The sequence below is a fragment of the Aquabacterium sp. genome (genome assembly GCF_044226965.1).
Lineage (GTDB): Bacteria > Pseudomonadota > Gammaproteobacteria > Burkholderiales > Burkholderiaceae_C > Pseudaquabacterium.
The window spans coordinates 1-113,818 of the sequence record NZ_JBGAGA010000005.1 but is presented as its reverse complement, the minus strand read 5'-3'; the positions used below and the strand labels follow the sequence as shown (position 1 = coordinate 113,818).

Below are 113,818 nucleotides of genomic sequence, written 5' to 3'. Positions count from 1 at the left end.
ACGCCGCCGTTCTTCACACCATTCGTGGCCAGCGCATCGGCCGGTGCGGCCACCGGCAGGCTGAGGCTGCCGTCCAGCTGCTGCAGGCTGGCGGCCCACACGCGGACTGGCACGGCCGGCTTGACCAGCTGCGTGAACTTCAGCTTGTCGCGCGCCGCGCCGCCGCCGGCCTGCGCCGCCGCGGCTTCGTAGACGAGGCTGATGGTGCCGGCCGGCACCTCGACCGGCCAGCGCACTTCCGCCGCCGCACCGGCGGCCAGCGTCAGGCTCTGCGGCTTGAACGCCAGCGGCGCGCGGCTCATGCCGCCCGCGCCATCGTCGCGCTGGGCACTCGCGTTCAGCGTGGCCTCGACCTTCAGCTCGCGCGCGGTGGTGTTGCGCAGCGTGAAGATCGCGTCGAAGCGGTCGCCCTCGCGCGCCAGCGGCGGCAGGCCGGGCAGCATCTGCAAGTCCTGCGTGACGCGCACCGTGGCACTGCCGGTGCCGAAGCGATCGGTCCCCGCGCTGGCCAGCGCGACGAGGCGGAAGCTGGTGAGCGAATCGTTCAGCGGCACTTCGATGGAGGCCTCGCCGTTTGCATCCAGCGTGATTGCGCCGCGCCACAGCAGCAGCGTGTCGAACAGCTCGCGCGTCGGGTTGCGGCCGCCGCCCCCGCCGGCCGGCACCGCCTTGCGGCCGTAGTGGCGGCGGCCGATGATCTCGCTCTGCGCGGTGGCGGTCTCCACCAGCCAGCCGCGCGGCTGGAACATCGCCTCCAGGGTGTTCCAGCTGCTGTTGCCCATCAAGGCCAGCAGCGCTTCATCCACCGCGGCGAAGGCGATCTCGGCGCCGGCCGCGGGCTTGCCGCCCTGCAGCACCTGCACCTTGGCCTTCACCGTCTGGCGCACGGTGTACTGCGGCTGGTCGGTGGTCACCTTCACGTCGAGCTTGTGCGCGTCGAGCCCGATGCGCAGCTGCGCGACGCCGAACTTGTGCGAAGGCTTGGCCAGGTCGACCATGGCCGTCGGCGCCTGGTACTCGCGGCCTTCGAAGCGGAATGCGTTCCACCATTCGAAGGGCGAACGCCAGCCCCAGGTGAACAGCGAGTACCAGGGCACATGCCGCACGCGGCCGCGCAGCACCAGCACGCTGGCATAGACGTTCGGTGCCCAGCTACCGACAGTGGGCCCCCCACCCCCCGAGGGGGCGGGCCCGCCTTGGGGCGGCCCGGCGTCGGGCCCGGCTTTAGGAATCGGCACCTCGATCGTCGGGTCCTGGCCTTGCAGCGTGACCACGCGGGTCGAGATCACGCCCTCGCGCTCGATGCTCAGCAGCGCGGTGGCCTGGCGGTAGGGCATGCGCACCTGCAGCTTCGCGGTCTCGCCGGGCGCGTAGCCAGGCTTGTCGGCCAGCACGTCGATGCGGTCGTCGTTGTCCTGCTCGAACCACAGCTCGCCCTGCTTCGTGACCCACACGGTGGTCGCGGCCTCGGCGACGCGGCCGGCGTCGTCGGCCGCGCGTGCCACCAGCTCCACTTCGCCGGCGGCCAGGATCGATGCTTCGCACAGCAGCAGGCCGCGCGCATCGCTCTGGCCTTCGCAGACGGTGCCGAGCTCCTTCTGCGTGGCGGTCTGGTCGTAGGCATAGAAGCCGCCGACCAGGCGCTGGCGGTTGGCCTGCCATTGCGTGACGCGGGCGACCACGCTCAGCTTGCCATTGGCCACCGGCTTGCCCTGCAGGTCCAGCAGCAGCGCCTGGAACTTGACCTTGCCGACCGACGCGGCCCAGCTGCCGGTGCGCACGCCGACCACGCGCGCCGAGGGCCACACCGGCAGGCGCGACGAGACGGTCTGCAGCTCGCCGTTCGGATCGCTGAAGCTCAGCTCGGTCTGCAGCTCGGCAGCACGCGTCACCTTCGGCAGGCCTTTCAGCGTGAGCACCGCGGCACCGTTGGCATCGGTGCTCAGGGCCTGCTTGTCGACCACCAGCTTCGCGTGGTCGCTCGGCGGGCCTTCGTCATCGTCGTTGCGGATGCTGCTGCGGCTGCTGGCCTCGCGCGGCGGCTGGAACGAGAAGGTCTCGTAGCCGGGGAAGCTGAGTTCGCGGTCGCGCAGCAGCGCGCTGGCGCGCGCCGGTGCGCGCGCGAAGCCGCCACCGGACAGGTGATTGAGCTGCACGCCGAACACCACCTCGGCCGGCGCCACCAGCTCGCCGCGCGGCGGCGCCAGGCGCGCATCGACCAGGGGCAGGCGGAATTCCTCGACGCGGAAGAAGCCGCTGACCCACTCACGCCCTTCTCGTTGCAGGCTCACTTGGTACAGCCCGAGCTTGGCGGTCGGCGGGATCTGCCAGCTGGCCAGCGCGGCGCGGCCGGCGGCGTCGAAGCGGATCGGCTGCTGCTGTTCCTCGCCGCTGCCGACGTGGGTGATCTTCATCGCCGTCGGCAGCAGCGCGCGCTGCGCATCGGCCAGGCCGGTGCGGGTCTCGGCGCGCACCAGGTGCTTCATCGACACCGTTTCGCCGGCGCGCAGCAGCATGCGGTCGAGCACCGTGTGCACGCGCAGCTTGCCGCCGGCGGCGCGCGCCTCATCGTCGTACGTGAGCGGCAGGTTGAAGCGCCAGGGCTCGATGCCGCGGTTCCAGCTGCTGAAGACGAAGGCCGTGTCGCGCTGCGGCCGTCCCTGGGCATCGGGCAAGGTCTTGCTGGCCGTGACGTAGTAGCCGCGCTGCCAGCTGCACTGGCCTTCCTCGGGCAGCTCGGGCAGCGCCTGTGGCACCAGCGCGATGCCTTGCGCATCGGTGCGGCCCTGCCACAGGGCCTTGCCGCGGCAGTCGTGCACCGCCACCTCGGCCTCGGGCACCGGCTGCGCGCGGTCCAGCGTGGTCACCCACACCAGCGCGTTGTCGACGCCGCGCTTGAAGTGCACGCCGAGGTTCGTCACCAGCACGCCGGTGCGCACGTACATCGGCGCCGGCGCCGCGAGCAGGCGTTCGCCGAGCAGGCGCGACTCCACCTCAATCACGTGATAGCCCGGCTCGGACAAGGGAATGCCGACCACCTCGAAGGGCCGCGGGTCGCCGCCCTGCAATTGCGGCAGGTCCAGGCGCCTGGCGGGATCGTTGGCCGGCAGCAGCGGCTGCTGGCGGCTCTCGTACTCGTTCTCCTGCGCCTTCGCGAGCTTGCCCATCCAGACTAGCCACTCGCGCTCGTCGACCTTCTTGATGCGCACGGAACCCTTGCGCAGGTCGGGCTGCACGTGGCGCAGCGTGATCGGCAGCATCGCCTCGGGTCCGGCTTCGACGATGCCGAAGGGCGCGGCGGCGAACTTGGCGATCGGTGGCATCGGGCCGGTGGCAACGTCCAGCGGAAAGGTGGCGGCGTTCGTCAGCGGCCGGCCGGTGGCGTCCTTCAGGCCGGCGGGCAGGGTCAGGCGCAGCTTGCCGTTCTCGGGCAGCGGGCCGGGGAAGCTGATGCTGTCGGACTCGTCATCGTCGCTCTTTTTGGGCGTTATCGGCTTGCCATCGGCGGTGGCGAGCTTGATGCCTTCGAGCTGCTTGCGTTCGACCGGCGCGGTGAAGCGCAGCACCGCGGCGCCCAGCGGCATGCAGGGCATCTGCGCCTTCTCGCGGTCGCAGCTGAACTCGGCGCTGAAGCGCTGGCGCACCTCGAAGTGCAGGCGCTGCGGCGCGCGGGTGAGCACCTGCGGGTCGGACGCCGACGCGATGCCGGCGCCCCACACCAGGCGCAGCTTGGCCTGCGGCGGCAGCGGGCGCGAGCAGCCGACCACCAGCTGCCGGTCAGCCTCGGCCGGCTTCACTCGCAACAGCTTGAGCACCTGCGCGCGCGCATCGCCTTCGATCAGCTCGATCGGGATGCGCTCGCCCAGGCCTTCGACTTCGCACCAGGCATTCGCCTTCACGCTCTGGGCCGTGGCCGGCCCGGTCAGGCGCAGCAGGAAGCGCTGGCCTTCCTCGATCTGCGAGCCGTCCCAGGGCTGGCTGCGTTCGATGCTCGGGCCGCCGGTGGAGAACTCGAAGCGGGTGTTGCCTTCGAGCGCGCCGCTGGTCGGCGACCAGCTCGGTACCGCACTCAGGCTGCAGCGCACGCCGGGTGGCAGCGGCGACTTGAAGTCGACGACCCATTCGCGCTCGTTGTTCCAGCGGCTGCTGCTGCCGGGCACCGGGCCACTGCACGCGAGCTGCAGCGGTGCCGGCTTGTTCGGGTCACCCAGCGCGACGACGGCTTCGCTGAAGCGCACGACGACCTGCCGCACCTGGGCCACTTCGCCCTGCGGCGTGACGCCGCTGATGCGGGCGGCTTCGACTTGCGTGCTCCAGCCGGCCAGGCCGAGCAGGCCCGCGAAACACCACCCGATGCGCCTGCGAAGCGCTGCGCCGATGACCATGCCGAGCCTCCTCGTCCCGTCCCGGGACATCGCGCGGCAGTGTAGGGGCGGCTCGTATCACGCAGGCGGCAGCGCGGGCCGCGGCGTGTTTCGTTTATTCCAGCTCTTCGGGCGGGTCGCCGCGTCGCTGCGAGCCGCCGCGTTGTTCGGCCATCAGTTGCCTGCGCTGGCTCATCAGGTCGCGCAGCCGGGAATCGATCACCGAGGCCTCGATGAAGTCGACGCCGGGGCCGCCGCGTCGCGCGATCTGCTGGCCGGCGCGCAGGCGGTCGATCGCGCCCGGCAGGTTGCCGATCGCGGCCTCGGCTTCGGCATGCGCACGCAGCGAGCGCAGGGTCAGGCCCAGGCGTTCGGCGCTGAGCGCCAGCGCCTGCCAGGCCTGCGCGTCGTCGCGGTGTTCGGCGACCCAGGTCTGCAACTGCTCGGTGCTTTGCTTGATCGACTCGGCATCGTTGCGCTGCTGCGCCACGCGGGCGCTCAGCAGCAGCCGGCTGCGCGAGCCATCGGCCGGCCAGGCGGCCAGGCGCTCGGTGGCCCGGGCGCTGTCGCCACGCGCCAGCGCGGTCTCGATGGCCAGCTGCGCCCAGGCGCGCTTGGTGCCGGCATCGGGCAGCAGCGGCTCGCCGGCGGCCAGCGCCTGCTCGGCGACCGTGAACTCGCGCAGCTGGGTCGAGGCGAACGCCCGCAGGTACAGCGCGGCGAGCCGGTCGCGCAGCGAAGCCGGTCCGCGCAGCTCCACTTCCTGGAAGCGGCGCAGCGATTGCGTCGACGGGTCCATCAGCACCTTGGCGCGCGACTGCATCAGCGCGTGCACCAGCGGCGAGGCCGCCTGCAGCTGCGCGCTGCTGGGCTGCGCGCCCAGCACCTCGATGCGCTGGCGCGCTTCACCGATGCGGTCGATGGTCAACGGGTGGCTGCGCAGGTAGGGGAAGCCGCCGCTGTCGTTCAGCCGCACCGACTGGTCGAGCTTCTCGAACATCGCGGCCATGCCGGCGGGCGCGAAGCCGGCCACGCTCATCAGGTTCAGGCCGTTGCGGTCGGCCTCGCGTTCCATGTCGCGCGAGAAGTTCAGCTGCGCCTGCGCGGCCGCGGCCTGGCCGCTCATGATGGCTGCTTGCGCCATGTCGGCATTGCGGGCCTTGGACGCGGCCAGGATGCCCAGCAGCATCGCCGCCAGGCTCAGCGTGCTGCTGCGGTTGGCCGCGACGATGCTGCGCGCGATGTGCCGCTGCGTGACGTGGGAGAGCTCGTGCGCGAGCACCGAGGCCAGCTCGTCGCGGGCGGTGGTCATCGCGATCATGCCGAGGTTCACGCCCACGTAGCCGCCCGGCAGCGCGAAGGCGTTGACGCTGCGGTCGCGCACCAGGAACGATTCGAACGGGAACAGCGTGCCGATGTCGTTGCCGATGTCGCCGCGCTGGCGTGCCGCGGCCACCAGCGGCTGCCAGATGGTCTGCAGGTACTCCAGCAGCACCGGGTCGTCGAGGTAGTCCGGGTCGCGCCGGATCTCGCGCATGATCTGCTCGCCCAGGCGCTTCTCCGCACTGAGGTTGAACTCGTCGGAGGCCGATTCGCCGAGCGCGGGCAGGCGCACCTGCGAGGCATCGCCCGGCAGGCTTTGCGCGGCCAGGGGCAGCGGCGCCAGCACCAGGCTCCAGGCCAGCAGCAGGCAACCGGCCCGCAGGCGGAAGGGAGTCAGGGCTTGGTTCAAACGCGGGTCCGGCAACGCTAGCCACGAACGGCTGCACCTATCATCGCACCGCTACATTGCCCGCAGGTAAACCATGAGTTCCCCGCTGACACACTTCGACGCCCAGGGCCAGGCCCACATGGTGGACGTGGCGGCCAAGCCGGACACGCACCGCATCGCGCTGGCGCGCGGCAGCATCCGCATGCTGCCGGCCACGCTGGCGCTGATTGCGCAGGGCCAGGCGAAGAAGGGCGACGTGATCGGCATCGCCCGCATCGCGGCGATCCAGGCCGCCAAGCGCACCGCCGACCTGATCCCGCTGTGCCACCCGTTGCCGCTGACGCGCGTGGCGGTGGACTTCGCGCTCGACGAGGCCGCCAGCAGCGTGCACTGCACCGTGCAGGCCGAGACCGTGGGCCGCACCGGCGTCGAGATGGAAGCGCTGACCGCCGTGCAGGTGGGGCTGCTGACGATCTACGACATGTGCAAGGCCGCCGACCGCGGCATGGTGATGGGCGACATCCGGCTGCTGGAGAAGCAGGGCGGCAAGTCCGGGCACTGGGTGGCCCCGGGCTGACCGAAGGCAAACGCGGCCGGTTGCGCCCGCTAGTAGGTCAGGAACTCGCGCCAGGGGTGCGGTGACAGCGGCGCCTGGCACTGGAACGCCGCCTGGTCGCCGATCTCGCAGGGGCTGAAGAACTCGGCACTGTCCGGATTGCGGAACTCGCGCAGGCGCGCGGCCAGCACGCGGGCGCGATCGGGCTGGCCGTTCTCGGCCAGGTAGCGCGCCCAGGCCACCATCAGGCGCGTGTCCATCAGGTAGTGCGGCGCGCGGCGGAAGGCCATCGGCGTGCCCGGCAGTGGCTCGGCGCTGGTGGCGGCAGCGTAGTCGGCATGGTGGGCGAACAGCACGCTGCGCTGGCCGCGCGCGATGCGCGCCTCGAGCGGACCGGCGTTCTCGCCCGGCGCGTAGATCACGACCACCGACATGTAGTCCACCACTGCCAGCGCGCCACCGATCACCAGCGCCATGCCGGCCAGTGGCGCGAAGCGGCTGCGCGGCGCCTGCGCCGGCACCACGCGCTCGGCTGCGGCCGGCACGCCCAGCGCGAAGCCCCAGGCAAAGGCCGCGGGCAGCAGGAAGTAGGCGTACCACAGCGGGTACTCGACCAGGCTGTGCCAGCCGGTCAGCAGCACCAGCATCCAGCCGGCGCGCCCGGCCAGGCCCGTGTCGCCACGGGCGCTCGCGCTGCGGGCAAAGCCCTGCCACAGCGCAATGGCCATCAGCGCCATCACCAGCGTGGCCAGCGGCACGCCCAGCTCGACGGCCAGTTGCAGCGGCAACGTGTGGGTGTGGTCGAAGAAGGCCGTCGGCCGGCCGGGGAACGAGGTCAGCGACCAGGCCAGGTTGAACTCGCCGAAGCCGACGCCGGTCCAGGGCTGTTGCGCGATCATCGTCACCGCATTGGCCCAGATGTTGCGCCGCGAGTTCGGGCTCTCGATGCCGCTGGCCTCGCCGGCCGCGATGCGCGCCTCGGCGCCGATGGCCTGGTGGCTCCAGGACCCGTACGCCGCCATCGCACCATACGACAGAGCATAGACCAGCGGCGTGGCCAGCAGCAGCCAGCGTGCGCTGCGCGACAGCCGCCGGTCGAGCCCGCCCCACAGCGCCAGCAGCAGCAGGCCGACCGCGCCGGTGCGCGAGGCGCTGAGCTCGATCGCGAACACCATCAGCAGCACCAGCGCGATGGCGATGCCGCGCGGCAGCCAGCGCAACTCCAGCAGGGTGACCGTGGCCACCACCGCCCACAGCAGCAGGCTGCACAGGTGGTTGGACTGGCGCAGGTTGCCGACGGCGCGGCCGACCAGGCCCGAATGTGCGATGACGTTGCCATCGGTCCATTCGGGCATGAAGACCTGGATCAGCGCCACCAGCGAGCTGAGGAAGCCGGCCAGCACCAGGCCGGCGGCGAACAGGCCGAAGACCTGCGGCGCGTCGCCGCGCCGCGCCGCATCGGCGCCGGCCCAGGCCAGCACCGCAGCGGCGATCAGCAGGCTCAGGGCCGAGAGCGTCAAGGCCGATGGCAACGCACCCGCGGTGCCCGACAGCACCACGGCCGCCGCCATCACCGCGATCGCGGCCTGCAAGGACCAGCCGCGCAGCGCCAGCCCGCCCGGCCGCAGCATGAACACGAAGCCGCCCCACAGCGCGACGGCCAGGCATTGGTTCAGCAGCGTCGGCGAAGGCGGCAGGTTGTAGGCCAGCAGCGGAGGCAGCGTGCCGGCGACCAGGGCGGTGAGCGCGAGCCCCCACGAGGCGGCGCGGGCGTTAGGCGACATCGGCTTGCCGGTGGTGGAACCGGCGCGCGCACCGTCTACTGCTTTGGGCGTACTCCGTCGCCCCGGAGGATGCGCAGATTGGCAGCGTAGGAGCTGTCACCGTCCAGGACATTGCCTCGGGGCGTGCCGTATTCGAGACGCAGGTTGTCATCGGTCGAGACCCAATATTCCAGTCCGACGCCATAGCTGAGCAGGATTCGATCGACATCGCGTGGGTTCAACAAGCGGCTCGCCTCGATGTCGGCGACGTTGACCTTCAGCGATCGCATCAGGTCCGCCAGGGGCTGCGATTGTGCCAGCGCGTCGACCTTCTGCCGGGTGGGGCCGGACCGCGGTGAATTGCCGGCAAGAATGATCCCCTGCTTGCCGACGACATAGATCCAGACCTCGGGAAACACCGCGCGCACCGAGCCGATGACGGTCAGCAGATCTTCGGTGCGCATGTGGTGGAGCTGCACCCACTGCTGTAGCACGCCGTCGGGCTGCAGGCGGCGTTTCACCAGCTCGTAGAAGTCCTTGTTGTACAGGGATCCCGCGCCGCTGAACCAGATCGACGTGACCTCGATGCCGATCAGGTCGTAGCGCTTGTCGCTCAGCAGCAGCAGGTTCCGGCCGTCCGTGATGTGCAGGTGGACGCCCGGTGCCTGCGAGGCGCGGCCGTTGATGCTGGCGAAGTGCTTGTCGGCCAGGCGGACGATGTCGGCGCTCAGGTCGGCAATGTCCAGCGACTTGAATCCGGCTTCGCGCAGGACATGCGCCGACATGCCGGTCCCGTAGCCGATCACGAGCGCTTGGTCACGTGCCGCGGTGTGCAGCAGCGGCGTGACCGAGAAGCCGAGCTGCGCCTGCATCTCGCCGTCGGGCGAATCGTTACCCTGGAACTTGCCGTTGGTGGTGAGCGTCAGGATGGGACGGGTGTGGGTGGACGTGCTGCGCGCGACGGCACTCAAGCCCCCGTCGACGCTCTCCGCGAAGTCGATCACCGACCCATACCGCAGCGGTGCGAAGTAGACGTTCGCACCGTTGGCCACGCGCGTCATGTCGAGCTGCCAGGGGGTCAGCAGGCCAGCGGCCCCCACCGCCAGCACCATGCCCGCCCGGGCCAGTCGTAGCGGCCTGACGGTTGGCCGGAGGCTGAGGCCCAGTGCCAGCACGGCGCAGAACAGCGCAGCCACCTTGGCGGCGGCGTGGGCGCCGATCAAAGGCAGCAGCACGAAGCCGCCAATGAAGACGCCGGCGATGTTGCCGAAGGTGTTGACGGCTGCTGCGATGCCGACGTTACGGGCGTCGCCGTCGGGCGCCGCCCAATGCATGGCCACCGGGTAGAGCGCACCAATCAGCACGGCTGGCGGGAACATCACGGCAAAGCAGACGATGCCACGCACGAATTCGTGCGGACCGAATGCGGGCGGCAGTCGGTAGCCCTGATAGCTGCCAAAGTAGTCGGCCATCGCGCCCCACTGGAAGCCACCCAGGATCAGCGTGAGCGCCAGCAGGGACAGGATCCAGGTTGCCGCCTGTGCCGGGTCCACGAAGGCGTTGCGCCATCTTCCGATGAGGTAGGCGCCAGCCGCCAGTCCGAGCAAGAACGTCGACAGCATCAGCGAGAAGGCGTAGGTGCTGCTGCCTGCAACGGTCGCCAGCAGGTGGATGTGGTTGGTCTCGACGATCATCGTGACCACGCCCGCCACCGCGAGGACCGCCATGGCCGATGCGCTGCGGACACTGTTGCTGCGTTGAGCTGCAGCGGCGGGCACCGCAGTGCGAACGGCTGCCAGCAGGCGGCCCAGGTGCACAGGCAGTTGCAGGCGCAGGGCGTCGGCTTTCAACAACCGCAATGCGAACCAGGCGACCAAAAGGCTCATCGCAGCGGCCAGCGCAATGCTGCGGCGCAAGCCGAGCGTGGGTATCAGCAGGTAGCCGGCCGTGAAGGCTCCCAAGGCGGCGCCAATGGTGTTGGCGGCGTACAGCATTGCGATCGGTCGCTCGGCGGCGACGCCGCGGTCCCGCAGGAAGGCCACCAGCACAGGCAGGCTGGCCCCCATCAGGATCGTTGGCACGATCAGCAGCGTCGAGCCGAGTCCGAAGCGCAGCGCCACCAGCCAGCCGGCTTCTGGTGAAGTCCCGCTGGCGATGGCGATGTAGGCCGCCTGGATGGCCTCGAGCAGCCATGGGGCGGCGACGCAGTAGGCGCCGACGCCGGCCTCGAACAACAGGTAGAGCGCCAGGCCGTGCGGATACCGTCTGTACAGCCGACCGCCGAGCCAGGAGCCTATCGCCATGCCGCCCATGTAGGTGGCGAGCACCGTGTAGCTGGCTTGGGCAGTGCTGCCGAACACCAGGGCGAGCTGTTTGCTGAACACCACCTCGTACATCAGCCCGGCGAAGCCCGACGCGATGAACAGGAAGAGGATCTGCGCCATCGGCGCCGTAGGCGCCGGCATCAGCAGCGTGCGGGCGGGGGGAACCACCGCCACGGCGCCTGCCGGATAGCCCCAGGCCACCTCCCGGCTCTGGATCCTTGAACGCAAGGTCTCAAGCCGGCGGAACAGCATGACGCCGTAGACGAGCGACATGGTGGTCATCAGCCACAGCAACCCCGGGGTGGCCAGGAGCAACGGGCTCGCGAATCGCATCGCGAGGATCCAGGCAGCATAGAGCCCGAAGCCGCCGAGCACGAGCGGTCGACGGCTGGCGTCCTGCCAGGGCACATCGTGCATCGTCAGGCATACGATGGCGCCGACGAAGGGCACGGCAACGGCGAGGTCGATCAGGTAGTGCTCGCCCAGCCCCAGCGTGGCGAGGATCATCAATGCGGCAAACAGGCCGAACAGCCAGGTCACCCAGCGCCGGCCGATCCAGTACGACATCAGCCACATGCCGAAGGCCCAGCCGAAGTGCAGCGAGGGCATCCCGTTACGCGGCGCCGGCGGGACAATGGTCATCATGGCGCCCGGTTCGGCGGGAACCGATGTCGGCGCGAAGAACTCTGGACCCAGCCAGTAGCGGGGCCCCGCGATAGGGAACAGGTGATAGGCCGTCATGCCGCCGAGCGTCAGCACGGCCCAGGTCCAGACGAAGTTCCAGACCTGCGGCCGTGGCGTGCGCAACTGCAGGCCGAACAGCATCGGAAAGCCGAAGACCACGACCATGTAGGCGGTCTTGACCGCGGTCAGCATTGCCGGCGTCAGCGACAGTGTTCCGCCAAGGATCGCGCTGGCGTCGAAACCGAATCGACGATCGATGGCCAATGCCAGCGGGTCAAGCGTGGCCGGGTGAAGGACCGTGGTCAGGCCCAGGATGACATCGCCGAAGGTCGTGAAGAGGGCGACGAACAAGATGGCGCCCATGGCTGCCGCCAGGCGGACCGTGTCGGGATCGCGCGGCCCTCTGGCAGCATGGCTGCGCCAGTAGCGCACCAGGACCGACAAGGCACCAAAGGTTCCGGCAAAGGCGAACGGACCGGCGATGTAGATGGTCTGCGCGGTGGCGGTCGCGAGGTCTTCCGAGACGAGCTGTCGTTGGATGGCGGCGCCCAGCCCCAGCAGGGCCGTGGCAGCCAGCCAGCCGGCCCGCCCCGGGCGGGAGTACGCGAATACCACGAACCACAGCGCACCGATCATGGCGGCGACGAGGAAGAACGTCTCCGCGCCGTATTTGTTCCAGGGCGTCGAAATCGCTCCGGTCAGCCCCGCCAGGCTGGCCACTGCGGTGGCCAGCAGGGACAGGGCCAGCAGGCGATCGTTGGGCGCATAGCGAAACAGATCAGCCGCCGCCACCCGGAGGGTCCGGGTCGCATTGGCAGCAACGTCGCCTGGATTCGAAGTCACGGAGCTGGTTGACATGCGCGGTCTCTCGGGTGGTGGACTTGACGGCCCCTTGCCAACGGTTGCCTGGGCCCATTCGCCTGAAAGCGCTCGTCCAGACAACAAAAAGGCGGCGATCGTGGAAACGATCGCCGCCGCGTCGGAAATTCGAGGGATTAGGTTGAGGAACCTGCCTTCAAAGATCCGTATTCACGCCGGACTCAACTTACTTGCACGAACCCGGCAGGAACTTGGCGATGCCCGACGTACCGGCCTGGCACTTGAAGGCGCCAACCTGGGTCGGAATGCTCGCGGTCGTCAGCGCCGTGCCCGAAGCGGTCGTCGGAGTCAGCGTGATCGTGCCACCGCCGGCCGTATCGAGTTCCGTAGCGCTGGCCATCGTCACCGTGATCACGCCAGCCGAGTCCGTGTTGATCGCCTTGACATACTTGGTCGGGTTGGCGACACCCTCGCCGCAGCCCCAACCATCAGCGTTGACCGTGGTACCCGACGCAGCGGTCTGGTACACCTCCGAAATGGTCGTGCGGCACTGGCTGGTGGCCAGGATGCCTTCCGAGACGCGGGCCTTGACCGTGTAGTCCTTGTAAGCCGGCAGCGCAACCGCTGCCAGGATGCCGATGATCGCGACGACGATCATCAGTTCGATCAGTGTGAAACCTTGTTGGACGGTGCGCTTCATGAGAGAGACTCCTGACAGTGAGGGGGGGTGAAGGACTGTGCCCTCCCTCATTTGCAGGGGGCGTGCCAGGCGCCGAATCGAGGTTTGGGGGGCGAAAGCCGGTGATTCGTCACGCTTGGCGGGCCCCACCTGCCGGTTTGTGTCGCCTGGCCCTGTCAGCGGGTGACGGAAATCGTCACCGCTGCCGCGTTCAGGCAATCTCGATCAGCTGGCCGGTGGTCAGCGCATGCACGCTGTGGTGGCTGCCCGAAGCGCCGATCTCGCTCATCACCGGATCGAGCTCGCCCGGCTTGATGTGCGTGATGTAGACCTGCACGCCGGCGGCCAGGTGCGTGAGTTCGCGTGCCAGCGCGGCCGGGTGCATGTGGCGGCTGATGGTGGCGAGCAGCTGCTCTTCGTTGCGGAAGGCGGTTTCGATCACCAGGCTGGCGACCGGCAGGTGCTGCAGCCGCTGCCACAGGGCGGGGTCGGGCGCGGTGTCGCCGGTGTAGACCCACGCGCCGCGGCCGCTGCCCTCGGGTGGCAGTACGGCGAACCCGACGGCCGGCACGGTGTGCAGCGCGGGCAGCACCTCGATGCGGCGGCCACCGGAGAAGCTCAGGACCTCGCCGGTCTCGAACGGCCGCAGGGCCAGCACGGGATGGTCGGCCGAAGGCAGGCGCGTGAAGTCGGGCCACAGCGCGCCGTTGAACAGGTGCTTGCGCAGCGTCTCCAGCGTGGCGGGCAGAGCATGGACCTGGATCGGCGGGCGGCCGGCGCGGCGGCGCATCACGCTGTCGGCCAGCAAGGGCACGGCCAGCACATGGTCGAGGTGCGAGTGGCTCAGCACGATGTGGTCGATGCGCTCGAGCTGTTCGAGCGACAGGTCGCCGACACCGGTGCCGGCATCGATCAGCACGTCGTCGTCGAGCAGGAAGGCCGTGGTGCGACAGCCCGCGGCAATCGAGCCGGAACAGCCGAGAACCCGGATATGCATGGGACGCTCAGGCGCCGAAGGCACTGAAGCCTCCGGTCTGCGGATAAAAGCCGATGGTCGCCGCAGCTCGCCCAAGCCGCAAGCTTGGTTTTTCGCAGTTCTTAGGCTGTTCGACGGACGCCCGTCCCAGCAATGCCGCGGCCGTGAACAAGGTCACGTTCACCTGCCAGGCTTGAATCGGCCGGCCGCTCGCGCGGTGGCGGGCTAGAACTGGATGAACTGCATCTGCGTGCCGGCCAGCTCGATCAGGTCGCCGTTCTTCAGCGGCGCGATGTCGCCGGCCAGCGGCATGCCGTTGACGCTGGGGCGCGTCAGGCCTTCGACATGGGCGATCACGTAGCCGCCCGGGCGCTTGGTGATCGAGGCCACCTGGACGCCGGGCTTGCCGACGGTGGTGACGACCTTGGTGAGCGTGACCTCGCGGCCGGCAGCGGCCCCGCTGAGGACCTTGATCGAGGCCGGCAGGCTGCTGGCACCGCTCATCGGCATGGGCCGGGGCGTGGTGGCGGTGGCATTGAACGGGGCCTGCGGCGCGGGGGCGTGGTGCATCGGCTGTGTGGCGCCGGGCCGCATGATCATCGTCTTCTCGTACTCGCCGGTGTCGTCGACGAGGTACTTGATCTTGTACTTGCCGATCTCGACGGTGTCGTTGTGCGCGAGCAGCTGCTTCTTGATCGCCTTGCCGTTGATGTAGGTGCCGTTGGTGCTGTTCAGGTCTTCGATGAAGACGTCCTGGCCCACCATCTGCAGCACGGCATGCTCGCCGCTGACGGCGAGGTTGTCGATCACGATGTCGTTGTAGGGGCGACGGCCCAGCGTGGTCTTGTCCTTGGTGATCTGGACTTCCTTGATGACCACACCATCGAGCGACACCACCAGCTTGCCCATGCTTGTCCTTATCCTGTCAGTCGGACCATCCCCCAGCCCGGATCGTGTGTGCGGTTCAGGGGTCGTCAACGACCGAAGCGCCACCACGGTTTGTTGGCCGAGATCGGTGTGCCTGCCACGCGCACGAGAACCAGCGCAATATTATCCTTTCCGCCCGCCTCATTGGCGGCATCGATCAGCGCCCGACCGGCAGAAGGTAACGCGTCGTGCGTCTGCAACAGCTGCGCCACGGTCGCGTTATCGAGCATGTCGGACAGGCCGTCCGAGCACATCAGGTACAGGTCGCCCGGCTGCACCTCATGCACATGGGTTTCGAGCAGCACGGTGTCCTCGACGCCGACGGCGCGCGTGACGAGGTTCTTGTTCGCGGAGAACGCGGCCTGCTCCGGCGTGATCAGGCCGGCATCGATCTGCTCCTGCAGCAGCGAATGGTCGCGCGTGATCTGCACCAGTTGGCCGGCGCGCCAGCGGTAGGCGCGCGAATCGCCGACATGGCCCAGCCTGAGCTGGCCTTCGCGGAACACCGCGACGACCAGCGTGGTGCCCATGCCGGCGTATTGGGGATTGGCATTCGCCGCGTTGAAGATGGCGCGGTTTGCGTTGTCGACGCAGATGTCCATCGCGCGCCGCACTTCGCTGTCGTTGGCCTTGCCACCGGCTTCCTGCAGCCAGCGGCCGAGTTCGCTCTTGATGAACGAGGTGGCCATGTTGCTGGCCACTTCGCCGGCGTTGTAGCCCCCCATGCCGTCGGCCAGCACGGCCAGTGCATTGGCTTCGTCGACCGCGACGGAGTCTTCGTTGTTCGAGCGCGCGCGGCCGGTGTCCACGGCGTGGAAGAACTCGAAGGTCATGCGGCGGGCAGGAGCGTCGTTCAAGGGCGATGGCAACTGATTGTGCCTTGTTGCGTGGCGTGTTCGGGCTGGGGGTCGACCCGAGCCGTGGGGGACGTCACGGCGGCGGCGGCTGCGGCAATGCGTCGGCCCAGCGTTCGAGTTCGGCCGCCAGTGCGGGCAGGCTCTGTGGCCGCAGACCCGGCGCGCGTTGCAGGATCTGCTGCAGCAAGGCCTCCAGCCCGGCGGGCAGCTCGGGCCGCCAATGGCGCAGTGGTGCGGGTTCACCGCCCGCCACGGCGCGCAGCAGCTCGCCCAGCGTGGTGGCCGGGAAGGGCAGCCGGCCGGTCAGCAGCTCGTAGAGCATCACGCCGAGCGCATAGGTGTCGGTGCGGGCGTCGGCCGGCTCGCCGAGCAGTTGCTCCGGTGCCATGTAGGCTGGCGTGCCCAGCGTCACCCCGGTGCGGGTGACGGCCTGGTCCTGCAGGCGGGCAACGCCGAAGTCGACCAGCTTCAGGCGCCCGCTGGCGACATCGAGCCGCACGTTCGCGGGCTTCAGGTCGCGGTGCACGATGCCACGCTCGTGCGCGTGGGCCAGCGCCCGCGCGATGCGCGCGCCGATGCGCAGCACCAGCGGCTCGGGCAGCAGGCGTTGGGCGCGCGTGTAGCGGGAGAGGTCGGTGCCAGGTGCGAGTTCGAGCGCAATCCAGGGCTGGCCCTCGCGCTCGCCGGCATCGAGCACGGTGACGATGTCCTCGTGGGCGAGGCCGCGCAGCACCTCGGCCTGCAGCAGGAAGCGCTGGCGCTGGTCCGCCTGCTCGGCGGCGGGCAATGCCGGATCGGTGACCAGCAGCTTGATGGCGGCCTGCCGCTCACCCGCCTGCGCCAGATAGACCGGCCCGGTCGCCCCCTGGCCCAGTACGCCCAGCGCCTGGTACGGGCCGAAGCTCGGCCTCGCGGCCGCCGGCGCAGCCCCCGCCGCAGCGGGCGCGGCCGAAGCGCCGCCCGGGGTGCGGCGCTTCCAACGTTGCCACCAGGAACTCGGGGCGGGCTGCATCAGGCATCGGCCAGGTTGTGGGCGGAAGCGCTGCAAGCTACCACAAGCGGCGCCGGGCCTGGCGGCAGCGCGCCCCAGGTCCGATGCGCACTACGCCGCGCTGCGTGCGGCGGTCGTGCGCCGGCCCATCCAGTGGCCGGCGGCCAGGACGCCGGCAATCGCCAGGCCGTACATCGCCCAGCGCGCCGGCGCATGCGGGTCGAACACCGCGTCGAGCAGCGGTTCGCCGACGATCATCTTCGCGGCGGTGAAGGCCAGCACCGCGGCGCCGATCGAGGTCAGCGCCGGGAAGCGGTCGACCAGTTTCAGCACGATGCTGCTACCCCAGACGACGATCGGCACGCTGATCAGCAAACCGATCACGACCAGGTCGAAGTTGCCGTGCGCGGCGCCGGCCACGCCAAGCACGTTGTCGATGCCCATCAGCGCGTCGGCGACGACGATGGTCTTCATGGCGCCCCAGAAGGTGCTGGGTGTCTGGCCCTCGGCATGCTCGTGGTCGCCGGCGGCGAGCAGGCCGTAGGCGATCCACAGCAGGCCCAGGCCACCGATCAGCATCAGGCCCGGGATCCTGAGCAGCCAGACCACCGCCAAGGTCATCAGCGTGCGCATGCCGATGGCGCCGACCGTGCCCCAGAGGATGGCCTTGCGCTGCAGATGGGTGGGCAGGCCGCGCGCGGCCAGTGCGATGACGATGGCGTTGTCGCCGGCGAGCACGAGGTCGATCAGGATGATCGCGCCAAGTGCAGAGAACCAGGCGGGGCTGAAAAATTCCATGGCGGGAGCTCCAGGCAGGGGTGGTAGGAGGACAACACCACACCATGGAAACCCGCTGCATCTTCGAGCCGATGCCTTCGAGCCCGCCGCGGTGTGCGACGACGCATCGAAGGTCTTGCTCGGAGCCCGGCCGCGGCGCGAGCGCGCGCGAGGCCGGCATCTGGCGGACCGGAAGCCTTGCAGCTTCGTACTGACGATCCGCCGCCCGTACCGGCCTGGGGTGGCCGGCACAGGGAGCTACTCCCCTTCAGGAGCGTATTGGACCCGACTTTCGCCGGGCCGGGAAATCTCAGGTCTTTGTTGTGCGGCGCCTTTGCAGAAGATTGCCGACAACGACGACCGCGACCGCACCGATGGCGCCGCCGATCAGCACCCAGTTGTGCGGCACGACGCCGACATGTTGTTCGAGGGCCGGGTCGGTGAGCAGCATCTCGCCGGCCAGGAAGCCCAGCAGCGCCGCTCCCAGGGTCACCAGCAGCGGGAAGCGCTCCATCACCTTCAACAGCAGCGTGCTGCCGAAGATGATCAGCGGAATGCTCAGCGCCAGGCCGATCACCAGCAACGGGACATTGCCCTTGGCGGCCGCCGCCACCGCGAGCACGTTGTCCAGGCTCATCACCAGGTCGGCCACCAGGATCGTGCGCACCGCGCTCAGCAGGCCGGTCTGGCCATTGCCGCTGTCGCCATGCTCGTCTTCGTCTTCCTCGAGCAGCAGCGTGACGCCGATGTAGAACAGCAGGCAGCCACCGACCAGCTTGAGGTAGGGCCACTTCAGCATCTCGAGCGCGATGATCGTCAGGCCGATCCGCATCACGATGGCCGCCGCGCTGCCCCAGAACACCGCCTTCTTCTGCTGGTGCGCGGGCAGGCTGCGCGCGGCCAGCGCGATCACCACCGCGTTGTCGCCGGACAGGATGATGTTGACCCAGATGATCGAGCCGAGCGCCGTCCAGAAGGCGGGCGAAGTGAGATCCATGTCAGCGGTCCTTCAGGGCTGTCGCCAAGCTGTCGATGCGTGAGGTGGCCGAGTGTAGGGAACGCACAGCAAAAAGCCGGTGCGTAGAACTACGCACCGGCTCTTCTGGTCGCCGATCGGTCAGCGGCTCAGAGCAGGCTTTTCAGCAGCTTGCCCATCTCGCTGGGGTTGCGGGTGACCTTGAAGCCGCACTCTTCCATGATGGCCAGCTTGGCGTCTGCGGTATCCGCGCCGCCCGAGATCAGCGCGCCCGCATGGCCCATGCGCTTGCCCGGAGGGGCGGTGACGCCGGCGATGAAGCCGACCACCGGCTTCTTCATGTTGGCCTTGCACCAGCGTGCGGCCTCGGCTTCGTCGGGGCCGCCGATCTCGCCGATCATGATCACCGCATCGGTGTCCGGATCGTTGTTCAAGGCCTGCATGATGTCGATGTGCTTCAGGCCGTTGATCGGATCGCCGCCGATGCCGACCGCGCTCGATTGGCCGAGGCCGATCTCGGTGAGCTGCGCCACCGCTTCATAGGTCAGCGTGCCCGAGCGCGAGACCACGCCGATGCGGCCCTTGCGGTGGATGTGGCCGGGCATGATGCCGATCTTGATTTCCTCGGGCGTGATGAGGCCGGGGCAGTTGGGGCCGAGCAGCAGCGTCTTCTTGCCGCCCGCGGCTTCCTTGGCCTTCATCTTGTTGCGCACTTCGAGCATGTCGCGCACCGGGATGCCTTCGGTGATGCAGATCGTCAGGTCGAGGTCGGCTTCCACGGCCTCCCAGATGGCGGCGGCGGCGCCCGCCGGCGGCACGTAGATCACGCTGACCGTGGCGCCGGTCTGGGCCTTGGCGTCCTTGACGCTGGCGTAGATCGGGATGCCTTCGAAGTCTTCGCCCGCCTTCTTCGGGTTCACGCCGGCGACGAAGCAGTTCTTGCCATTGGCATAGGCCACGCAGCCGCGCGTGTGGAACTGGCCGGTCTTGCCGGTGATGCCCTGGGTGATGACCTTGGTGTCCTTGTTGATGAGGATGCTCATGTCGATTCCTTCTCGCTCACTTCACGGCTGCGACGATCTTGGTGGCCGCCTCGGCCATCGTGTCGGCACTGATGATCGGCAGCCCACTCTCGGCGAGCATCTTCTTGCCCAGGTCTTCGTTGGTGCCCTTCATGCGCACCACCAGCGGCACGCTCAGGTTCACGGCCTTGCAGGCGGTGATCACGCCTTCGGCGATGGTGTCGCACTTCATGATGCCGCCGAAGATGTTGACCAGGATGCCCTTCACATCCGGGTTCTTCAGCATGATCTTGAAAGCCTCGGTGACCTTCTCGGCAGTGGCGCCACCGCCAACGTCGAGGAAGTTGGCCGGCTCGCCGCCGAACAGCTTGATGGTGTCCATCGTCGCCATCGCGAGGCCGGCACCGTTGACCAGGCAGCCGATGTTGCCGTCCAGGCTGATGTAGGCCAGGTCGAACTTGCTGGCCTCGATTTCGGCGGGGTCTTCTTCGTCGAGGTCGCGGTAGGCCACGATCTCGGGGTGGCGGAACAGCGCGTTCGCGTCGAAGTTGAACTTCGCGTCCAGCGCCTTGATGTTGCCGTTGCCTTCGAGGATCAGCGGGTTGATCTCGGCCAGCGAGGCATCGGTGTCCATGTAGGTCTTGTAGAGCTTCTTGAACACGTCCACCGCCTGCGGCTGCGAGGCCTCGGGTACGCCGATGCCCCGGGCCAGCTGCAGCGCCTGCGCGTCGGTCAGTCCGACAGCGGGTTCGACGAAGACCTTGATGATCTTCTCGGGCGTGTTGTGGGCCACTTCCTCGATGTCCATGCCGCCTTCGCTGGAGGCCATCAGTGCGACCTTCTGCGTCGCGCGATCGGTCAGCGCGGCAGCGTAGTACTCCTTCTTGATGTCGGCGCCTTCCTCGATCAGCAGGCGGCGCACCTTCTGGCCTTCGGGGCCGGTCTGGTGCGTCTTCAACTGCATGCCGAGGATCTGGCCCGCCAGCGCCTTGACCTCATCCATCGAGCGCGCGAGCTTCACGCCGCCGCCCTTGCCGCGGCCGCCTGCGTGGATCTGCGCCTTCACCACCCAGACGCTGCCGCCCAGCTTCTGCGCGGCTTCCACCGCCTCCTGCACCGTGAAAGCGGGGTAGCCCCGCGGTACCGGCACGCCGAACTGGCGCAGGATTTCTTTGCCTTGGTATTCGTGGATCTTCATCGGGGGCTCACTGCGAAGGGGGAGTCAAAACAAAAGCCGCCGCGCACGGTCGGCTGGGGCTGAGGGAGCCGGGCAGATGAGCCGGCGCTGGAGGAACAAACCTTCGCAATTTAGCATGCTGCGCCGCGGCAAACCTGACGGCAAGCCGACGGTGTGGCGTCCTGAACTCAGCGACAGGAGGGGCTATTGGCTCAGGTGTCGGATTCGCCGGCACGGGCCAGCACGCGGCGAATCACCTCCGGCGAGAAGCCTCGGCCGGTGAGAAAGCGCATCTGCCGCAATCGAGCGGCGGCCGCGGCGGCGGCATCGGCTGGGGCCGCGGCGGTACGGCCGAACTTCTTGCGCCAGACCTCGCGGGCACGATCGAACTCGCTTTCGTGCAGCGCCTCGCGCGCTGGTGCGTCGAGCACCGCGCCGTGCTGCTGCAGTTCGCGCTGGATGCGCAGGTTGCCGAAGCGTGCCTGCCGGGCCTGCACCCGGCTCTCGACGAAGCGCTGCTGCGAGAGGAAGCCATGCTGGCTCAACCATTCGAGCAATGCATCGACCTCGGCCGCGGCGGCCTCTGCGTCGGGTGCCGCAGGGTCGCCGTCCCCGGCTGCGGCGGCGGACCGGCGCTGCCCGTCCTGCAGCAGGCGCAGCAGCTTGCCGCGCAACTCGAGCGGACTGTGCTCGCGCTGCGCCAGCCACTGCAGCGCGCGCACCTTCAGGGAGGCGGGGCGAGCCGCCATCGTGCTAGAGGTGGCAAGGCGACCCGGCGGGGCCGCGTGCAGCGACCCTCATTGGCCGTCTGCTGCGCTCAGGGGCGGCAGCAGCGGCACGCCCACCGCTTCGCGCACCTTGTTCTCGATCTCGTGCGCGAGGTCGGGGTTCTCGCGCAGGAACTCGCGCGCGTTGTCCTTGCCCTGGCCGATCTTCTCGCCGTTGTAGGCGTACCAGGCGCCGGACTTCTCGAGGATCTTGGCGTTCACGCCCATGTCGATGATCTCGCCATGGCGGCTGGTGCCTTCGCCATAGAGGATGTCGAACTCGGCGGTCTTGAAGGGCGGGGCGACCTTGTTCTTGACGACCTTGACCTTGGTCTCGTTGCCGATGACCTCTTCACCCTTCTTGATGCTGCCGGTGCGGCGGATGTCCAGACGCACCGAGGCATAGAACTTCAGGGCGTTGCCGCCGGTGGTGGTTTCGGGGTTGCCGAACATCACGCCGATCTTCATGCGGATCTGGTTGATGAAGATGACCATGCAGTTGGTCTTCTTGATCGTCGCGGTCAGCTTGCGCAGGGCCTGGCTCATCAGCCGGGCCTGCAGGCCGGGCAGCGAATCGCCCATTTCGCCTTCGAGTTCGGCCTTCGGGGTGAGCGCGGCCACCGAATCGATGATGACCAGGTCCACCGAGCCGGAGCGCACCAGCGCATCGACGATTTCGAGCGCCTGCTCGCCGGTGTCGGGCTGGCTGATCAGCAGCTCCTGCAGGTTGACGCCGAGTTTCTGCGCGTAACCGGTGTCCAGCGCGTGCTCGGCATCGATGAAGGCGCAGGTGCCGCCGAGCTTCTGCATCTCGGCCACCACCTGAAGCGTCAGCGTGGTCTTGCCGGAGGATTCAGGGCCATAGATCTCGACCACCCGGCCGCGCGGCAGGCCGCCGACGCCCAGCGCGATGTCCAAGCCCAGCGAGCCGGTGGAGACCACCTCGATCGCCTCGACCACCTCGCCGTCGCCCAGGCGCATGATCGAGCCCTTGCCGAACTGCTTTTCAATCTGGGCCAGTGCGGCCTGCAGGGCCTTGGCTTTCTCGGTGTTCAGCGCTTTGACGGGTGCATCCATGGCAAGGCTCTCCTCGGGTTGGGCGCGACTATACGGCAGAAGCTGGATGTTTGTACAGTGAGTCCGACTGCGTTTTCGCAAGCCCTCCGTCCCCTTGGGGATGCCTAAAATCAAGGCCTGCAAGCGCCCACTTTGCGAGGCGGCCACCGCGCAGGAGACACGAGATGCGGATTCTGATCGCCGAAGACGACCAGGTGCTGGCCGATGGCTTGATGCGCTCGCTGCGCGCCTCGGGCTATGCCGTGGACCAGGTGGGCAGCGGCAGCGAGGCGGATGCGGCGCTCTCGTCGCACGAGTTCGACCTGCTCATCCTGGACCTCGGACTGCCCAAGCTGCATGGCTTCGAGGTGCTGCGCAAGCTGCGCGCGCGCGGCTCGGCGGTGCCGGTGCTGATCCTGACGGCTGCCGACAGCGTCGAGCAGCGCGTCAAGGGCCTGGACCTGGGGGCCGACGACTACATGGCCAAGCCCTTCTCGCTGCAGGAGCTGGAAGCGCGGGTGCGGGCGCTGACGCGGCGCGGGCTGGGCACCGCGTCGAGCCTGATCAAGCATGGGCCGCTCACTTTCGATGCTACTGGCCGCGTGGCCTACATCAGCGACCAGATGATCGAGCTTTCGGCGCGCGAGCTGAGCCTGCTGGAAGTGCTGCTGCAGCGCGCCGGCCGCCTGGTCAGCAAGGACCAGCTGGTCGACCGCCTGTGCGAATGGGGCGAAGAGGTCAGCAACAACGCGATCGAGGTCTACATCCACCGGCTGCGCAAGAAGATCGAGCAAGGGCCGATCCGCATCGCCACGGTGCGCGGGCTCGGCTACTGCCTGGAGAAGATTCAGGCCTGAGCTCGGCCGTGCGGTGCAGGCTATGCTGGCGCCGCCCATGCAAGCCCTTGCCCCGCGTGAACAAAGGTCGCTGTTCGGCGAGATCCTCGACTGGATGCTCGCGCCGCTGCTGCTGCTGTGGCCGATGAGCGTGGCGCTGACCTGGCTGGCGGCGCAGAGCATCGCGAACCGGCCGTTCGACCGCGACTTGGCCGAGATGGCCCGCACGATCGCCCGCCAGGTGGTCGTCGAGCCCGGTGGGCCGGGCCGCCTGTCGCAGGTCAGGCTGCGGCTGCCCGAAGTGGCGGCCGAGGTGCTGCGCGCGGACGACTCCGACCGCGTGTTCTTCCAGGTGCTGGGTGCGCGGGGTGAATTCGTTGCCGGCGACCGGTCCTTGCCGGTGCCCGACGAGCCGCCCGGCCCGGCGCAGGACCTGCGCTACCGCGATGACGAGGTGCAGTCCGACGCGGTGCGCGTGGCCTATGTCTGGCTCGCCGCCACCGGCGTGCCGGGCGAGGTGCCGCCGCTGGTGCAGGTGGCCGAGACGCTGGACAAGCGCTCGCACCTGGCCACCGAGATCATCAAGGGCGTCATCGTCCCGCAGTTCGTCGTGCTGCCGCTGGCGGTGCTGCTGGTGTGGTTCGCGCTGGCGCGCGGCATCAAGCCGCTCAACGAGTTGCAGCAGCGCATTCGCCGCCGCGAGAGCCACGACCTGAGCCCGCTCGAGGAACGCGACGTGCCCGAGGAGGTGGCGCCGCTGGTCGGCTCGATCAACGACCTGCTGGCGCGGCTGGACCGCTCGATGAGCACGCAGAAGCACTTCCTGGCTGACGCGGCGCACCAGCTGAAGACGCCGCTGGCCGGCCTGCGCATGCAGGCCGAGCTGGCCCAGCGCGAGATCGATGCGGGCGAGCAGGACCCGAAGGCGCTGAAGCGCTCGCTGCAGCAGATTGCCCATGCCAGCCAGCGCGCCGCCCACATGGTGAACCAGCTGCTGGCGATGGCGCGTGCCGAGGACAAGGAGGGCGCGCGCCAGCAGCAGGACGTCGACATCGTGCGGCTGGCGCGCGAGACCGTGCGCGACTTCGTGCCCAAGGCGATGGACAAGCGCATCGACCTCGGCTACGAGGGGCCGGAGGACCGGCAGGCGCTGCACGGCCGGCTGCTTGGCGAGCCGCTGCTGGTGCGCGAGCTGATCCGCAACCTGGTCGACAATGCGCTGCAGTACACGCCCTCGGGCGGTAGCGTCACGGTGCGGGTGGTGGACGACCCCTTCGGCCAGGTGGTGGTGCTGCAGGTGGAGGACACCGGCCCGGGCATTCCCGAGGCCGAGCGCGAGCTGGTGTTCCGGCCCTTCTACCGTTCGCTCGGCACCGACGTCGATGGCAGCGGCCTGGGCCTGGCCATCGTGCAGGAGATCGCGCAGCGCCACCAGGCCGAGATCTCGATTGCCAACGCGCGGCCGCGCGCCCAGGCGGCCGCGCAGGGCCAGGGGCCGGGCGCGCTGTTCACGGTGCGCTTCGCGATGCTGCCGCGCGGCGATGCCACCCCCGCGCCGGCCGTTGCGGAGGAGTGAGCTCAGCCCCGCGGCGGATCGATCCCGCGCCACAGCGCCTCGACGAAAGGCAGCAGGCTCGCGTCGTCGAGCCCGGCATGCCCGGCGTCGCAGGCGGCCCGGAACAGCGCGGCAGCCTGCACGCCGAGTGCCGGCTCGACGCCGGCCGCCCGCGCCATGCCGATCGCCAGCGCCGAGTCCTTGGCCAGCAGCGTGGTATGGGCGCGCGGCGCGAAATCGCCGGCCAGCGCGCGGGCCATGCGGTCGCTGCCGATCCAGCTCTGGCCGCTGGATTGCGCGATCACTTCCAGGGTGGTGGTGGCCTCCAGCCCCAGCCGCCGGGCCAGCGCGATGGCCTCGGCCGCGCCGGCCAGGTTCACCGCCGCCAGCAGGTTGTTGACCAGCTTGGTGCGCGCGCCGTCGCCCGGCCGCCGGCCGACCCGGAACAGCCGCGCGCCGATGCCGCGCAGCAGCGGCTCGTAACGCCCAAAAAAAGCGTCCTCGCAGGCCACCATCAGGCTCATGCTGCCGTCGCGGGCGCGCGCCGGGCCACCGGACATCGGCGCATCGATGCAGCCGATACCGTGGGCGGCGAGTTCCGCCGCGGCCTGCTCGACATCGTCCGGCGCGATGGTCGGGCACAGCAGCACGGCCACCGGCCGACGCGCCGCGTGAACCACGCCTTGCGCACCGAACAGCACCTCGCGCGTCTGCGGCGCGTCGACCACCGCCACGGCCGCCAGTTCGCACTGCGCGGCCAGCGCGGCGGCACTGGCCGCGCGCATCGCGCCGGCGGCCAGCGCCGGCGCCTCCTGCTCGGGCAGCAGGTCGCGCACCCACACCGCATGACCGAGCTCGCGCAGCCGCAGGGCCATCGCGCCGCCCATGTTGCCGGTGCCGATGACGCCCACCACGGGCTTCGCATCCATGCCGATCTCCTGTGGCGGTGTCAGCGCTGCATCAACCCGCGGCTGCGGGCAATCGACATCAGGATGCCCAGCGCGAGGCCGAGCGTCACCATTGCCGTGCCGCCGTAGCTGACGAAGGGCAGTGGAATGCCCACCACCGGCAGGATGCCGCTGACCATGCCCATGTTGACGAAGGCGTAGGTGAAGAAGCTCAGCGTGATGGCACCCGCCAGCAGGCGCGAGAACACCGTGGGCGCCTGCGCCGCGATCAGCAGCCCGCGCAGGATGACCCAGGCGAAGGCGACGATCAGCAGCCCGGTGCCGAGCAGCCCGAACTCCTCGGCATAGGCCGCGAAGATGAAGTCGGTGGTGCGCTCGGGAATGAACTCCAGGTGCGTCTGCGTGCCGTTCATGAAGCCCTTGCCGGTGACGCCGCCGGAGCCGATGGCGATCATGCCCTGGATGATGTGGAAGCCCTTGCCCAGCGGGTCCGTGGTCGGGTCGAGCAGCGTGCAGATGCGGTGCTTCTGGTAGTCGCGCAGCAGCGGCCACACGACCTCGGGCTCGCAGATCCGGTCCGCGCTGACCACCACCGCCGCCAGCCCGATGCCGGCCGCCAGCAGCACCGGCAGGATCAGCTTCCACGACAGGCCGGCAAAGAACATCACGTACAGCCCGGCCGACAGGATCAGGATCGCGGTGCCCAGGTCGGGCTGCTTGACCACCAGCCCCACCGGCACCAGCAGCAGCGCGCCGGCGATCAGGAAGTCCAGCATGCGCAGCTGGCCCTCGCGCTTCTGGAACCACCAGGCCAGCATCAGCGGCATCGCAAGCTTCAGGATCTCGCTGGGCTGGATCACGATGCCCACGTTGAGCCAGCGCGTCGCGCCCTTCTTGGTGATGCCGAACAGCGCGGTGGCCACCAGCAGCGCCACGCCCACGGTGTACAGCGGCACGGCCAGCCGCATCAGCCGCTGCGGCGGCACCTGCGCCATCACGAACATCACGACGAAGCCCAGCGCCATGTTGCGGGCGTGGTCGACGAAGCGGGTGCCGCTGTCGTAGCCGGCCGAGTACATGATCGTCAGCCCGATCGCGCACAGCAGCAGCAGCCCGCCGGCCAGCGCCCCGTCGAACACCGACAGCACCGGCCGCACGCGCTGCCACAGCGAGGGACGCTCGACGATCGCGATCATGCTGCCGCTCTCCGGCCCCGGGCGCTCATCGCGCGGCCTCCGCCAGCTTCGCGATCGGCACCGGCGGCTTCAGCGGTGCGGCGGCCTGGCCCTGCTGCACCGCGGCGATGTCCTCGTCGGTCGGGTACAGGCCCTGCAGCCAGTAGTCGAACACGCGGCGCACGATCGGCGCGGCCGACTGAGCGCCGAAGCCGGCGTTCTCCACGACCAGGGCCACCGCGATGCGCGGGTTCTCGGCCGGCGCGTAGGCGATGTACAGCGCATGGTCGCGCAGGTGCTCGGCCAGGCTCGCGGCGTTGTACTTCTCGTTCTGCTTGATGCCCACCACCTGCGCGGTGCCGGTCTTGCCGGCGGCCTGGTAGCCCGCGCCGCGGAAGGCGGTGGCCGAGGTGCCTTCGATGTTCACGCCCACCAGCGCCTGGCGGATCACGGCCAGGTGCTCGGGCTTGATCGGCACCGGTTCCAGCGGCTGCGCGCCGACCGAGCGCGTGTGGTTCGTCACCACGTCGACCACGTCCTTCACCAGGTGCGGCTTGTGCCGCTGGCCGCCGGCGGCCAGGGTCGAGATGGCCTGGGCCATCTGCAGGATCGTGAAGCTGTTGTAGCCCTGGCCGATGCCCAGCGAGATGGTCTCGCCCGCGTACCAGCGCTGCTGCTCGGGCTTGCGGTAGGCGCGCTTTTTCCAGTCGGTGGAGGGCAGGATGCCGCGCATCTCGCCTTCGAGGTCGATGCCGGTGATCTGGCCGAAGCCGAACGGCGCCATGTGCTGCGCCATCACGTCGACGCCGAGCTCGTTGGCGAGGATGTAGTAGTAGGTGTCGCAGCTCTGCACGATCGAGCGGTACATGTCGACCATGCCGTGGCCGCCTTCGCGGTCGTCGCGGAACTTGTGGTTGCCGAACCAGAAGTAGCCGGGGTCCGAGATGGCCTGCTGCGGCGAGCGCTTGCCGGTGGCCAGGCCGGCCAGTGCCATGTAGGGCTTGTAGGTCGAGCCCGGCGGGTAGGTGCCGCGCAGGGCCCGGTTCAGCAGCGGCTTGTCGATCGACTCGTTCAGCTCGCGCCAGCTGTCGACGTCGATGCCGTCGACGAACAGGTTGGGGTCGAAGGTCGGCTTGCTGACGAAGCTCAGCACCTCGCCGGTGTTCGGGTCGATCGCCACCAGCGCGCCGCGGCGATCGCCGTACAGCTTCTCCACCAGCTGCTGCAGGCGCATGTCGATGGACAGCACCAGCGTGTTGCCGGGTGTCGCGGCATGGCTGCGCAGCCGGCGCACCGCGCGGCCCCCGGCCGAGGTCTCGACCTCCTCGAAGCCGGTGGTGCCGTGCAGCTCGCGTTCGTAGCTCTGTTCGAGGCCGAGCTTGCCGATGTAGTCGGTGCCCTTGTAGTTGGCCTGGGCGTCTTCGTCCCAGTCTTCCATGGCCTGCTTTTCGGCGGTGTTGATGCGACCGATGTAGCCCAGCAGGTGGCTGGCCGACTCGCCTTCCGGGTAGTTGCGGAACAGCCGCGCCCGCACGTCGACGCCTGGGAAGCGGAAACGCTGGGCCATGAAGCGGGCCACTTCCTCGTCGGTCAGCTTGGTGCGGATCGGCAGCGACTCGAAGCTCTTGCTTTCCTCCAGCAGGCGCTTGAAGCGGCGGCGGTCGCGCAGCTGGATGTCGAGCACCTGCGCCAGCTGGTCGATCACCGATTCGAGCTCGCCCTCCACCTTCGAGGGCGTGATCTCCAGCGTGTAGGCCGAGTAGTTGGTGGCCAGCACCACGCCGTTGCGGTCGACGATCAGCCCGCGGTTCGGCACGATCGGCACGATGGTGATGCGGTTGGCCTCGGCCTGCGTCTGCAGGTCGTCGTGGCGGTAGACCTGCAGCCACACCAGCCGCGCGGCGAGCAGGCCGAAGCACAGCAGCACGAAGGCGGCCGCGGCCAGCAGCCGGCCGCGAAAGCGACTGAGTTCTCGCTCCAGATCCTTCAGCTCGGTCATGGTGCGACGCTACTTACAGCGGCCTGTTTTCATCCGGATCGGGCGGGCGCCGCTGCGGTGCCAGCAGCAGCCACACCACCACCGGCCACAGCATCGCCTCGAACACCGGCGCCAGCATCACGGTCCAGCCGGGGAACATGCCGCCGACGATCAGCCGCGCGATCATCGAGACGCCATGCGCGGCAAAGAACAGCGGCAGGATCTGCAGCGCCTGCGACGGCAGCGAGAACCACAGCAGCCGCCGGTGGATCGTGATCGCGAAGTAGCTCAGCAGCGTGTAGGCCAGCGCATGCTGGCCCAGCACCGCGCTCTCGTGCACGTCCAGCAGCAGCCCGAACACGAAGCCCAGGCCGACGCCGACGCGGTGCGGCTGGTGCACGATCCAGAACACCAGCACCAGCGCCAGCAGGTCGGGCGACGCGGGATGGCGGCCCACCGGCAGCATCTCCAGCGCCAGCGCCAGCAGCAGCGAGAAGCCGATGAACAGCGGGTTCACCGGCAGCAGCAGCTGGTCCGAGCCGCGCGGCATGATCATTTGCGCGGCCCCTTGCTGGCCCGCTCGGCCTTGTCGGCCTTGCCCTTGGCCGGCTCCGCCGGCTCGGGCGGCGGCGGCAGCTGCGCCGACAGCGGCTCCAGCACCAGCACATGCCGCACCCCGTCGACCGGCGCGGCCGGCGCGAGCAGGATGCGCGCGAAGCCCGAATCCACCTTGCGATCGACCCGGGCCACCTTGGCCACCGGCAGGCCCGGCGGGTAGACGCCATCGACGCCCGAGGTGGTCAGCGCATCACCCACCTGCACGTCGGCATTGCCGGCCATGAAGCGCAGCTCCAGCCCACCGCCCTCGGCACCGCCGAAGGCCGCGCTGCGCTGCTGGGTGCGGCTGTTCAGCACCGGAATCGCGGCGTCCTTGTCGACCAGCAGCGTCACCACGGCATTCAGCGGGTAGACCCGCGTCACCTGGCCCAGCACGCCGGCCTCGTTGATCACCGGCGCGCCGAGCACGACGCCATGGGTCGCGCCGCGGTCGATGAAGAGCTTGCGCGAAAACGGATCGGCCGCCTCGTACATCACTTCGGCCGACAGCGACTTCACCGTCAGCGCGGGCCGCAGGTCGAGCAGCGCACGCAGCCGGTTGTTCTCCAGCGCCAGCTGGTCACCACGTGCGGCGCGCTCGGCCTGCTGGGCCAGCTTCAGCCGCAGTTCGTCCTGTGTGGCGACGGCCTGCTTCAGTCCGCGCGCGTAGTCGCCGCCGCCCTGTGCCAGCTGCACCGGCACCAGCAGGGCCCGCTGCAGCGGCAGCAGCGCGGTGGCCAGGCCCGCGCGCAGCGGCTGCGTCAGCTTGAAGCGCGCGTCAGCGGCCATCAGGAAGATGGCCAGCGCCGAGCACAGCGCGAGTTTGCTCAGCGCCGAGGGTCCTTGCCGGAAGAACGGCGGCGGGGTGCGGTCCAGGGTGCCCAATGGCATGGTGAGCGCCGCGTCGTGGGTTGCGCCCGCATCGCGCGGGCGGACCGAACCTTACTCCGAGGTGAAGATGCTGCCCAGCCGTTCCATGCGCTCCAGCGCCATGCCGCAGCCGCGTACCACGCAGGTCAGCGGGTCTTCGGCCACCAGCACCGGCAGGCCGGTTTCCTCGGCCAGCAGGCGGTCGAGGTCGCGCAGCAGCGCGCCGCCGCCGGTCAGCATCATGCCGCGCTCGGCGATGTCGGCGCCCAGCTCGGGCGGGGTCTGTTCGAGCGCGTTCTTCACGCTGGAGACGATCTGGTTCAGCGGGTCGGTCAGCGCCTCGAGGATCTCGTTGCTCGAGATCGTGAACGAGCGCGGCACGCCTTCGCTGAGGTTGCGGCCCTTGACCTCCATCTCCTTCACCTCGCTGCCGGGGAAGGCCGAGCCGATGCTCTTCTTGATGCTCTCGGCGGTGGGCTCGCCGATCAGCATGCCGTAGTTGCGGCGGATGTAGTTGATGATGGCTTCGTCGAACTTGTCGCCGCCGACGCGCACGCTGCCCTTCCAGACCATGCCGCCGAGCGAGATCACGCCGACCTCGGTGGTGCCGCCGCCGATGTCGACCACCATCGAACCCGAGGCCTCGCTCACCGGCAGGCCGGCGCCGATGGCCGCGGCCATCGGCTCCTCGATCAGGTAGACCTCGCTCGCACCGGCGCCGAGCGCCGATTCGCGGATCGCGCGGCGCTCGACCTGGGTCGAGCCGCAGGGCACGCAGATGATGATCCGGGGGCTGGGCCGCAGCAGCGACTGCGGATGGACCATCTTGATGAACTGCTTGAGCATCTGCTCGGTGACGGTGAAGTCGGCGATCACGCCGTCCTTCATCGGTCGGATGGCCTCGATGTTGCCGGGCACCTTGCCGAGCATGGCCTTGGCCTCCCGGCCGACGGCCTGGATGGTCTTCTTGCCGTTGGGGCCGCCTTCGTGGCGGATGGAGACGACCGAGGGCTCGTCGAGCACGATGCCCTTGCCACGCACATAGATCAGCGTGTTGGCGGTGCCGAGGTCGATGGCCAGGTCGGTGGAGAAGTAGCGACGCAGGGATCCGAACATGAGAAGGGCGGAGAGGCGATCAGCGCTTGCGGCACGCGGCAGCCAGGCAACGGGTGCGGCGGCGCGATGGGTGGCTGGGGTGGGGAATTCGGGCGGCTAGGCCATGCGAACGGCTGCAGCCGGATGGGCGGCGATAATACCCGATCACCCTCGGGTTTTCGCTCTAGGAAACCCGCTGCAGGACGTAACTCCCGATGGCCCTGAACCTTGAAGACGTGAGCCGCATCGCCAAGCTCGCGCGGCTGGAACTGTCGCCGGCCGAAGCGCCGGTGATGCTGGCGAACCTGAACGAATTCTTCTCGATCGTCGAGCAGATGAGCGCGGTCGACACCAGCGGCGTCGAGCCGCTGTACACGCCGCTGTCGGCGCTGCAGCAGGTCGAGCTGCGGCTGCGCGACGACGTGGTCACCGAAGGCAACCAGCGCGAAGCCAACCAGCGCAGTGCCCCCGCCGTAGAGGACGGGCTGTTCCTGGTGCCGAAGGTGATCGAATGAGCTGGCATGACCTGGGGGTGGCGGCGCTGGGCCGGGCGCTGGCCGCGGGCGAATTCAGCAGCACCGAGCTGACCCGGCACCTGCTGCAGCGCGTGGCCAGCCACGAGGCACTCGGCTGCTTCCTGCATGTCGATGCCGAAGGCGCGCTGGCCGCCGCCAAGGCCGCCGACGCGCGCCGCGCCGCCGGTGAAGCGGGCCCGCTGCTGGGCGTGCCGGTGGCCCACAAGGACATCTTCGTGACCGCCGACATGCCGACCACGGCGGCCTCGAAGATCCTGCTCGGCTACCGCAGCCCGTTCGACGCCACCGTCGTCGCGCGCCTGGCGGCCGCCGGCACCGTCAGCCTGGGCAAGCTGAACTGCGACGAGTTCGCGATGGGCTCGGGCAACGAGAACTCGGCCTACCACCCGGTGCAGAACCCCTGGGACCACCACCGCGTGCCGGGCGGCTCGTCCGGCGGCTCGGCTGCGGCAGTGGCCGCGCGCCTGGTGCCGGCGGCCACCGGCACCGACACCGGCGGCTCGATCCGCCAGCCGGCCAGCTTCACCGCCACCACCGGCATCAAGCCGACCTATGGCGTGTGCTCGCGCTACGGGATGATCGCGTTCGCCTCCAGCCTCGACCAGGCCGGCCCGCTGGCGCGTTCGGCCGAGGATTGCGCGCTGCTGCTGTCGGCGATGAGCGGCTTCGACGAGCGCGACGCCACCAGCGCGCAGCGCCCGCCGCAGGACTTCCATGCGCAGATGCTGGCGCCGCGCGCCGGTGCCTCGGCGGCCCGGCCGCTGGAAGGCCTGCGCATCGGCCTGCCCAAGGAGTTCTTCCCCGAGACGCTGGGCGGCGACGTCGACATCACGGTGCGGCGCGCGCTGGTCGAGTTCGAGAAGCTCGGCGCCACGCTGGTGGACGTGAGCCTGCCGCGCACCGAGCTGTCGATCCCCGTCTACTACATCATCGCGCCGGCCGAGGCCAGCTCGAACCTCAGCCGCTTCGACGGCGTGAAGTTCGGCCACCGCGCCGCGCAGTACACCGACCTGCTGGACATGTACCGCAAGACCCGCGCCGAAGGCTTCGGCCCGGAGGTCAAGCGCCGCATCATGATCGGCACCTATGTGCTGAGCCACGGCTACTACGACGCCTACTACCTGCAGGCGCAGAAGCTGCGCCGCATGATCGCCGACGACTTCCAGCGCTGCTTCGCCGGCTGCGACCTGATCGCCGGCCCGGTGGCCCCCACCGTGGCCTGGAAGCATGGCGAGCAGGGCGACGACCCGGTCAAGGCCTACCTGGCCGACATCTTCACGCTGCCCGCCAGCTTGGCCGGCCTGCCCGGCATGAGCCTGCCCGCCGGCTTCGGCGAGCACGGCATGCCGGTGGGGCTGCAATTGATCGGCAACTACTTCGCCGAAGGCCAGCTGCTACAGGCCGCGCATGCCTTCCAGCAGGCGACCGACTGGCACCAACGTTCACCGCTATGAGTTCCGCTGCCCCGCTCGTCCGCGGCTACGAGGTCGTGATCGGCCTCGAAACCCACGCCCAGCTCTCGACGCAGAGCAAGATCTTCTCCGGTGCCTCCACCGCCTTCGGCGCTGCGCCGAACACGCAGGCCTGCGCGGTGGACCTGGCGCTGCCGGGCACCTTGCCGGTGATGAACCGCGCGGCGGTCGACCGCGCCATCCGCCTGGGCCTGGCGGTGGGCGCGAAGATCGCGCCGCTGTCGATCTTCGCGCGCAAGAACTACTTCTACCCCGACCTGCCCAAGGGCTACCAGATCAGCCAGTACGAGATCCCGGTGGTGCAGGGCGGCTCGGTGAGCTTCCTGCTGGGCGACCAGCCGCGCACCGTGCGGCTGACGCGCGCGCACCTCGAGGAAGACGCAGGCAAGAGCCTGCACGAGGACTACCACGGCCAGTCCGGCATCGACCTGAACCGCGCCGGCACGCCGCTGCTGGAGATCGTCACCGAGCCGGACATGCGCTCGGCCACCGAGGCGGTGGAGTACGCCAAGGCGCTGCATGCGCTGGTGATGTGGCTGGGCATCTGCGACGGCAACATGCAGGAAGGCAGCTTCCGCTGCGACGCCAACGTGTCGGTGCGCAAGCCCGGCGCGCCCTTCGGCACGCGGCGCGAGATCAAGAACCTGAACTCCTTCCGCTTCATGCAGCAGGCGATCGAGTTCGAGGTGAACTGGCAGATCGACCAGATCGAGGACGGCCTGGCCATCGAGCAGGCCACCGTGCTGTTCAACCCGGACACCGGCGAGACCCGGGCCATGCGCAGCAAGGAAGACGCTCACGATTACCGTTATTTCCCGGACCCCGACCTGCCGCCGCTGGTGATCGCGCCGGAGTGGATCGAGCGGGTGAAGGCCACGCTGCCCGAGCTGCCTGCCGCGATGGCCGCGCGCTTCCAGGGCACCGACGGCCTGCCCGCCTACGACGCGGCGATGATGACCCAGAGCCTGGGCCTGGCGCGCTACTACGAGGCCGCGCGCGACCTGTGCCAGGCGCCGAAGCTGGTGGCCAACTGGCTGATGGGCGAAGTGGCCAAGCGGCTGAACGCGGAAGGGCGCGACATCGAGGCCTGCCCGGTGCCGGCCGCGACGCTGGCCGCCCTGATCGGCCGCATCCAGGATGGCACGGTCTCGCACAACGCCGCGCGCCAGGTGTTCGAGGCGCTGTGGTCCGGCGAAGGCCGGGAGGTCGATGCGCTGATCGAGGCCAAGGGCCTGAAGCAGATGAACGACAGCGGCGCGCTGGAGAAGATCATCGACGAGGTGGTCGCCGCCAACGCGAAGTCGGTCGAGGAATACCGCGCCGGCAAGGACAAGGCCTTCAACGCGCTGGTCGGCCAGGTCATGAAGGCCAGCCGTGGCAAGGCCAACCCGGCGCAGGTCAACGACTTGCTGAAGAAGAAGCTCGGCTAGTGCCTTCGGGCGCGGCCGCCGGCGCCGGCAGCGAGCCCGGCTGGGCGCCAGCCCACAGCAGGCGCAGGTGCGCGAGCTCGGCGTCGTACAGCCGGTTGATGCGCACCAGTTCGGCTTCCTGGTTCTGCGTCGCGCTGCGCTGCGCTTCCATCGCACCGTCGTTCGCGTCGATCTGCTGCTTCAGCCGCAGCGGCAGGTTGCGGCCCTTGTAGAACTCGGCTTCCTCGTCCAGCGGCTTGCGCGCGGCGATCAGTTCGGCCACGCGCTGCTCGGTGGCCTTGGACGCGGCACGCACCGTGTCCAGCGCGGCCTCGCGCGCCTTGCGATGCGCGGCCTCGTTGGGGTATCGCGCCATCAGGTTGCGGTCGCGCCGCACCGCATCGGCCTGCGCGGCACGCGCGGCGGCGGCCCTGCGTTCGGCGGCTTCCTGTTCGGCGCGCTCGTCGGCGGTCAAGGTGGGTGGCAGCACGCGGCGCAGGGAGCCGTCGCGGTTCAGCACCCGCTGTTCCTTGCCGATGCAGGCCGGGATCGGGCGGTCGGAGGTCAGCCGGTTGCCGCGTTCATCGACACAGGTGTAGATGCCGGCGCCCGACGCCGCGCCATCGGGGCGGGCCTGCCCCCAGGCCGCCCCGGCGGCCAGCAGGGCCAGCAGCCCGGCCAGCGTGGCGCCGCGATCGAGATGCAAGGGCCGGCCCGGCATTCAGACCCCGTAGCGCGCGCGGTAGGCCGCCACGCGTTCGCTGTGGCCGGCCATCGCCGGGTCTTGTGCCGACGCCAGCACCTGCAGCAGGTCCTGCAAGGTGGCGATGGCCACCACGTCCAGCTGCCACTGCGCCTTCACCTGCTGCACCGCGGACAGCGGGCTGTCGACACCGCCTTCGGCCGCCTTCTCCTGGCGGTCCAGCGCAATCGTCACCGCCACCGGCTGCGCGCCGGCGGCGCGGATCATCTGGATCGATTCACGCACCGAGGTCCCCGCGGAAATCACGTCATCGATGATGAGAACGCGGCCGGTCACCGGCGCGCCGACCAGCGTGCCGCCCTCGCCGTGGTCTTTCGCTTCCTTGCGGTTGTAGGCGAAGGGCACGTTGCGGCCACGCCGCGCCAGTTCCACTGCCACCGCCGCGGCCAGCGTGATGCCCTTGTAGGCCGGGCCGAACAGCATGTCGAAGGCCAGGCCCGAGGCCATCAGCCGCGCTGCATAGAATTCCGCGAGCCGCCCGAGCTTGGCGCCGTCGTCGAACAGGCCGGCATTGAAGAAGTAGGGCGACAGCCGCCCGGCCTTGGTCTTGAACTCACCGAAGCGCAGCACGCCGGCGTCCACCGCGAAGCGGACGAAGTCCTGAGCCAGTGCATCGGTGCCCGCCATCCCTGAACCCGTCGAGGTCACTTTGCCTTTCCGTCTGGTCACGCTGAATCTGAACGGCATCCGCTCCGCTGCCAACAAGGGCCTGCTCGCCTGGGCCGAAACAGTGGGCGCCGATTGTATGGGGGTGCAGGAGGTCAAGGCCCAGGCGGCCGACGTGGCCGGCCGCTTCGAGGTGCTGGCCGGCATGCAGGGGCACTTCCATTTCGCCGAGAAGAAGGGCTACTCGGGGGTCGGCCTGTATGCGCGCAAGAAGCCCAGCGAGGTGATCGTCGGCCTGGGCCACGCCGAGTTCGACGCCGAGGGTCGCTACGTCGAGGCCCGCTTCGACAACGCGCGCCGCCGCCTCAGCATCATCAGCTGCTACTTCCCCAGCGGCTCCTCGGGCGAGGAGCGCCAGGCCGCGAAGTTCCGCTTCCTCGACGTGGTCTACCCCCACCTGGTGGCGCTGAAGGCCGAGGGGCGCGAGTTCATCCTGGTCGGCGACGTGAACATCGCGCACAAGGAAATCGACCTGAAGAACTGGAAGGGCAACCAGAAGAACTCCGGCTTCCTGCCCGAGGAGCGCGCGTGGATGACGCGGCTGCTCGAGGAGGCCGGCCTGGTCGACGTGTTCCGCACGCTGAACCCGCACCCCGAGCAATACACCTGGTGGAGCAACCGCGGCCAGGCCTGGGCCAAGAACGTCGGCTGGCGGCTGGACTACCACCTGGCCACGCCCGGCATCGCCGCCAAGGCGCGGCGCGAGCACATCTACCTCGAGCAGCGCTTCTCCGACCACGCGCCGCTGGTCATCGACTACGACTTCACGCTCTGAGCGGCGCGGGCGGCGCCGCCGCCGCGCTGCCGCTCAGGCCAGGTGCGCGAAGCCGTGGCGGCGCAGCAGCGCGCCGTACGCGGGGTCGGGCCGCAGGGCGTCGAACGCCGGGTCGACCGCCACGCAGACGAAGTTGCCGTCGGCCAGCGCTGCGCTGCGCTCCAGTTCGGCCAGCGCCGCGGGGCGTTCGCCCAGCCGCGTGTGCACCATCGCCAGCTGGTAGGGCGAGACCCAGGTCTCGCGTGCCATCGCCTGCAGCGCGGCCAGGTGCTCGCGTGCCGCTGCCTCCTGTCCTGCCAGCGCCAGCGCCTGCGCCAGCCCGCACAGGCCGATCGACAGCCGCGGCCAGCGTTCCTGCAGCGCCCGGTAGCGATCCCGGCCGGCGTCGAGCTCGCCCGCATAGAGGCACAGCGCCGCGCGCAGCGCCAGCGCGACCAGGTCGCCGGGCGCCACGTCCAGCACCGCATCCAGCGCGGCGGCCGCGCTGGGCCAGTCGCGTTCGTAGATCGAGATCAGCGCCTCGTGGCTGCGGTACTGCACGCTGGTCGGGTCCAGCTCGCGCGCCTCGAGGTAGGCGGCGCGCGCCTCGGCGAAGCGGCGGTTCATCATCAGTGCCCAGCCGTAGCGTGCATGCGAGGGCGCCAGCCCCGGTGCGCAGCGCAGCGCGGCCAGCAGGCGTGCCTCGGCGCGCGGCCAGTCGCGGTCGACCTGGAAGCGGATCATGGCCAGCACGCCGTGCGCCGAAGCGCAGTCCGGGTCGAGTTCGAGCGCGCGCTCGGCCGCGGCGCGGGCGCCTTCGAGCGCCGGCCGTGACGGCACCGCGGTCAGCATCGCCTGCGCCAGCAGGGCTTCGGCCAGCAGGGCCTGGGCCGGCGCGTGGGTGGCGTCCAGCTCCACCGCCTCGTGCATCAGTGCCACCGCCTTCGCGGTGCCCTCGGCGTTGTGCGACAGCAGCGCAATGCGTGCCAGCGCCATGGGGTCGCGCAATGCGGCCCCGGCCGGTGCCGCGCGGGTCCGCAGGGCTGCCGCCGGGCCGATGCGCTGCAGCCGTCGGCCGGCGGCTTCGCGGTGCAGTTCGGCGACCAGGCTCTTGGCCAGCGGCAGCAGGGCGTCGGCGCCGGTCTCCCAGGGCTGGTGGCGCGACCACAGCAGCGCCGTGTCTTCGGCGCGCTGCAGCGCCAGTTCCAGCCGGGGCGGGCTGCCGGCCAGGCTGCCGTGCAGCAGGCAGGCCGTGCCCAGGCGGCGCGCGGCCTGGCGCCGCGCGGCCTCGCCGTCCGGCGCGACGCCGGCGCGCACCACGCGCAGGCCGTTCAGCCGCACCAGCCAGTCGGCCAGGTCGGCCGTGGCCAGCCGTGCCGCTGGCGCCAGCGCGGCGTCTTCGGCGACCAGGTCGAACACCGCCACCGACGCGCGCGGCCGCGTGGCCGGGTCGAGACGGCGGCGCAGCACCTCGACCCGAAAGCTGCGCGTCGGGATGCGGAACTCCAGCCGCGCGTCCAGCCCCTCGTCGGCGTAGTAGGCCGCCAGCTTCGCGCGCAGGCGGCGCGCCTCGACGCGCACGATGCTGTCGGCACGCGGGTCGAAGCGCGCCCCATCGCGCAGCATCACGGCCACCGCGATCGCCTTCTCGCGCAGCGCGGCGCTGCGGCCGGCCTGCGTGGCCTCGACCAGATAACGCAGGAAGCGCACGTGGCGCGCGCTGCGGGCAAAGGTGTCGCTGGCGGCGATGCGGTCCAGCTCGGCCTGCACCAGCGCGGGCGAGGGCGGTTCGTCGTCGGCGTGGGCGGGCATCGCTTCGGGCGGTGAAGGTGTCGACGGCCTTGACAGCATGGCACAAAGCGGCACTGCCCGCAGCCCCGTGTCACCTGCCCGTCACCTGCGGCCGCCGGCCCCGGTGCGCGGTGGTGGCCGCAGCCCTGGCGGTGCCGGCAGGGGCATGCGTGTTGCACGCCGCGGCCTGCACCCTCAACCCCGGGAGTTCCACTGCCATGCGTCCGCTTCCCCGCACCTTCGGCCGGCTGCTCGTCGCCGCCGGCCTGGCCGCCACCGGCCTGGTCGCCACCGGCATCACCCAGGCCGCCGTCGTCTTTTCCGACACCAGCATGAACACCGCGCTGTTCAGCGCCACCCCGGCCTACACCAGCCCCGGCGTCACGCTCAGCACCATCACCACCGCGGGCGGCCAGCTGCAGACCAGCGCCGGCCCGTTGAGCGGCCAGACGGGCTATGCCTTCATGGCCGGCTACCTGTACGGCGGGTTCAGCTGGGACCCCGGCAGCGCGGGCGCGATCACCTCGATCGACTTCTCCGTCGCCCGCGGCGCCGCGATCACGGTCAACGGCGTGGACCAGCCCGGCATCACGCTGACCGGCCGGGCGCTCATCGAGCAGGGCGGCCAGTACTTCATGTCGGTTTCGGCGCCGGTGGCGCCGGTGGCGCTGCCGGCACTGACGACGATCGACGCCCTCGGCCTGACGCAGGCGAGCTTCGGCCTGGTCGACTGGGCCACCGGCGCGATCGACACCACGGTCAACCCCGACTTCGGCGGCGGGCTGATGCACTTCGGCTTCGCGGCACGGCTGTTCATCAGCGGCAACGGGGCCGCCGACCTGGTGTCGATGTCGGCGCTGTCCGACGACTTCAGCCTGACGCTGAACACCGCCGCGGTGCCCGAGCCGGGCTCGCTGGCACTGGTCGCGCTGGCGCTGCTGGGGGGCGCCGTCGCGGGCCGCCGGGCTCGGATGGCCGCGCCTTTCAGGCCTTAGGGGCGCGCGCCCGCCAGCTGCTGGATCAGGGCCCGCGCCAGCACCATCGAGGCGCGGCCGTTGGCCGGCTGGTTGTAGCGGCCGGCGTTGACCACCAGCACCAGGTCCAGCGCCGGCACGCCGATCAGCCGCTGGCCGCCGTTGCCGATGCCGGCAAAGCCGGCGACGCCGCTGCCCAGGCGCTGCTCGGCGCCCGGCGCGTCGGCCCGCGCCACCCACCACTGGTAGCCGTAGTCCCAGCCGTCGCTGGCCGGCAGCTGGGCGCGCTGCGAGGCCGTCACCCAGTCGGTGGGCACCACGCTGCGGCCCTGCCAGCGGCCGCCCTCGAGCATCAGCCGGCCCAGCTTCAGCAGGTCGGCCGGCCGCAGGCGCAGGCCGGCAAAGGCCATCGCCTTGTCGTGCCAGCCCTCGCGCCACTCGAAGGGCTCGATGCCCAGCGGGGCGAACAGCGCCTCGCGTGCGAACTCGGCCAGCCGCCGGCCGCTGCGGCGCTCGATGATCTCGGCCAGCAGCTGCGTGGTGCCGCCGCAGTAGACGAAGCGGCTGCCCGGTGGCTGCACCATCGGCAGCGACAGCACATGCCGCACCGGGTCGGCCGCGCGCAGCATCTGCTCCTCGCTGTTGTCGCCGTGGCCGTAGGCGACGCTGGTCTCGTCCCACGCGAAGCCCGGGCTCATCGTCAGCAGATGCTGCAGCGTCAGCGCCCGCCGCTCGGGCGTGGCCAGCGCCGCATGCTCGGGGAAGAAGCCCAGCACCGGCTGGTCCAGCGGGCCGATCAGCCCACGGCCTTGCGCGATGCCGAACAGCAGGCCGGTGACGCTCTTGCTGATCGAGCGCAGGTCGTGCAGCGTGTCCGGCGTGAAGCGCGTCTCGCGCGAGAACCAGTGGCCCACCGGCTTGTCGCGGCCGGTGAAGTAGCTGGCGGCCAGCAGACGGCCCCCGCGCTCCACCAGCACCGCGTGCGTGTTGCTGCCGTCCTGCCCGGCCCGATCGGCCAGCGTCTGCAGCGCCGCGTCCTGGCCGGGCGCGGGGAGGCCCTGACCGGTCGCCACGGCCCCCGCCGGCAGGGCCAGGCTGGCCAGCGCCTGCGCCACCTGGCGCCGCGTCAGGCCAGACGGGTTCGGGTTCGTCCGCATCGGGGCGGATCCTATACTGGACCACCGGCTGCCACGCTGACCTTCCGGGCCCTCGGCCGGCCCCACGCCCCATGCAACCCGTGCTGCGCAGCCTGCTCGAAACCGACCTCTACAAGTTCACGATGTGGCAGGCCATGCTGCATCGGCACCCGGCCACGCAGGCCGAGTACGTGTTCGTGTGCCGCAACGCCGGCACCTACCCGCTGACCGACCTGATCCCCGAGATCAACGAGCAGCTCGACCACCTGTGCAGCCTGCGCTTCCAGCCCGACGAGCTGGCCTACCTGCGCGGCCTGCGCTTCATCAAGAGCGACTTCGTCGACTTCCTGCGCATCTTCCAGTTCCAGCGCGACTTCATCGAGGTGCGCAACCACGACGGCGTGCTCGAGATCGTGGCCCGCGGCCCGCAGGTGCACGTGATGGCCTTCGAGATCCACGTGCTGGCCATCGTCAACGAGCTGTATTTCCGCCGCTTCGACGCCACCCGGGCCATCGCCGAAGGCCGCCGCCGCCTGGCCGACAAGGTGCAGCTGCTGCGCGACTTCGGCCAGGAGCCGGCGCGCCGGCACCCGTTCGAGTTCTTCGACTTCGGGGTGCGGCGGCGCTTCAGCGGCGCCTGGCAGCGCGAGGTGGTGGCCACGCTGCAGCGCGAGGTGCCGGAGTACTTCAAGGGCACCTCCAACGTGCTGCTGGCGCGCGACCTCGGCCTGGTGCCCATCGGCACCATGGCACACGAGTACCTGCAGACCTACCAGGCGCTGGGCGTGCGGCTGCGCGACTTCCAGCGCGCGGCGCTCGAGTCCTGGGTGCAGGAGTACCGCGGCGACCTCGGCGTGGCGCTGACCGACGTGGTCGGCATGGACGCTTTCCTGGCCGACTTCGACCTGTACTTCGCCAAGCTCTTCGACGGCCTGCGCCACGACTCCGGCGACCCCCGGGCCTGGGGCGAGAAGGCGCTGGCGCATTACGCCAAGCTGCGCATCGACGCCAGCACCAAGCGCCTGGTCTTCAGCGACAGCCTCACGCTGCCCAAGGCCTTCGAGCTGTACCGCCATTTCGCGGATCGCGTGCAGCTGGGCTTCGGCATCGGCACCAACCTCACCAACGATGTCGGCCTGCACACGCTGCACATCGTGATGAAGCTGACCCACTGCAACGGCCAGCCGGTGGCCAAGCTGTCGGACAGCCCGGGCAAGATCCTCTGCGACGACCAGACCTTCCTGGCCTACCTGCGCCAGGTGTTCAACGTTCCGTCGAACCATCCGACCTGACGCGGCCGGGCGCCGCGGCGGCCCGCCTTGCGCTGCCTCAGGGCGCGGCCCGTTGCGGGATCGACCCTGTCACGAATCACCCTTAGCATGGGCCCGGGCGAGCGCTGCACATGGGCACGCTGGTCCGGCCGGCGTGCGCGTCACGTCCAACCTTTTCCATTTGGGGAGCGTGTCATGGGATTCTTCAGCAAGATCCTCGAGAAACTCGGCATCGGCAGTGCGGAGGCCGCCCCGGCCGCGCCGGCCGCGCCCGCGGATGCCGCCGCACCGGCGGCCGCTGCCGCACCGGCGGCGCCCCAGGCGATCGCGCTGGTCGATGTGGTGGCCCAGCTCGAACAGCGCGCACAGGCCAATCCGCAGAAGTTGAACTGGCGCACCTCCATCGTCGACCTGCTCAAGCTGCTGGACATCGACAGCAGCTTCGGCGCCCGCAAGGAACTGGCCACCGAGCTGGGCTGCCCGGCGAACCTGATGGCCGATTCGGCGCAGATGAACATGTGGCTGCACAAGACCGTGCTCGCACGCATTGCCGCCAATGGCGGCAACGTGCCGCAGGAATTGTTGAGCTGAGACCGCCCGGAGGACCGCGATGCAGATCATGGACATCCTGGCCCAGTCGGGCGGCCTGCAGTCGATGGCGCGCGAACTGGGCATCGACGAGGCGCAGGCGGCCAGCGGCGCGCAGGCGCTGGTGCCCGCCATCCTCGGTGGCCTCAAGAAGCAGGTGCAGGGCCAGCCCGGCGGTGTGGCGGGGCTGGGCGGGCTGCTCGGGCAGCTGGGCGGCGGCGGCCTGCTCGACAGCGTGCTGTCCCCGCAGCCCACCGACCTGGGCCAGGGCAACGAGGTGCTGGGCCAGATCTTCGGCTCCAAGGACGTGAGCCGCGCGGTGGCGCAGAACGCGGCCTCGCAGTCGGGCCTGGACCCGTCGGTGCTGAAGCAGATGCTGCCGATGCTGGCGATGGCGGTGACCGGCTTCCTGGCCAAGCAGCATGGCGGCGAGGCCGCCGCGGCGCCGCAGGGGGCCGGTGGTGCGCTGGGCGGTCTGGGGGGCTTGCTCGGCGGGCTGCTCGGCGGCCAGACCGGCGCCGGGGCCCCGGCGGGCGCCGCGGGCGGGCTGGCGTCGATGCTCGACCTCAACGGCGATGGCAATGCACTCGACGACATCGTGCGCCTGGCCGGCAAGGCCTTGCGCTAGCGACACCGCCACGCCTGCGGTCCGGCGCGGTCGTGCCTGGCCCGGTCGGCGTGCCGGGCCCCGTCGGGGCCGGCCCGCGTGCGGAGGCCCCCGGTGAAGTGGGCCCGGCGCGGCGCAGTCGCGGCGGGCGTGCTGCTGCTGCTGTGGCTGGCCGCCTGGCTGGGCGTGCCACCGCTGCTGAAGTGGCAGCTGCAGTCCCGCAGCTCGGCGCTGCTGGGCCGCAGCCTGAGCGTGGGCGAGGTCCAGTTCGCGCCCTGGCGCCTGGAACTGACGCTGCAGCGGCTGGCGCTGGGGCCCGCCGCGGCCGCGCCTGCGGCCCCGCCTGCCGAGCCGCCGCTGCAGGTGGCCCGCGTGCGACTCAACCTGGCCTTCTGGCCGCTGTTCAAGGGCGAGCCGGTGGTCGAGTCACTGGACATCGACGCACCGCGCCTGCGCGTGGCGCGGCTGGCCGAGGGCCGCTACGACATCGACGACCTGCTCGAACGGCTGGCCGGACCCGGCACGCCGTCGTCCGCCGAGCCGACGCACTTCGCGCTGTACAACGTGCAGCTGCGCGACGGCCAGCTGCTGTTCGACGACCGGCCCGTGCAGCGCATCCACCGGGTCGAGGCGCTGCATCTGGCGCTGCCCTTCCTGTCGAACCGGCCGGCCCAGGTGCAGGTGACGGTGGCGCCGCACCTGGCCTTCCGGCTCAACGGCGCCGCCTTCGACAGCGGCGCGCAGGCCACGCCCTTTGCCCCGACGCAGCACGCGGTGCTGAAGCTGGCGGTGTCCGACCTGGATCTCGGCCCCTACCGCGCCTACCTACCGCAGACGCTGCCCTTGCGTGTGGCGCGCGGCAGTGTCTCGGCCGACCTGGCACTGGAGTTCACGCGCCCTGCCGGGGCCGCGCCCCAGGTGCTGCTGCGTGGTTGGGTGGCGGCCCGCGACGTGGGTCTGACCCATCCCGACGGCCGGCCGCTGCTGGCCTGGCAGCAGCTGCGCCTGGGCCTGCGCGAGCTGCAGCCGCTGGCGCGCCGGCTGGCCTTCGACACGCTGCGGGTCGATGGCGCCCGGCTGCCGCTGGCGCGCGACGCCGCGGGCCGGCTCGTGCTGCCGGCGCTGGCCACGAGCGCCGAGGGGCCGGCGGCCACGGCGGCATCGGCTTCGGCCCCGGCTTCATCGCCGCGTGCGGCGCCCGCGGGGCCGGCGCCCTGGCAGATCAGCCTCGACGGCCTGCAGCTCGCCGATGCCCAGGTGGCGTGGCACGACGCCTCGGTGACCCCGGCGGCGGACCTGCAGCTCGACGCGCTGCGCCTCGACGCCCGCGCGCTGCAGTGGCCCGCGCCGCGGCCGGTGCCGCTGTCGCTGGCCGCCACGCTGCGCAGCGGCGGGCGGTCGGGCACGGCCCCAGGTGCTGCCCCGGACGCAGCTCCGGGGGCGGTGGCGGGCCAGCTGGCGCTGGAGGGCACGCTCAGCGACCACGACGCCGCGCTGAAGCTGCAGCTCTCCGAGCTGGCCTTGCCGGCGCTGGCGCCGTACCTGGCGCAGGCCGTGCTGCCGCGGGTCGAAGGCCGGCTGGCGGCGCAGGCGCAGCTGGCCTGGTCGTCCGATGCCCAGGCGCCGCGCCTGCAGCTGGTGATCGACCAGGCCACGCTGGACGGCCTGCGCGTGCAGCCCGGCCGCCGGCGCGGCGAACCCGATGGCGCGGCACTGAAGCAGCTGGCGCTGGCCGAGCTGCAGATCGATCTGGCCGCGCGCACGGCGGTGCTCGGCAGCGTCCGGCTCCACCAGCCCAGCCTGCAGCTGGTGCGCGACGCGCAGGGCGGGTTCAACGTGCTGCAGTGGCTGCGCCCGGCACCGCCGTCGCCTGCCGCGGCCGGCGCGCACGGCGGCCCCGCGGCGCCGCCCTGGCGCGTGCAGCTGCGCCAGCTGCAGCTCGATGGCGGGCGCCTGCAGCTGGCCGACGGCTTCGTGCGGCGCGAGCGGCCGCTGCGGCTCGAGGTGCAGCAGCTGCGCCTGGGCGTGCAGGACCTGGCCTGGCACGGCGACCAGGCGATGCCGCCCGCCAAGGTCCAGCTCGACGCCCGCGTCGCCCGGCCGGCGACGGCGCGCGAGCCGTCGCCGGTGGCGGGCACCATCGCCTGGCGCGGCGAGGCCGGCCACCGGCCGCTGCAGGCCGGCGGCACGCTGCGCCTCGTGCGCCTGCCGCTGCAGGCCATGGCCGCTTACTTTGAAGGCCAGCTGCCGCTGCGCCTGGTGCGGGCCGAGGCCGGCTACAGCGGCCGCTTCTCGCTGCGCGAGCAGCCCGGCGGCTGGGCCGTCCGCGCCGCCGGCGACGTGCTGCTGGGCGACGTGCACACCACCACCCTGCCCGACCCGGACAACCCGGCCGCGCTGGCCACCGGGGCCGACGAACTGCTGAGCTGGCAGTCGCTGGCGCTGGAACGCCTGAGCTTCACGATGACGCCCGGAGCGCGGCCGCAGCTCGAGGTGGGTGCGGCCGCCCTGACGGACTTCTACGCCCGCCTGGAAGTCACCGAGCAGGGCCACTTCAACCTGCAGGATGTGCGGGCCTCGGCCCCGGCCGGCGCGGCCTCCGCCGCCGCCGCTTCCACGTCCCCTGCCGCCTCCGCTCCCGCCCCCGCTCCCGCCGCGAGCGCGCCCGCGCCGGCCGCTGCGGCGGGCCTGCCGCTGGACATCCGCATCGGCGGCACCACGCTGAACAACGGCCGCATCGATTTCAGCGACCACTTCGTGCGCCCGAACTACAGCGCCGCGCTGACCGAGCTCAACGGCACGCTGGGGCCGCTGAGCTCCGGCTCGCGCGACATGGCCGCGCTGCAGCTGCGCGGCCGCGCGGCCGGCACCGCGCTGCTGGACATCCGCGGCCAGCTCAACCCCACGGTGCAGCCGCCGGCGCTGGACATCCAGGCGCGGGCCACGGACCTGGAGCTGGCGCCGCTGTCGACCTATGCCGCGAAGTACGCGGGCTATGCCATCGAGCGCGGCAAGCTGAGCCTGGACGTGGCCTACAAGATCGAGCCCGACGGCCGGCTGCAGGCGCGCAACCAGCTGGTGCTGAACCAGCTCACCTTCGGCGAGCGCGTCGAGTCGCCCAGCGCCACCAAGCTGCCGGTGCTGCTGGCGGTGGCGCTGCTGAAGGACCGCCACGGCGTGATCGACATCAACCTGCCGTCAACCTGATCGCGAAGGCGCTGACCGCGCCGTTCGCGCTGCTCACCGGCGGCGGCGGGCCGGACCTGAGCCGGGTCGAGTTCCAGCCCGGCACCGCGCTGCTGGCCGCGTCGGGCGCCAATGCCATCGCCCAGGTCGCCAAGGCGCTGAACGACCGCCCGGCGCTGAAGATGTCGGTCACCGGCCTGGCCGACATGGCCGCCGAGCGCGATGCCACCCAGCGGGCCGCCATCGAGGCCCGGCTGACCGCCGAGCGTCGCCGCGAGGCCCTGCGCGCCGGTGCGCCGGCCAGTGCGCCGGTGGTGATGACGGCGGACGACCGGGCCCGGCTGCTGAAGGCGCTGTACCGGCAGACCGAGCTGCCGGACAAGCCGCGCAATGCCTTCGGCCTGCTGAAGGACCTGCCCGCCCCGGAGATGGAGGCGATGCTGCGCCGCCACGTGCCGGTGACCGACGAGACCCTGCGCGAGCTGGCGCTGCAGCGCGGCCTGGCCGTGCGCGATGCGCTGATCGCCGCCGGCCTGCCCAGCGAACGCCTGTTCCTGGCAGCCCCGAAGCTGCACGAACCCGGGCCCGACGAAGCCGGCTGGACGCCACAGGCCCAGCTGAGCCTGTCGGTGAGGTGAGGCCGCGGTGCTGCCGCCCCGGCGCCCACGTGCCCAGACGCTGACGGGCCCAGGCGCTCAGGCCGTGAACGCGCCGCTGTGCTGCCGGTGCATGCGCCGGTGCGTGGCGCGCGCATACGGCACCCAGTCGTGCCGCGCCCAGCGGCGCCACATCAGCAGGCCGCGGATCCACTCGTCGGCGATGTAGGCCAGCCACACGCCGGGCAGGCCCCAGCCCAGGTGCAGGCCGAAGAACCAGCTGCCGCCGGCCAGCACGACCAGCATCGACGCGGCGCCGGCCATCACCGGATAACGCGCATCGCCAGCGGCCCGCAGGGCATTGATCACCACCAGGTTGAAGGTGCGGCCGGGTTCGAGCGCGACGGTCAGCCACAGCAGCGTGGCGCCGGCGGCCAGGATCGCCGGGTCGTGCGTGAACATCTTCAGCAGCCAGGGCCCGGCCAGCGCGCCGATCAGCGCGGCGCTGAAGCTCATCGCCAGGCCCCAGGCCATCGCGCGGCGCACCAGCTTGTGCGCGGCATGCAGGTGGCCGGCGCCGATCTGGTGGCCGATCACGATCTCGGCCGCCAGCCCGGTGGCCAGGCCGAACAGCAGCATGTTGTAGATCAGCTGCATCACGTAGGCATGCGTGGCCAGCGCCTGCGCGCCCAGCTGCGCCACCACCGCCACGCTGACCATGAAGGCCGCGCGCCAGCCCATGTTCTCGGCCGCCGCCGGCAGGCCGATGTGCAGCACCGCGCCGAGTTCCCGGCGCGGCAGCCGCACCCAGTCGTGCGCCTGCGGGCGCAGGCCCAGCCGCGTGCGCCACAGCAGGACGTGCAGCGCCAGGCCCAGCGTGCGGCTCGCGGCCAGCGCCAGCGCGTAGCCGGGCAGCCCGAGCCAGCGCATGGCCGGCAGCACCAGCAGCAGGTGCACCACCTGCATCACGACGATCATCGCCAGCGTGTCGCGGGTGCGCAGGTGGGCGCGCATCACGCTGGACATCGAGGCGTTGAAGGCGTCGAGCATCAGCGCCGGCGCCAGCGCCATCAGGAAGGGTTGCGCCAGCGGCAGCACCTCGGCCGGCGTGTTCATCAGCCGCAGCAGCGGGCCGGCGCCGGCCAGCGCCAGCAGCGCGGTGGCGCCGCCGATCCAGGTGCTCGCGCCCAGCGTCGCGCGGGCCACGGCGTCGGCGCGGTCGCGCCGGCCGCCGCCCAGGTTCTGCGTCACCACCACGCTGATGCCGGCGCCGATGGTGCGGAACAGCAGGAACAGCATCGCGGCCAGGTGGTTGGCCAGCGCGAAGGCGCCGCCCGCGGCGTCGGACAGCCGCGCGGCCAGCAGGGTGCCGATCAGGCCGACGGCAATGCCCAGCAGCAGCTCGGCGAACATCGGCCAGGCCAGCGTCAGCAGGCGGGGTGGGGCAGCGGTCATCGGCGCGGGCAAAGGCACGCATGCTAGCCACCGCGGCAGGGCGCCGCATCCAGCCCCGGGGTGGAGAGGGCTGTCGGATTCGCGGCAAGATCGCGGGCTTCCCGCCCTCCTCACCGGAAAGCCGACCATGAAATACCTGCACACGATGGTGCGCGTCACCGACCTCGAAGCCTCGCTGCGCTTCTACCGCGATGCCCTGGGCCTGGAGGTGATCTCGCAGAAGGAAGTGCCGCAAGGCCGCTACACGCTGGCCTTCCTGGCCGCGCCGGGCGACAGCAGCGCGCAGATCGAGCTCACCTTCAACTGGGATCCCGAGGTCTACACCGGCGGCCGCAACTTCGGCCATGTGGCCTATGCGGTGGACGACATCTACGCCACCTGCCGCCGGCTGATGGACCACGGCGTGACGATCAGCCGCCCGCCGCGCGACGGCCGCATGGCCTTCGTGCGCTCGCCGGACAACATCTCGATCGAGCTGTTGCAGGCAGGCGGCGCCAGGCCTCCGGAGGAACCCTGGGTTTCGATGCCGAACGTCGGCGCCTGGTGATCCGCGCGCCACAATCGGCGCCTGTCTAGGAGAGTCACCCGATGTTGAAGATCCGCAAACTGGCCAGCCTGCTGGCCGCTGCCGCGCTGCTGAGCCTGGGCACGCTGTCGCAGGCCGTCACGCTGCGCGTGGCCAATGTGGGCGATGCCGTGTCGATGGACCCGCATTCGCTGAACGAGACGCTGCAGCTGAGCTTCACCGCCTCGTTCTACGAAGGCCTCACCGGCCGCGGCAAGGACATGGGCATCGTGCCGCTGCTGGCCAAGAGCTGGCGCCGCACCACGCCGAACGTCTGGCGCTTCAGCCTGCGGCCGAACGTCAAGTTCCACGACGGCACGCCCTTCACCGCCGACGACGTGGTGTTCAGCTTCAAGCGCGCCGCCGGCGAGGGCTCGGACCTGAAGGCGGCCATCTCCAGCATCAAGGAAGTGCGCAAGATCGACGACCTCACCGTCGAGCTCGAGACCAGCGCGCCGAACCCGATCCTGCCCGAGGCGCTGACCACGGTGTACATCCTCAGCAAGAAGTGGTGCGAGGAGAACAAGGCCGAGAAGCCGGTCGACCGCCGCAAGGGCATCGAGAACCTGGCCAGCTTCAAGGCCAACGGCACCGGCCCGTTCCGCCTGCGCGAGCGCCAGCCCGGCACGCGCACGGTGCTGTCGCGCAACCCGAACTACTGGGACAAGATCGAGAGCAACGTCGACGAGGTGGTGTTCACCCCGATCGGCAACGACGCCACCCGCGTCGCCGCGCTGCTGTCCGGCGAGATCGACCTGATGGAGCCGGTGCCCATCCAGGACGTGGACAAGCTCAAGAGCGGCGGCTTCGTGGTGCTGCAGGGCCCCGAGCTGCGCACCATCTTCCTCGGCATGGACCAGAAGCGCGACGAGCTGCTGTTCTCCAACGTCAAGGGCAAGAACCCGTTCAAGGACAAGCGGGTGCGCCAGGCCTTCTACCAGGCCATCGACATCGAGGCCATCCGCTCGCGCGTGATGCGCAATGCCGCGCTGCCCACCGCGCTGATGGTCGGCCCCGGCGTGCGCGGCTTCGCGCCCGACATGAACAAGCGCCTGCCGTACGACACCGAGGCGGCGAAGAAGCTGCTGGCCGAGGCCGGCTACCCGCAGGGCTTCGAGGTGGCGCTGAACTGCCCGAACGACCGCTACGTCAACGACGGGCCGATCTGCCAGGCGGTGGCGGCCAGCCTGGCGCGCATCGGCGTCAAGATCAACCTGCAGGTCGAATCCAAGGCCACCTACTTCCCGAAGATCCTGCGCCGCGACACCAGCTTCTACCTGCTGGGCTGGACGCCGTCGACCACCGACTCGCACGACGCGCTGTACAACCTGATGGCCACGCCCACCGCGGCCGGCCAGGGCCAGTTCAACCTCGGCAGCTACAGCAACCCCAAGCTCGACGACCTGACCAACCGCATCCAGAGCGAGCTCGACGAGGGCAAGCGCAACGAGCTGATCCGCGAGGCCTTCAAGGTGCATGCCGACGACGTCGGCCACATCCCGCTGCACCAGCAGGCGCTGGCCTGGGGCATGACGAAGAAGGTGCACGTCGTGCAGTTGGCCGACAACCGCATGTTCTTCAAGTGGGTGACGGTCGCGCCGAAGTGACGATCGGCTGACACCGGCGAGGGAGGCGCGCGATGGCCCTGCAGCAGCTCACCGACGAGCAGGTCCGCGACTGGAGCCGCGAGCAGAAGGACCGCTGGTGGCTGGAGAACGTGTACCGCGGCGACATGCCGCAGCTCACGCTCCGATCCGGCGTTACCGGCTTCGTGCTCGGTGGCGTGCTGGCGGCCACCGCGCTGTACATCGGCGCGAAGACCGGCGTGGGCATCGGGGTCGGGCTGACCTCGGTGATCATGGCCTTCGCGCTGTTCCGCGCGCTGCATGGCGCGGGCATCGCGTCCGACTTCACGATCCTCGAGAACAACTGCACCCAGTCGATCGCCACCGCGGCCGGCTACATGATCCAGCCGCTCATCTCCAGCCTCGGCGCCTACATGCTGGTCACCGGCGTGGTGGTGCCGTGGTGGCAGATGATGATCTGGATCATCGTCATCGCGCTGATCGGCGTGCTGGTCGCCTTCCCGATGAAGCGCCGCTTCATCAATGACGAGCAGATGCCCTTCCCCGAGGGCCGCGCCAGCGGCGTGGTGCTCGACTCGCTGTACACCGGCGCCGCCGCGGCCGGCCTGTTCAAGGCCCGGCTGCTGGGCTGGACGGCGGCCGGTGCCGGGCTGTGGCAGCTGCTGGTCAGCGACGGCTGGATGAAGCTGATCCAGTTCAAGCTGCTGCGCCTGCACCAGTGGGCCGGCCTGAAGGAGCCGTGGACGATCCACGAGCGGCTGGACACCTACTACTACCAGACCGTCACCAAGGCCAGCGGCTGGATCCCGACGATTGGCGGCGTCGACATCCGCCAGCTCGGCCTGCGACTGACGCTGGACGCCGCAATGCTCGGCATCGGCGGGCTGATGGGCATCGCGGTGGCCACCAGCGTGCTGATCGGCGCGCTGGTGAACTTCGCGGTGCTGGCGCCGATCATGATCAACGCCGGCGACATCGTGCAGCGCGTCGCCCCTGACGGCTCGGCCATCCCGATCTCGCGTGGCGAGATCGTCAACCAGTGGTCGCTGTGGTGGGGCGTGACGATGATGGTCGTCGGCTCGCTGGTCAGCCTGGCGGCCAAGCCCGAGCTGTTCGCCGCGATGCTGAAGTCGCTGCGCGGCGCGGCCGGCCGCCGGCCGGCGAAGGCCGGCACCGACGTGCTGGCGCACATCGAGCTGCCGCTGATGGTGTCCTACGTCGGCGTGCCGCTGCTCGGGCTGCTGGGCGCCTGGATCGCACATGCCTTCTTCGGCGTGCCGATGGTGCTGGCCGTGGTCTCGCTGCCGCTGATCATCGTGCTCACGGTGATCTGCGCCAACTCGATGGCGCTGACCTCCTGGACGCCGACCGGCGCGCTGTCGAAGATCACGCAGTTCACGATGGGTGCGATCGACCGCGCCAACCCCGCCAGCAACCTGGTGCCCGCGGGCATGACGGCCGAGATCGCGGCCAATGCCTCGAACCTGCTGTCGGACATCAAGCCCGGCTACATGCTCGGCGGCAAGCCGCGCCACCAGGCGGTGGGCCATGTGATCGGCATCCTCTCCGGCGCGCTGTGCTGCGTGCCGCTGTACTTCCTGCTGTTCCTGCCGCCCGATGCGCACGGCGTGCGCTCGGTCAGCACCATCGTCTCGGACCAGTTCGCGATGCCCGCGGCGCTGCAGTGGAAGGGCGTGGCCGAGCTCATCGCCAAGGGGATCAAGGGCCTGCCGGCCTCGGCCGTCGTCTCGATGGTGGCGGCCGCGCTCGCCGCGCTGGCGATCGAGCTGGCGCGGGTGGCCACGCGCGGGCGCTTCCCGCTGTCGGCGGTGTCCATCGGCCTGGGCGTGGTGCTGCCGCCCGAGGCCACCTTCATGATGTGGGTCGGCGCGCTCGTGTTCTGGCTCATGAGCCTGCGCAACAAGACACCGGGCACGCGTGGCCACACTGTGTGGGTCGATGGTGCCGAGGCCATCTGCGCCGGGCTGATCTCCGGCGCGGCGTTGATGGGCATCGGCAATGCGATCCTGAACGTGCTGATGGAATAGCGGGCCGGCCGGTGCCGGAAGGCGGCCCGCAAGGAGCCCCCGATGAGCAAGCGCCTGTTCCCTTCCGTCGCGGCCTGTGCCCTGGGCCTGCCGCTGGCCGCCCTGGCCCAGGTCAGCGTGTACGACCTGGCCACCAACGTGCTGACGATGCCCTCGGTCACGGTGGGCGCGGCCACCTTCACCAACGTCACGCTGCAGAACACCGGCAACTACGTGTTCACGCTGCAGGGCGCCACGGCCCAGGAGCCGCCGGCGCCCGGCGTGGCGCGCTTCGATGCGGCCAGCGGCCTGGTCACGATCCCGGCGGTCAGGCTGGGCGCCGACACCTACCTCGATGTCACGCTGGCCCACCAGGGCAACTACGTGTTCACGCTGCAGGGCGCCACGCTGCTGCCCGCGGCCACGCTGGCCGAGGTGAACGCGCTGCTCAAGGCCACCGACACGCTGTACGCCACGCGCATGCCCGCCACCGGCGCCGAGCGGCTGCAGTACGCCGATGCCTGCTACCTGCACGAGGGCCGGTCGCGCGCCTGGTACGTGAACGACGTGGACAGCGACGTCGCGGCCTACCAGGCCCGTGACGGCTTTGCGGTCGGCCGCCAGACCGGCAATGTCCAGGTGCTGGCGCAGCGCCTGACGACCAATGCCGATGGCAGTGCGCGACGCGAGATCGACGTGCAGTACGACGTCACCTACCCCGACGGCTCGGCCGACATCGGCCTGACGCAGACGCTGGTCAGTGGCAGCTCCGCCGGCACGCCGAACTGCAGCACCGCGCAGACCGGCAGCGCACTGCGCTACCTGGGCAACCGCAAGCTGGTGCAGGTGTCGGCGCGCGGCCGCAACATCCGCGACGAGCGCTACAGCCTGGCCACCGGCGCGGCCCAGTCGCCCGCGGTGAACTACCGGCGCGAGGTGCGCTGGTACATCGTCGATCCCGAGGGCCGGGCGACCTACGTCATCGTCAACGGGCCCGGCCCGTCGGCCACGGTCAACGGCGTCAGCCAGCCTTTCTCGCTGAAGTTCGTGTCGCCCTGGGTGATGCGCAGCGCGCCCGAATTCGCCGGCAGGACCGGCAACTACCTGAACTGGCAGGACGACGACGGCTTCCGCTACTGCAACATCAGCGGCAGTGGCGTGCCGGTGGCTGCCGTGGCCGACTGCACGGGCCAGGGCGCCAACAGCGACAGCTGGGGCATCACCACCTCGACACCGAATGCCACGGCCGACGGCAACCATCTGGCCCAGGGCTTCGTGGCCGGCGGCACCTATGTGTTCTCGGTCTACAACGACGACGGCTGGAAGACCGTCAACGGCCATGTCGGGCGCACGCCGATCGCCGTCTACACCGCGACGCTGAACCGCCTGTCCTACAGCTTCGTCGAGATGGCCGGCAGCGGCACCAGCACCGACAAGTTCCCGCGCCTGAAGTTCGCTGGCCTGACCCTCACGCAGGTGCGCAACGACGTGATGAGCAGCAAGCCGACGCCGCTGAACCTGAGCTGGACCTCGCTCGGCAGCCTGCTGGACAACCGCGCGTTCCGGCTCTACCAGCTGTGGGAGTTCTTCTCCGGCCCGAAGGCCGGCAACAGCGCCGGCACCGCCTTTCCGGCCTACCGCTACCTGCAGTTCCGCTACCCCGGCAGCACGGCCAGCAGCCTCAGCGGCCTGGCCGTCACCGCGCGGCCGGCCGAGCTGGGCGCCAAGACCTACAACGAGTTCAACCTGCAGTACCTGGACCGCAATGACAGCGAGATCCTGAGCCGCGTGTCGTTCTTCTAACGCCTGATCAGCGCGGCACGCGCCCGGTGACCGGGTAGATCGGGTCGGTGTAGCCCGGCGTCGAGGCATGGCCGGGCGCCACCAGGCCGCTGACGAAGGCCTCGTCCTCCGGCGTCAGGGTCACGTTCCAGGCGCCCAGGTAGTCCTGCCACTGCGCCGCGGTGCGCGGGCCGCCGATCACGCCGCCCACCAGCCGGTTGTTCAGCACCCAGGCGATCGCCAGCTGGCTCGGCAGCAGCCCGCGCTGCTGCGCATAACTTGCGAAGTGCTGGGACAAGGCCAGCGACTCGGCGCGGAACTCGGTCTGCAGCAGCCGCTTGTCCGCGCGGGCGGCGCGGCTGCCGGGCTCGGGCCGCGCTTCGGGCCGGTACTTGCCGGTCAGCACGCCGCGCGCCAGCGGGCTGTAGGCCACCACGCCCAGGCCGTAGTGCGCGCAGCAGGGCAGCAGCTCGGTCTCGATGGCGCGGCTCATCGCGTTGTACGGCGGCTGGCAGGCAATGGGCGGCGGCACGCCCATGCGCTGCGCGGTTTCCACCAGCCGCGCCACGCGCCAGGCGCGGAAGTTCGAGACGCCCCAGTACAGGATCTTGCCGGCGTCGATCAGCCGCGCGATGCCGTCCAGCGTCTCCTCCATCGGCGTCGATTCGTCGTCGCGGTGCAGGTAGTACAGGTCGATCCAGTCGGTGTGCAGCCGGCGCAGGCTGCGCTCGCAGGCCTCGCGCAGCCAGCGGCGCGAGGTGCCGCGCTCGTTCGGGTCGTCGCTGGCCGGGTTGGCGACCTTGGTGGCCAGCACCCAGCGCGCGCGCTGCGCGGCGATCAGCCGGCCGACGATGCGCTCCGATTCGCCGTTGGCATACACATCGGCGGTGTCGATCGCGTTGAGGCCGGCGTCCCGCGTGGCGGCGACGATGCGCGCGGCCTCGGCCTCGTCGGTCTGGTCGCCGAACATCATCGTGCCCAGCCACAGCGGCGAGGCTTTCAGGCCGCTGCGGCCGAGGGGCGGGTAGGGCGGAAGCGGGGCGGCGGAAGCATTCATGCACCCGATGCTAGGGCCTCCCGCAGCGGCGTCGTGTCTGCCGGTGACAGCAGCAGGCAGCGCGCGGGGCCGCGCTCGGCCTCGATCACCACTTGGTCGTCGCCGCGCAAGTGCAGCTGCTGGCCGGCGTCGAGGAAATGGTCGTCCGGGTCGCCGCAGCGGGTCAGCCACACGCGGCCCTGCAGCACGCGCAGGCCGCTGGCGGCAGTGGCGGGCAGCGCGATCACCTGGCCGGCATGCAGGTGGATCAGGCGGGGCAGTTCGTCATCGGAGCGGTGCGGGGTGTTCATGGGCTGCATGCTCCGGTGCGCGGCGCCGGCCCGCCAGCCACAGGCCTGTGCTGGCTGGGGCGGCACAGAAGGGCGGTGCAGGCCATCTGTGTCGGCCGAGAAAGCGCCGATCTGTGCTGGTCCGCCGCGCGGCGCGACCCTCACAATCGATTCGACCCGAGAGCCCCCAGGTGCCTGCCGTGACCAGCCCCGCCACCGACCCGCTGTACCTGCAACTGTCCGACCGCATTGCCGCCGCCATCCGCCGTGGCACGCTGGCACCGGGCGACCGGCTGCCTTCGGTGCGGCAATGCGCACGCGAGCAGTCGCTGTCGGTGTCCACGGTGCTGCAGGCCTACCACCACCTGGAAGACGCGCGGTTGATCGAGGCGCGGCCCAAGTCCGGCTACTTCGTCGCCGCCGCGGCGCGCCGGCTGGCCGAGCCGGAGCTCTCGGCACCGCCGGCCGACTCGCTGGCGGTCGACGTCGCGACGCTGGCCGAACGGGTGATGCAGTCGGCCAGCGACCCGCAGATCGTCTCGCTGGGCGCCGCCTGTCCCGAGGCCGGGCTGTTCTCGCAGGACAAGCTGCGCCGCGCGCTGAGCCAGGCCACGCTGCGCCACCGCGCGCAGCTGTGCCAGTACCCGCAGGTGCCGGGCGAGGACGCGCTGCGCCGCGCGATTGCGCGCCGCGCCTTGCCGCTGGGCTGCACGCTGGACCCGCGCGAGATCGTGCTGACCAACGGCTGCACCGAGGCGGTGGCGCTGTGCCTGCAGACCGTGACGCAGCCCGGCGACATCGTCGCGCTCGAATCGCCCACCTCGTTCGGCTTCCTGCAGATCCTGGAAGCGCTGCACCTGCGGGCGCTGGAGATCCCCACCCATCCGCGCCACGGCCTGTCGGTCGAGGCGCTGGCCTTCGCGCTGCAGACTCAAGCCGTGCGCGCGCTGGTGGCGGTGCCCACCTTGTCGAACCCGCTGGGCGCGAGCATGCCGCTGGCCGAGCGCCGCCGCCTGGCGCAGCTGCTGGCCGAGCACCAGATCCCGCTGATCGAGGACGCGATCTACAACGACCTGGCCGAGCGCGACGAGCACCGCCGCACCGTGAAGTCCTTCGACACCGAGGGCCTGGTGATGCTGTGCAGCTCGTTCTCGAAGACGCTGGCGCCGGGCCTGCGCAGCGGCTGGGTCGAGGCCGGGCGCTTCGGCGCGCCGCTGCGGCGGCTGAAGGCGGCGCTCGCGGGCGGGCACACCAGCGTCACCGAACTGGCGCTGGCCGACCTGCTGCAGCAGCCCGGCTACGAGCCCGGCCTGCGCCGGCTGCGCCAGGCCGTGTCGCACCGCGTGGCCGAGGCGCGCGGACTGATCGCCGAAGCCTTCCCGCGCGGCACCCGCGTCACCAACCCGCCCGGCGGCATCATGCTGTGGGTGGAGTTGCCGCAGGAGATCGATTCGCTCGCGCTGTACAAGGCCTGCCTGGACGAGCACATCTGCATCGCCCCGGGCACGATGTTCAGCGCCACCGACCGTTACCGCCACTTCATCCGCCTGAGCGTCGGCCGCTGGACCGATGCCGAGCGCCGGGCGCTGCTGCGCATCGGCGAGATCGCCCACACGATGCAGCGCGCCGCATTGCCGATGGCCGCGTAACTTGTACGTCAGACACCCTGCCACCATGCCCGTCGAAACCCTCACCCCCGCCAGCCTGTTCCCGCCCATCGGCCCCTACAGCCACATCGCCAAGGCCGGGCCCTTCATCACGCTGTCGGGCACCCCCGGCGTCGACCCCGCCACCGGCGATTTCGCCGGCCCCGATGCGTACAGCCAGTCGCGCCAGATCGTGCGCAACTTCCGCGCGATGCTGGCCGCGGCCGGCGCCAGCCTCACCGACGCGATGCAGGTGCACGTGTACCTGAAGCGGGTGGAAGACTTCGCCGAGATGAACCGCGGCTTCGCCGAGGAATTCGGCGGCCACCAGCCGGCGCGCACCGTGATCGTCGTCGCCGACCTGCCCAAGCAGGGCGCGCTGATGACGATGGACCTGACGGCCCATGTAAGCGGGTGACCTGTCCATCCCCCCCCGTGGGACAGCACAACCCCAAGGGCTGAAGGGGCAATGCGGCTGCGCGGGCGCATGCCGGCGCTACATTGGGCTTCGCTGTACATCGCCAAACGAAAGAATGCCCATGGGAGCTGCCGATGCGCAGGCGTCAGCGGGAGTGTTGCAGCCGGATCCGGCCGCGCCGTGAGGCGCCTGCCCGGCCCTTGCCGGGATGACGGGCGTGTCCAGCGACCTGCCGGCCGCGCCGTCGGTCGATCTGCTCGCGCGGGCTTTCCATGCCGCGCCGAACGGCTTCGTGATGGTCGACCGCGAAGGCCGCATCGTCGCCGCCAACGCGGTGCTCGAAACCATGTTCGGCCATGCCGAGGGCACGCTGAACGGCCAGATGCTCGAAGTGCTGCTGCCCGGCGCGCTGCGCGAAGCGCACGTCGGCCTGCGCGGCGCGTTCTTCGCGCATCCCGAACCGCGCGCCATGGGGGCCGGCCGCGTGCTGTACGCGCGGCGGGCCGACGGCCATGAGTTCCCGGTCGAGATCGGACTGAACCCGCTGTCCGGCCCGCAGGGCCCGCTGGTGCTGGCCTCGGTGGTCGACATCAGCGAACGGCTGGCGCTCGAATGGGCCTTCCGCGGGTTGTTCGACGCCTCGCCCTACGGTCTGCTGATCGTCGACGACCACGGCCGCATCGTGATGGCGAACCGGGTCATCGCCGAATCGCTGGGCCACACGGCGCCCTCGCTGATCGGCCAGCCGCTGGAAACCCTGCTGCCCGAGCGCTACCGCGGCGCCCATGGCGCGCTGATGGCGGGCTATCGCCGCACCGGCGAGGCGCGCATGATGGGCCGCGGCCGCGACCTCACCGCGCTGCATGCGGATGGCACCGAGCTGCCGGTGGAAATCGGCCTGTCGCGCGTGCGCTGGCAACGCCAGACCATGACGCTGGCCGCCGTCAGCGACATCAGCATCCGCAAGAAGCTCGAGCTCGAACTGCGCCAGGCCAACGCCAACCTGCAGGAGTTCACCTACGTCGCCTCGCACGACCTGCGTTCGCCGCTGCGCGGCATTGCCGACCTGGTCGAGTGGATCAACGCCGACCTCGGCGCCGTCGAAGGCGGGGTGCCCGCCGAGGTGCAGCGCAACCTCGAGCGCATCAGCCAGCGCATCGGCCGCATGGAGCGCCTGATCGACGACCTGCTGAGCTACGCGCGCGCCGGTCGCGCCGCCACCGAGTTCACGCAGGTCGACCTGGGCGCGCTGGTGCGCGGCGTGCTGGAGATACAGCCGGTGCCGGCCGGCTTCGCGGTCGAGCTGGCGCTGGACATCCCGCCGTTCCCGGCCACCCGCACGCCGCTGGAAACCGTGCTGCGCAACCTGCTGAGCAATGCGGTCAAGCACCACGACCGCGACCAGGGCCGCATCCAGGTGAGCGCGCGGCACGACGACAGCTTCTGCGAGGTCAGCGTCATCGACGACGGCCCCGGCGTGCCCGAGGCCGCGCGCGAGCGCATCTTCAAGCTGTTCCAGACCCTTACCGCGCGCGAGCGCGGCGGCTCGGGCATCGGCCTGGCGCTGACCAAGCGCCTGGTCGAGGTGCACGGCGGCCGCATCGAGGTGATCTCGCCGGTGGCCGATGGCCGCGGTACCGGCATGCGCTTCTGGTGGCCGCGCTTCCCCCGGAGGACCAGCGATGAAACCTGACCCCGCCCTGACCGTGCTGCTGGTCGAGGACGACGACGTGGCCGCCGAGTCGGTGGTGCGCAGCCTCAACCGCATCGGCGCGCCCTACCCGGTGGTGTGGGCCGAGGACGGCATCGTCGCGCTGGCCGCGCTGCGCGGCGAGGACGCGCAGCGCCGCGTGCCGCGGCCGCGTGTGATCCTGCTCGACCTGAACATGCCGCGCATGAACGGCTTCGAGTTCCTGCAGCAGCTGCGCACCGACCCGCTGCTGAAGGACGACGTGGTGTTCGTGCTCACCACCTCGGACGCCGAGAGCGACCGAACACGTGCTTACCACGCGCACATCGCGGGTTACATGGTCAAGGCCGCCGTGGGCCCGCAGTTTGCCCGGCTGGCCCAGCTGCTGACCGACTACGACCAGGCGGTGCGATTGCCGTGAACCCCGCTGCTGCCCCCGAACCCGCCGCGGCGATGCTGCCGCTGCACCTGCTGGTGGTCGACGACGACGACGTCGACCGCGAGCGGGTGCTGCGCCTGCTCGCCGGCTCGCCCTACCTGGTGCATGCGCGCCAGGCCGCCTCCGGCGCCGAGGCGCTGGCCGCGGTGCGCGAGCAGCGCTTCGACTGCGTGGTGCTCGACCACCACCTCGGCGACACCACCGGCGCCGAGCTGCTGCCGCAGCTGCGCGCCGAAACCCGGTCCGAGGTGCCGGTGATCATGGTCACCGGCGCCGGCAACGAGAGCCTGGCGGTGCAGGCGCTGCACCAGGGCGCTGCCGACTACCTGCCCAAGCCCCAGCTCAGCCGGCAAAGCCTGGTGCACTCCATCGAGCGCAGCCTGGAACGCCAGCAGCTCAAGCGCGAGGTGGCCCAGTTGCAGCAGCAGCTCGAACGCCGCCTCGACGAGCAGGCCGCGACGATCCGCCAGCGCGAGCGCGACCTGCACAACATCCTGGACAACGCGCCGGCGATGATCGGCTACTGGGACGCCGAGCTGCGCCTGCGCCTGGGCAACAAGGCCTACCAGCAGTGGTTCGGCGTGCGGCCCGAGCAGATGCCCGGGCTGCCGATCCAGCAGCTGCTCGACGCCGCGCGGCTGCGCGAGGCCTGGCCCCACATCCAGGGCGCGCTGTCCGGTGCGCCGCAGCGCTTCGAGCGCCGGATGCCGGGCGCGGGCGACGCCGCTGCGGGCTGGGCCCAGGTGGAGTACCGGCCCGACGTCGACGAGGACGGTCGGGTGCTCGGCTTCTACGTCACGCTGATCGACATCACGCCGGTCAAGGCCGCGCAGGCGCGGGCCGAGGAGCTGCTGCGCTTTTCCGAGGCGGTGATCCACACCGCGCCGGTCGGCATCTCGGTCTACCAGGCCGACGGCCAGTGCGTCATCACCAACGCCGTGGCCGCTCACCTTGCAGGTTTGAGCCTGGCCGAGATGCGCCTGCGCAACGTGCGCGGCAGCGCCGCCTGGCAGCAGACCGGGCTGCTGGCGCAGGCCGATGCCACGCTGGCCGACGGCCTGCCGCGCCAGCTGGCCCTGGCCTGGCCGGCGGTGGGGCCGCGCGCGGCCGCGCACGTGGAGGTGTCGCTGGCCCGGGTCGACCGCGGCGGCCGGCCGCACCTGCTGGTGATGGCGCGCGACATCACCGAGCAGCGCCAGGTGCTCGACGCGATGGCCGCCGCGCGCGACGCGGCCGAGGACGCCGCGCGCACCAAGAGCGCCTTCCTGGCCAACATGAGCCACGAGATCCGCACGCCGATGAACGCCATCATCGGCCTGTCGCGGCTGGCGCGCGACGAGGCGCTGGCCGAGCCGGCGCGCACCTATGTCGACAAGGTGCATGCCTCGGCGGTGGCGCTGATGGGCATCCTCGACGACGTGCTCGACTACTCCAAGATCGAGGCCGGCCAGATGCGCTTCGAACAGCTGCCGCTGGACCTGACCGAGCTGCTGCAGCGCGTGGCCGGGCTGTTCATCGCGCGCATCGAGCAGAAGGGCCTGCACCTGCAGGTGGACCGCGCGCACGACCTGCCGCGCGGCCTGGTGGGCGACGCGCTGCGGCTGTCGCAGGTGCTGAACAACCTGGTGGGCAATGCGGTGAAGTTCACCGAGCGCGGCGGCATCGCGGTGCTCGTGTGGCAGGACGGACCGGTCGCCGACGGCCAGGTGCGGCTGCGCTTCGAGGTGCGCGACAGCGGCATCGGCATCGAGCCCGCCCAGCAGGCCGCGCTGTTCGAGGCCTTCTCGCAGGGCGACAGCTCGATCACCCGCCGCTTCGGCGGCAGCGGCCTGGGGCTGGCGATCTGCAAGCGCCTGGTCGAGATGATGGGTGGCGAGATCGGCGTCGACAGCACGCCCGGCGTGGGCAGCCGCTTCTGGTTCACCGCGCGGCTGGCGGTAGCGGATGTGGCCGAGCTGGCGCCGCCCGTCGCGCCGCCCGAGCCCGGCGTGCTGCCGCCGGGCCTGCGCGTGCTGCTGGTCGAGGACAACGAGCTGAACCAGATGGTCGCCTCGCAGTTCCTGCAGCGCCTGGGCGCGGTGGTGGCGCTGGCCTGCGATGGGGCCCAGGCGGTGGCGCTGGTGCGCCAGGCCGGCGCCGGCAGCTTTGACGCGGTGCTGATGGACCTGCACATGCCGGTGATGGACGGCCTGGAAGCCACCCGCCGCATCCATGCGCTGCCCGGCTGCGCCGGCCTGCCGGTGATCGGCATGACCGCGGCCGCGCTGCCCGAGGACCGCGCGCGCTGCATCGCCGCCGGCATGGTCAGCCACGTGGCCAAGCCGGTGATGCCCGAGCGCCTGCTGCAGGCGCTGCGCGAAGGGCTGCAGACCGGCGCCGCGGCCGCGGTGCCGGTGGCGCCCGCCGCGGTGCCGGCCGAGGTGCTGGACCTGGCCGGGCTGCGCAGGCGCCTGGGCGGCAACGAGCCGCTGGTGTGGCGCCTGATCGGCCTGTTCGTGCAGCGCGAGGCGCAGGTGGCCGACACGCTGCGCGGGCTGATCGCGCAGGGCGACCTGGACGCCGCGCGCCTGCGTGCGCACGACCTCAAGGGCAGCGCCGCGACGCTGGGGCTGATGGCCTTGTCGCAGGCCGCTGCGGCGCTGGAGACGGCGCTGCGCGCCGGCACGCCGGACGCGGCCGGGGCGCAGGCGCTGCTGGCCGACCTGGACCGGGCCCTGCAGGGCGCGCTCGCGGCGCTGGCCGCCCATCCGGGCGGCTCAGGCGGTGGCTCAGGTGGCGGCGCGGGCCCGGCTCACTGACCGGTCATGCAGAAGAAGTTCAGCTTGTTGCCGTCCAGGTCGCGGAAGTAGCCGGCGTAGAAACTGTCCCCACGCGGGCCGGCCGGGCCTTCGTCGGTGCCGCCGAGGGCCAGCGCGCGCCGGTAGCCCTCGTCGACCTTGGCCTTGGTGTCGACGACGATCGCCACCATCGTGCCGTTGCCGGCGGTGGCCGGCTGCTTGTTGTACGGCTTCATGATGCCCAGCGCCGGCTTGTCCATCGCCGAGCCCCAGGCGTAGCCGGTGCCGAAGTCCATGATGCGCTGGATGCCCAGCGGCGCCAGCAGCGCGTCGTAGAAGGCCGCGGCGCGCGGCAGGTCGTTGGTGCCCAGGGTGACGTAGCCGATCATGATGCGGGTCTCCTCGCGCTTGGATGGGGTCCGCATTTCAGCATGCCGCGCCCACGCTCATGCCGCGCCCACGCCGTCCAGCCGCACCGGGAAGCGCATGAGGGGTCCGGCCGCGGTCTCGACGAACAGGCCGCGGCCCGCCAGCGCCGGCGACTGCGGCAGCTCGTCCAGCGCAACGACCTCCGCCACCGGGACGTCGGCCGCCGCCAGGCGTTCCAGGGCCTGGGCGCCGGGGGCTTCGGCCAGCGCCCGCGCGATGGCCGCATTGATCTCGTCGGCCGCCGCCGCGCGGCCCGGATAGTGCGCGAACGCCGGCGTGTCGAACGCGGGCAAGGGCAGTGCCTGCACCAGCGCGCGCCAGAAATGGTCTTCCAGGGCCGCCACCGTCAGGGCCCGCCCATCGCGACAGAAGAAGGTGCCGTAGGCCGGGCGCCGCTGAACGGCGCGGCGGGCCTTCGCGACATCACCACCCGCTTCGCGCAGCGCGGCCAGGCGCGGGTTCATCCAGTGCGCCACACAGTCGGTCAGCGAGACATCGAGGTGCTGCCCGCGCCCGCTGCGCACACGGTGCAGCAAGGCCGTCTGCACCGCCGCCAACGCGTAGGTGGCGCCGGCCAGGTCGGCCATCGGTACGCCGAACGACGGCGAACCCGCGTCATCCTTCAGGGCCATGCCGACCACCCCCGCGGCGGCCAGGTAGTTCAGGTCGTGGCCGGGCCATGGGGCCCGGGGGCCGGTGGCACCGTACCCGGACAGGGACACCAGCACCAGGCGGGGATTGCGTTGCTGCAGAAGCGGCCAGTCCAGCCCCAGGCGCGCCATGACGCCGGGCCGGAACGACTCCACCATCACGTCGGCGCCGTCCGCCAACGCCAGCACGGCCGCCAGGCCGGCTTCGGTCTTCAGGTCGATCTGCTGCGTGCGCTTGCCGCGATTGACGGCGGTGAACAGGGCCGGCGCCGCCCGGCGGATCGGGTCGCCGTGCGGCGGACGCTCGACCTTGATCACGTCCGCGCCCAGTTCGACCAGGCTCTGCGTCATGAAGGGGCCGGGCAGCAGCTCCGAAAGATCCAGCACGCGAAGGCCTGCCAGCGGCGCGGCGCCGTCGGCATCGAGCGGCTGCCAGTCCATCACCGGGCGCCCTCGCCGCGACCGACGATCACCGCGTCCAGCGCCAGCACGCCCCGCCCCGCAGGCCCCACCCATACCGGGTTGAGGTCGATCTCGTCGATGCGATCCCCCTGCGCCGCCACGAAGTCCGACAGCGCCAGCAGCAGGTCCACCAGCGCCGACACGTCGGCCCGGGGCCGGCCGCGCGCGCCATCCAGCAGCGCGAAGCTGCGCGGCTCGCGCACCAGGCGCTCGGCCTCGCTGCGGGTCAGCGGCAGCAGGCGCCGGGCGACGTCCTGGAACAGCTCGACATGGATGCCGCCCAGGCCGAAGGTCAGCACCGGCCCGAACACCGGGTCGCGTGACACGCCGACCAGCACCTCCACGCCGCCGGCGGGCGCCATGCGCTCGATCAGCAGGCCCTGCACCTGAGCTTCGGGCGCACGGGTGCGCACGTTGGCGTGGATGCGGTCCCAGGCCGCGCCCACGGCCGCGGCATCCGCCAGGCCGATGGCCACGCCGCCCACCTCGGTCTTGTGCGCGATGTCGGCGCTGGCCACCTTGGCCACCAGCGGGTAGCCCAGCCGTTCGGCGGCCGCCAATGCCTCCTCGCGCGTGGTGGCCAGGGCCGAACCGGGCACCGGGATGCCATGGCCTGACAGCCACTGCTTGGCTTCTCGCTCGGTGATGCGCAGCGCCGGCCCGGGCTGCGGCGCCTGGCCCAGCGTCGGCCAGGGCTGCCAATCCAGCCGGTCGGCCCGACGGCGCCAGCGCCCGTGGTCCAGCCAGCGGCGGATGGCCTTGACCGCCTTGCCCACGCTGCGCGCGGGCACGATGCCGTGGCGCGCATAGAGCTCGAAGCCCTCGCCGGTGCGGTCGCTCATCCAGATCGGCAGGATCGGCACCGGGCTTTGCGCCTGCACGCGCAGCACCGCCTGGGCGATTTCCACCGTCACCGCGCCGTACTCGATGGCGATGGGCAGCACGACCAGCGCCACGCCCGGGTCGCGGCAGACCTGCAGCAGCGTGTCGTCGAACAGGCCCTTGTGCGCCAGGATGGCGGCGGTGGTGTCCACCGGGTTGCCCACGGCGGCGTAGCTCGGGAACTTCTCGCTCAGCACACGCGTCGTTTCCGGCCGGAACCGCGTCAGGCCGATGTGGTGCTGGCCGATCGCATCGGCCGTTAGCGCCGCGGCGCCACCGGACGAGCAGTAGACGGCAATCTCGTCCACCTCACCCGGCAATTGGCGCGCGAGCAACCAGGCCGTGTCCACCAGCTCGTCGATGTCGTCGACCTCGATCACGCCCAGCTGCGCGAAGACGGCGCTGTTGACCTGGGCCGAGCCGGTGATGGAGGCGGTGTGCGAGGCCGCCGCACGCGCGCCTTCCTCGCTGCGGCCGACCTTCAGCGCCACCACCGGCTTGCCCTGGCGCGCTGCCTTCTGCAGTGCACGCACGAGGCGGGCGCCGTCCTTGATGCCCTCGATCAGCGTGACGATGACGCGGATGTCTTCCGCGTCGGCCATGTAGTCGATGAAGTCGGCCACCTGCAGGTCGGCCTCGTTGCCCGAACTGCTCCACATGCCCACGCCGATGCCGCGCGCCATGGCCTGCATGATGTTGCGGCCCAGGCCACCGCCTTGCGTGGCGATGCCGATGGGCCCCGGCTGCAGGTCGTGCGGGAACGAGGGCGAGAAGGTCAGCCCCAAGCGACCGTTGACATTGGTGATGCCCGGGCAGTTGGGCCCGTAGATGCGCATGCCCGAGGCGGCGGCGATCTCGCGCATGCGCGCCTCCATCGCCTGGCCCTCGGGCCCGGTCTCGCCGAAGCCCGAGGTCAGCACCACGGCAAAGCGCACGCCGCGCGCCGCGCACTGCTCGAGCACGCCCATCGCGGCGGCGGCCGGCACCACCACCACGGCCAGCTCGGGCGTGGCCGGCAGGTGCTCGATGCTGGGCCAGGTGCGGCGGCCGAACAGTTCGGGCTTGCTGGTGCTGACGAGCCAGACCTCGCCGTCGAAGCGCGAGTGCACCAGCAGGTTGTCGAGCGTGCGTGCGCCGATGCTGTCGGGCCGGTCGGAGGCACCGACCACGGCGATCGAGCGCGGGTTGAAGAGGCCGTGCAGGGGGTTCATCGATGTCTCAGGCAATGGCGTTGATGCCGAGGATCTCGCGCCCCACGATCAGCGTCTGGATCTCGGTCGTCCCTTCGGGAATCATGCCGCCGCGGGTGTCGCGGAAGATGCGCTCGACGGGATAGTCCTCGCTGTAGCCCAGGCCGCCGTGCACCTGCACCGCCATGCTGGCCACCTCGTGCGCGGCCTCGGTGGCATAGAGCTTGGCAATGCTGCAGGCCTGTCGCACGTCCTTGCCGGCCTTCAGCGCATGTGCGGCCCGCATGCCCAGCGCCCGCGCGGCTTCCACGCGCACCGTCATGTCCACGATGTGCTTCTGCACCAGCTGGAAGCTGCCGATCGGCCGGCCGAACTGCTGGCGCTGCTTGACGTGCGCGATCGACAGGTCCAGCGCCGCCTGCGCCGCGCCCACCGCGCCCATCGCGATGTTCACGCGCGCCGCGTCCAGGCCCTTCAGCGTGGCGCTCAGGGCCTCGCCCTCCACGCCGACCAGGTTCTCCTTCGGGATCCGCACATCGCTGAAGCCCAGCTCGGCCGTGCCGGTGCAGCGCAGCACCATGGTGTCGAGCTTGCGCACGTCGTAAGGGGTCTCGCGCCGGTCGACGATGAAGCACGAGAGCTTGCCATTGCAGGTGGGGCTGAAGCTGCGGGCGATGATCAGCGCCACCTCCGCGTCGGCCCCGTTGGTGATCCACAGCTTGCGGCCGTTGAGCACCCATTCGTCGCCTTGCAGCTCCGCGCGCATCTGGATGCCGGCGATGTTGCTGCCGACGTTGGGCTCGGTCAGGCCCGAGCAGGTACGCAGCTCGCCGCGCATCATGGGTGTCAGGTAGCGCCGCTTCTGCTCGGGCGTGCCCTGCGTGGCGAGGCGGTGGATGCTGCCGTTGGTGATGTTGACCATCGTGCGCAGGCTCAGCCAGTGGTAGCCCAGCTCTTCCATCATCACCGCCCAGGTCGGGTGGTCGATGCCCTGGCCGCCCTGGTCCTCCGGCAGCGTGCCGCCCAGGAAGCCCAGCTCGGCCAGCTTGGGCATCAGCTGGAAGGGGAAGGTGCGCGCCGCCTCGTGGCGCTGCACCAGCGGCACCACTTCGGTCTGCAGAAAGCGGCGCACGTTGTCGCGCAGCAGCAGTTGGGTCTCGTCGAGGTCGAGGCTCATCGGTCGTTCTCCGGGTTCGGTGATCGGGCCTCCGCACAAACGCGGAGTTGCGGAATCGCGCACATCGTCTACGATTAGTCGTACTGTACTGCGATATCTCGAACTACAGCAGTCCCGTGAGAACCCTAGACCCGACCGCCCAGAACGGAGACTTTCCATGCAACGTCGAGACTTTTCGGCCCTGGCTGCCCTGCTGGCCATCGCCCCCCTGGCCCGTGCGCAAAGCTGGCCGGCCAATCCCATCACCTGGGTCATTCCGTTCCCGCCGGGCGGCATCACCGACACCTCGGCGCGGGCGATCGGCAAGCGCCTGAGCGACCTGCTGGGCCAGCAGGTGCTGATCGACAACCGGCCTGGCGCCGGTGGCTCGCTGGGCACCGAACAGGTGGCGCGGGCGCCGGCCGATGGCTACACCTGGCTGTACGGCACGCAAGGCACGATGGCCGCCAACCTGGCGCTGTACAAGAACCTGAAGTACGACCCGCTGAAGGACTTCACCCACATCCACGGCATGTTCGTGTCGCCCACGATCCTGGTGGTGGAGAGCGTGCGGCCGTGGAAGACCGTGGCCGATCTCGTGCGCGAGGCCAAGGCCAAGCCGGGGCAGCTGAACTACGGCTCGGCCGGCGCGGGCACCGGCACGCACCTCACCGCGGAGCTGTTCCAGACCGAAAGCGGCACCAAGCTGACGCACGTGCCGTACAAGGGCACCTCGCCGGCGCTGCAGGACATGCTGGGCGGCCGGCTGGACCTGATGTTCGACTACGTCACGCCGCTGCTGCCGCACATCCAGTCCGGCAAGCTGCGGGCCCTGGCGGTCATGCACACCGAACGGCTGGAGCTGATGCCCGAGCTGCCGACCATCGGGCAGGCGGGCTACCCGAACGCCGTGTCCGCCGCCTGGTCCAGCATCGTCGTGCCGGCGGGCACGCCGCCCGAGGTCACCAAGCGCATCGGCGATGCCGTGGCCGCGGTGCTGCGCGAGAAGGACGTGACCAGCCCCTTCACCAGCACCGGCAGCAAACCGCTGCTGGATGTGCGCGACAAGAGCCTGGCGCAGTTCGTCGCCGCCGAGCAGGCCAAGTGGGCCGAAGTCGTGCGCCGCTCCGGCGCCACGCTGGGATGAGCGCCAAGCTGCCCTTCCTGTCCGGGCTGCAGCTGCCGCTGATCGCGGCGCCGATGCTGCGCATCTCCGGCATCGAGCTGGTGTCGGCCGCCTGCCGGGCCGGCATCGTAGGTGCCTTTCCGACGCCCAATGCCCGCACGCTGGACGAGCTGGAAGGCTGGTTGCAGCGGCTGGATCGCGAACGTGATGTCGCGCTGGCGGAGGGCCGGCCCTATGGCCCCTACTGCCCGAACCTGATCATGCGCCGCGACCCGGCGCAGCTGCGCGACGCCGTCGAGCGCTTCGCAGCGCATCGCACGCAGGTGGTGATCACCAGCGTCGGCTCACCGGCGGCGCTGATGCCGCAGCTGAAGGACGCCGGCATCGCGGTGCTGGCCGACGTCGCGAGCGTGCGCCACGCCGAGAAGGCGCTGCAGGCGGGCGTGGACGGCCTGGTGCTGCTGACCGCCGGTGCCGGCGGCAAGACCGGCTGGGCCAACCCCTTCGCCTTCGTGCGGGCCGTCCGGGCCTTCTACGACGGGCCGATCGTGCTCGCCGGCGGGCTCAGCGACGGCGCCTCGCTGTGGGCCGCGCGCACGCTGGGCTGCACGCTGGGCTACATGGGCACGCGCTTCATCGCCACGCGGGAGAGCCTGGCGGCGCAGGCCTACCGCCAGATGGTGGTGGACGCGTCGATGGACGACATCGTGCTCACGCGCGCGCTCACCGGCCTGCCGGCCAGCTGGCTGCGCGGCTCGCTCGAAGCCGCCGGGCTGGACCTGAAGCAGTTGCCCGAACACCTGAGCCCCGAGCAGGCACGCGAGCGCTTCGGCGCCGACGCCAGCGGACCGCAGCCCGCGCGCTGGGCCGACATCTGGAGCGCGGGCCATTCCTGCTCCGGCGTGCACGACGTGCCCGCCGTGGCCGAGCTGGTGGCCCGGCTGCGCACCGAATACGACCAGGCTCGCGCCATAACGCGCAACATGAGCGACCTGATTTCCTGAGCTGTTCAACGGAGACCCCGATGTCATCCCCTGAGACACCCCAGCTGATGCTGGGCCACTGCCAGGCCTGCGGCGCCTGGAACTTCCCGGCCGAGAGCTGGGGCTGCCGCGCCTGCGGCGCACCCCGCCAGCAGCTGCAGGCCAAGGCCCCGCCCGGGCCGGCGATCCTGCGCAACGCGGTCACCGTGCATGCCGAACTGGTCCCGGGCCTGCCGGTGCCCTGCGTCGTCGGCGAGATCGAACTGGCGCCCGGTGTCGTCGAGGAAGCGCTGCTGCAGGTGGCCAGTGAATCCGACGTCGCGACGGGTGCGGTGGTGGAGCCGGTGCACCTCGGCGAAGCCGGTGGCGCCAGCCCCTGGCGCTTCGCGCCTTTGCAGGGAGGCGCCCGATGAGCGTCCTGCAGCGCAACCCGGTCTACGTGGTGGGCATCGGGATGCACCGCTACCAGTTCCCCACCGACACGCCGTATGTCCAGCTCGGCCTGACCGCTGTGCGCGAAGCGCTGGCCGACGCGCGGCTCGGCTGGCCGCAGGTGCCGCTGGCCGTGGTGGGCACGGCCGCCATCGGCATGGCCGCCGGCCGCGTGATGCTGCGCCACCTGGGCAGCACCGGCTTCGAGGTGATGCAGGTCGAGAACGCCTCGGCCTCGGGCAGCAGCGCGTTCCGCACCGCCTGCCTGCAGGTGGCCGCCGGCGAGCACGACGTGGCGCTGGCGCTCGGCGTGGACAAGTTCGGCGACGGGCGCCGCGCCGCCAGCAAGGACGGGTTGCAGCCCCTGTCGCCCACGGCCCACGTCCCGCTGGTGAAGTTCGCGCTGCTGGCACGCCGGCTGATGCAGGACCACGGGCTCACCGAAGCCGACCTGGCGCGGGTGGCCGTCAAGAACCATGGCAACGCGGCACTGAACCCCTATGCCCAGTTCCGCAAGCCGCGCACGCTGGAACAGGTGCTGGGCTCGCCGCGCATCGCCGGTGCGCTGACCAGCATGATGTGCACCCCGCGCGGCGAAGGGGCGGCGGCCGCCATCGTCGCCAACGAAGCCGGGCTCGAGCGCCTGGGCCTGGACCGCGCTCGCGCGGTGCGCGTGCTGGCCTCGGTCAGCAGCAGCGAACGCCTGGCCGAGGACATTCCGCAGGGCGTGCCGCCCATCGTCGAGCTCGTTCGCCAATCGGCGCAGGCCGCGTTGCAGCAGGCCGGCCTGCGGGCCGACGCGCTGGACCTGATCGAGCTGCACGACGCCTTCAGCATCGAGGAGCTGGTCTATGGCGAAGCCATCGGCGCCTGCGCCCCGGGCGACGCGGCCGGCGCACTGGCCCGTGGCGAGTGGGCCATCGGCGGGCGTTGCGCCGTCAACGCCTCGGGCGGGCTGATCGGCATGGGGCACCCGCTGGGGCCCACGGGCATCGGCCAGGTGGCCGAGATCGTGCGCCAGCTGCGCGGCGAGGCCACCGGCCGCCAGCAGCCCGGCGCGCGCACCGGCCTGGCCCACATGATCGGCCTGGGCACGATGGCCGTGGCCCACGTTCTGCACAAGGAGTGAAGCGCTCATGAGCACGGACTACGAAACCCTGCGCTACGAACTGCGCGGCCCGGTCGCCGTCATCACGCTGAACCGGCCCGAGCGCATGAACACGCTGGGCGGCCCGATGAAGGACGAGCTGCGCCACGCCTTCACCGAGCGTGCCCGCGAGGATGCGTCGGTGCGCGTGGTGGTCCTCACCGGCGCGGGCGACAAGGCCTTCTGCGCCGGCGCCGACATCAAGGAGCGCGTGAGCCAGAACCTGACCCTGCCCGAGTTCCACCTGCGCCAGCGCGCCACGCACGAGCTGTTCCGGGCCATCGAGTGCTTCGAGAAGCCGGTGATCGCGGCCCTCAACGGCGTGGCGCTGGGCGGCGGGCTGGAACTGGCGCTGTGCGCCGACGTGCGCCTGTGCGCGCCGCACGCGAAGCTGGGCCTGCCCGAAGCGAAGATCGGCGCGCTGCCGGCCGCCGGCGGCACGCAGCGGCTGCCGCGCATCGTGGGCACGGCCTGGGCCAAGCAGCTGATGCTGACCTGCGACCACATCGATGCCGAGCTGGCGCTGCGCATCGGCCTGGTGACGCAGGTGGTGCCCGCGGCCGAGCTGCTGGACAGCGCGCTGGCCATGGCCGGGCGCATGGCGGCGAATGCGCCGCTGTCGCTGCGCTACATCAAGCAGGCCATCGACCTCGGCCAGCAGGTCGGCATCGAGGCCGGCCTGGAGTACGAACGCTTCGCTGCGGCCATCGTCGTCACCAGCGAAGACCGCCGCGAAGGCATGCAGGCCTTCATCGACAAACGTCCCCCCCTCTTCAAAGGACAGTGACCCCATGGATCTGAACCTCAAGGGCCGCGTGGCCTTCATCACCGGCGGTGGCCAGGGCGTGGGCCGCCGCATCGCGCTGCAGCTGGCCGAGGAAGGCTGCGCCGTGGCCGTGAACGACTTCTTCGCCGAGCGCGCCGACGCCGTGGTGGCCGAGATCCGCGCCGCCGGCGGCCAGGGCCACGCGGCGCCCGCCGACATCACCGACAAGGCCCGCATCGACGCCGCCATCGCCGGCGCCGTGGCGGCGCTGGGGCCGATCGACATCCTGGTCAACAACGCCGGCGTCACGGTGGAGCGGCGCAGCAAGGGCGGCATGGCGCCGCTGTTCCTGGAGACCGACGCCGACGATTGGCAGAAGATCCTGGCGCTCAACGTGAACGGCATGCTGCACTGCTGCCACGCGGTGCTGCCGGGCATGAAGGAGCGGCGCTGGGGCAAGATCGTCAACATCATGTCCGAGGCCGGCCGCGGTGGCGAGGCGCGCCTGGCGGTCTACAGCGGCGCCAAGGCGGCGATGCTGGGCTTTGCCAAGGCCATCGCGCAGGAGCATGGCCGCGACTGCATCAACGTCAACACCGTGGCCTTGGGTGCCGTGTCGCACGAGGGCATCAAGGCCGGCCCGCTGTCGCCCGAGGCCACGCCCGAGAACAACGAGCTGCTGGGCAGGATGCTGGGCGCCTACCCCATCGCCAAGGGCCTGAAGCGGCTGTCGCGGCCCGAGGACGTCGCGCCGATGGTGTGCCTGCTGGCCAGCGATCGGGCCGCGTACATCACCGGGCAGAGCATCGGCATCAGCGGCGGCTTCTACATGCTGTGACCATGCGCTGGCACACGCGCCTGACGGCGCTGTTCGGCATGCGCGTGCCGATCCTCGGCGGGGGCCTGATGTGGCTGTCCGACGCCGACTACGTGTCGGCGCTGGTCCGCGCCGGCTGCATGGCCTTCATGACGCCGCGCTCCTTCGACGGCTTGCCCGCCTTCGAGGCCCAGCTCGCGCGCTGCCGCCAGGCCTGTGGTGACGCCGCCTTCGGCGTCAACCTCACGCTGTCGCGGCGCATGGACTTCGAGGCCGACGTGGCACAGCAGCTGGACGTGGCGCTGGCGCACGGCGTGCGGCACTTCGAGACCGTCGGCCCCGCGCCCTGGCCGCTGTTCGACCGCATCCACGCGGCCGGTGGCGTGCTGGTGCACAAGTGCACGACCGTGGCCCATGCGCTGAAGGCGCAGCAGCATGGCGCCGACGCCATTGCCCTGGTCGGCCCCGAGGCCGGCGGCCACCCGGGCATGAACGAGCTGTCCTCGCACCTGCTGTGCAGCCTGGCCCTGGAGCAGCTGCAGGTGCCGCTGGCCCTGGGCGGTGGCGTGGGCCACGGGCGCCAGATCGCCTCGGCGCTGGCGCTGGGCTGCGAGGGTGTGCTCATCGGCACCCGCTTCCTGGTCGGTGCCGAGGTGCCCGTGCATGCGGCCGTGCGACGGCGCCTGCTGGCGGCCGGGGCGGACGACTCGGTGATGCGGCTGCGCGGCACCGGTCATCCCTGGCGCGTGCTGGACAACGCCACCGCCCGCGAGGTGGCCGAGATGGAGGCCGCCGGCGCCCGCCACTACCCCGAGTTCGGTGACCGCGTGCTCGGGCGCACCGGTCGCGAGCGGGCCTACATCGGCGGCGATCCCGAGGCCGGCCTGCTGTCGATGGGGCCGGCCATCGCGTTTGCCGATCGACCGCAATCGCTGGCCGCCATCGTCCAGGCGCTGGTCGCGCAGGCCGCGGCCGCCCTGGCACGCCTGCGCGGCCTGGGGGGATGCAGCGGCGATTGAGACAATGCACCGGCCCACCGCCCGGCTTCCCAGACAACCATGCCCGCCTTCGTGCCTGCCGCCGCCCGCACCATGCTGCTCTTCGAGGCCTTCGCCCGAGAGCGCCGCGAACTGTCGAACGCCGAGATCGCCAAGCTGCTCGACCTGCCCGAGAGCAGCTGCGTCGACCTGCTGTACACGCTGCAGGAGGCCGGCTACCTGATGCGCACGGCGCGCAGCCGGCGCTTCTACCCGACGCCGCAGCTCAGCACCTTGGCCAACGCGATCGCGAGCAACAACCCGGTGGCCACGGCGGGCCGCGAGGCGGTCGAACTGCTCGTCGACCTGACAGGCGAATCGGCGCTGTGCGGCGTGCTGGGCCACCACCACGTGGAGGTGCTGGGCATCTGCGAAGGGCGGCATGCGCTGCGCTACATCACCGCCGCCGGCACGCGCATCGGCCTGCATGCCACCGCCCTGGGCCAGGCCCTGCTGGCCGAGCTGGACCCCGCGGACGCGGCCGAGATCCTCGCCAGAAGGCCCCTGAAAGCGCTGACGCCGAACACCGTGACCGATCCGCAGCAGCTGCTGCGCTCGATCGAGGCGACGCGCCAGCGCGGTTACGCCTGGGTCGACGGCGAAGGCACCGAAGGCGTGGCCGCGATGGCCGTGGCCGGCCGCATCGGCGAAGAGGTGCTGGGGCTGTCCGTCACCGGGCCGGCCGAGCGCTTGCGCAAATGCCGCAGCGAGTACGAGGCCGCGCTCTTCAAGGTCAAGGCGCAGGTCTTCGGTGACGGCGCTCGGGCCCGGCCGGCTGCCTCGCAGCCGACCCGTCGTCGCACGGCCAAACCCTGATCGCCGGAAAGGTCGATGGCATGCGTCTGCCGTTCACGGAGTCCATCGGCGCCACGCTCGTGACGCACGGCGAGGGCGCCAGCCTGGTCACGCTGCAGGTCGGCGACAGCCACCGCAACGCGCACGGCGCGGTCCACGGTGGGGTGCTGTTCACGCTGGCCGATACCGGCATGGGCGCGGCGCTGTACTCCCTGCTGGCGCCCGGCGAGACCGGGGCCACCATCGACGCCCACATCACCTTCCTGCGGCCGGTGCGCGGCAGCACCATCGAGTGCCGCAGCCACTGCCTGCGACAGGGGCGCGCGGTGGCCATGCTCGAGGCGGAGCTGACCGCTGCGGGCGAGGTGGTGGCCAAGGCAAGCGCCACCTTTGCGGTGCGGGTGCCGCGCGCCCCTTGACCCGCGCCGGCTGCCCGGCCACGAGCGCGGTTCAGCACGCCGCGGCTACAAACGAAACATGCCGTCGGCGGCTGCCGCAGCCGCCCTGAAACCGCGGCGCGGCACAGTGGCTGGCTGAACGCATCCTGCCCAGAAAGGCCGCCCTCGATGAAACGCCTTGCCCTCCCCGCCGCCGGCTGGTGCGCCCGCGCCGCGCTGCTGGTGTCCACGCTGCTGCCCGGCGCCTGGGGCGGCGTGGCCCAGGGTCAGCCGCTGCCGCCGCTGTTCCCGATCCGCCAGGGCGACCTGCACGGGCTGATCAACCTCGAAGGCCAGGTGGTGCTGCCGCCGGAGTACAGCGAGCTGCGCCTGGGCCAGCCCTACATCATGCTGCGCAAGGGCTACCGCACCGCCTATGCCGACGGCGACGGCAAGCTGGTGATCGAGCCGCAGGACGAGCTGAGCCAGCCCTTTGCCGACGGCCTGGTGCCGATGCGCGGCAAGGACGGCAGCGGCAAGCTGCGCTGGGGCTATGCCGACCCGAAGCGCCAGCTGGTCATCGCGCCGGCCTTCGATGACGCGCAGCCCTTCGTCGACGGCCTGGCGGTGGTGGGCATCGCCGATGCCTGGGGCGCGATGAAGTACGGCGCCATCGACCGCAGCGGCAAGCTGGTGGTGCCGGCGCAGCACGACAAGCTGCTGGCCCCCGGCGGCGGCCTGGTGCGCGCCGAGGCGCGCCAGGGCCCGGACCGCACGCACCGCGTGTTCGACGCCCGGGGCCGCGACATCACGCCGCCCGGCGTCGACTTCGTCGGCATCGCCAGCGACGGCATGGTGCGCGTCTGGGCCGGCCGCCAGCAGGGCTTCATGAGCGTGACGGGCCAGCTGGTGGTGCCGCCGCGCTACGCCCAGGCCTCGGACTTCAAGGAAGGCCTGGCCCGCGTGTGGATCGACGGCAAGTACGGCTACATCGACAAGACCGGCGCGCTGGTGATCCCGGCGAAGTACGAGTCGGCCGAGGACGTGTCCGACGGCCTCGCGCTGGTCAAGGACAACGGCCGCCCGCAGTTCCTGGACAAGCACGGCAAGCTGGTGCTGGCACCCGAGGCCGAGCGCGTCTGGCCCTTCAGCCAGGGGCTGGCGGTGGTGAAGGTCGGCGGCAAGCACGGCTACATCGACAAGCAGGGCCGCATGGTGATCGAGCCGCAGTTCAGCTTCGCGCGGCCTTTCGGCAACGGCCTGGCCTTCGTCGGCGCCGGGCGCATGTCGGGCTACATCCGGCCCGATGGCAAATTCGTCTGGAAAGCCGATTCCTGACATCGTGGCCGCCACCCGGCTGCGTTAGAGTGCCGCGGCCGTGGGGCGGCAGGAGGAGAGCGGCGTGAACCGCAAATGGATCATCGGCCTGGGCGTGCTGGCGCTGGCAGGCGTGGCGGCCGTGGCCACCGTGGCCTGGCAGTGGAACCGGTTCGAGGGGCGCATCAACGCGCTGGGGGTGGACCTGCGCCAGCCGGCGGCCTACCTGGCCACGCCTTCGCTGTCGGCGCTGCCGCGCGACCTGGTCAAGGCCCCGGTGCTGCGCGAGCTGCTCACCGAGGACTTTGCGTTCTATTACGAGGAACACGAGGACCGCCTGGGCCTGACCGGCGCGCTGCGCCGCATCGCGTTCGAGCATGAGACCACGCTGGCCGACAACCTGCTTGCGCTGGCGCTGGACGAGCCGTCCGAAGTGGCGCTGTGGACCGACGGCAAGGGTGCGCCGCGGTACTGGGCGATGGCGATGACGCGCGGCACCGTGGCCAAGGCGCTGCAGGGCCTGGCGGCAGTGGCGGCCAAGGACAAGCAGCTCACGCTGATCGGCGAGATCAAGACCTCGCCGCTGAGCTTCTCGTCGCAGCCGGTCTATGCGCTGCAGCTGTCGTCGCGCCGCACGCTGGCGATCGCCTCGCGCGGCAACCGCGTCGTCGTGCTGTCCGACCCCGGGCTGCTGTTCGACAGCGCGCGCCAGCCCGATGCGCAGGCCGCGCAGGTGCTGGACCAGCTGCTGTCCGGCGACAGCGGCGCGCAGGCGCTGTGGCGCCAGCACGTCGGCCTGAGCGGCACGCCCGGCCCGGCGCACACGCTGGTGGCCGGTGGTCCGATGCTCTCGTTCGGCTACCAGCACTTCTTCCCGTCGCTGCAGGCGCTGCGTGTGGAAGTGACGCCCGGCGGCCAGAGCCTGCGCAGCTTCGTGCGCCGCAGCGCCGGCGCGCCCGCCGGCACCGCGCCCTGGCCGGCGCTGCCGGCCCCCGCCGCGGCCTGCGCGCTGCTGCCGGTGGACTGGGCGCGCGCCAAGGCGGTGCTGTCCGACAGCGCGGCGGTGCCGGCCACGCCGGCCTCCGGTGCTTCCGCGCCCGATGCCGCGGCGCTGGCCGCGCAACGCAGCGCCCTCGCCGCGATGGCCGAGGCCTTCGACGGCCCGGCCGCCATCTGCTGGTACGAGCGCTCGCAGCTGCACACGCCGCTGCTGGTGGCGCATGCCAAGGGCCCGCTGCCGGCGCCGGCGGTGCTGGAGAACTTCTCGAAGTGGTGGCTGCCCACCGAGGCCGAGGAAGCCGATGGCGCCGGCCCCGGCACGCGCGCGAAGATCAGCGCACCCTATGGCGCCATGCGCGAAGGCGAATCCTCGGCCTACCTGGCCCGCTTCGCCCGCGCCGGCGACTGGTGGCTGTTCTCGCCCGACGCCGAGCTGGTCGACCAGGCCCAGGCCGCGATCGCGCGCCGCTACCCCAGCCTGGCCGAGACGCTGGGCGGCGACCCCGCCGCCACGTTGGCGCTGGTGGCGCCCGGCCAGGTGGCCGAGCTGCTCAAGCGCGAGGCGCTGGGCGTCATCCCCGTGCAGCAGGCCGGCTTCCGCCAGGCCGCCGAGAACCAGCTGCTGCCGCGCCTGGCCTCGTTCGGCAAGCTGCCCGCGGTGCGCGCGCTGCCGCAGGGCGCGGCCGATGCGCAGGGCTGGCAGGCGCTGGACTGGCAGCCACTGAAGGCGGCCGCACGATGAACGCCAGCACGCGCCGCCAGGCCCTGGTGATGGCCGCCGCGGCGACGGCCGCCATGGCCGCGCCTTTTGCGTGTCAGGCTGCAGCGGCCGCCGACACCGCGCCGGCGCTCGACCGCGAACAGAGCCGCCGCTTCCGCGACTGGCTGCTGGTGCTGATCCATGCCCAGCTCGAACAGGGCCCGACGCCGCGCTGGACCCACCGCGACTGTGCCGGCCTGGTGCGCTTCGCGGTGGCCGAGGCGCTGCGCGAGCACGACCTGGCCTGGAAGCGCAACATGGGCCTGCTCGGCCGCCGCCTGCCGCCGGAGCTGGACCCGGCACCGGCGCAGGCCCTGCGCCACGCCTGGCGCCGCGCCGACGGCAGCCGCGCCGCGTTCGTCGGCGCGCTCGAGCTGGTGCAGGAAAACACCCGCTTCGTCAGCCGCAACCTCGCCCAGGCCGAAGCCGGCGACCTGCTGTTCTACGACTTCGGCGACGACCAGCACCTGATGGTCTGGATGGGCCCCTACATCGCGTACCACACCGGCCGCCGCGACCCCGGCGACACCGGCCTGCGCGCGCTGCGCCCCGCGCAGCTGATGGCCTGGCAGGACACCCGCTGGCGCCCCAGCACCGACAACCCGAACTTCGGCGGCGTCTACCGACTCGCCTTCCTGGCGCGCTGAAGACGCGGATCTCCATGAAGCTGCCCCGACTCCTGCATTCCTTCTCCTGGCGCGGCCTGCTGCTGGCCGCTGTGTGCGCAGCGAGCCTGGCCACGGCCCCCGCCGGCTTCGCCGCCAAGCCCGCCGCGCCCGACGAGCCGCCGCTGGCGAACTACCGCGAGCCCTTCGTCGGCGAGCCCTTCTTCCTGCTGACCGACGCGGCCTACGGCTCGGCCGACAGGCCGCGCGTGCGGCTGGAGGTCAATGCGCCGCAGCAGCTGAACGACGTCGGCGGCATCGATGTGGTGGTCTACCGCATCCCCGACCCGCTGGCCTTCCTGCAGAAGCAGCGCAACCTGCACCGCATCCAGGTCGAGGCCCTGCCTGCCGGCGAGGGCCTGGCCAACACGCTGACGCATGTGTGGGACAACTGGGTCGTGAAGGCCCGGCTGGCCTGGCAGAAGCTGTTCTCCAGCGATGCGCGGCGCGCCGTCACCGCGCAGGCGCCGGCGCTGAAGACGCCGAAGGACCTGACGCAGCCCTCGCGCTTCGAGGAGCCGCGCCAGTTCCGCACGCTGCCCGGCCTGGCCGTGGTCGAGCGGTTGCGCTACCCGGTGCAGTTCGCGCGGCCGATCGCGCCGCCGAAGGACCTGAAGCTCGCCGGCAGCAGCAGCGAGTTCATCAAGCCCAGCGAGGGCAACGTCTACGTGCCGCTGGCGCCGCAGAAGCCGGGGCTGTACCTGGTCGAGGCCTCGGCCGGCCAGCACCGCGCCACCACCTTGCTGTTCGTCAGCGACACCGTGGCGCTGACCAAGGTCTCCGGCCAGCAGATGCTGGTGTGGAGCGCCCAACGCGTGAATGGCGCGGCCGTGCCCGGCGCGAAGCTCGTGTGGACCGACGGCGTCGGCGTGCTCAAGAGCGGCGCCACCGATGCGCAAGGCCTGGCGCGCCTGGACCATGCCGCGCCGGAGCAGACCTACGTCTTCGGCGTCGACCCGGCCGGCGGCGTGTTCATCTCCGAAAACTTCTACTACGACAGCGAGATCTACAACGCCAAGGTCTACGCAACGACCGACCGGCCGCTGTACCGCCCCGGCGACGCGGTGATGGTCAAGGTCACCGGCCGCGAGTTCAAGTCTTCGCGTGAATCCGCGCCGCTGCCCGATGGCGACATCGAACTGCAGGCGCTGGACCCCGCCGGCCAGGTGGTGGCCACGCAGACGCTGAAGTTCAGCAGCATCAGCGGCGCCGACGGCCGCTTCCTGCTGCCCGACAACGCCGCGGCCGGCGGCTACGAGCTGCGCCTGGCCTACCGCGAGCAGCTCTACACCGCGGCCTTCCGCGTCGCCGACTACCAGAAGCCGCACTTCGAGATCCTGCTGCTGCCCGACAAGCCCGACTTCGCCACCGGCGACAAGGTCAGCGGCAAGCTGCAGCTGAACTACCCCGACGGCAAGCCGGTGGCCAATGCGCGCGTCTCCTTGAGCGCCCGCGTGCAGCAGCTCAGCATGGTCGATGGCGAACTCGACTACAGCGGTGCCTTCGCCGCCAAGCTGGCGCAGGACGAGCTCGTCACCGACAGCAGCGGTGTTGCCGCATTCTCGTTCCCCGAGGCCGCTCAACCCAGCCGCTATGTGCTGACCGCGCTGGCCACCGACGGCGCCGCCTACCGCGTGCGCGTCTCGCGCGAGCTGCTGGTCGAGCGCGGCGCCGCGGCCTGGCGGCTGCTGCCGCAGGCGCAGTTCTCGCGGCCTGGCGAGAGCATGGGTTTCCGCTTCGTGCCCAGCCAGCGCACCGCGGCCAGCACCGGCCTGGGCGCCAATGCCACGCCGCAGCGCCCGGTCAGCTGGGAATGGCTGCGGCTGGAAGACCGCAGCAAGGCCAGCGGCGCGCTGGCCGCGACCGGCGACACGGTGTCGGTCGCGTTCAAGCAGCCGGGCTCGTACACCGTCACCCTGCGCGACGAGCAGCACCGCATCGTCGCGGCCACCAGCCACTGGGTCAGCGGCGACGGGCAGAAGGCGCCGGCCGGCAGCATCGCGATCGTGTTCGACAAGCCGGCCTACAACGCCGGCGACACCGCGCAGGCGCTGGTGACCTTCCCCGAGCCGGTGGAGCAGGCCCTGCTCACCCTGGAGCGCGACCAGGTCGAGGCTGCCACCTTGCTGGCGCAGGCGGGCAATGGCTTCAGCGCCCAGCGGCTGAACCCCACGCAATGGCAAGTGAGCCTGAAGGTGGCTGAGGCGATGAGCCCGAACGTCACGCTCTCGGTGGCCTACGTGAAGAACGGCGACATGGTGTTCCAGAACCAGGGCCTGCGCGTCGCGCAACCGCGCATCAGCCTGAGCTTCAAGCCCGAGCGCGAGGTCTATGCGCCGGGCGAGACGGTGAATGTCGAGCTGACCACGCTGGTCGATGGCAAGCCGGCGCCGGCCGAGGTGGCGGTGGGCGTGGTCGACGAGATGATCTACGTGCTGCAGCCCGAGATTGCGCCGACCATCGACGACTTCTTCTACCACCCGCGCCGCAACAACGTGCGCACCGCGGCCTCGCTCAGCTTCATCGGCTACGACCTGGCCACCCGCAAGCTCGGCGCGCTGCCGGCACGGCGCCAGGTGAACGAACGCGCTATCAAGGTATTGGAGCGGCCGCGGCGCGACAACGTCGACACCGCCGCCTGGCTGCCGAACCTGCGCACCGACGCCAATGGCCGCACGCGCTTCAGCTTCCCGATGCCTGATTCGCTGACGCGCTGGCGCATCACCGGCCGGGCCATCGAGGCCGGTGGCCTGGTCGGCCAGCAGACCGCCTGGGTGCGCAGCGACAAGGCCTTCTACGCCAAGTGGACCAGCCCCGACTGGCAGCGCGTGGGCGACAAGGCGCAGGCCAGCGTCGCGCTGTTCAACCAGGGGCGCGAGGAGCGCAGCGTCGAATGGGCCGTCAGTGGGCCCGGCGTGAATGTGCGCGAGACGGTGAAGTTGAAGCCCGGCGCCAATTTCGTCGCGCTGCCGCTGAATGCCGAGCAGCCCGGCACGCAGGAGCTGACGCTCACGCTGCGCAGCAACGGCCAGGTGGTCGACACGTTGCGCAGCCCGCTCAAGCGCCTGCCGCTGGCCTGGGCCGCGCCGCGCGAGCAGGTGCTGGACCTGTCCTCGGGCAGCGCCGCGCTCAGCCTGCCGGCCGATGCGCGCCGCGTGCGCGTGACGCTGGCTGCCGACCCCGCGGCCGCGGCCTTCAGCCGCTGGATCGACGAGCTGGCCGACTATCCCTACGGCTGCGTCGAGCAGACCGCCAGCCGGCTGCTGCCGCTGAGCCTGGCGCTGCAATCGCTGTCCGGCACACAGCAGCCGCTGGCCCCGCAGCTGACGCAGCGCGTCGCCACCGCTCGCCTGGCGCTGGCGCAGATGGCCGGGCCCGAGGCGCGCTTCGGCTGGTGGGGCCGCGGCATGGCCGCCGACGCCTTCCTCACCGCCTACGCCTACTACGCCGACTGGCGTGCGACCCAGGCCCTGCGCACCGCGCTGCCCGACACGCACTGGCAGCGCCTGCTCGACGTGTATGCCAAGGACGGCGTCAAGCTGCCGTCGCTGCAGCGCGCGCTGGTGCTGCAGTGGATGCAGGAGATGGGCCTGACGGTCGGCGCGATGCAGGCGGCGCTGCTCGACGAGCTGATGGCCGCGCCCGCGGCCGAAGGCGCCGCGCTGGCCGCCCGCCGCGGCAGCCTGGTGATGGCGTCGCCGGACGAGGTCAACGCGCGCGACATCGCGCTGGTGCTCACGGCCTACAGCGCCGGTGCGCGCGCCAGCGCGGCGCAGCGCGGCGAAGCCGATGCCGCCGCGCAGCGCCTGGCCGCATCGCCCTCGCCCTTCGTGCAGAGCCTGCTGGTGCTGGCGCAGCGCGGCGGCCCGGAACGCGCGAAGGCCTTGCTGGCCCAGGTGCGCGGCGAGCAGCCGACCTTCGACCGCGCGCAGGCCTTGATCTGGCTGCACAAGGCGCTGGGCGCGCGGCCGGAGCTGCGCGTCGAGGCCAACGCGCTGGGCGCGCCCTGGCTGGCCGGTCGCAGCAGCGGCGGCGACCCGGTGTGGCGCCTGCCCGATGGCGTGGCGCTGCCCACCACGCTGGCGCTGGCGAACAACGCGAAGGCCGCGGTGGCCTACGTCAGCTACGAGAGCAGCGAGGTCCCGGCGGCGAACGCGCCCACGCTGCCGCTGCGCATCGAGCGCACCTTGTTCCGCGTGGTGCCGCAGGCCAAGCCCAAGCCCGCGGCGGCGGCCAGCGCGGCCAAGGGCGCATCGGCAACCGAGACGGCATCCTCGCCGGCGACGCCGCCCGACGATGGCCGCCTGGTCGTCAAGCTCGAGCCGGTGGCGCCGGGCACGCCGCTGGACAGCAACACGCTGTACCTCGACCAGCTAAGCGTCCAAAGTGAGCGGCCCTTGCGCTGGGCCCTGCTCGAAGCCGCGCTGCCGCCGGGTGCCGCGGTCGAGAGCAGCACCTGGGGCCTGGACGTGATCGGCGCCGAGGCCGGCAAGACCACGCCGCTGGAACGCGCGACGCACCAGGCCACGCCGCAGGGCTATGCGGTGCCGCTGGAGCGGGTGGAGGCCAACGGCAGCGTGACGGTGCGGCACCTGGTGCGCTTCGCGCAGCGCGGCCAGTACAAGCTGCCGCCGGCACGCGTCTACCGCATGTACGAGCCCGAGGCCAAGGGCACCGAAGCCGGCGCGCGCTGGGCGTCAATTGAGGTGAAATGACCCCCCCCCGGAGCGCCTTCGGCGCCTCCCCCCCAGGGGGGCGCCGCCAGCGGACCGGCAGAGCCGGTTCCGCGGCGGCTGCTTGGGGGCGCAGCGCTGGGCGGGCGACGGCGGCCGCACTGCTGATGGTCGCGGTGTCGGCTGGTGCGGCCGGCGCGTCTGACGCTGCGGTGCGGCTCGTCTGGCAGCCCGCAGGCGCGTTGCAGGCGGTGCCGAGCTCGGCCGGCGTCGCGCGCACGCCGCTGGGCAGCGTATGGAAGCTTTTCGTCTACAGCTACCTGGTGGCTGAAGGCATGCAGGAACCGCCCTACCGCTGCGAGGCCGCGCAGCGCCGCAGCGACGAGGAGTACTGCTGCGACCCCGGCGAGTCGGTCGACCGCGACACCGCGCTGGCGCGCTCCTGCGGCCCTTACTTCGCGCCGCAGCGCCTGCAACTGCAGCCGGCGGCCTGGCGCGCGTTCTGGCAGGCCCAGCCCGGTGCCCAGGCCGCGCCTGCCTGGCTGCTGGACCTGGGCGCGCTGCAGCCCGCCACGGTGGTGGAGGCGGCCTCGCTGCTGCGCGCGCTGCAGCGGGTGCCGCCGCCCGCGCGCCTGGCCGCGCGCGAAGCGCTGCTGCCCAACACGCTGCGCGACGGCGCGGTGCTGGCCGCACTGGGCAGCGGGCCGCGCTTCAAGACCTGGTCATGGACCGATGGCGCCGGCCGGCGCATCGGCGGCGCGGCCGGCTGGTTGGCCGATGGCACGCCGTTCTGGTTCGGCGCCCCGGGCACCAGCCGCACGGCGCTGCAGGCGCAGGCCGGCTGGATGGCGGCGCAGTGGCAGCCGCAGCGCCTGCTGACCGTCGCCCCCGATGCCGCCGGGCTGCAGGCGCAGCCTTGTGTCGATGTCGCGCTGTTTGCGCGTTATCCGCTGGCGCAGGTGCAACGCGTGGACGGCCGCGCCACGGCGGGCGGGGGCACGCGCGGGCTGGCCGACGGCCCGCTGGCCACGGGCGACTACCGGGTGCTGTTTGCCAACGGCCAGTCGCTGCCGGTGCGGGGCTCGCCGGCGCTGCGGCTGTCCGGCGCCGCCGAAGGCCCGCCGCGGCTCAGCGCGCGGCTGCCGCTGGAGGACTACGTCGCCCGCGTGGTCGACCGCGAAGGCGATGCCCGCGAGACCGAAGCCGCCAAGGCGCTGGCCATCGCCGCGCGCAGCTGGCTGCTGCAGAACACCGCCGAGCAGGGCGGCTGCCGCGCGGTCGACGACGACAGCCGCGCGCAGCGTGTCAGCCCGAATCCGCCGAGCGCGGCCGCGCAGGCCGCGGCGGCCTTCACGGCCGGCCTGATGCTGAACGGCGGCACGCCGGTGCGCTACCACCGCGACCAGGCCGGCCCCGGCGTGATGGGCTGGCAGCAGGCGGTGGCCGCGGCGCGCGCCGGCCAGGGCTTCGAGGCCCTGCTGCGCCAGGCCTATCCCGGCGCGGTGCTCGGCGGCCTGCAAGGCGGCGCCGATTGCGTCGCGCTGCCGGAGGCCACGCAGTGGCTGCAGCAGCGCCAGGCGCGCTGGCGCGACCGGCTGCGCAGCGAGCCCGGCTACGAGCGGCCCGGCGCCGAGCTGCAGGTGTGCCAGCTGCAGCAAGGCGTGCCGCATGCCGACCAGCGGCGCCTGCGCATCCACCTGCGCGAATGGCAAAGCCGCGAAGGCCGCGTCACCTTGATCCACGAATACCTGCACCTGGCCTTCCGCCACCATCCGCGCGGCCAGGACGAAGCCTTCGTCGAACGCCTGGCGCAGGTGCTGGCCGATTCCTGAAGATTGCCATGAAGCCCATGCCCAACCACCACGCCTTTTGCGCGCTAGCCCTGCTGACCGCCGTCGGCCTCGCCACGCCGGCCCGGGCCCAGGTCCGGCTCGACACGCCGATGGGCGGCTGGCGCGCCGCGCCAACCCAGCAGCAGGACTTCCTGCAGGAAGTGCATTACCCGGCGGCCAGCGTCAACAGCAACCGGCGCAGCGCGGCGGCGTTGATCCAGGGCCAGATCGCCCAGACGCCGAAGGCGGCAGCCCGGGACCTGCCCAAGAGCGGCGAGGGCGAAGCCCGCCAGCCCGGCCGGCTGGTGGTCGACGGCATCGCGTTGCCGCTGGAGATTGGCGAGGACGGCCGCTTCTCGCGCCCCTGGTCCTTCGGCGCCGGCGCGCACGGGCTCACGGTGCGCGCGCCCGGGCCGCAGGGTGCGGCCACGCGCGTGCAGTTCATCGAGGCCAACCGCGACCGCGGCGCGGTGAAGCTGCGCGTGGTGCTCAGCTGGGACAGCGACAACACCGACCTCGACCTGCACGTGGTATCGCCCGACGGCCAGCATGTGTTCTACGGCAACCGCGTGGCGCCGAACGGCGGCGCGCTGGATGTCGACGTCACCACCGGCTTCGGGCCGGAGATCTTCGCGCACCCGGCGCCGCCGGCCGGCACCTGGCATGTCTACGTCAACTACTACGGCGCCGGCGAGCGGCGCGACGTGATCACGGTGGCGCAGGTGGCGATCATCGAGAACGAAGGCACCGGGGCCGAGAAGCAGCAGACCTTCCGCGTGCCGATGCGCAAGCCGGGCGAACTGACGCTGGTGCGGTCGTTCGTGATGCCATGAAGCGCGCCCGCTGCCTTGCGGCCGCGCTGCTGCTGGCCGTCGCCGTCACCGGCGCGCTGGCCCAGGACCGTCCGCTGTCGCGCCCGGCCGGCGGCTGGACCGCCAGTGGCCTGGTGGACGATCCGCAGCGCGTCGAGTATGCGTACCCGGCCAACCTGATCGACCGCGGCGGCCAGCGCGGCCGCACGCTGATCGAGGGCCGGCTGAGCCAGGTCCGCAAGGCCGGCACGCGCACGCCGACGCTCGTCGTCAACGGCAACGCGATGCCGCTGTACACCGGGGACGATGGGCGCTATGCGCGGCCCTATGCCTTCGGTGCCGGCAGCAATGGCATCGAGCTGCGCGACGGCGACGGCCGGGTGCTGCAGCGGGTGCAGTTCTACGAGGCCAACCGGCTGAAGACCCAGGCCCGCGTGCGCGCCATCCTGGCCTGGGACGACCCGCAGGCCGAGCTGGACCTCCACGTCATCACGCCCGATGGCGGCCATGCCTTCTTCGCGAACCCGGTGCTGCCCAACGGCGGCGGGCTGGATGTCGACTCGGTCGACGGCGCCGGCCCCGAGATGTTCTCGATGACCGCGCCCTTGCCGGGGCCGTACCACGTGTACGTGAACTACTGGGGCAATTTCGGTGCCGGCGGCTACCACTTCGACGAGGCCACGCGTCAGCAGCCGGTGATCACCGCCCGCATCACGCTGGTGTTCGACGAGAACACCGGTGCCGAGCGGCGCGAGACCTTCACGGTGCCGATGCGCAAGATCGGCGACCTGACGCTGGTGCGCTCGTTCGTGCGCTGAACGCCGGCCGGCTCAGCGGATCGACAGCACGCCGGCCGGCAGCGGCTTGCCGCTGGCCGCGTCATTCGAAAGGTAGGCGTAGGACAGCCAGCGGTAGTGCCTCAGGCCCAGCGCGGCGGCGAAGGCATAGGCCGGCTTGTACTCGAACAGCTGCTCGAAGCCCCCGGGCGCGAAGATGCGGCGGCCGGCCGTGCCGCGCAGGCCGGGCAGCGCCAGGCCCAGCGCGCGTTCCAGCGCCACCGGGTCGAAGCCGGCATCGAAGCGGATCTCGTCCTCCCAGTCGCAGCCGTAGCCCAGCAGCCGCTGCGTACCGCCGTGCAGGTCGAAGCCCCAGCCATGGTCTTCGCCGTAGGCCCAGCGCAGCAGCAGGCCCTCGTTGGCGGCCAGCAGCGTGGCGTTGGGCTGGAACGGCGTGCCCGCGGCGACGAAGCTGACCCAGCCGTCCTGTGCCGGAAACACGAAGCCGGCCAGCCCGGCGCGCGCCAGCAGCGACGAGGCGTCGCGCCGCGAGGGGCTGCGCAGGTGGTAGCTCTCGCTGAATTCGCTCATCGGTCGCGGGGGCCGGCGGCGGCAGGCGTCGGGGCCGGCGCGTCAGCCGCGCTCGAACCGGAACACCGCGGTGCTGGCCAGCAGGTTCGGCCAGCGGCGCACCGGCGCGCCGCCGTGCAGGCCGAAGCTGTCCAGGATGTGCAGCCCATTCTTGCGCGCCAGCACCTCGAAGTCGGCATGCGTGCCGACGCGGATGTTCGGCGTGTCGTACCACTGGTAGGGCAGGGTCTTGGTCACCGGCATGCGGCCGCGCAGCACCGACAGCCGGTTGGGCCAGTGCGCGAAGTTCGGGAAGCTGACGATGCCGATGCGGCCGACGCGCGCCGTCTCGCGCAGCATGTTCTCGGTGTTGCGCAGGTGCTGCAGGGTGTCGAGCTGCAGCACCACGTCGAAGCTGGCGTCGTCGAACAGCGCCAGGCCTTCCTCCAGGTTCAGCTGGATCACGTTGACGCCGCGCCGCTCGCAGGCCAGCACGTCGGCATCGGCGATCTCGATGCCGTAGCCGCTGCAGCCGCGGTGCTGGCGCAGGTGGGCCAGCAGCTCGCCCGAGCCGCAGCCCAGGTCGAGCACGCGCGAGCCGGGAGGCACCAGCTCGGCGATCAGTTCCAGCACGCGCTTGTCGCTCATCGTGCGATCTCCGCGGCGATGCGCTCGAAGCGTGCGCGCAGCACGCCGTGGTAGCGTGGATCTTCGAGCAGGAAGGCGTCGTGGCCGTGCGGCGCGGCGATCTCGGCGTAGCTGACGTCGATGCGGTTGTCCACCAGCGCCTTGACGATCTCGCGCGAACGCGCCGGCGAGAAGCGCCAGTCCGTGGTGAAGCTGACGACGAGGAAGGGGTTGTGCCGGGCCACCGCGAAGGCGCGCGACAAGTCGCCGCCATGCGCACGCGCGGGGTCGAAGTAGTCCAGCGCGCGGGTGATCAGCAGGTAGGTGTTGGCGTCGAAGTATTCGCTGAACTTGTCGCCCTGGTAGCGCAGGTAGCTCTCGATCTGGAACTCGATGTCCTGCGTGGTGTAGCCGAACTCGGCGGCGCGCAGCTCGCGGCCGAACTTCTCCTCCATCGAGTCGTCCGACAGGTAGGTGATGTGGCCGATCATCCGCGCCACGCGCAGGCCGCGCTTGGGCACCACGCCGTGGGCGTAGAAGTGGCCACCGTGGAAGTCGGGGTCGGTGATGATCGCGCGGCGCGCCACCTCGTTGAACGCGATGTTCTGCGCCGACAGGTTCGGCGCCGTGGCCACCGCGATGCAGTGGCCCACGCGTTCGGGGAAGCGCAGCGTCCAGCTCAGCGCCTGCATGCCGCCCAGGCTGCCGCCCAGCACCGCGGCGAGCCGGGTGATGCCCAGCCGGTCGAGCAGGCGGGCCTGTGCGTCGACCCAGTCTTCCACCGTCACCACCGGGAAGTCGGCGCCCCAGGGCTCGCCGGTGGCCGGGTTCGGGTGCATCGGCCCGGTGGAGCCGAAGCAGGAGCCCAGGTTGTTGATGCCGATGACGAAGAAGCGGTCGGTGTCCAGCGGCTTGCCGGGGCCCACCAGGTTGTCCCACCAGCCTTCGCTTCTGTCCTGCCCGGCGTAGGAGCCGGCCACGTGGTGGCTGGCGTTCAGCGCATGGCAGACCAGCACCGCGTTGCTCTTCGCGGCATTCAGCGTGCCGTAGGTTTCATAAACCAGATCGTAAGCGGCCAGCGCGGCGCCGCTCTGCAGCGGCAATGCCTGCTCGAAACGCATCGTCTGCGGTGTGACGTGGCCCAGCGATGCCATGCGCGTTGCAACCCTCGAAAGACGAAACCCGGCGCCGCGCAAGGCGGACGCCGGGTCGAGGGCGTCCCTCTTTAGCGGCATTTGTTGAAGCGCCCGCAATCAGGAACAAATCGGCGCTGAAGCCGCGAAGTATAGCGAGCGGGGCCCGCGCGCCCGGCGTGGGGCCTGGGGTGGGCGCCCGGGTGGCATCCGGGTGGCACCCGGGTGGCATTCCTGCGGCATCCGTCACACCGCGCCCCAGGCCCTGGAACCGGCGCCGGCCCGCTGCCACACATCGCCGGCAAGCAACCGCGATTGCGGTGCAGGAGCAGCGAATGACTCGAACCACCTTCTCCGACTGGATGGGCGCCGCCACGATGGCCGCGGTGCTGGCGCTGGGCAGCCAGCAGGCGGACGCCGCACCGGTGAACTACCAGGGCAGCTTCACGCAGGACGACCAGCACTTCGTGCTGGACATCCACCTCGATGCGCTGAGCACGCTGAGCGCAAAGACGCTGTCGTGGGCGCAGGGCGGCTTCGCGCCGGTGCTGTCGCTGTTCGGCGCCGGCGGGCTGCTGCAGCAGGCCGTGGGCAGCAGCAACCACTGCGGCGCCGGCAGCGGCGCGGCCGATCCGGCCACCGGCTTCTGCTGGGACGCCATGTTCGGCGGCCAGTTCGCCGCCGGCGACTACACGCTGGTGCTGACGCAGGACGGCAACCTGCCGATCGGCAGCGCGCCGGCCGACGGCTTCCAGCAGGACGGGCAGCCCGGCTACACCGGCGCCTGGTACCTGGGCGATGCCAGCCGGTCCTTCATCAACGTCGACGGCAGCCAGCGCAGCGGCTTCTGGTCGCTGCAGTTCGAGCGCCAGGCCGTCGACCTGCACAACGTGCCCGAGCCCGCCGGCTGGGCGCTGAGTGGCCTGGCCCTGCTGGCCGCACTCGCCGCCTCGCGCCGCCGCAACCGCTGGCCGGCCGGCCGCGCCTGAACGCATTGCCCCGCATTCCTTCACCTTCCGGAGCCGACCCCATCATGAACACCCGCTCGACGATCACGACCCTGCGTTCCCGCCTGGCCCTGGCCGCCGCGGCCCTGCTGGCCGCCGGCGCGGCCCAGGCCTTCGACGCACCGCTGGCCGCGGACGCCCACCTGGTCAGCAGCAGCCCGGCCAACAACTTCGGCAGCCTGCCCACGCTGAACATCGGCGGCGGCGCCACCGCGCTGCTGCGCTTCGACCTCAGCGGCCTGCCGGCGGGCACCACCGCGGCCAAGGTCGTCAAGGCCAACCTGGTGCTCTACGTCAACCGCGTCGGCGCCCCCGGTGCGGTGGAAGTGCAGACGGTGTATTCGGCCTGGGCCGAAGGCAACGTCACCGCCGCGACCGCGCCGACGCTGGGCGGGGCGGGCAGCGGCGTGATGGTGCCGGTGGCCAGCGCGGGCCAGTTCGTCACGGTGGACGTGACCAGCACCGTGAAGAACTGGGTCACCAGCCCGGCCAGCAACAACGGCTTCGCGATCGCCCCGGCCCTCAGCGCGCCGGGTACCGTGGCGTTCCTCGACAGCAAGGAAAACACGCTCAGCGCGCACGTGGCCCGGCTCGACCTGACGCTGGCCGACCAGGGCCCGAAGGGCGAGACCGGTGCGCAGGGCCCGAAGGGTGACAAGGGCGACAAGGGCAACACCGGCGACCGCGGCCCGGTCGGACCCGCAGGGCCGCAGGGTCCGCAAGGCCCGCAGGGCATCCAGGGCCCGGCCGGCACGAGCAACCTGGTCTACAAGCAGGACACCTGGAGCCTGCCGGGCCACAACTACGGTCGCGTGAACCTGTACTGCCCGGCCAACACCTACGTGATCGGCGGCGGCTGCGGCCACCGCGACTACAACAGCGCGCAGCAGGACATCACGGTCAACTACGCCGGCCCGAACCCCGACAGCCCGACCAACAGCTACCGCTGCGCGATCGACAACAACTCGGGCGACAGCCGCGCGATCCGCAGCTACATCATCTGCGCCTCGGCCAGCAGCGTCACTGGCCCCTGAGCGCGCGGCGCGCGGAACACGCGCCACATCATCGCCGGCGTCATCAGCGTGGGCGGTGCCGCCAGCAGGTGCGACACGCGCTCGAAGGCCACCGCCACCTTGGCATCGGTCTGCGCCGCCTCGAACACCCGGGCGACGTAGGCATTGATGACGCGCACCGGCAGTGGCCGCTCACCTTGGACGCTGGGAATCGCCAGGTCGGCGCCGACGGCGGTCTGCCAGGCGATGTCGATGGCCCTGGCCGCGGCACGGAAGTAGCGGCGCTGGACGTTGTCACCGCCGTGGCGCAGCGCGGCATCGAGTGCCAGCGCTTCGCAGGCCGCCACGCTCATGCCCTGGCCGAACACCGGGTTGAAGCTGCACAGGCTGTCGCCGATGGCCAGCAGCCCGTCGGGCAGGCGCTTCAGTCGTTCGTAGTGGCGGCGCTGGCTGTGCGGGAAGCGGTAGCCGAAGGGTTCGCACAGGAACTCGGCGTCGCGCACCACCGCGGCCAGCTCGGGCGGCGCCGTGCGCTCGGCGCGGGCGATGAAGGCCTCGCGTTCCAGCGGCGGCGCGTCGTCGCCGTAGCCACCCAGGGTCACCACCCAGCGCTCGCCCTCCTGGCTCAGCAGCACCGAGGGCTTCGGATGGTCGGGCGTCGCGGCGGTGATCACCGCTTCCAGCCCCGGCGCGTGCTGCGGCGTGCGCTTCAGGTACGCGGTGGCGTAGCGGATCTCGCAGCGCACCTGTTGCTCGGCCGGCGCGGCATGGCCCAGCTCGGTCAGCCAGCGTGGCAGGCGCGAGCCGCGGCCGCTGGCGTCCACCACCCAGTCGGCGCCCAGTGCGCCGCCGCAGCCGGCCTCGTCGGGCGCGCGCCAGCGCAGGCCGGTGATGCGCCGGCCGTCTTCGCTGGCCAGCAGTCCCTGCACCTCGATGCCGGTGACCGCGCGCACCTTCGGCAGCGCCAGCACGCGGCGCCGCAGCACGCCTTCGATGGCGCTGCGGCCCAGGCACAGCGCGCGGGCGTCGGCCGGGGCCTGCGCGAAGCGGCGGCGGCCGGCGTAGAACGCCGCATCGGTGCCGACATCGCCGTAGCGTCCGCCGGCGGCGCGCCAGTCGTCGTCGACGCCCGGGAACAGCTGCTCGAAGATCTGGCGCCCGCGCGCCAGCAGCGCATGCGTGTGCTGGGTGTGCGGCGTGGCGCGGCGCTGGCTGCAGTCGGTGGGCAGGTCGTGGCGTTCGATCAGCAGCACCTCGTCCACGTGGTCCTGCAGCACCCGTGCGGCCAGCAGGCCGGCCAGGCTGGCGCCGATCACCAGCGCGCGCTTCGGGCGGCTGCGGGCCACGGGATCGTGAAGGCAAAGCGCTGCCAGCGCGCGTGCATCGAGCGTGTTCATCGGGCGACTCCGAAGGGCGGGGTGGTGCCTGGGAATACGGCGCGCCGCGCCGTTCGGATGCACCCCCGAACGCGGGCTTGAAATCGCCGGCTTGCCATTACAGGTCAACTGACCAATAATGGCCGGCATGGCGCGCCCCTCGCAGCAACTCGACCAGGCCCTGCTGCGTAGCGGTCGCGCGCTGTATGCCGAGCTGGGCGCGCCCGGCCTGTCGCAACGCCGGCTGGCCGAGCACGCGGGCGTCAGCCCGGGCATGTTCCATTACCACTTCGCCAGCAAGGACGCCTTCCTGCGTGCGCTGCTGCAGCAGCTGTACGAGGAAATGTTCGCCGGCCTCACGGCCGACACCGCGCCGGCCGGCTCGGCGCTGGAGCGCCTGGGCAGCGGGCTGTTCGGCATCGCGCGCTTCGTGCGCGAGCAGCGCCCGCTGCTGATGCGCCTGGCGCTGGACGCCGCCAACGGCGTGGCCGTGGCGCGTGAATTCGTCGCCGCCAATGTGCCGCGCCACATGGCGCTGCTGGCCGGCCTGCTGGCCGAGGCGCAGCGCCGCGGCGAACTGCCGCCCACCCGCCATCCGCTGCAGCGGGTGGCCTTCCTGCTGGGCGCGGTGGTGGCGCCGATGGTGGTGCTGCCGGCGATGGGCGCGCTCGGCGTGCCGCTGCCGGGGCCGGCGCTGGGCACGCAGGTCAGCGGCGACGCGGCCATCCGGCGCCGCATCCGGGTGGCGCTGGCCGCGCTGCCGCAGATCGTGGAGCATGCATGAGTCTTTTGCGTGTTATCGGCTTCGGAGCGGCGACGCCGCTGGTGCTGGCTCTGGCGGCCTGCCAGCCCGCGCCGCCGGCCGGTTGGTCGGGCTATGTCGAGGGCGAGTACGTGCAGGTGGCCGCGCCCTGGTCCGGCACGCTGGCCACCCTGGCGGTGCAGGCCGGCCAGCCGGTGGCGCCACAGGCCGCGCTGTTCACGCTGGACGCCGATGCCGAGCAGCTGGCGCGCGACGAGGCGCAGGCGCGCCTGGTGGCGGCGCAGGCGCAGGCACGCAACACCGATTCCGGCCGGCGCGAGGACGAGATCGCCGTCACCCGCGCGCAGCTGGCGCAGGCGCGGGCGCAGGCCGCGCTGGCGCGCAACGAGCAGGCGCGCCAGCAGCAGTTGTTCGACCAGGGCTTCATCTCGCGCGCGCAGCTCGACGACACGCTGGCCGCGCTGGCGCAGAGCAGCGCCCGCGTCAGCGAGCTCGAAGCGGCGCTGCGCGTGGCCCAGCTGCCGGCGCGGCCCGAGGAGCGCACCGCCGCGCGCGCCAGTGCCGGCGCGGCCGACGAGGTGCTGAAGCAGCAGCAGCTGCGCATCGCGCAGAAGTCGCTGCGCGCGCCGCTGGCGGCACAGGTGGCCGACACCTACTACCGCGTCGGCGAATGGGTGCCGGCCGGGCAGCCGGTGGTCTCGCTGCTGCCGGCCGGCGCGGTGAAGGCGCGCTTCTTCGTGGCCGAGAACGAGGTCGCCACGCTGGCGCCCGGCCAGGCGGTGAACCTGCGCTGCGACGGCTGCGGCGCGCCGATTGCCGCGCGCGTCAGCCGCATCGCCACGCAGGCCGAGTACACGCCGCCGGTGATCTACTCGAACGCGCAGCGGGCCAAGCTGGTCTTCATGGTCGAGGCGCGGCCCACGGCGGCGGCCGATGCGGCGCGCCTGCGCCCGGGCCTGCCGGTGGACGTGCAGATCGTCCGTTAGCACCATGACCGACGCAACGCTGGCGATCGACGTGCGCGGGCTGACCAAGCGCTATGGCGGCCGCGCGGTCGTCGACCAGGTCGACCTGCAGCTCGCGCGCGGGCGCATCTGCGGCTTCCTCGGCCCCAACGGCAGCGGCAAGACCACGACCATCCGCATGATCTGCGGCCTGCTGAAGGCCGACGAAGGCAGCGGCACCTGCCTGGGCCTGGACATCGCCCGCGGCGGCGCCGAGATCAAGCGCCAGGTTGGCTACATGACGCAGAAGTTCGGGCTCTACGAAGACCTGTCGATCCGCGAGAACCTCGACTTCGTCGCGCGCCTGTTCGAGCTGCCGGGCCGGCGCGCGGCGGTGGACGCGGCGCTGGCACGCTTGGGGCTGGTGGCGCGCCAGCAGCAGCTGGCCGGCACCTTGTCCGGCGGCTGGAAGCAGCGCCTGGCGCTGGCCGCCTGCCTGCTGCACCAGCCGCGGCTGCTGCTGCTGGACGAGCCCACCGCCGGCGTCGATCCGAAGGCGCGGCGCGAGTTCTGGGACCAGATCCACCAGTTGGCCGACCAGGGCATGACGGTGCTGGTGTCCACGCACTACATGGACGAGGCGGCGCGCTGCCACGAGCTGTGCTACATCGCCTACGGCAAGCTGCTGGCGCGCGGCACCGCGGACCAGATCGTCGCCGAGGCCGGCGCCACCGACCTCGAAGACGCCTTCGTGCGGCTGGTCGGCCGCGCCAAGGACAACTTCATCGCGGCCTGAGCGAGGATCCCCGATGCGCTTCTCGTTCGCCCGCATGCTGGCGGTCTTCATCAAGGAATTCCAGCAGATGCTGCGCGACCGCCTGACCTTCGCGATGGCGGTGGGCGTGCCGATCCTGCAGCTGGTGCTGTTCGGCTATGCGATCAACACCGACCCCAAGGGCCTGCCGACGGTGCTGGTGGCGCAGGACAGCGGACCGCTCGCGCGCAGCCTGTCGGCCGCGCTGCAGAACAGCGGCTACTTCCACATCCGCCACCAGGCGGCCAGCGAAGCCGAGGGCGACGCGCTGATCAGCGGCGGCCAGGCGCTGTTCATGGTGGTGATCCCGCCGGACTTCACGCGACGGCTGGTGCGCGGCGAATCGTCGCCGGTGCTGGTGGCGGTGGACGGCACCGACCCCTCGGCCTCCGGCAATGCGCTGGCCGCGCTGCAGTCGCTGCTGGCGCAGGCGCTGCAGCACGACGCCAGCGGCGTGCTGGCCCCGCTGCATGCGCGGCCGCCGGCGATCGACCTGCGCGTGCACCGGCGCTACAACCCGGAGGGGCTGTCGCGCTACAACATCGTGCCGGGGCTGATCGGCACCATTCTGACGATGACGATGGTGATGCTCACGGGCCTGGCGATGACCCGCGAGCGCGAGCGCGGCACGATGGAGAACCTGCTGGCCACGCCGGTGCGGCCGCTGGAGGTGATGGTGGGCAAGATCCTGCCCTACGTGGTGCTCGGCTACGTGCAGCTGGGCCTCATCATGGCCGCCGCGGCGCTGCTGTTCGAGGTGCCGATGAACGGCAGCCTGGTGCTGCTGCTGGCGCTGATCGGCGTCTTCATGCTGGCCAACCTGGGCGTCGGCTTCACCTTCTCGACGCTGGCCAGCAACCAGCTGCAGGCGCTGCAGATGACCTTCTTCTTCTTCCTGCCCTCGATGCTGCTGTCGGGCTTCATGTTCCCGTTCAAGGGCATGCCGGGCTGGGCGCAAGGGCTCGGCGAAGTGCTGCCGCTGACGCACTTCCTGCGCATCGTGCGCGGCATCATGCTCAAGGGCAACGGCGGGCTCGAGCTGCTGCCCGAGCTGTGGCCGATGCTGGCCTTCCTGCTGGCGGCCGGGGCCGTGGCCTTGGCGCGTTATCGGCAGACGCTCGACTGAGCGCGGCGGCGGCGCGTGGCGGCCAGGCCGGCCAGCGCGAGGCCGACCAGCGCCACCGACGCCGGCTCCGGCACGGCGAGCAGCGTGACGCTCGCAAACTGCGTCAGCGCCTGGTCCGGCTGCCGGAAGTTCAGGGTGTTCATGTTGATCTGCAGCAGCCCGCGGCTGCCGAAGGACACCAGCACCGGATTCCAGTCGATCGTCAGGTCCACGTCGAGGTCGCTCACCAGCCCGGCGGTCGCCGTGCCGGTGGCCGTGACAAGGCGCAGGCCGGCAAACGGATCGATGAAGCTGAAGACCGCCGCGACGCCCAGGTTGTCGGTTTCGCCGGCGGAGATCAGCTGCTCGTTCATCGTGACGGTGCCGAACTCGAAGAGGAGGACGTCGTTGATGTCCAGCATCGCCGAATGCGTGGCCCCGTTGGCGGCGAAGCTCACGTTCAGCAGGTCGGCCAATGCCGGCAGTTCACTGCCGCCGGCGCCGTAGCCCGGCCCCGTGATGAAGTTCTTCGATGTGACGCTGACCGAAATGGGTGCCGCAGACGCACCACCGGCAGCCATCCCCAGGCTGGCGGCCGCCACCAGGGCACCGAAAAGACGAAGAATCCCGCGCATCGCGCCCTCCTGAAACATCTGGACGCTACCGTAAGCATGTGCAGTGCCGGCTGCAAGCGGGGAATCGCCGTGTACCCGCATCCAGGGGGGGATGGACCCTAGCAGAATGGCCCCGGCGCGCACTGCACGATGCCGCGAGACTTGATGCCGCGAGAGGAGACCGCATGCCGAACTGGCTGTTGGCGCTGGACCGCCATTTCCCGATCCGCTACCTCACCATCACGCTCGCCGCGGTGGCGCTGCTGCTCGGGGCGTTTGCCTGGGTGGGCTTTGGCCGCCTGGCCTGGCTGGCGCTGGCCGGCGGCGCCGGCGTGCTGGTCGGCCTGCGCGACCTGCACCAGAGCCGCCATGCGGTGCTGCGCAACTATCCCGTCATCGGCCATGTGCGCTTCCTGCTCGAATGGATACGGCCCGAGATGCGCCAGTACTTCATCGAGAGCGACCGCGAGGCGGTGCCGTTCTCGCGCCAGCAGCGCTCCATCGTGTACCAGCGCAGCAAGGGCGAATCGGACAAGCGGCCTTTCGGTACCCAACTGGACGTGCACGAGACCGGCTACGAGTGGATGAACCATTCGCTGCAGCCGACCACCATTGCCTCGCACGACTTCCGGGTGCTGATCGGCGGCGCGCCGGGCAGCCGCTGCCGCCAGCCCTACTCGGCCAGCTTGTTCAACATCTCGGCGATGAGCTTCGGCGCGTTGAGTGCCAACGCGATCCTGGCGCTCAACGCCGGCGCCCAGCGCGGCAACTTCGCGCACGACACCGGCGAGGGCTCGATCAGCCAGCACCACCGCGTGCACGGTGGCGACCTGATCTGGGAGATCGGCTCGGGCTACTTCGGCTGCCGCAACGACGACGGCAGCTTCAACGAGGCGAAGTTCGTCGACAACGCGCTGCAGCCGCAGGTCAAGATGATCGAGCTGAAGCTCAGCCAGGGCGCCAAGCCGGGCCACGGCGGCGTGCTGCCGGGGCCGAAGGTGACGGCCGAGATCGCCGCGGCGCGCGGCGTGCCCGAAGGAGTGGACTGCGTCTCGCCGGCGGCGCACAGCGCGTTCTCGAACCCGCAGCAGATGCTGCGCTTCCTCGACCGGCTGCGCGAGCTCTCCGGCGGCAAGCCGGTGGGTTTCAAGCTGTGCATCGGCCACCCGTGGGAATGGTTCGCACTGGCCAAGGCGATGGTCGAGACCGACCTGCTGCCCGACTTCATCGTCGTCGACGGCGCCGAGGGCGGCACCGGCGCGGCGCCGCTGGAGTTCACCGACCACGTCGGTGCGCCGCTGCAGGAGGGGCTGCGCCTGGTGCACAACACGCTGGTCGGGCTGAACCTGCGCGAGCGCATCAGAATAGGCTGCGCCGGGCGCATCGTCACCGCCTTCGACATCGTGCGGGCCATGGCCATCGGCGCCGACTGGTGCAACGCGGCGCGCGGCTTCATGTTCGCGCTGGGCTGCATCCAGGCCCAGCACTGCCACACCGGCGCCTGCCCGACCGGCGTGACCACGCAGGACCCGGTGCGCCAGCGCGCGCTGGTGGTGGGCGACAAGGCCGAGCGCGTGCTGCGCTTCCACGACATGACGCTGGAGGCGCTGAAGGAGCTGGTGCAGGCCGCCGGGCTCGAACATCCGAACCAGCTCACCACCGCGCACATCGTGCGGCGCACCAACGACCATGCGGTGCGGCTGCTGTCCAACCTGCTGCCCACGGTGAAGCCCGGCGAACTGCTGGCCGCCGCGCGCGGCGAGGTCGACTGGCCGCATTCGGTGTTCCGGCTGTACTGGCCGGTGGCGCGCAGCGACAGCTGGCAGCCGGCGGCCTGAACCCCGGGCCGGGCCCGTTCCGGCGCGCCCGGCGTGGCGTTTGAAACCCGCTCTTGCGCCGGGCCGTGACGTCGTTCACGACAAGCTCCGTCAAAACCTTGTAGTGCGCCCCCAGCCCCCGAAGCCCGGGGATGTGGGTTTCCAGGCGCGTCCCCAGAATTGGTTACAGACAGACACTGATTGCGTTGGGACCATGAAGACGGTGCTGATGGCCGGCCACGCCCCGGCCCAAAACCAGATTTGGCGTGATGAACTGCTGGCCACCGGCCTGTGGGACGTGCTGGAGCCGGTGCACAGCTTTGCCGCCGCGCGCGTGCTGCTGCACCGGCACAACCCGGACCTGCTGATCTCCGAGCTGAAGCTGCTGGACGGCACGGTGCTCGACATGATCCGCGTGCTGCGCTTGGGGCTCGGCTACCTCAAGGCCCAGATCCTGGTGGTGGCGCGGGGCGAGGGCAACCCGCTGCTGCTGGACGCGCTGCAGGAAGGTGCCGACAACTTCCACGACCCGAGCGACCCGAAGGCCGAGCCGCTGGCCACGCATGCACGCGATACGCTGGCCGGCAACGCCGACATCGCGCCGTGGATCGCGCGCCACCTGCTGGACCACTTCGACAGCCGGCTGCCGCCCGCCACGCGGCTGGCCAACCCGATCGACGAGCTGACCAGCCCGCTGGCCCTGACCGCCGACGAACGCCTGCTGCTGCGCCAGCTGGCCATTGGCCGCAGGCTGGGCGAGGTGGCGAGATACGAAAAGGTCAGCCCGCGCGCGCTGGCGGCCAAGGTGCGCGCGATCTACCGCAAGATGCAGTGGGACCTGCGCGCCGGCGACCTGACGCTGCAGGCCGCCTGAACCGGCGGCGCTTCCCCCTTCCGGGGGGGTGCCGGCCACCCCTGCGGGTGAGGCCGGGTCGGGCGGCGGCTGGGTATCATCCCCGCATTCCCCACCCGCTTTCCTCAGGAGTTGCCGCCATGGCCTCAGTCAACAAAGTCATCCTCATCGGCAACCTGGGGCGTGATCCCGAGGTGCGCTACACGCCCAATGGCAGCGCGGTCTGCAACGTCAGCCTGGCCACCACCCGCAACTGGAAGAGCAAGGACTCGGGCGAGCGCCAGGAAGAGACCGAATGGCACCGCGTGGTGTTCTTCGACCGCCTGGCCGAGATTGCCGGCGAGTACCTGAAGAAGGGTCGTTCGGTCTATGTCGAAGGCCGCCTCAAGACCCGCAAGTGGACCGACAAGGACGGCGTCGAGAAGTACACCACCGAGATCTTTGCCGACCAGATGCAGCTGCTCGGCGGCCGTGAAGGCATGGGCGGCGGCGAGGACCGTGGCGGCTACGAAGGCGGCGACGACGCGCCCGCGCCGCGCCGCAGCGCGCCGCCCACCCGCGCCGCCGCGCCGGCTCCGGCGCCGCGTCCCGCGCCGAAGTCGAGCACCGGCTTCGACGACATGGACGATGACATTCCGTTCTAGGAACCGGCGCATCGCGCCATGAAAAACGCGGGCTCGTGGCCCGCGTCGAATGCTGAACGTGGGGGCCGCGGATGCGGCCCTCGGTGATTCAGAACTCGTACTTCAGCGTCACCTGCACGGCCCACTGGCTTTCGCCGCGCACCTGGCGGGTGGTGTAGTCCTCCACGCCCTGCAGGCTGTAGACGTACCTGCCGTTGGCGTCCAGGCCCTTGTAGTTGACGAAGCTGCGCGCCTGACCGCCGGCCGACTGGAAGCCGATCTCGTCGATGCGGCCCCACTTCTTGTTCAGCAGGTTGCCGAAGTTCAGGATGTCGAAGCTGATCAGGCCCTTGTTCTTGGCAAAGAAGCCGGGCACCTCCTGGCTGAAGCGCAGGTCGAAGCTGTTGACCCAGGGCGAATAGCTGCCGTTGCGCGAAACCACCTTGCCCTTCGACGCGGACAGCTCCGGATTCGCGTTGACCACTTCCCAGAACTTGGCTTCCTCGGCGGCCCCGCCGGCGAACACCACCTCGCCCGAGCCCGGAGCGGAGGGGATGTACATCAGGTCGTTGCCCGCCAGGCCGTCGCCGTTCAGGTCGTTGTTGTAGGTCCAGCTGTAGGGCTTGCCCTTGCGACCTTCGTAGAACACGCCGACGCTGGTCTTGTAGCTGCCGACGAAGGCCTTGGACCAGCTGAACGAAGCCGAGACCCGGTCGCGCACCAGGTAGGGCGAGTTGGCCGCCACCTCTTCGTTCGGGTTGAACACCGAGCGCGCATTGAAGTTCGAGCTGGCCACCGACGAGGTCAGTGGGCTCACTTCCTTCGAGCTGCTGCGCGTGTAGCCCACCTGCCAGCTCAGCTCGCGCGTGGGCTGCTGCGCCAGGGTCAGCGTCAGCGTGTCGCCGCCGCCCAGACTGGTGCCGGTGGCGAGCGTCACGTTACCGTAGTTCGGGTTGCTCAGCGCCTTGCTGGCCACCGAGCCGCCGCAGCCGGCGCCGCTGGCGTTGGTGCCACCGGCGGCGGTCCAGCAGTTGGAGTTGTAGCCGTTGGCGTTGTAGTACAGCTGACGGCCATCGGTGCCGGTGCGGGTGGGTGCGCCCAGGTTCAGGTGCTGGTAGTAGATGCCCTTCTTCACCTTCACGTCGATCAGCTCGGCGCCGGCGACGAGGCCGAACCACGGCAGCTCCGATTCGAAGGCCAGGCTCGACTTCCAGACCGAGGGCTGGGTCAGGCTGCTGTCGAGGAAGTCGACGCTGGGCGCCGGGTTCGTGCCCAGGGCCACCTGCGTGTTCGGATCGGGGTTGAACACGCCGTTGGTCGAGCAGGCCGTGCGGTTGGACGTGCCGCCGGTGAGCTCGCTGCTCGAGCCGCAGCCGTAGAAGGCCACCGCCTTGCCGGTGTTGGAGTAGGGGTTCGACAGCCACACCGTGGCCGCCGCGCCCTGGAACAGGCCCAGGCCGCCGCGCAGCTGCATGCGGCGTTCCTTGGTGCCCAGGTCCCAGTTGAAGCCGATGCGCGGCTGGAACAGCGTCTTGCCGTCCGGCGTGATCGTGTTGTCACGCCCGAAGCCGCCGGACTGGCGCGTGTTGGTCGCCGGGTTGCCGGCCACCATCGGCTGCGCAGCGTCGCTGTTGGACAGCGGCTTGTCGGGAATGTCCAGCATGTCGACGCGGGCGCCGAAGCTCAGCGTCAGCTTGTCCATCGGCTTGAAGGTGTCCTGCAGGAACAAGCCGTAGTTGTTGATCGACCACTGCGCGATGCCATCGCCCAGCACGCGGCCCGGCAGCGGCAGCTGCGCCTGGTAGGCCGAGGCGCGGCCGAGCTTGAAGTTCTCGAGCACCGCGGCCTCGATCTGCGCGGCGCTGGTGGCGGCGTTGGCGCAGTCGATCTTGCCGAAGCTGTAGGTGTAGCTCGACTCGCACTGGAACTTGTACTGGCCGAAGGCGTCCTGCAGGAACGCGTTGAAGATGTCGTTCTTGACCAGGTCGCCGCCGAACTTCAGCTCGTGCTGGCCGAGCCGCCAGGTGCCGCCGGCATAGGCGTCCCAGGTCTTGGTGAACAGCTGGTTGAAGTGCCGGCTGCGCTCGGTGCCGGTGAACAGCGTGCGATCGCCGGATGCGACCCCTGCGGGGACCGGCCCGCCGAAGTCGAACGCGATCAGCGGCATCGTGCTGTTGTTGCTGGGCAGGCTTTCGTAGTCGCGCTTGGAGACCTTCACTTCGGTCGAGAAGTTCGGCGTCCAGTCGGCGAACCACTGGCCCACCAGCGTCTCGATGTTGTCCTGCTGGTTGTACCAGTGCGAGCTGAGCGACAGCGCGCGCGTGCCGAAGTCAGAGAAGAACGGCTCGCTCTGGTTGGTCTTGGTGTAGCGGAACATCGCGCGCTGGTCGTCGGTGATGTTCCAGTCCACGCGCAGCAGCATGTCGCGCACCGAGAGGTTGTTCCCGCTCGGCACGGTGGAGCTGCCCAGGTCCAGGCCCCACTTGGTCTTGGCGATGTCGCGCAGGCCGTCGATGGCGCTCTGCGTGATGCCGACGTTGGTCTTGGCATCGCCGATCGGCCCGAAGTCCGGCGCCGCACGCGAGCTCTTGAATTCCTCGTAGTTCGCGAAGAAGAACAGCTTGTCCTGGATGATCGGGCCGCTGAAGGTGGCGCCCTTGGTGGTTTCCTTGAACGGTGCCGGCGCGCTGTACGTGTCGGTGGTGCGGTTGTAGCGGTCGCCGGCCAGGCTGTCGTCGCGGAAGACGTAGTAGACGCTGCCGTGGAAGTCGTTGGTGCCGCTCTTGGTGACGGCATTGACGTTGCCGCCGGTGTAGCCCTTCTGCGTGACGTCGTAGTTCGCGACGTTGACCTGCACCGACTGGATCGCCTCGATCGAGATCGGCTGCTTGGTGGTGGGCAGGTTGTTGGCCTTCAGGCCGAAGGTGTCGCTGATGTTGACGCCGTCGATCGTGATCGCGTTGTAGCGGCTGTTCTGGCCCAGCACCGAGATCTCGCCGCGCTCCTTGTCGGTCTGCGTCAGGCGCGGGTCGAAGCGGGCGTAGTCCTGCAGGCTGCGCGAGATGGAGGCCTGGGTGGCCAGGTCGCGGCTGGTGATGTTGGTGGCCGCGCCCATGTTGCTGCTGTTGAAGCGGCTGCTGGCGCCGAGCGCCGAGCCGGTCACCACGACCTGCTGGGTGCCACCGAGCGACCCGTCCAGCGTGGTGGTCTCGGCCAGCGCCAGGAACACGTCTTCGCGCTTGTCGGTCTTGCCGTCCTTCGTGAAGGTGACGACGTACGGGCCGCCGACGCGCAGGCCACGCACCGCATAACGGCCATCGGCATCGGTGACCGTGGTGTTGGTGACACCGGACTCGACGTGGCGGATGGTCACGGTGGCGCCGGCCACGGGCTTGCCGTCGGCGCCGCTGACGCGGCCGCCGACCGCCGAGGTGGTGTTCTGGGCCAGCACCGGCGCGGCGGCCATCGCCACGGCCACGCTGATCACGGTCCGGGCGAAACCGCCGAATCCAAGCCTGTCGTTCATTCGCTCTCACTCCTCACGTTCAATGGTTGGCCGCTGCCGCGCCGGGCTGCCGCTGGCCGGATGCAAGTTGCCTGCCAGCACCCGCGCACACGAAACTTGACCAAACAGTCAATCTCGCGCAAACCGGGTGACGGGTAAACCACGGGTTTGCCCCGGGGCGATGGGTTTTCGCCACAGTGGCCACCCTCGCTTGGTGCGCGCGGGCGCCGAGGCGGTGCGCGCCCCGCCAGCGGACGAAGGCCGCAGTGTGGCGGCCGGATGTTGAAGCGTGATGACAGTGCGGCGCGCGGCGTGCGCGGCCGCTCGAGCCCTCAGCCCAGCCCTTCGGCCACGGCCCAGGCGCGCAGCGCCTGCGCGGCCTGCAGGCGTTGCGGCGCGGGCAGGAACGAGGCCTCGGCCGCGGCCAGGCCCATGCGCACCAGGTCGCCCCAGCCGAAGCCGGCCTCGCGGACCAGCCGCACCGCTTCGTCCGACTGCCGCAGGCAGGAGATCAGCGGGTTGTCGGTGTGGAAGGACAGCGAGAGGCCGGCGGCCCACAGCGCGCGGATCGGATGCCGCGCGATCGACGCGGCCGCGCCGGTGTGCACATTGCTCGTCGGGCAGACCTCCAGGTGCGCGCTGGCGGCCTTGACCTCGTCGACCAGCGGCTGGCCCTCGGGCGTGCCGATCAGGTCGGCCAGTCGCACGCCATGGCCGATGCGGCGCGCCCCCAGGCGCACCGCCTCGACCACGCGCCGGCCTTCGTCCGCTTCGCCAGCATGCAGGGTCAGCGGCAGGCCTTCCTCGCGCACGCGCGCCAGCAGCGCGGCATGGCGCGTGGCCGGGTGGCCGGCCTCGGGCCCGGCCAGGTCGAAGCCCACCACGCCCTGGCCGCGGTAGCGCAACGCCAGCTGCGCGGCGCGGGCGATCTCTGCGTCATCGAGCTGGCGCATCGCGCAGACGATCAGGCCGCTGGGCAGCGCCGAGCGGCGCAGCCCGGCCAGCAGGGCTTCCACCGCGGCCTCGCCGGCAACGCCGTGCGCCTCGAACAGCAGCGGCGCGATGCGGAACTCGGCCAGCACGCAGCCATCGGCGCGCGCGTCCTCGGCGGCCTCGAAGGCCACGCGCTCCAGCGCCTGCGGGCTGGCCATCGCCGCCACCGTCAGCGCGAAGCCGCGCAGGTATTCCACCAGCGAGCCGGCATGGGCGCGCGCATCGAACCAGGCCGAGAGCGTCTCGGCATCGTCGGCCGGCAGGGCCAGGCCGCGCTGGCGCGCCAGCTCGATCAGGGTGGGGATGCGCAGGCCGCCGTCGAGGTGGTCGTGCAGCAGCACCTTGGGCATGCGGCGCGCGCGCTGGACGGTCGTGTCGTCCGCGCCGGCCGGTGGGGCGTTGGGGTGATCTTCCATCGCGGGATGCTAGCAACTACGGTGCCGCGCGCGGCGTGAGTCTTGCTATCCTGCCCGACCACACAGACCAACCCTAGGGGTGACCCGCATATGAAACACCAGCTCCTCGCCCTCGCCGGCCTGATGGCAGCGGCCACCGCCGCGCTGGCCGAGCCGGCCGTGATCTACGACATGGGTGGCAAGTTCGACAAGTCGTTCAACGAGGCGGCCTACAACGGGGCCGAGCGCTGGAAGAAGGAAACGGGCAAGCCCTACCTCGACTTCGAGATCAGCAACGAGGCGCAGCGCGAGCAGGCCATGCGCCGCATGGCCGAGAAGGGCGCCAACCCGATCATCGGCGTGGGCTTCTCGCAGGGCTCGTCGATGGAGAAGGTGTCCAAGGACTTCCCGAAGCTGCAGTTCGCGATCATCGATTCGGTGGTCAAGACGCCGAACGTCGAATCCATCGTCTTCAAGGAACAGGAAGGCAGCTTCCTGGTCGGCATGATGGCCGCGCTGGCCAGCAAGAGCGGCAAGGTGGGCTTCATCGGCGGCATGGACATTCCGCTGATCCGCAAGTTCCAGTGCGGCTACGAGCAGGGCGCGAAGTACGCCAACCCGAAGGTGGAAGTAACGTCCAACATGACCGGCACCACCGCCAGCGCCTGGAACGACCCGACGCGGGGCGCCGAGCTCGCCAAGGCCCAGTTCGCCAAGGGCGTGGACGTGGTGTTCGCCGCCGCCGGCGGTACCGGCGTGGGCGTGTACCAGGCGGCCAAGGACGGCGGCAAGTACGCCATCGGCGTCGACAGCAACCAGAACCACCTGCACCCGGGCACGATGCTGACCTCGATGGTCAAGCGCGTCGACGTGGCGGTGTACAACGCCGCGAAGAAGACCACGCCCGGCGTCACCGTGCTGGGCCTGAAGGAAGGCGGCGTCGACTACGCGCTGGACCAGTACAACGAGAAGCTGGTGAGCGCCGACATGAAGAAGAAGGTCGACGCGGCCAAGGCCGACATCATTGCCGGCAAGATCAAGGTCGCCGACTACATGGCGGATAACAGCTGCAAGTATTGACGCGGTGAGTTCCGGCATCGCGGTCCGCATGGACCGCATCAACAAGCGCTTTGGTGCGGTCCAGGCCAACGATGACGTCACGCTGACGGTGGCCGCGGGCACGGTGCACGGCATCGTCGGCGAGAACGGTGCGGGCAAGTCGACCTTGATGTCGATCCTGTACGGCTTCTACCAGGCCGACTCGGGTTCCATCGCGATCGAAGGCAAGGCCGCGCAGATCACCGGCTCGCGCGAGGCCATCGCGCTGGGCATCGGCATGGTCCACCAGCACTTCATGCTGGTGGAGCCGCTCTCCGCGCTGGACAACATCATGCTCGGCGCCGAGCCCGACTGGCGCCTGCAGCCGGCGCGCGCGGTGGTGCGCACGCGGCTCGACCAGCTGATGGCCGACACCGGCCTGCAGGTGCGGCTGGACCGGCCGGTGGAAGACCTGCCGGTGGGTGAACGCCAGCGGCTGGAGATCCTGAAGGCGCTGTACCGCGGCGCGCGCATCCTGATCCTCGACGAGCCCACCGCGGTGCTGACCCCGCAGGAGACCGAGAGCCTGTTCGTCACGCTGCGCCAGCTGCGCGCACAGGGCACGACCGTCCTGCTGATCACGCACAAGCTCAAGGAGATCATGGCCTTGTGCGACGCGGTGACGGTGATGCGCGGCGGCCGCGTGGTGCTCGACTGCGGCATTGCCGACACCAGCCTGGACAAGCTGGCCGAGGCCATGGTGGGCCGGCGCGTGAACCTGGGCCGAGAGGCCGGCGCGCGGCGCGCCCAGGCGGGCGAGGTGCTGCTGCAGGCCGAGGGCCTGCGCTGGGCCGACGCGATGGGCATTCCGCGCCTGGCCGGGGTGTCGCTCACTTTGCGTGCTGGCGAGATCGTCGGCATTGCCGGTGTCTCGGGCAACGGGCAGAGCGAGCTGCTGGAGGCGCTGTCGGGCATGCTGACCCCGAAGGCCGGCCGGCTGCAGCTGGCCGGCCAGCCCTTCGACGCCGCCCGCTGGCTGGACCCCGCGCGCGCGCGCACGCTCGGCCTGGCCCATGTGCCCGAAGACCGCCACCGATGCGGCCTGGTGCTGCCCTTCGCGGCCTGGGAATCGGCCATCCTCGGCCACCAGGGCTTGCGCCGCTTCTCCAGCGCCTGGGGCTGGATGAAGCAGGCCGCGATGCGGCGCGACACCGCGCAGATGATGGAGCAGTACGACGTGCGCCCGCGCAACCCGCTGCTGCGCTCTTCCAAGTTCTCCGGCGGCAACCAGCAGAAGCTGGTGCTGGCGCGCGAAGCCGTCGTGCAGCCCCAGGTGCTGCTGGTGGGCCAGCCGACGCGCGGCGTGGACATCGGCGCGATCGAGTTCATCCACGGCCGGCTGCGCGCGATGCGCGACGCCGGCGGCGCGGTGCTGGTGGTGTCGTCCGAGCTCGACGAGATCCTCGCGCTCAGCGACCGCGTGCTGGTGATGGACCGCGGCCGCATCGCCGGCGAGCTGCCGATCGAGCAGTGCACCGAGGCCGCGCTGGGCTGCCTGATGGCCGGTGTCGATCCGGTGACGGGCGCGCCGATCGCGGTGGCGGCGGGGGCTTGAGCCGATGGCCGCATCGCATCAACCGATTGAATTGCCGAAGTGGATCGACGTCGGCGTGCTGCCGCTGGTGAACCTGGCGATGGCCTTGTTCGTCGCCGGCATCGTCGTCGCCGGCATCGGGCTGGATCCGGTGCAGGTCATCGCGCTGCTGGTCAAGGGCGCGTTCGGCAGCAAGGCTGGCATTTCCTATACCGCGTATTACGCGACCACCTTCGTCTTCACCGGCCTGGCGGTGGCCGTGGCCTTCCATGGCGGGCTGTTCAACATCGGCGGCGAGGGCCAGGCCATGATCGGCGGCCTGGGCTCGGCGCTGCTGGCGCTGTGGCTGTCCGACAAGCTGCCGGCGCCGGTCATGCTGCCGCTGATGATCCTCGGCGGCGCCGTGGCCGGTGCGGCCTGGGCCGCGGTGCCGGCCGCGCTGCAGGCCTGGCGCGGCAGCCATGTCGTCATCACGACGATCATGTTCAACTTCATCGCCTCGGCGCTGCTGTCCTACCTGCTGGTCAACGTGCTGAAGGAGCCCGGCAACATGGCCGTCGAAAGCCGCGCCTTCGGTGACTCGGCGCACATGCCGGGCATCAACGAGGCGCTGGGCTGGATCGGCATCGAGTGGCCGAAGACGCCGCTGAACCTGTCGGTGCTGCTGGCGGTGGCCAGTGCCATCGGCGTGTGGCTGCTGCTGTGGAAGTCGCGCGCCGGCTACGAGCTGCGCGCGGTCGGCCATTCGCCGGACGCGGCGCACTATGCCGGCATCCGGCCCAGGCGCCAGATCATGCTGGCGATGATGCTGTCGGGCGCGCTGGCCGGCCAGGTCGGCATCAACGAACTTGCGGGCGTGCAGGGCCGGCTGCTGCTGGACTACGTGGTCGGCGCCGGCTTCACCGGCATCGCGGTGTCGCTGATCGGGCGCAACCATCCGGTGGGCATCGTGCTGGCCTCGCTGCTGTTCGGCGCGCTGTACCAGGGCGGCGCCGAACTGGCCTTCGAGATCCCCGGCTTCAGCCGCGACATGGTGACCACGCTGCAGGGCCTGATCGTGCTGTTCTCCGGCGCGCTGGCGATGGTGGCCGCGCCCTGGCTGGCCAAGGCCTATGCGCTGCTGCGCCGCCAGCCGGCCGCCGTCCAGCCCGCGGGAGCCGCGCATGGATGAGGTCTTCATCGGCACCTTGCTGGCCTCGACGCTGCGCGTCACCGTGCCGCTGATCCTGTGCGCGCTGGCCGCCACCATCTCCGAACGGGCCGGCGTCATCGACCTCGGGCTGGAAGGCAAGATGCTGCTGGCCGCCTTCGCCGCGGCCTCGGCCGGTGCGGTCAGCGGCTCGCTGGCCATCGCGCTGCTGGCCGCGCTGGCGGTGGGCATCGCGCTGTCGATGCTGCACGGCTATGCCTGCGTCAGCCACACCGGCGACCAGGTGGTGGCCGGCATGGCGATCACGATGACCGCGGCCGGCCTGAGCATCGTGCTCGGCATCGCCTGGTTCAAGCAGGGCGGGCAGACGCCGCCGCTGACGGACGCGGTGCGCCTGAGCAACTGGTTCGGCGGCCTGGGCACGGCGCTGTCGGCCGTACCGTGGATCGGCACCGTGCTGGGCCAGGCCTTGTTCGGCCACAACCTGCTCGTCTATCTCTCGCTGGCGCTGGTGCCCGGCGTGTGGTGGCTGCTGTACCGCACGCGGCTGGGCCTGCGCCTGCGCGCCACCGGCGAGAACCCGGCGATGGTGGATGCCGCCGGCCTCTCGGTGAAGGGCCTGCGCTACCTGGCGCTGCTGTTCAACGGCGTGCTGTGCGCGCTGGCCGGCGGCTACCTGGTGCTGGCGCAGAACCCGCAGTTCGTGCCCAACATGACCGCCGGCCGCGGCTACATGGCGCTGGCCGCGATGATCTTCGGCAAGTGGCACCCGGTGGGCGCGCTGTGGGCCTGCCTGCTGTTCGGCTTCCTCGACGCGGTGGCCATCCGGCTGCAGGGCGTCGAGATCCCCGGCTACGGCGCGGTGCCGGTGCAGGCGATCCAGGCGCTGCCCTATGTGCTGACGGTGGTGCTGCTGGCCGGCTTCATCGGCCGCTCGCGCGCGCCGGCGGCGCTGGGCCTGCCCTACGTCAAGACGCGTTAGGAGACAAGCGATGGCCGTCGACGAGCACCTGATGCATGCGCTGGTGCAGGCCGCGCGGGCCGCGCGCGAGCGCGCCTATGCGCCGTACTCGAAATTCCTGGTCGGCGCTGCGCTGCTGGACGACCACGGCCGGCTGCATGCCGGCTGCAACATCGAGAACGCGGCCTACCCCCAAAGCCAGTGCGCCGAGGCCTCGGCGATCGCGCACCTGGTGCTCACCGGCAGCCGGCGCATCCTGGCCGCCGCGGTGGTCGGCGTGGCCGAGGAGCCCGTCACGCCCTGCGGCGGCTGCCGCCAGCGGCTGCGCGAGTTCGCCGATGAGACGATGCCGATCTGGGTTGCCGACCTGCAGATCGTCCGCGCACATTACACGCTAGGGCAGTTGCTGCCGGCGAGCTTCGGGCCTTCGCACCTGGGCTGACCGGCACCGCGCCATCGGGTCCCGGGGCCTCACTCCCCGTACGGAATCCACACGTTCTTCACCTGCACCGCATGCCGCAGCAGCACCGGGCCCGCGGCGGCGCGCTCGTCGTGCCAGTCGATCATGCGGCCGTGGTCGACCAGCGTGCGTTTCAGGTTGCCCACCGAGAGCTTCTCGGCCAGCGTGCTGAGTTCGGCCGAGCCGAAGGCCCACAGGCCGTCGACATCGTCGTGCTCGGCCAATGTGCGGGCGAGCGTCAGCGCATCGCCGGTGACGATGTTGACGACGCCGGCCGGCACGTCGGAGGTTTCGAGCACCTGGTAGAAGTCGGTGGCCACCAGCGCGGCGGGGCCGCTGGGGACGGCAACGACGCGGTTGCCCATCGCGATCAGCGGCGCGACCAGGCTGATGAAGGCCAGCAGCGGCGCCTCGGGCGGGCAGACCACGCCGACCACGCCCAGCGCCTCGGGCAGCGCGAGCGCGACGCCGCGCAGCGGCGGCTGGTGCACGCGGCCTTCGTACTTGTCGGCCCAGGCGGCGGCGCTGAAACAACGTCCAATCGACGCGTCCACCTCGGCGCGGGCCTGCTCGGCGCTGGCGCCGGTCAGCGTGGCGATGCGTTGCGCGAACTCGGCCACGCGGGCCGAGAGGTTCTCGCCCAGGTAGTACAACACCTGCGCGCGGTTGTGCGAGGTGGCCTTGGTCCAGCCCTCGGCGCCGCGCGCGGCGGCCACCGCGTTGCGGATGTCCTTGCGGTTACCGGCGCCCACTTCGCCGACCAGCCGGCCGTCGGCCGCGAACTGCGGCAGCGAATGGTTGCCGTCCGGCCGCGCCTGCTTGCCGCCGATGAAGAGCTTGGCGGTGCGGTCCAGGCTGGGCATCGCGAACATCTGGGCCGTGGGCGCGCTGGCCAGCGACGCGGCGGGCGCTGGGCCACTGGGCGGGGTCTTGGGCGCTGCGGGCCGCACAGGCCGCTCATCCCAGGCGATAGGCTTCAGGTACTCGTGGCAGCCCTCGCGCCCGCCCTCGCGGCCAAAGCCGGATTCGCGGGTGCCGCCGAAGCCGACCGCGGCGTCGAACAGGTTGGTGGCGTTGACCCACACCACGCCGGCCACGAGTTTCGGCGCCACGTCCAGCGCCAGGCCGATGTTCTCGCTCCACACGCTGGCCGACAGGCCGTAGCGGCTGTTGTTGGCCAGCATCACCGCTTCGTCGGGCGTGCGGAAGCTGCCGGCCACCAGCACCGGGCCGAAGATCTCCTCGCGCGCGACGGTGGCGCCGGGTTGCACGCCGGTGATCAGCGTGGGCGGGTAGAAGCAGCCTTGCGGCGGGCAGGCTTCGGCGGCGCCCGGCGCCTGGTACACCGTGCCGCCTTCGGCCTCGGCGGTGGCCACCAGGCTGCGGATGCGCGCCAGCTGGGCCGGCGCGACGATGGCGCCCATGTCGATGGTCTTGTCCAGCGGCGCGCCCACGCGCAGCGTGGCCATGCGGCGCTTCAGCTTGCCGATGAAACGCTCGGCCACGCCCTCCTGCACCAGCAGGCGCGAGCCGGCGCAGCACACCTGGCCCTGGTTGAACCAGATCGCGTCGACCACGCCTTCGACCGCGGCATCCAGGTCGGCGTCGTCGAACACGATGAACGGCGACTTGCCGCCCAGTTCGAGCGTCAGCGCCTTGCCCGAGCCGGCGCTGCGCTCGCGGATCAACCGGCCGACTTCGGTGGAGCCGGTGAAGGCGAGCTTGTCGACGCCGGGGTGGTCGACGATCAGCGCGCCGGTGGCGCCGTCGCCGGTGACGATGTTCAGCACGCCCGGCGGCAGGCCGGCCGCGGCGGCGAGTTCGGCGAACAGCAGCGCGGTGAGCGGCGTGTACTCGGCGGGCTTCAGCACCACCGTGTTGCCCAGCGCCAACGCCGGCGCCACCTTCCAGGCCAGCATCAGCAGCGGAAAGTTCCACGGGATGATCTGGCCCACCACGCCCACCGGCCGGTGGTCGGCGAACTCGCTGGCCTGCACCTGGGCCCAGCCGGCGTGGTGGTAGAAGTGGCGCGCGACCAGCGGGATGTCGATGTCGCGCGTCTCGCGGATCGGCTTGCCGTTGTCCAGGCTTTCCACCACCGCCAGCAGCCGCGCGTGGCGCTGCACCATGCGCGCCAGTGCGTACAGGTGGCGCGCACGCACCGCCCCGCCCGCAGCCGCCCAAGGCCCTTGCGCGGCACGCGCCGCGGCCACCGCGGCGTTCACGTCCTCGGCACTGCCCTGCGCAATGCGCGCCAGCGGCTTGCCGGTGGCCGGGTCAGTGCTGTCGAAGGCGGTGTCGCGGCCCGCGCCGGTCCACGCGCCGTTGATGAAGTGGCCGAAGCCGCCGGCATGCGCTGCCAGCCAGGCCTGCGCCTCGGCACTGCCTTCGGGCGCGGGTGCGTAGTCCATCGTGTCCATGTAGTGGGCGACGCTCATGTCATCGGTCCTTCAGAAAGTGATCGGCGGCTATCGGCCCGTTGGTGCCTTTCGCCTGCGGAGCTTGGCGCGCGATCAGGCCGCCGGGGCGCTCCACTCCGCTCATGTCCCCCGGGGCGGGCTGCGCCCACCCCTCCTCCTTTACTTCGCTCCGTGAAGCGCCCCACCGGCCTGATCCGAACCACTGTGGGCATGCGCCTGCCAGAGCGCCGCGCCAGCCAAGGGCATCGGGTGTCCGGTGGAGCGAAGTAAAGGAGGAGGGCCAGGCGCAGCCTGGGCCGGGGGACATGAGCGGAACCGGACACCCGGTGGCCTTGGCCTGCTCGGTACATGCAAGCAAGGACCGCATCGGGCCGCAAGCACGCTCGAGAAAAATGGCCTGCAAAGTACGCGGCATCCCAAGGATTCCCTAGGCGACACCATGCCGGTTGAAGGCCGAGTACCGCCCGGTGACGTGGTGTTCCAGCTGCCGCTCGATGTCGGCCAGCAGGCTGGAGGCGCCGATGCGGAACAGCTCCGGCTCCAACCAGGGGCGGCCGAGCTCTTCCTTCATCAGCACCTGGTACTCGAGCACGCTCTTGGCGGTGCTGATGCCGCCGGCGGGCTTGTAGCCGATGCGGATGCCGCCCGCGCGTTCTTCATAGTCGCGGATCATGCGCAGCATCACCAGCGTGACCGGCAGCGTGGCATTCACCGCTTCCTTGCCGGTGGAGGTCTTGATGAAGTCGGCGCCGGCCATCATGCACACCATCGAGGCCTTGGCCACGTTTCGCAGCGTCTTCAGGTCGCCGGTGGCGAGGATGGCCTTGACATGCGCATCGCCACAGGCGGCGCGGAAGTCGCGCATCTCGTCGTACAGCTGCCGCCACTGGCCCGCCAGCACATGCTCGCGGGTGATGACGATGTCGATCTCCTGCGCGCCGTCACGCACCGAGGCCTCGATCTCCTTCAACTTCAGCGCATGCGGGTTCAGCCCGGCCGGGAAGCCGGTGGACACCGCCGCCACCGGCACGCCCGAGCCCTGCAGCGCCTGCACCGCGGT

The 113,818-nt window shown here is 71.0% G+C and carries 93 protein-coding genes and 1 pseudogene (1 of these 94 cut by a window edge); 52 read left to right on the top strand and 42 right to left on the bottom strand.

Annotated features, from left to right (window positions below):
- On the bottom strand, positions 1-4,385 hold the 5' portion of the coding sequence (locus ACILR4_RS04025; protein ID WP_395699539.1) for an alpha-2-macroglobulin family protein. 1,474 nt of this gene lie to the left of the window's left edge; 4,385 of the gene's 5,859 nt are visible here — the first part of the coding sequence; it begins with the start codon at positions 4,383-4,385; the stop codon falls past the left edge of the window.
- A 94-nt stretch (positions 4,386-4,479) separates the two neighbouring features.
- Positions 4,480-6,096 carry a M48 family metalloprotease gene (locus ACILR4_RS04020; RefSeq protein ID WP_395699538.1) on the bottom strand — a complete coding sequence of 539 codons (1,617 nt, stop codon included), beginning with the start codon at positions 6,094-6,096 and terminating at the stop codon, positions 4,480-4,482.
- A gap of 73 nt (positions 6,097-6,169) precedes the next feature.
- Between ACILR4_RS04020 and moaC the strand changes: the two genes are divergently transcribed.
- Entirely contained in the window at positions 6,170-6,652 is a 483-nt protein-coding gene (gene moaC, locus ACILR4_RS04015; RefSeq protein WP_395699537.1) for a cyclic pyranopterin monophosphate synthase MoaC, read from the top strand.
- Between the two features lie 29 nt (positions 6,653-6,681).
- Here the strand turns inward: moaC and ACILR4_RS04010 are convergent, their stop codons facing one another.
- The 13 genes from ACILR4_RS04010 to recA form a co-directional block, all read right to left on the bottom strand.
- Positions 6,682-8,415, bottom strand: coding sequence for a Wzy polymerase domain-containing protein (locus tag ACILR4_RS04010; RefSeq protein WP_395699536.1), 1,734 nt, complete (start codon positions 8,413-8,415; stop codon positions 6,682-6,684).
- Between the two features lie 35 nt (positions 8,416-8,450).
- Positions 8,451-12,260: a fused MFS/spermidine synthase gene (locus ACILR4_RS04005; RefSeq protein ID WP_395699535.1), complete on the bottom strand. Its 3,810-nt coding sequence runs from the start codon at positions 12,258-12,260 to the stop codon at positions 8,451-8,453.
- Positions 12,261-12,447: 187 nt separating this feature from the next.
- Complete coding sequence (locus tag ACILR4_RS04000; protein WP_395699534.1) at positions 12,448-12,921, bottom strand: pilin; 474 nt, start codon at positions 12,919-12,921, stop codon at positions 12,448-12,450.
- A gap of 190 nt (positions 12,922-13,111) precedes the next feature.
- Positions 13,112-13,897, bottom strand: a complete 786-nt coding sequence (locus tag ACILR4_RS03995; protein WP_395699533.1) for an MBL fold metallo-hydrolase — start codon at positions 13,895-13,897, stop codon at positions 13,112-13,114.
- Positions 13,898-14,101: 204 nt separating this feature from the next.
- A complete protein-coding gene (locus ACILR4_RS03990; RefSeq protein ID WP_395699532.1) occupies positions 14,102-14,785 on the bottom strand; it encodes an FHA domain-containing protein in 684 nt (227 codons plus the stop codon).
- Between the two features lie 65 nt (positions 14,786-14,850).
- Entirely contained in the window at positions 14,851-15,636 is a 786-nt protein-coding gene (locus tag ACILR4_RS03985) for a Stp1/IreP family PP2C-type Ser/Thr phosphatase (RefSeq protein ID WP_395699567.1), read from the bottom strand.
- A gap of 97 nt (positions 15,637-15,733) precedes the next feature.
- A complete protein-coding gene (locus ACILR4_RS03980; RefSeq protein WP_395699531.1) occupies positions 15,734-16,672 on the bottom strand; it encodes a serine/threonine-protein kinase in 939 nt (312 codons plus the stop codon).
- A 90-nt stretch (positions 16,673-16,762) separates the two neighbouring features.
- The gene (locus tag ACILR4_RS03975; RefSeq protein WP_395699530.1) at positions 16,763-17,449 is read right to left on the bottom strand and encodes a TerC family protein; all 687 of its coding nucleotides are present in this window, start codon (positions 17,447-17,449) and stop codon (positions 16,763-16,765) included.
- A gap of 289 nt (positions 17,450-17,738) precedes the next feature.
- Positions 17,739-18,425, bottom strand: coding sequence for a TerC family protein (locus ACILR4_RS03970; RefSeq protein ID WP_395699529.1), 687 nt, complete (start codon positions 18,423-18,425; stop codon positions 17,739-17,741).
- 128 nt (positions 18,426-18,553) lie between these two features.
- Positions 18,554-19,447 carry a succinate--CoA ligase subunit alpha gene (gene sucD, locus ACILR4_RS03965; protein ID WP_395699528.1) on the bottom strand — a complete coding sequence of 298 codons (894 nt, stop codon included), beginning with the start codon at positions 19,445-19,447 and terminating at the stop codon, positions 18,554-18,556.
- A 16-nt stretch (positions 19,448-19,463) separates the two neighbouring features.
- The gene (gene sucC, locus ACILR4_RS03960; protein ID WP_395699527.1) at positions 19,464-20,624 is read right to left on the bottom strand and encodes an ADP-forming succinate--CoA ligase subunit beta; all 1,161 of its coding nucleotides are present in this window, start codon (positions 20,622-20,624) and stop codon (positions 19,464-19,466) included.
- Between the two features lie 191 nt (positions 20,625-20,815).
- Entirely contained in the window at positions 20,816-21,352 is a 537-nt protein-coding gene (locus tag ACILR4_RS03955; protein WP_395699526.1) for a regulatory protein RecX, read from the bottom strand.
- A 48-nt stretch (positions 21,353-21,400) separates the two neighbouring features.
- Positions 21,401-22,447 (bottom strand): recombinase RecA, encoded by a 1,047-nt coding sequence (gene recA / locus ACILR4_RS03950; protein ID WP_395699525.1) that lies wholly within the window; start codon positions 22,445-22,447, stop codon positions 21,401-21,403.
- A gap of 164 nt (positions 22,448-22,611) precedes the next feature.
- Between recA and ACILR4_RS03945 the strand changes: the two genes are divergently transcribed.
- Both ACILR4_RS03945 and ACILR4_RS03940 read left to right on the top strand, forming a co-directional pair.
- Positions 22,612-23,283 carry a response regulator transcription factor gene (locus ACILR4_RS03945; RefSeq protein WP_395699524.1) on the top strand — a complete coding sequence of 224 codons (672 nt, stop codon included), beginning with the start codon at positions 22,612-22,614 and terminating at the stop codon, positions 23,281-23,283.
- A gap of 37 nt (positions 23,284-23,320) precedes the next feature.
- Complete coding sequence (locus ACILR4_RS03940; protein WP_395699523.1) at positions 23,321-24,838, top strand: sensor histidine kinase; 1,518 nt, start codon at positions 23,321-23,323, stop codon at positions 24,836-24,838.
- A 2-nt stretch (positions 24,839-24,840) separates the two neighbouring features.
- On the opposite strand, the gene ACILR4_RS03935 is transcribed toward ACILR4_RS03940, so the two are convergent.
- Genes ACILR4_RS03935 through ACILR4_RS03910 form a run of 6 tightly spaced genes read right to left on the bottom strand, consistent with a single transcriptional unit; the run spans position 24,841 to position 31,461 of the window.
- Complete coding sequence (locus tag ACILR4_RS03935; protein WP_395699522.1) at positions 24,841-25,746, bottom strand: NAD(P)-dependent oxidoreductase; 906 nt, start codon at positions 25,744-25,746, stop codon at positions 24,841-24,843.
- Positions 25,747-25,766: 20 nt separating this feature from the next.
- On the bottom strand, positions 25,767-26,921 hold the full coding sequence (gene rodA, locus ACILR4_RS03930) for a rod shape-determining protein RodA (protein WP_395699521.1): 1,155 nt from the start codon (positions 26,919-26,921) through the stop codon (positions 25,767-25,769).
- 25 nt (positions 26,922-26,946) lie between these two features.
- Positions 26,947-28,899 (bottom strand): penicillin-binding protein 2, encoded by a 1,953-nt coding sequence (gene mrdA, locus ACILR4_RS03925; RefSeq protein ID WP_395699520.1) that lies wholly within the window; start codon positions 28,897-28,899, stop codon positions 26,947-26,949.
- A 13-nt stretch (positions 28,900-28,912) separates the two neighbouring features.
- Positions 28,913-29,434, bottom strand: a complete 522-nt coding sequence (gene mreD / locus ACILR4_RS03920) for a rod shape-determining protein MreD (RefSeq protein WP_395699519.1) — start codon at positions 29,432-29,434, stop codon at positions 28,913-28,915.
- Complete coding sequence (gene mreC, locus ACILR4_RS03915; protein ID WP_395699518.1) at positions 29,431-30,366, bottom strand: rod shape-determining protein MreC; 936 nt, start codon at positions 30,364-30,366, stop codon at positions 29,431-29,433. The genes mreD and mreC overlap by 4 nt, the downstream gene beginning before the upstream one ends.
- Positions 30,367-30,417: 51 nt before the next feature.
- The gene (locus ACILR4_RS03910) at positions 30,418-31,461 is read right to left on the bottom strand and encodes a rod shape-determining protein (protein WP_395699517.1); all 1,044 of its coding nucleotides are present in this window, start codon (positions 31,459-31,461) and stop codon (positions 30,418-30,420) included.
- 194 nt (positions 31,462-31,655) lie between these two features.
- Between ACILR4_RS03910 and gatC the strand changes: the two genes are divergently transcribed.
- The 3 genes from gatC to gatB are packed head-to-tail and all read left to right on the top strand — an operon-like array spanning position 31,656 to position 34,878.
- Positions 31,656-31,955 carry an Asp-tRNA(Asn)/Glu-tRNA(Gln) amidotransferase subunit GatC gene (gene gatC, locus ACILR4_RS03905; protein WP_395699516.1) on the top strand — a complete coding sequence of 100 codons (300 nt, stop codon included), beginning with the start codon at positions 31,656-31,658 and terminating at the stop codon, positions 31,953-31,955.
- Positions 31,952-33,430 carry an Asp-tRNA(Asn)/Glu-tRNA(Gln) amidotransferase subunit GatA gene (gene gatA, locus ACILR4_RS03900; RefSeq protein WP_395699515.1) on the top strand — a complete coding sequence of 493 codons (1,479 nt, stop codon included), beginning with the start codon at positions 31,952-31,954 and terminating at the stop codon, positions 33,428-33,430. The genes gatC and gatA overlap by 4 nt, the downstream gene beginning before the upstream one ends.
- Positions 33,427-34,878: an Asp-tRNA(Asn)/Glu-tRNA(Gln) amidotransferase subunit GatB gene (gatB, locus tag ACILR4_RS03895; protein WP_395699514.1), complete on the top strand. Its 1,452-nt coding sequence runs from the start codon at positions 33,427-33,429 to the stop codon at positions 34,876-34,878. The genes gatA and gatB overlap by 4 nt, the downstream gene beginning before the upstream one ends.
- Here gatB and ACILR4_RS03890 read toward each other — a convergent pair.
- Both ACILR4_RS03890 and pyrE read right to left on the bottom strand, forming a co-directional pair.
- Positions 34,847-35,563, bottom strand: coding sequence for a DUF4124 domain-containing protein (locus ACILR4_RS03890; protein ID WP_395699513.1), 717 nt, complete (start codon positions 35,561-35,563; stop codon positions 34,847-34,849). The two genes, gatB and ACILR4_RS03890, sit on opposite strands and share 32 nt — an antisense overlap.
- Positions 35,564-35,578: 15 nt before the next feature.
- Positions 35,579-36,247, bottom strand: coding sequence for an orotate phosphoribosyltransferase (pyrE, locus tag ACILR4_RS03885; RefSeq protein ID WP_395699512.1), 669 nt, complete (start codon positions 36,245-36,247; stop codon positions 35,579-35,581).
- A 22-nt stretch (positions 36,248-36,269) separates the two neighbouring features.
- On the opposite strand from pyrE, the gene ACILR4_RS03880 reads away from it, so the two are divergent.
- Entirely contained in the window at positions 36,270-37,061 is a 792-nt protein-coding gene (locus ACILR4_RS03880) for an exodeoxyribonuclease III (protein WP_395699511.1), read from the top strand.
- A gap of 33 nt (positions 37,062-37,094) precedes the next feature.
- On the opposite strand, the gene ACILR4_RS03875 is transcribed toward ACILR4_RS03880, so the two are convergent.
- Positions 37,095-38,852 (bottom strand): tetratricopeptide repeat protein, encoded by a 1,758-nt coding sequence (locus tag ACILR4_RS03875; protein ID WP_395699510.1) that lies wholly within the window; start codon positions 38,850-38,852, stop codon positions 37,095-37,097.
- A 197-nt stretch (positions 38,853-39,049) separates the two neighbouring features.
- On the opposite strand from ACILR4_RS03875, the gene ACILR4_RS03870 reads away from it, so the two are divergent.
- Entirely contained in the window at positions 39,050-39,826 is a 777-nt protein-coding gene (locus ACILR4_RS03870; protein ID WP_395699509.1) for a PEP-CTERM sorting domain-containing protein, read from the top strand.
- Here the strand turns inward: ACILR4_RS03870 and ACILR4_RS03865 are convergent.
- Positions 39,823-40,962 carry a serine hydrolase domain-containing protein gene (locus tag ACILR4_RS03865; RefSeq protein ID WP_395699508.1) on the bottom strand — a complete coding sequence of 380 codons (1,140 nt, stop codon included), beginning with the start codon at positions 40,960-40,962 and terminating at the stop codon, positions 39,823-39,825. The genes ACILR4_RS03870 and ACILR4_RS03865 overlap by 4 nt on opposite strands.
- Positions 40,963-41,033: 71 nt before the next feature.
- On the opposite strand from ACILR4_RS03865, the gene pncB reads away from it, so the two are divergent.
- The 4 genes from pncB (at position 41,034) to ACILR4_RS03845 (ending at position 46,614) form a co-directional block, all read left to right on the top strand.
- Positions 41,034-42,233 (top strand): nicotinate phosphoribosyltransferase, encoded by a 1,200-nt coding sequence (gene pncB, locus ACILR4_RS03860; protein WP_395699507.1) that lies wholly within the window; start codon positions 41,034-41,036, stop codon positions 42,231-42,233.
- A gap of 174 nt (positions 42,234-42,407) precedes the next feature.
- Positions 42,408-42,803 (top strand): DUF3597 domain-containing protein, encoded by a 396-nt coding sequence (locus tag ACILR4_RS03855; RefSeq protein ID WP_395699506.1) that lies wholly within the window; start codon positions 42,408-42,410, stop codon positions 42,801-42,803.
- Between the two features lie 19 nt (positions 42,804-42,822).
- Positions 42,823-43,428 (top strand): DUF937 domain-containing protein, encoded by a 606-nt coding sequence (locus ACILR4_RS03850; protein WP_395699505.1) that lies wholly within the window; start codon positions 42,823-42,825, stop codon positions 43,426-43,428.
- 93 nt (positions 43,429-43,521) lie between these two features.
- Positions 43,522-46,614 carry a DUF748 domain-containing protein gene (locus tag ACILR4_RS03845; protein WP_395699504.1) on the top strand — a complete coding sequence of 1,031 codons (3,093 nt, stop codon included), beginning with the start codon at positions 43,522-43,524 and terminating at the stop codon, positions 46,612-46,614.
- Here the strand turns inward: ACILR4_RS03845 and ACILR4_RS03840 are convergent.
- Positions 46,595-46,786: a hypothetical protein gene (locus ACILR4_RS03840; protein WP_395699503.1), complete on the bottom strand. Its 192-nt coding sequence runs from the start codon at positions 46,784-46,786 to the stop codon at positions 46,595-46,597. The two genes, ACILR4_RS03845 and ACILR4_RS03840, sit on opposite strands and share 20 nt — an antisense overlap.
- On the opposite strand from ACILR4_RS03840, the gene ACILR4_RS03835 reads away from it, so the two are divergent.
- On the top strand, positions 46,776-47,231 hold the full coding sequence (locus ACILR4_RS03835) for a hypothetical protein (RefSeq protein ID WP_395699502.1): 456 nt from the start codon (positions 46,776-46,778) through the stop codon (positions 47,229-47,231). The two genes, ACILR4_RS03840 and ACILR4_RS03835, sit on opposite strands and share 11 nt — an antisense overlap.
- 57 nt (positions 47,232-47,288) lie before the next feature.
- Here ACILR4_RS03835 and ACILR4_RS03830 read toward each other — a convergent pair whose 3' ends face one another.
- On the bottom strand, positions 47,289-48,644 hold the full coding sequence (locus ACILR4_RS03830) for an MATE family efflux transporter (protein WP_395699501.1): 1,356 nt from the start codon (positions 48,642-48,644) through the stop codon (positions 47,289-47,291).
- Between the two features lie 127 nt (positions 48,645-48,771).
- Here ACILR4_RS03830 and ACILR4_RS03825 point away from each other — a divergent pair, with 127 nt between their 5' ends.
- From ACILR4_RS03825 to ACILR4_RS03810, 4 genes are read left to right on the top strand one after another with little or no spacing between them, the layout of a single operon-like run.
- Positions 48,772-49,191, top strand: a complete 420-nt coding sequence (locus tag ACILR4_RS03825) for a VOC family protein (protein ID WP_395699500.1) — start codon at positions 48,772-48,774, stop codon at positions 49,189-49,191.
- Positions 49,192-49,232: 41 nt separating this feature from the next.
- Positions 49,233-50,816 carry an ABC transporter substrate-binding protein gene (locus tag ACILR4_RS03820; protein ID WP_395699499.1) on the top strand — a complete coding sequence of 528 codons (1,584 nt, stop codon included), beginning with the start codon at positions 49,233-49,235 and terminating at the stop codon, positions 50,814-50,816.
- A 32-nt stretch (positions 50,817-50,848) separates the two neighbouring features.
- Positions 50,849-52,843, top strand: coding sequence for an OPT family oligopeptide transporter (locus ACILR4_RS03815; RefSeq protein ID WP_395699498.1), 1,995 nt, complete (start codon positions 50,849-50,851; stop codon positions 52,841-52,843).
- A 42-nt stretch (positions 52,844-52,885) separates the two neighbouring features.
- Positions 52,886-54,625, top strand: coding sequence for a hypothetical protein (locus ACILR4_RS03810; RefSeq protein WP_395699497.1), 1,740 nt, complete (start codon positions 52,886-52,888; stop codon positions 54,623-54,625).
- Positions 54,626-54,632: 7 nt separating this feature from the next.
- On the opposite strand, the gene ACILR4_RS03805 is transcribed toward ACILR4_RS03810, so the two are convergent.
- Positions 54,633-55,661, bottom strand: a complete 1,029-nt coding sequence (locus ACILR4_RS03805) for an aldo/keto reductase (RefSeq protein ID WP_395699496.1) — start codon at positions 55,659-55,661, stop codon at positions 54,633-54,635.
- Positions 55,658-55,951, bottom strand: a complete 294-nt coding sequence (locus ACILR4_RS03800) for a DUF2917 domain-containing protein (RefSeq protein ID WP_395699495.1) — start codon at positions 55,949-55,951, stop codon at positions 55,658-55,660. The genes ACILR4_RS03805 and ACILR4_RS03800 overlap by 4 nt, the downstream gene beginning before the upstream one ends.
- Before the next feature lie 179 nt (positions 55,952-56,130).
- On the opposite strand from ACILR4_RS03800, the gene ACILR4_RS03795 reads away from it, so the two are divergent.
- From ACILR4_RS03795 to ACILR4_RS03775, 5 genes are all read left to right on the top strand, one after another.
- On the top strand, positions 56,131-57,579 hold the full coding sequence (locus ACILR4_RS03795) for a PLP-dependent aminotransferase family protein (RefSeq protein ID WP_395699494.1): 1,449 nt from the start codon (positions 56,131-56,133) through the stop codon (positions 57,577-57,579).
- Positions 57,580-57,604: 25 nt separating this feature from the next.
- Complete coding sequence (locus tag ACILR4_RS03790) at positions 57,605-57,994, top strand: RidA family protein (RefSeq protein WP_395699493.1); 390 nt, start codon at positions 57,605-57,607, stop codon at positions 57,992-57,994.
- Between the two features lie 217 nt (positions 57,995-58,211).
- On the top strand, positions 58,212-59,687 hold the full coding sequence (locus ACILR4_RS03785) for a PAS domain S-box protein (RefSeq protein WP_395699492.1): 1,476 nt from the start codon (positions 58,212-58,214) through the stop codon (positions 59,685-59,687).
- Positions 59,677-60,105: a response regulator gene (locus ACILR4_RS03780; protein WP_395699491.1), complete on the top strand. Its 429-nt coding sequence runs from the start codon at positions 59,677-59,679 to the stop codon at positions 60,103-60,105. The genes ACILR4_RS03785 and ACILR4_RS03780 overlap by 11 nt, the downstream gene beginning before the upstream one ends.
- Positions 60,102-62,921, top strand: a complete 2,820-nt coding sequence (locus ACILR4_RS03775; RefSeq protein ID WP_395699490.1) for a response regulator — start codon at positions 60,102-60,104, stop codon at positions 62,919-62,921. Before ACILR4_RS03780 ends, ACILR4_RS03775 begins: the two co-directional genes overlap by 4 nt.
- On the opposite strand, the gene ACILR4_RS03770 is transcribed toward ACILR4_RS03775, so the two are convergent.
- The 4 genes from ACILR4_RS03770 to ACILR4_RS03755 are packed head-to-tail and all read right to left on the bottom strand — an operon-like array spanning position 62,915 to position 67,690.
- Positions 62,915-63,325 (bottom strand): VOC family protein, encoded by a 411-nt coding sequence (locus ACILR4_RS03770; protein ID WP_395699489.1) that lies wholly within the window; start codon positions 63,323-63,325, stop codon positions 62,915-62,917. The two genes, ACILR4_RS03775 and ACILR4_RS03770, sit on opposite strands and share 7 nt — an antisense overlap.
- A 21-nt stretch (positions 63,326-63,346) precedes the next feature.
- Positions 63,347-64,420 carry a CaiB/BaiF CoA transferase family protein gene (locus tag ACILR4_RS03765; RefSeq protein WP_395699488.1) on the bottom strand — a complete coding sequence of 358 codons (1,074 nt, stop codon included), beginning with the start codon at positions 64,418-64,420 and terminating at the stop codon, positions 63,347-63,349.
- Positions 64,420-66,534, bottom strand: coding sequence for an acetate--CoA ligase family protein (locus ACILR4_RS03760; protein WP_395699487.1), 2,115 nt, complete (start codon positions 66,532-66,534; stop codon positions 64,420-64,422). The genes ACILR4_RS03765 and ACILR4_RS03760 overlap by 1 nt, the downstream gene beginning before the upstream one ends.
- A gap of 7 nt (positions 66,535-66,541) precedes the next feature.
- On the bottom strand, positions 66,542-67,690 hold the full coding sequence (locus ACILR4_RS03755; protein ID WP_395699486.1) for an acyl-CoA dehydrogenase family protein: 1,149 nt from the start codon (positions 67,688-67,690) through the stop codon (positions 66,542-66,544).
- Between the two features lie 157 nt (positions 67,691-67,847).
- On the opposite strand from ACILR4_RS03755, the gene ACILR4_RS03750 reads away from it, so the two are divergent.
- The 16 genes from ACILR4_RS03750 to ACILR4_RS03675 all read left to right on the top strand — a co-directional run bounded on the left by ACILR4_RS03750 (position 67,848) and on the right by ACILR4_RS03675 (position 87,025).
- Positions 67,848-68,816 carry a Bug family tripartite tricarboxylate transporter substrate binding protein gene (locus ACILR4_RS03750; RefSeq protein ID WP_395699485.1) on the top strand — a complete coding sequence of 323 codons (969 nt, stop codon included), beginning with the start codon at positions 67,848-67,850 and terminating at the stop codon, positions 68,814-68,816.
- Positions 68,813-69,799, top strand: a complete 987-nt coding sequence (locus ACILR4_RS03745) for an NAD(P)H-dependent flavin oxidoreductase (RefSeq protein ID WP_395699484.1) — start codon at positions 68,813-68,815, stop codon at positions 69,797-69,799. The genes ACILR4_RS03750 and ACILR4_RS03745 overlap by 4 nt, the downstream gene beginning before the upstream one ends.
- Before the next feature lie 20 nt (positions 69,800-69,819).
- Positions 69,820-70,191, top strand: coding sequence for a hypothetical protein (locus ACILR4_RS03740; protein WP_395699483.1), 372 nt, complete (start codon positions 69,820-69,822; stop codon positions 70,189-70,191).
- Positions 70,188-71,339 carry a thiolase family protein gene (locus ACILR4_RS03735; RefSeq protein ID WP_395699482.1) on the top strand — a complete coding sequence of 384 codons (1,152 nt, stop codon included), beginning with the start codon at positions 70,188-70,190 and terminating at the stop codon, positions 71,337-71,339. The genes ACILR4_RS03740 and ACILR4_RS03735 overlap by 4 nt, the downstream gene beginning before the upstream one ends.
- 7 nt (positions 71,340-71,346) lie before the next feature.
- Positions 71,347-72,144, top strand: a complete 798-nt coding sequence (locus ACILR4_RS03730) for an enoyl-CoA hydratase/isomerase family protein (RefSeq protein WP_395699481.1) — start codon at positions 71,347-71,349, stop codon at positions 72,142-72,144.
- 4 nt (positions 72,145-72,148) lie between these two features.
- Positions 72,149-72,961, top strand: a complete 813-nt coding sequence (locus tag ACILR4_RS03725; protein WP_395699480.1) for an SDR family NAD(P)-dependent oxidoreductase — start codon at positions 72,149-72,151, stop codon at positions 72,959-72,961.
- A gap of 2 nt (positions 72,962-72,963) precedes the next feature.
- On the top strand, positions 72,964-73,959 hold the full coding sequence (locus ACILR4_RS03720) for an NAD(P)H-dependent flavin oxidoreductase (RefSeq protein WP_395699479.1): 996 nt from the start codon (positions 72,964-72,966) through the stop codon (positions 73,957-73,959).
- A 39-nt stretch (positions 73,960-73,998) separates the two neighbouring features.
- Positions 73,999-74,793 carry an IclR family transcriptional regulator gene (locus ACILR4_RS03715; protein WP_395699478.1) on the top strand — a complete coding sequence of 265 codons (795 nt, stop codon included), beginning with the start codon at positions 73,999-74,001 and terminating at the stop codon, positions 74,791-74,793.
- A 20-nt stretch (positions 74,794-74,813) separates the two neighbouring features.
- Positions 74,814-75,191 carry a PaaI family thioesterase gene (locus ACILR4_RS03710; protein ID WP_395699477.1) on the top strand — a complete coding sequence of 126 codons (378 nt, stop codon included), beginning with the start codon at positions 74,814-74,816 and terminating at the stop codon, positions 75,189-75,191.
- A gap of 147 nt (positions 75,192-75,338) precedes the next feature.
- Complete coding sequence (locus tag ACILR4_RS03705) at positions 75,339-76,487, top strand: WG repeat-containing protein (RefSeq protein ID WP_395699476.1); 1,149 nt, start codon at positions 75,339-75,341, stop codon at positions 76,485-76,487.
- A 64-nt stretch (positions 76,488-76,551) separates the two neighbouring features.
- Positions 76,552-78,207 carry a DUF2138 family protein gene (locus ACILR4_RS03700; protein ID WP_395699475.1) on the top strand — a complete coding sequence of 552 codons (1,656 nt, stop codon included), beginning with the start codon at positions 76,552-76,554 and terminating at the stop codon, positions 78,205-78,207.
- Positions 78,204-78,872, top strand: a complete 669-nt coding sequence (locus ACILR4_RS03695) for a DUF1175 family protein (RefSeq protein WP_395699474.1) — start codon at positions 78,204-78,206, stop codon at positions 78,870-78,872. The genes ACILR4_RS03700 and ACILR4_RS03695 overlap by 4 nt, the downstream gene beginning before the upstream one ends.
- 14 nt (positions 78,873-78,886) lie before the next feature.
- A complete protein-coding gene (locus tag ACILR4_RS03690; protein ID WP_395699473.1) occupies positions 78,887-83,605 on the top strand; it encodes an alpha-2-macroglobulin family protein in 4,719 nt (1,572 codons plus the stop codon).
- A 170-nt stretch (positions 83,606-83,775) separates the two neighbouring features.
- Positions 83,776-85,395, top strand: a complete 1,620-nt coding sequence (locus tag ACILR4_RS03685) for a DUF2300 domain-containing protein (RefSeq protein WP_395699472.1) — start codon at positions 83,776-83,778, stop codon at positions 85,393-85,395.
- Positions 85,396-85,403: 8 nt separating this feature from the next.
- Positions 85,404-86,228, top strand: a complete 825-nt coding sequence (locus tag ACILR4_RS03680; RefSeq protein WP_395699471.1) for a YfaP family protein — start codon at positions 85,404-85,406, stop codon at positions 86,226-86,228.
- Positions 86,225-87,025 carry a YfaP family protein gene (locus tag ACILR4_RS03675; RefSeq protein WP_395699470.1) on the top strand — a complete coding sequence of 267 codons (801 nt, stop codon included), beginning with the start codon at positions 86,225-86,227 and terminating at the stop codon, positions 87,023-87,025. The genes ACILR4_RS03680 and ACILR4_RS03675 overlap by 4 nt, the downstream gene beginning before the upstream one ends.
- A 12-nt stretch (positions 87,026-87,037) precedes the next feature.
- Here the strand turns inward: ACILR4_RS03675 and ACILR4_RS03670 are convergent, their stop codons facing one another.
- Genes ACILR4_RS03670 through ACILR4_RS03660 form a run of 3 tightly spaced genes read right to left on the bottom strand, consistent with a single transcriptional unit; the run spans position 87,038 to position 89,334 of the window.
- The gene (locus ACILR4_RS03670) at positions 87,038-87,574 is read right to left on the bottom strand and encodes a hypothetical protein (protein ID WP_395699469.1); all 537 of its coding nucleotides are present in this window, start codon (positions 87,572-87,574) and stop codon (positions 87,038-87,040) included.
- Positions 87,575-87,616: 42 nt separating this feature from the next.
- On the bottom strand, positions 87,617-88,201 hold the full coding sequence (metW, locus tag ACILR4_RS03665; protein ID WP_395699468.1) for a methionine biosynthesis protein MetW: 585 nt from the start codon (positions 88,199-88,201) through the stop codon (positions 87,617-87,619).
- Complete coding sequence (locus ACILR4_RS03660; protein WP_395699467.1) at positions 88,198-89,334, bottom strand: homoserine O-acetyltransferase; 1,137 nt, start codon at positions 89,332-89,334, stop codon at positions 88,198-88,200. Before ACILR4_RS03660 ends, metW begins: the two co-directional genes overlap by 4 nt.
- Positions 89,335-89,648: 314 nt before the next feature.
- Here ACILR4_RS03660 and ACILR4_RS03655 point away from each other — a divergent pair, with 314 nt between their 5' ends.
- Both ACILR4_RS03655 and ACILR4_RS03650 read left to right on the top strand, forming a co-directional pair.
- A complete protein-coding gene (locus tag ACILR4_RS03655; protein WP_395699466.1) occupies positions 89,649-90,302 on the top strand; it encodes a DVUA0089 family protein in 654 nt (217 codons plus the stop codon).
- Positions 90,303-90,346: 44 nt separating this feature from the next.
- Entirely contained in the window at positions 90,347-91,354 is a 1,008-nt protein-coding gene (locus tag ACILR4_RS03650) for a DNRLRE domain-containing protein (RefSeq protein ID WP_395699465.1), read from the top strand.
- On the opposite strand, the gene ACILR4_RS03645 is transcribed toward ACILR4_RS03650, so the two are convergent.
- Positions 91,312-92,730, bottom strand: a complete 1,419-nt coding sequence (locus tag ACILR4_RS03645) for an FAD-dependent oxidoreductase (RefSeq protein ID WP_395699464.1) — start codon at positions 92,728-92,730, stop codon at positions 91,312-91,314. The two genes, ACILR4_RS03650 and ACILR4_RS03645, sit on opposite strands and share 43 nt — an antisense overlap.
- A gap of 127 nt (positions 92,731-92,857) precedes the next feature.
- Here ACILR4_RS03645 and ACILR4_RS03640 point away from each other — a divergent pair, with 127 nt between their 5' ends.
- The 4 genes and pseudogenes from ACILR4_RS03640 to ACILR4_RS03625 all read left to right on the top strand — a co-directional run bounded on the left by ACILR4_RS03640 (position 92,858) and on the right by ACILR4_RS03625 (position 96,356).
- Positions 92,858-93,493 carry a TetR/AcrR family transcriptional regulator gene (locus ACILR4_RS03640; protein ID WP_395699463.1) on the top strand — a complete coding sequence of 212 codons (636 nt, stop codon included), beginning with the start codon at positions 92,858-92,860 and terminating at the stop codon, positions 93,491-93,493.
- Entirely contained in the window at positions 93,490-94,458 is a 969-nt protein-coding gene (locus ACILR4_RS03635; RefSeq protein WP_395699462.1) for an HlyD family secretion protein, read from the top strand. The genes ACILR4_RS03640 and ACILR4_RS03635 overlap by 4 nt, the downstream gene beginning before the upstream one ends.
- Before the next feature lie 4 nt (positions 94,459-94,462).
- Positions 94,463-95,134, top strand: a pseudogene (locus ACILR4_RS03630) (ABC transporter ATP-binding protein); the annotation flags it as partial.
- Positions 95,135-95,225: 91 nt separating this feature from the next.
- Positions 95,226-96,356, top strand: coding sequence for an ABC transporter permease (locus tag ACILR4_RS03625; RefSeq protein ID WP_395699461.1), 1,131 nt, complete (start codon positions 95,226-95,228; stop codon positions 96,354-96,356).
- Here ACILR4_RS03625 and ACILR4_RS03620 read toward each other — a convergent pair.
- Positions 96,335-97,051: a PEP-CTERM sorting domain-containing protein gene (locus ACILR4_RS03620; protein WP_395699460.1), complete on the bottom strand. Its 717-nt coding sequence runs from the start codon at positions 97,049-97,051 to the stop codon at positions 96,335-96,337. The genes ACILR4_RS03625 and ACILR4_RS03620 overlap by 22 nt on opposite strands.
- Positions 97,052-97,134: 83 nt before the next feature.
- Between ACILR4_RS03620 and ACILR4_RS03615 the strand changes: the two genes are divergently transcribed.
- The 3 genes from ACILR4_RS03615 (at position 97,135) to ssb (ending at position 100,263) form a co-directional block, all read left to right on the top strand.
- Positions 97,135-98,787: an FMN-binding glutamate synthase family protein gene (locus tag ACILR4_RS03615; RefSeq protein ID WP_395699459.1), complete on the top strand. Its 1,653-nt coding sequence runs from the start codon at positions 97,135-97,137 to the stop codon at positions 98,785-98,787.
- Between the two features lie 193 nt (positions 98,788-98,980).
- Positions 98,981-99,640 (top strand): hypothetical protein, encoded by a 660-nt coding sequence (locus ACILR4_RS03610; RefSeq protein ID WP_395699458.1) that lies wholly within the window; start codon positions 98,981-98,983, stop codon positions 99,638-99,640.
- A 119-nt stretch (positions 99,641-99,759) separates the two neighbouring features.
- Positions 99,760-100,263: a single-stranded DNA-binding protein gene (gene ssb, locus ACILR4_RS03605; RefSeq protein WP_395699457.1), complete on the top strand. Its 504-nt coding sequence runs from the start codon at positions 99,760-99,762 to the stop codon at positions 100,261-100,263.
- An 88-nt stretch (positions 100,264-100,351) separates the two neighbouring features.
- Here ssb and ACILR4_RS03600 read toward each other — a convergent pair whose 3' ends face one another.
- Entirely contained in the window at positions 100,352-103,768 is a 3,417-nt protein-coding gene (locus tag ACILR4_RS03600; protein WP_395699456.1) for a carboxypeptidase regulatory-like domain-containing protein, read from the bottom strand.
- Positions 103,769-104,079: 311 nt separating this feature from the next.
- Entirely contained in the window at positions 104,080-105,156 is a 1,077-nt protein-coding gene (locus ACILR4_RS03595; RefSeq protein WP_395699455.1) for an adenosine deaminase, read from the bottom strand.
- A gap of 90 nt (positions 105,157-105,246) precedes the next feature.
- Between ACILR4_RS03595 and ACILR4_RS03590 the strand changes: the two genes are divergently transcribed.
- Genes ACILR4_RS03590 through ACILR4_RS03570 form a run of 5 tightly spaced genes read left to right on the top strand, consistent with a single transcriptional unit; the run spans position 105,247 to position 110,320 of the window.
- A complete protein-coding gene (locus ACILR4_RS03590; protein ID WP_395699454.1) occupies positions 105,247-106,215 on the top strand; it encodes a BMP family protein in 969 nt (322 codons plus the stop codon).
- Positions 106,216-106,219: 4 nt separating this feature from the next.
- Positions 106,220-107,788, top strand: a complete 1,569-nt coding sequence (locus tag ACILR4_RS03585) for an ABC transporter ATP-binding protein (RefSeq protein WP_407062678.1) — start codon at positions 106,220-106,222, stop codon at positions 107,786-107,788.
- A 4-nt stretch (positions 107,789-107,792) separates the two neighbouring features.
- Positions 107,793-108,938 carry an ABC transporter permease gene (locus ACILR4_RS03580; protein WP_395699453.1) on the top strand — a complete coding sequence of 382 codons (1,146 nt, stop codon included), beginning with the start codon at positions 107,793-107,795 and terminating at the stop codon, positions 108,936-108,938.
- Positions 108,931-109,899 (top strand): ABC transporter permease, encoded by a 969-nt coding sequence (locus ACILR4_RS03575; protein ID WP_395699452.1) that lies wholly within the window; start codon positions 108,931-108,933, stop codon positions 109,897-109,899. Before ACILR4_RS03580 ends, ACILR4_RS03575 begins: the two co-directional genes overlap by 8 nt.
- Positions 109,900-109,909: 10 nt before the next feature.
- Positions 109,910-110,320 (top strand): cytidine deaminase, encoded by a 411-nt coding sequence (locus tag ACILR4_RS03570; protein ID WP_395699451.1) that lies wholly within the window; start codon positions 109,910-109,912, stop codon positions 110,318-110,320.
- A 29-nt stretch (positions 110,321-110,349) separates the two neighbouring features.
- Here ACILR4_RS03570 and ACILR4_RS03565 read toward each other — a convergent pair whose 3' ends face one another.
- Together ACILR4_RS03565 and deoC are read right to left on the bottom strand one after the other, a co-directional pair.
- Entirely contained in the window at positions 110,350-112,776 is a 2,427-nt protein-coding gene (locus ACILR4_RS03565) for an aldehyde dehydrogenase family protein (protein ID WP_395699450.1), read from the bottom strand.
- A gap of 409 nt (positions 112,777-113,185) precedes the next feature.
- Positions 113,186-113,818: deoxyribose-phosphate aldolase (deoC, locus tag ACILR4_RS03560; RefSeq protein WP_395699449.1), on the bottom strand; the 633-nt coding region annotated here is incomplete at its 5' end.

What these genes read in the sequence shown, in the direction of transcription:
- moaC (WP_395699537.1), top strand. Translation starts at nt 6,170, where the DNA reads ATGAGTTCCCCGCTGACACACTTCGACGCCCAGGGCCAGGCCCACATG.
- ACILR4_RS04010 (WP_395699536.1), bottom strand. Translation starts at nt 8,415, where the DNA reads ATGTCGCCTAACGCCCGCGCCGCCTCGTGGGGGCTCGCGCTCACCGCC.
- ACILR4_RS04005 (WP_395699535.1), bottom strand. Translation starts at nt 12,260, where the DNA reads ATGTCAACCAGCTCCGTGACTTCGAATCCAGGCGACGTTGCTGCCAAT.
- ACILR4_RS04000 (WP_395699534.1), bottom strand. Translation starts at nt 12,921, where the DNA reads ATGAAGCGCACCGTCCAACAAGGTTTCACACTGATCGAACTGATGATC.
- ACILR4_RS03995 (WP_395699533.1), bottom strand. Translation starts at nt 13,897, where the DNA reads ATGCATATCCGGGTTCTCGGCTGTTCCGGCTCGATTGCCGCGGGCTGT.
- ACILR4_RS03990 (WP_395699532.1), bottom strand. Translation starts at nt 14,785, where the DNA reads ATGGGCAAGCTGGTGGTGTCGCTCGATGGTGTGGTCATCAAGGAAGTC.
- ACILR4_RS03985 (WP_395699567.1), bottom strand. Translation starts at nt 15,636, where the DNA reads ATGACCTTCGAGTTCTTCCACGCCGTGGACACCGGCCGCGCGCGCTCG.
- ACILR4_RS03980 (WP_395699531.1), bottom strand. Translation starts at nt 16,672, where the DNA reads ATGCAGCCCGCCCCGAGTTCCTGGTGGCAACGTTGGAAGCGCCGCACC.
- ACILR4_RS03975 (WP_395699530.1), bottom strand. Translation starts at nt 17,449, where the DNA reads ATGGAATTTTTCAGCCCCGCCTGGTTCTCTGCACTTGGCGCGATCATC.
- ACILR4_RS03970 (WP_395699529.1), bottom strand. Translation starts at nt 18,425, where the DNA reads ATGGATCTCACTTCGCCCGCCTTCTGGACGGCGCTCGGCTCGATCATC.
- sucD (WP_395699528.1), bottom strand. Translation starts at nt 19,447, where the DNA reads ATGAGCATCCTCATCAACAAGGACACCAAGGTCATCACCCAGGGCATC.
- sucC (WP_395699527.1), bottom strand. Translation starts at nt 20,624, where the DNA reads ATGAAGATCCACGAATACCAAGGCAAAGAAATCCTGCGCCAGTTCGGC.
- ACILR4_RS03955 (WP_395699526.1), bottom strand. Translation starts at nt 21,352, where the DNA reads ATGGCGGCTCGCCCCGCCTCCCTGAAGGTGCGCGCGCTGCAGTGGCTG.
- recA (WP_395699525.1), bottom strand. Translation starts at nt 22,447, where the DNA reads ATGGATGCACCCGTCAAAGCGCTGAACACCGAGAAAGCCAAGGCCCTG.
- ACILR4_RS03945 (WP_395699524.1), top strand. Translation starts at nt 22,612, where the DNA reads ATGCGGATTCTGATCGCCGAAGACGACCAGGTGCTGGCCGATGGCTTG.
- ACILR4_RS03940 (WP_395699523.1), top strand. Translation starts at nt 23,321, where the DNA reads ATGCAAGCCCTTGCCCCGCGTGAACAAAGGTCGCTGTTCGGCGAGATC.
- ACILR4_RS03935 (WP_395699522.1), bottom strand. Translation starts at nt 25,746, where the DNA reads ATGGATGCGAAGCCCGTGGTGGGCGTCATCGGCACCGGCAACATGGGC.
- rodA (WP_395699521.1), bottom strand. Translation starts at nt 26,921, where the DNA reads ATGATCGCGATCGTCGAGCGTCCCTCGCTGTGGCAGCGCGTGCGGCCG.
- mrdA (WP_395699520.1), bottom strand. Translation starts at nt 28,899, where the DNA reads ATGACCGAGCTGAAGGATCTGGAGCGAGAACTCAGTCGCTTTCGCGGC.
- mreD (WP_395699519.1), bottom strand. Translation starts at nt 29,434, where the DNA reads ATGATCATGCCGCGCGGCTCGGACCAGCTGCTGCTGCCGGTGAACCCG.
- mreC (WP_395699518.1), bottom strand. Translation starts at nt 30,366, where the DNA reads ATGCCATTGGGCACCCTGGACCGCACCCCGCCGCCGTTCTTCCGGCAA.
- ACILR4_RS03910 (WP_395699517.1), bottom strand. Translation starts at nt 31,461, where the DNA reads ATGTTCGGATCCCTGCGTCGCTACTTCTCCACCGACCTGGCCATCGAC.
- gatC (WP_395699516.1), top strand. Translation starts at nt 31,656, where the DNA reads ATGGCCCTGAACCTTGAAGACGTGAGCCGCATCGCCAAGCTCGCGCGG.
- gatA (WP_395699515.1), top strand. Translation starts at nt 31,952, where the DNA reads ATGAGCTGGCATGACCTGGGGGTGGCGGCGCTGGGCCGGGCGCTGGCC.
- gatB (WP_395699514.1), top strand. Translation starts at nt 33,427, where the DNA reads ATGAGTTCCGCTGCCCCGCTCGTCCGCGGCTACGAGGTCGTGATCGGC.
- pyrE (WP_395699512.1), bottom strand. Translation starts at nt 36,247, where the DNA reads ATGGCGGGCACCGATGCACTGGCTCAGGACTTCGTCCGCTTCGCGGTG.
- ACILR4_RS03875 (WP_395699510.1), bottom strand. Translation starts at nt 38,852, where the DNA reads ATGCCCGCCCACGCCGACGACGAACCGCCCTCGCCCGCGCTGGTGCAG.
- ACILR4_RS03870 (WP_395699509.1), top strand. Translation starts at nt 39,050, where the DNA reads ATGCGTCCGCTTCCCCGCACCTTCGGCCGGCTGCTCGTCGCCGCCGGC.
- ACILR4_RS03865 (WP_395699508.1), bottom strand. Translation starts at nt 40,962, where the DNA reads ATGCGGACGAACCCGAACCCGTCTGGCCTGACGCGGCGCCAGGTGGCG.
- pncB (WP_395699507.1), top strand. Translation starts at nt 41,034, where the DNA reads ATGCAACCCGTGCTGCGCAGCCTGCTCGAAACCGACCTCTACAAGTTC.
- ACILR4_RS03855 (WP_395699506.1), top strand. Translation starts at nt 42,408, where the DNA reads ATGGGATTCTTCAGCAAGATCCTCGAGAAACTCGGCATCGGCAGTGCG.
- ACILR4_RS03850 (WP_395699505.1), top strand. Translation starts at nt 42,823, where the DNA reads ATGCAGATCATGGACATCCTGGCCCAGTCGGGCGGCCTGCAGTCGATG.
- ACILR4_RS03835 (WP_395699502.1), top strand. Translation starts at nt 46,776, where the DNA reads ATGTCGGTCACCGGCCTGGCCGACATGGCCGCCGAGCGCGATGCCACC.
- ACILR4_RS03830 (WP_395699501.1), bottom strand. Translation starts at nt 48,644, where the DNA reads ATGACCGCTGCCCCACCCCGCCTGCTGACGCTGGCCTGGCCGATGTTC.
- ACILR4_RS03825 (WP_395699500.1), top strand. Translation starts at nt 48,772, where the DNA reads ATGAAATACCTGCACACGATGGTGCGCGTCACCGACCTCGAAGCCTCG.
- ACILR4_RS03820 (WP_395699499.1), top strand. Translation starts at nt 49,233, where the DNA reads ATGTTGAAGATCCGCAAACTGGCCAGCCTGCTGGCCGCTGCCGCGCTG.
- ACILR4_RS03815 (WP_395699498.1), top strand. Translation starts at nt 50,849, where the DNA reads ATGGCCCTGCAGCAGCTCACCGACGAGCAGGTCCGCGACTGGAGCCGC.
- ACILR4_RS03810 (WP_395699497.1), top strand. Translation starts at nt 52,886, where the DNA reads ATGAGCAAGCGCCTGTTCCCTTCCGTCGCGGCCTGTGCCCTGGGCCTG.
- ACILR4_RS03805 (WP_395699496.1), bottom strand. Translation starts at nt 55,661, where the DNA reads ATGAATGCTTCCGCCGCCCCGCTTCCGCCCTACCCGCCCCTCGGCCGC.
- ACILR4_RS03800 (WP_395699495.1), bottom strand. Translation starts at nt 55,951, where the DNA reads ATGAACACCCCGCACCGCTCCGATGACGAACTGCCCCGCCTGATCCAC.
- ACILR4_RS03790 (WP_395699493.1), top strand. Translation starts at nt 57,605, where the DNA reads ATGCCCGTCGAAACCCTCACCCCCGCCAGCCTGTTCCCGCCCATCGGC.
- ACILR4_RS03780 (WP_395699491.1), top strand. Translation starts at nt 59,677, where the DNA reads ATGAAACCTGACCCCGCCCTGACCGTGCTGCTGGTCGAGGACGACGAC.
- ACILR4_RS03770 (WP_395699489.1), bottom strand. Translation starts at nt 63,325, where the DNA reads ATGCGGACCCCATCCAAGCGCGAGGAGACCCGCATCATGATCGGCTAC.
- ACILR4_RS03765 (WP_395699488.1), bottom strand. Translation starts at nt 64,420, where the DNA reads ATGGACTGGCAGCCGCTCGATGCCGACGGCGCCGCGCCGCTGGCAGGC.
- ACILR4_RS03760 (WP_395699487.1), bottom strand. Translation starts at nt 66,534, where the DNA reads ATGAACCCCCTGCACGGCCTCTTCAACCCGCGCTCGATCGCCGTGGTC.
- ACILR4_RS03755 (WP_395699486.1), bottom strand. Translation starts at nt 67,690, where the DNA reads ATGAGCCTCGACCTCGACGAGACCCAACTGCTGCTGCGCGACAACGTG.
- ACILR4_RS03750 (WP_395699485.1), top strand. Translation starts at nt 67,848, where the DNA reads ATGCAACGTCGAGACTTTTCGGCCCTGGCTGCCCTGCTGGCCATCGCC.
- ACILR4_RS03745 (WP_395699484.1), top strand. Translation starts at nt 68,813, where the DNA reads ATGAGCGCCAAGCTGCCCTTCCTGTCCGGGCTGCAGCTGCCGCTGATC.
- ACILR4_RS03740 (WP_395699483.1), top strand. Translation starts at nt 69,820, where the DNA reads ATGTCATCCCCTGAGACACCCCAGCTGATGCTGGGCCACTGCCAGGCC.
- ACILR4_RS03735 (WP_395699482.1), top strand. Translation starts at nt 70,188, where the DNA reads ATGAGCGTCCTGCAGCGCAACCCGGTCTACGTGGTGGGCATCGGGATG.
- ACILR4_RS03730 (WP_395699481.1), top strand. Translation starts at nt 71,347, where the DNA reads ATGAGCACGGACTACGAAACCCTGCGCTACGAACTGCGCGGCCCGGTC.
- ACILR4_RS03725 (WP_395699480.1), top strand. Translation starts at nt 72,149, where the DNA reads ATGGATCTGAACCTCAAGGGCCGCGTGGCCTTCATCACCGGCGGTGGC.
- ACILR4_RS03720 (WP_395699479.1), top strand. Translation starts at nt 72,964, where the DNA reads ATGCGCTGGCACACGCGCCTGACGGCGCTGTTCGGCATGCGCGTGCCG.
- ACILR4_RS03715 (WP_395699478.1), top strand. Translation starts at nt 73,999, where the DNA reads ATGCCCGCCTTCGTGCCTGCCGCCGCCCGCACCATGCTGCTCTTCGAG.
- ACILR4_RS03710 (WP_395699477.1), top strand. Translation starts at nt 74,814, where the DNA reads ATGCGTCTGCCGTTCACGGAGTCCATCGGCGCCACGCTCGTGACGCAC.
- ACILR4_RS03705 (WP_395699476.1), top strand. Translation starts at nt 75,339, where the DNA reads ATGAAACGCCTTGCCCTCCCCGCCGCCGGCTGGTGCGCCCGCGCCGCG.
- ACILR4_RS03695 (WP_395699474.1), top strand. Translation starts at nt 78,204, where the DNA reads ATGAACGCCAGCACGCGCCGCCAGGCCCTGGTGATGGCCGCCGCGGCG.
- ACILR4_RS03690 (WP_395699473.1), top strand. Translation starts at nt 78,887, where the DNA reads ATGAAGCTGCCCCGACTCCTGCATTCCTTCTCCTGGCGCGGCCTGCTG.
- ACILR4_RS03680 (WP_395699471.1), top strand. Translation starts at nt 85,404, where the DNA reads ATGAAGCCCATGCCCAACCACCACGCCTTTTGCGCGCTAGCCCTGCTG.
- ACILR4_RS03675 (WP_395699470.1), top strand. Translation starts at nt 86,225, where the DNA reads ATGAAGCGCGCCCGCTGCCTTGCGGCCGCGCTGCTGCTGGCCGTCGCC.
- ACILR4_RS03670 (WP_395699469.1), bottom strand. Translation starts at nt 87,574, where the DNA reads ATGAGCGAATTCAGCGAGAGCTACCACCTGCGCAGCCCCTCGCGGCGC.
- metW (WP_395699468.1), bottom strand. Translation starts at nt 88,201, where the DNA reads ATGAGCGACAAGCGCGTGCTGGAACTGATCGCCGAGCTGGTGCCTCCC.
- ACILR4_RS03660 (WP_395699467.1), bottom strand. Translation starts at nt 89,334, where the DNA reads ATGGCATCGCTGGGCCACGTCACACCGCAGACGATGCGTTTCGAGCAG.
- ACILR4_RS03655 (WP_395699466.1), top strand. Translation starts at nt 89,649, where the DNA reads ATGACTCGAACCACCTTCTCCGACTGGATGGGCGCCGCCACGATGGCC.
- ACILR4_RS03650 (WP_395699465.1), top strand. Translation starts at nt 90,347, where the DNA reads ATGAACACCCGCTCGACGATCACGACCCTGCGTTCCCGCCTGGCCCTG.
- ACILR4_RS03645 (WP_395699464.1), bottom strand. Translation starts at nt 92,730, where the DNA reads ATGAACACGCTCGATGCACGCGCGCTGGCAGCGCTTTGCCTTCACGAT.
- ACILR4_RS03640 (WP_395699463.1), top strand. Translation starts at nt 92,858, where the DNA reads ATGGCGCGCCCCTCGCAGCAACTCGACCAGGCCCTGCTGCGTAGCGGT.
- ACILR4_RS03635 (WP_395699462.1), top strand. Translation starts at nt 93,490, where the DNA reads ATGAGTCTTTTGCGTGTTATCGGCTTCGGAGCGGCGACGCCGCTGGTG.
- ACILR4_RS03625 (WP_395699461.1), top strand. Translation starts at nt 95,226, where the DNA reads ATGCGCTTCTCGTTCGCCCGCATGCTGGCGGTCTTCATCAAGGAATTC.
- ACILR4_RS03620 (WP_395699460.1), bottom strand. Translation starts at nt 97,051, where the DNA reads ATGCGGGTACACGGCGATTCCCCGCTTGCAGCCGGCACTGCACATGCT.
- ACILR4_RS03615 (WP_395699459.1), top strand. Translation starts at nt 97,135, where the DNA reads ATGCCGAACTGGCTGTTGGCGCTGGACCGCCATTTCCCGATCCGCTAC.
- ACILR4_RS03610 (WP_395699458.1), top strand. Translation starts at nt 98,981, where the DNA reads ATGAAGACGGTGCTGATGGCCGGCCACGCCCCGGCCCAAAACCAGATT.
- ssb (WP_395699457.1), top strand. Translation starts at nt 99,760, where the DNA reads ATGGCCTCAGTCAACAAAGTCATCCTCATCGGCAACCTGGGGCGTGAT.
- ACILR4_RS03600 (WP_395699456.1), bottom strand. Translation starts at nt 103,768, where the DNA reads ATGAACGACAGGCTTGGATTCGGCGGTTTCGCCCGGACCGTGATCAGC.
- ACILR4_RS03595 (WP_395699455.1), bottom strand. Translation starts at nt 105,156, where the DNA reads ATGGAAGATCACCCCAACGCCCCACCGGCCGGCGCGGACGACACGACC.
- ACILR4_RS03590 (WP_395699454.1), top strand. Translation starts at nt 105,247, where the DNA reads ATGAAACACCAGCTCCTCGCCCTCGCCGGCCTGATGGCAGCGGCCACC.
- ACILR4_RS03580 (WP_395699453.1), top strand. Translation starts at nt 107,793, where the DNA reads ATGGCCGCATCGCATCAACCGATTGAATTGCCGAAGTGGATCGACGTC.
- ACILR4_RS03575 (WP_395699452.1), top strand. Translation starts at nt 108,931, where the DNA reads ATGGATGAGGTCTTCATCGGCACCTTGCTGGCCTCGACGCTGCGCGTC.
- ACILR4_RS03570 (WP_395699451.1), top strand. Translation starts at nt 109,910, where the DNA reads ATGGCCGTCGACGAGCACCTGATGCATGCGCTGGTGCAGGCCGCGCGG.
- ACILR4_RS03565 (WP_395699450.1), bottom strand. Translation starts at nt 112,776, where the DNA reads ATGAGCGTCGCCCACTACATGGACACGATGGACTACGCACCCGCGCCC.